Below are 81451 nucleotides of genomic sequence, written 5' to 3'. Positions count from 1 at the left end.
GCGGTTTCAGGTGAGACAGGCAGGGACGCCTGTCGCAACCGGCCTCAATGCGGTATGGCGGAGGGAGGGGAGTTGGCAAAGCCAACCGTCTGATAGGGCAAAGGCGCGGGTTGCCAGGGGCCGCGCCTTCGGCCCCTGGCTCGGTCGAGGTGCAGGAGCCTCATGATGCACCTCTCATTTATCGACCGAAAACGTCACGAGTACTTCAAAAAACGCTAACTGACAAGCATTACAGGCGAATGATGTGGGTTTTTGCCATCCCATGACACCGGGCAATATCGTTCAAACTGTCGTCAATTTCATTGGATAACCGAATCGGCAAGCTGCGCATAGTCCACCTCCTGTGGCCGTTGATTCACAGGGGGAAAGTCTACTGGAAGGGCAAATATCGTTCAATTAGTGAACTGCGTAACGCCTCGCACAATCCGCATGCAACGCTAATGTGGTTTGCGCCCCATCGCGCTGAGGAAGCGCTGCTGCAGGCGCAATAGCTCCTCCAGCTCCAGCAGGCGGTAGTCGATGCCGAAACGCGGCGCCACCTCGCCTATGATGCGGCTCAGCGCCGGGTAATGGCGGTGGCTCCAGTGCGGGAACAGATGATGCGTCAAATGCAGGTTCGCCCCGCCGAGCCAGTATCCCAGCCAGCGCGGCCGGGTCAGCCAGTCGAAGGTGGTGGCGAACACGTGGTGATACCAGCCGTGCGGCATCGCGCCCTGCGCCGGCGCCTGGTAAAAATTGGCCTTGGCCCAGTGGGTGCCGATGATCAACATCACGAACAGCAAGGAAGAAAGCATCTGGCTCAGCAAATAGACCAGCAGGATTTGCCCGATGCCGATGGCCGGCGGCAGCAGCCAGCACGGGATCGCCAGCGCCAGCAGCAGGTGTGCCGCCTTGCCCGCCAGAAACCCGCACCAGCCGCGCACGCCCTGCTGCGCCATGCGCGCCGCCACGCGGGTGCGGCCCGCCCGGTCCAGCCAGTCGAACAGCCAGATGTAGTACGGGAACGTCAGCGCCGCCACCAGCGGCCAATAGTAACGCTGGGCGCGCATAAAGGGTCGCCAGCGCTGGAACGGCGTTTGCCGCAGCACGCCGTTGGCGTCGATGTCGGGGTCGTAATGTTCGATATTGTTATGAGCATGGTGAAACAGCACGTGGCGCACGCGCCAGCAGTCGGGATCCAGCCCCAGCGGGACGCTCACCAGGGCGTTCAGCCAGCGGTTGGCCCAGGGCCGACGGAAAAACGCGTTATGCGAGGCGTCGTGCACCACGTTCACCGTCAGGAACATGCCGATAAAGATAAAACCGAAGTAGCAAGCGAAAAACGCCCAGCCGTTTTGCTGCTGCAGGCTCAACCCGTAACACAGGCCGCACAGCGATAACAGCAACGCCACCTTCGCCAGCATGCCGCCGTCGGCGAAGCGGTGATCGCCGTTGGCCGTCAAATAATGCTGGGCGGCCTGCATCAGCGCACGATGTAGCCCACTATCGTCACGCCGGTAGGCTAACGGACGCAGCGGCTTCATGGCTGCCCCATCCAGCGTAAGAAGCGCTGTTGCTGTGCCAGCAGTTCGCGATAGCCGATGCAGCGGTACGCCATGCCGTGCCGATGCGCCACTTCCGCCACTGCGGCGGCCAGCGCCGGGTAGTGGCGGTGATTCCAGCCGGGAAACAGGTGATGGGTCAGGTGATAGTTCAGCCCGCCGGTCAGGTGCTCCAGCCAGCGCGGCTCGGGCTGCCAGTCGCAGGCGGTGGCGAAATTGTGCCGGTACCAACCGTGCGGCATGTTGTCCCCCGCCGGTGCCGGGTAAAACTCGGCCTGCGCCCAGTGGGTGCCCAGCAGCAGGAACACCACCAGCAGCGAGGCAAACATCTGGCTGAGCGCGTAAGCCAACAGCACCCAGCCCCAACCGATGCCGTGCAGGTGGCACAGGATCAGCGGCACCACCAGCACCAGCGCCACATGGAGCAACTTGCACAGCACGAACAGCGCCCAACCGCCGAGCCCCGCCAGCACGCGTTTTTCCCGCAGCGGCGTTTTATCGAGCCGATCGGACCAATCGAAAATCCACGCAATGTAGGGAAGCGAGAGCGCGGCGATCAGCGGCCAGTACAGATGCTGATAGCGCATATGCGGCCGCCAGCGCTGGAACGGCGTCTGGCGGAAAAAGCCGTTCTCTTCGGTATCCAGATCGTAGTGCTCGACGTTGGCGTAAACGTGGTGGTAATCCACGTGCCGCGTGCGCCAGTAATCCGGATCGACACCCAACGGCAGCGTCACCAACCGCCCCACCAGGCGATTGGCCCAGGGCACGCGCAAGAAGGCGTTATGCGAAGCATCGTGGTTGACATTGACGTTGAGCAGCATGCCCATGGCCACGAACAGGAAATAGCAGAGGAAAAACGCCCAGGGCTGATGCTGCATCAGGCTCAGGGCATAAAACCCGACGCACAGCGCCAGCAACAGCGCGGCCTTGGCCAGCCGCGCGGTATCGGCATAGCGATGATCGCCCGCCAGGCAGGCGTGCGCCGCGCGCTTGAGATCGCGGTGAAACGCCTGCTCGCCATCGGTGGGGAAACGCAGCGGCGGTAATGAGTCAGCCATGCGGTTCCTCCACGGCGGCCGGTGCGGCCACTCGCCCCCAGCCCAGCGCCACGCACAGGGCATGCAGCGCCACGGCGGCCATGGCGATATGCCAATAGCGCTGCGGCCAGCCAAGATAGCCGATAAACAGCAGCGGCATGCCCAGCGCGATCAGCAGCCAGACGGCGCTCGCCCACGGCCGCCCTTCCGTCATGCCGCCCAGCGCCACCGAGCCCAACGCCAGCAGCACCAGCAGCGCCATTTGCGGCCAGCTGATGTCGCCGTAACCGTAACCGTATTGGTAGACGTAACCGACCACCAGCGAGAACAGCAGCATGGCGCCACTGAAGACGCTGAACGCCGAACGGCGGTCGCGCGGCCGGCCCGGCGCCGGGCGCCATGTCAGGCGCAAATAGCGCAGGAACGGCAGATTGCTCGCCCAAAATGGATTGGCGGACGGCCGATCGCCGCTGACGCCGTAGCTGAACGGCGTGGTCGGTAACGCCGGACAGAACGTGCCGAACAGTTTGTCCCAGAAGATAAAGCTGCCGCCGAAGTTCTTATTGGAATACGCCATGTCCTTGACGTGGTGCACCCGGTGGTGCGCCGGCGTGACCAGGATTTTTTCCAGCACGCCGAGCTTCGGCGTCAGCGCATTGTGGTTAAACAGCTGAATGCTGTAGTGAAAAATCGACACCGTGACGAACACAGACAGCGGCACGCCCGCCAGCGCCAGCAGCAAAAAGAACGGGATCGACGTCAGCGACGAATACCAGGAGTTGCGCACCCCCAGCGACAGATTGAAGTGCTCGCCCTGATGGTGCACCACGTGTACCGCCCACAGCACACGAAAGCGGTGGTGCAGGCGGTGCAGCCAGTAGAAACCGAAGTCCCACGCCAGCAGGGCGAACAGCCACATCAGCAGCGGCGGCCAGGCGTCCAGCAGCCCCAGGCTGAAATGCGCGGCCACGTAGCCGTAGCAGGTGATCTCCAGCCCGCGGAACAGCCACAGCATGATATGGCCGGAGTTCAGATTGAACACCAGATCGTGCCAGTTGACCGGCTCACGACGCCCCCACTGCAGCGCCACCGCCTCGGCCACCACGATGAACAGCATGAACACTATCGGCAACGCCAGATCGCTCATCCCATTTCTCCTTTAACTACGCGCCTGCGCAGAGTCTTGATGCGCAGGGCCAGCCCGCCGGCGCACAGCGCCAGCAAGGCGCCACCTGCCAAATCGACAAACAAATGGCGACGCAGCTGCAGAATGGAGAACGCGATCGCCACACCCCACAGCATCCACAGCGCCGTCCGTATTTTGCGCTCGCCGTCGCTCAGCGCCCACACCGCCAGCACCGTCAGCGCCATGTGCAACGAAGGCAGGCAGTTCTGCGGCGAATCCACCTGCGTTAACGCCGCCAACAGCTGCGCGCTGATCCCAACGCCATCGTTCTGCGGATAGGCCATGGTGGTCGGCCACAGCAGGTAAACGGCCCCGGCGCCCAGCGCCGTCAGCTGCATCGCCAGCGTCAGCCATTTGATTCGCCGCAGCGGCGCCAGCAAATAGCCCGCCGGGACGATGAGGAAGAACGACAGGTAGAGCCAAATGGCCGCCGGGTTGAACGGGATCGCCCGGTCAAGCGCCGACGGCGGCAACAGGGTTCCCGCCCCCTGCAGGCGATCGGTCAGGCTATACACCACCCCGACCGTCCCCCAGCCGAGCAACATGTGCCCTAACCTGAACAGCGTATTTTTCATGCTTCCTCCGCCTGGCGCACGATGCGCCGCCGCTTGCGATCGAACTGCGGCAAAACCGCCTGCGCCGTCAACCGCCATTCGAGCCGATCGGTGGCGATGCCCTGGCGAGCGAACAGCGCGATCAGCTGCGCCTGGCAGTGCGCCAACGCCGCCGGGCTGCAATCGGCGATCAGCTCCAGCCGGTGCTCGCCGCGCTGGATCAGGCGGTAATCGCTGGTCAGCGGCAACGCATTGGCGATCGTCCGGCTGCAGGCATCGGCGAATACCACCTGCGGTTGCCGCTGCGCATCGGGCAACATCAGCTGATCGTCGCGCCGCCCTTCGATACGCGCGATCGCCCGCGTCGGCTGCCCGCACGGGCAGGGTTCCTTGCGCAGCACCAGCACATCGTCCAGCCGATAACGCACGATCGGCTGCGTGCTGCGGGTGAAGTCAGTGATCAACGGCGTGAAACGCTGCTCGTCGATCCACTGCGGTTCGATATGCAAAAACTCTTCGTTCAGATGCAGCGTGCCGTGCGCGCAAGTCGCGGCCAGGAACCCCTCGGTAGCCTGATACACTTCACCAACCGCCGGAAACACCTGCATCAGCAGGCGGCGATCCTGTTCTTCCAACACCTCGGCGACCGAAATCACTTTTTTGACCGGCAGCGTCACCTGCCCGGCCAGCACCGCCAGCGCCAGGGCGCGCAGCACCTGCGCCGGGGCCACGATGATGCTGGGCGCCTGCCGTTCCAGCGCGGGCAGATGCTCGCTGAACGGCGCCAGTAAATCGTAAAACGCCAGGCTCAGCCAACGGTTGTTTACGCTGTGATAGAGGTTATTGTCCGCCCGCAGAAACAGGGCGACACGCTCACCGGCCAGCAGCCCGTCCGGCAGCATCTTCGCCAGCATGCCGCCGGCCCACACCTGCTGTTCGTGCGGGCTGACGACAAACACGCCGCGCTGCCCGGAAGTGCCGGACGACAACCCGACGCTGTAGCGGCCGATCTTCGGCGTGAAATCGCGATCCGCCTCGCTGCGCTGCGCGCAGGCCAGCACCGCCTCCCGGCTCAGGCCAGCGGTATTCATCCGGTCGAACTGCGCCATCATCAGCGCCTTGTCCATCTGCGGCCATTCGGCGAACGGCCGGCGGCTGAACCGCTGAAAATAGGGGCTCTGGCTCAGCACCCGACGGGCAAAGCCCGCGAGCTGCCGGGCCTGATGCGCCTCCAGCGCCGCACGATCGCCAAAGCGCAGGCGCCGGGCGCGGAAATAGTGCCACAGGGTCATGAAGGGGATCACAGGTCCCCCTCGTGGCACAGCAAAATGTTGACCTGCCCGCCCGCCCACAGCTGGTTGAGCCGCTCCAGCGTGCGGGTGTACGCCGCCGCGTCGTCCATCACCAGATTGGCCAGGCGCGAAGGCCCGCGCAGCGTCTGGTAACTCTGCGGCGACCAGGCGGCGTCGCTGGCCAACAGCGTCCAGCCGGCGTCGGTGAGGATAAAGGCGCCGATATGGCCGGCCGCATGTCCCGGCAGCGGCACCAGCACGATCTGCCCTTCACTGCCCGGCAGCGCGTAACCGCGATCGAACGGCGCCAGCAGCGCGGGCAACGCCACCGAGGGAAAAGCTTCCATAAACTGCAGGCGGCTCTCGAAATCCGCCGGGATCAGACCGGGAATAAAGGCGCGCTTGAGCGCCGCGAAACCACGCAGCCCGCGGGTTTGCTGCCAGCCTTCGCCGGAGCAAATAAAATCGAGGTGGCTGAAATCCTGCAGCCCGGCGATGTGATCCGCGTGAAAGTGCGAGACGATCAGCGCCTGGATGTCGCCTTCGGCGTAACCGGCTTCGCGCAGCTGATGCGCCAACGACTCGGCGGGATCGAAGTAGACCGGCGTCATGCGGCGGTAAAGGCTGAACAGCCCCGACTGCGTGTGCTGCTGAAAATAAGGCGCGTAGCCGGTATCCCACAGCCAGCGGCGCTGCCCCACCTCCAGCAGATAGGCGCGCGCCGGGAATTTACACACCCGGAACCCGGCGCCGCGCAGCGCCATGCAGCCGATATGCGTGCAATAGCCCACTTCAAAAACGGTAACCTTAGCCATGCGGTATGCCTCCTTGCCGCCGCAGCCACTCGCCGGTCAGGCGGATCCCCTCCTCCATCGAGTAACGCGGCCGATAGCCCAGCTCTTCGATCGCGCGGGTCTGGCTCAGGGTCATGTCGAAATGCACCGCCGCCACGCTGTAGCGCGTCAGCAGCGGTTCCTTGCCGCTCAGGCTTGCCCACAGCTCCATGCCGCCGGCCAGCGCCTGCAGCAGCGGATACGGCACGGCCTGCAGCCGGTAACGCAGCCCCAGTTCCTGGCGCAGCAGCGCATCCAGCATCTCCGCCAGCCGCTGCGGTTGGTGGTTGGTAATGTTGTACACGGCGCCGGACGACAATCCGCGCTGCCGGCTGGCCAGTTCCATGGCGTGCACCACGTTGGGAGCAAAGGTCAGATCCAGCAACGCCTGCCCGCCGCCGGGCAGCCGCAGCACGCCGCGATCGCGTTCGAGCTGTTGCAACAGCCGCGGCACGATCACCCGATCGTGCGAGCCAAACAGGCCGCGCGGCCGCAGAATAATATAGGTGGTTTGAGGGTAGATCTTCGCCTGCGCCAACAGCCGCTGCTCGGCGGCGTGCTTGCTGGCGGCATAGTGGTTGGCGAAGCGCCGGGCGCGATAACCCTCATCAAGATCGTAATGCGGCTGAAAATCGAAGTAGATTGCCGGCGTGGAGATATGCACGAAGCGCCGCACGCCGCAGCGCCCGGCCGCCTCCGCCAGCTTGTCCGTCGCTGCGGCGTTGATGCGGTGAAATTCCACTTTGCTGCCCCAGGGCGAAGACTTGGCCGCACAGTGCCATACCCACTCGCAGTCGGTCACCAGCTCCCGGCACTGCTGCGGCGTAGCCTGCGCCAGATCGAGCGAGTAAAACTCGGCGCCCAGCTGACGCAACGCTTCGCCGGCCCGCTCATCGCGGCCGGTGGCGCGCACCTGATGCCCGGCCTCCAGCAACCACTCCGCCGCGTTGCGCCCCAGCCCGCTGGTCGCGCCGGTCACCAACACCCTCATGGCAGCAACACCATGCCGGCCAGCGCCAGCCCGGCGGCGGTGCCGATCAGCATCACCGGCTGGCCGGGATTGAAACGCCCGGTGGTCACGGCGGCATGCAGCGCGGTCGGGATAGAGGCCGCCACCTGGTTGCCGTGATGGCGGTAGATGTCCACCAGCGCCTCGCTGGAGACGTGCAGCCGTTTGCGCATATGTTCGAGCGACAAATGGCTGGCCTGGTGCGGCACCACGGTGGCGATCTGCGCCAGGGTCAGGCCGCTGGCACTCAACAGCCGGTCGAGGTAGCCCTCAATCAGCGCCGACGCCTGACGGAACAGCGGCTTGCCCTGCATAAGAAACAGGAAGTCTTGCTCGCACATGCCGGCGCGCGGGTTGCGGCGCGTGCCGCCGGCGCGGATCTCGCACAGTTCGCTGCCGGCAGGATAGGTTTCCACCAGGCTGGCGAGGATGCCGCCGGTGCCGTCACCGCGCTCCACGATAGCGCAGGCGGCGCCGTCGCCGAAAATCAGCGACGATTCTTCGTGCTGCCAGTCGATGCCGCGCGAAGCGAGATCCGCCGAGACGATGGCGATACGCCGATACGTCCCGGCGTTCAACAGCCCCGCTGCCACCTGCAGCGCAGAGATAAAGCTGACGCAGCTGCTGTTGATGTCGAAGCCCGGCGTACCCGGGGCCAATCCAGCGACCTTGAGAATATGCGCGGCGGAGCACGGCAATGCCTGCACCGCTATCGCCGAGGCGGAGATCAAAAGGTCAATGGAGGCTGCCGGGATGGCACTGCGGGCCAGCGCGTCTTGCAGCGCGGCGGCGGCGAGCTCGGCCTGGCTGGCGTCATCGGCGGCGTGATAGCGGTAAACGATGCCCGAGCGTTTTTCAACGTAGCCGACCGGTTTCCCCAGGCGGGCATCGAGCGTAGAGGAGGCCACGCGGTTGGGCGGCAACGCGGCCCCGGTGGCGATGATTTTCAGAGGCAACAGCTCGGGTGAGCGACATTGTGTGGTCATTATTGTTATTGATTAACCTGACTATCCATAAAGCGATTCTCCCGCGCGGCGCAAAGGCCATGCGGATCATCCCCGGTTTTTATGTCCCAAAAGGCCTTTCATCTAGGCGGTATCTCTTGTTATCAGCTGGCGCGGGCCGACGTCCGTCGGCGGAAGCATAAGCGTAACATGACTGAGATATTCAGTTTACGACAAGGCGGCGAGAATGGGCAGACGGCAGGGGAATTATCGGAATAGCGCCGCCGCTGGCGATCGGCGGCGGCGGCGGGGTCAGACTCAGCGGCGGTTGCGCACCAGCTGGTAGCGGCGGGTCAGATACTCTACCGGCGCACTCCAGATGTGCACCAGGCGGCAGAACGGGAACAGCACAAACAGCGTCATGCCCAGCACCATGTGCAGTTTGAAGATAATCGCCACGCCTTCCAGGTGCGCAGAGGCGCCAGCGTGGAAGGTCACCACCGCCTGCGCCCAGGCCACCAGCTTCATCATTTCGCTGCCGTCCATATGCTGGGCAGAGAACGGAATGGTCAGCAGGCCGAGGCACACCTGCACCACCAGCAACGTCAGGATCATGATGTCGGCGAAGCTGCTGGTGGCGCGCACCCGCGGGTTGGTCAACCGGCGCTTCAGCAACAGCGCGCCGCCGATCAGCGTCATCAGGCCGCAGGCGCCGCCGGCGATCATCGCCAGCTTCTGCTTCACGTCGATCGGCAGGAAGGCCTCATACATCCAGTGCGGCGTCAGCATGCCGAGGAAGTGGCCCGCGAAGATGCCGATAATGCCGATGTGAAACAGGTTGGACGCCAGCCGCATGCCCTTTTTATCCAGCATCTGGCTGGAGCCGGCGCGCCAGCTGTACTGCCCGTAGTCGTAACGCAACCAGCTGCCGATCAGGAATACCGCGCCGGCCAGATAAGGGTAGATATCGAAGAAGAACTGATTCAAAAATTGCATGATTAGCGTCCTTTGGTTCCGGTTAACGCATCCGTCAGGTCCAGATACTGTGGCGCCACCGCGCCGGCGAAGCGCCGCTGGTGCGCCGTCTGCTGGGCGGAGGCGCAGCCCTGTTCGCCGAGGAACTTGACCTGCTCCTCTTCCCACACCGCATCCAGCGCCTGCGGCGTGTCGTCACGCGCCTCTTGCGCCACCTGGGGCTCCAGCGCCTGTGCCTGCATCTCGCTGCCGGACAGCAATAGCAGCAGATCGAACAGCACCGCATACGGGCTTTCGCGCTGTTGCAGGCGCGCGCCCAGCAGCGCCAGGATCGGCGCGATGTCCTGCAGCCCTTCCCGCGCCTGCGCCGCGCTGCGGCTGGCCAGATACTCCAGGTACAGCGGCAGGAAATCCGGCAGCTCGCGGCTGTCGATCTCCAGCCCGGCGGCGCGGTACTGCGCCATCAGGTCAACCATCGCCTGGCCGCGATCGCGCGACTCGCCGTGCACGTGCTCAAACAGCAGCAGCGAGGTGGCGCGGCCGCGGTCAAACAGCTCGCAATAGTCGGCCTGCACGTCCAGCAGCGGGCGGGCGCACAGGCGGCGGATAAACAGAATCAGCTGCGCACTGTGGTGCAGATCCAGCTCGCTGGCCGGCTCCAGCGCTTCGATGAGCGCCTGCTGATGGTCAAACAGAACCTGCTCCGGGTAATCCAGCAGGCGGGCGATCACTTTCAGGCTGATCATGAGGCGTCCTCCGGCCGTGCGGTTTTAGCGGTCACGTCGATGGCGTCGATGCGGCGGCTGTTGAACAGGTTGAACTTGCCGTCGCTGCCGTGGCAGCCGTCGCCGAAGCTGAAACCGCAGCCTTTGCTTTCCGGGAAGGCTTCGCGCGCCAGCTCGCGGTGGCTCGACGGCACCACGAAGCGATCTTCATAGTTGGCGATCGCCAGGTAGCGGTACATCTCCTGCGCCTGCGCTTCGCTCAGGCCGACCTGCTCCAGCGCGCTGGTGTCCACCACGCCGTCGACGGTTTCCGCCCGCTTGTAGTGGCGCATCGCCAGCATGCGCTTCAGCGCCAGCAGCACCGGTTCGGTATCGCCGGCGGTCAGCAGGTTCGCCAGATACTGCACCGGAATGCGCAGGCTCTCGACGTCCGGCAGTACGCCGCTGTGCGCCAGCTCGCCGGCGTCGGCGGCGGACTGAATCGGCGACAACGGCGGCACGTACCACACCATCGGCAGCGTGCGGTATTCCGGGTGCAGCGGCAGCGCCAGCTTCCAGTCCATCGCCATTTTGTACACCGGCGACTGCTGGGCGGCTTCAATGACGCCCTGCGGCACGCCGTCCGCCAGCGCCTGAGCAATCACCTTGGGATCATGCGGATCGAGGAAGATATCGAGCTGGCTCTGGTACAGATCCTTGTCGTTCTCCACCGCCGCCGCCTGCTCGATGCGGTCGGCATCGTACAGCAGCACGCCGAGGTAGCGAATGCGGCCGACGCAGGTCTCCGAACACACCGTCGGCTGCCCGGCTTCGATGCGCGGGTAGCAGAAGATGCACTTCTCGGACTTGCCGCTCTTCCAATTGAAGTAGATTTTCTTGTACGGGCAGCCGGTCAGGCACATGCGCCAGCCGCGGCACTTGTCCTGGTCGATCAGCACAATGCCGTCTTCGCCGCGCTTGTAGATCGCCCCGCTCGGGCAGGTGGCGACGCAGGCCGGGTTGAGGCAGTGCTCGCACAGGCGCGGCAGGTACATCATGAAGGTGTTCTCGAACTGGCCGTACATCGCCTTCTGCAGGTTGTCGAAATTCTTGTCCTGCGAACGTTTTTCGAATTCCCCGCCGAGGATCTCCTCCCAGTTCGGGCCGCTTTCGATCTTGTTCATGCGCTGGCCGGTGATCAGCGAGCGCGGGCGGGCCACCGGCTGGTGCTTGCCCTGTTTGGCGGTGTGCAGATGCTGGTAATCGTAATCGAACGGCTCGTAGTAGTCGTCCAGCGCCGGCACGTCCGGGTTGGCGAAGATTTTCGCCAGCACGCCGACGCGGTTGCCCATGCGCGGTTCCAGCTTGCCGTTGATTTTACGGATCCAGCCGCCCTTCCATTTTTCCTGATCTTCCCAGGCGTGCGGATATCCGACGCCGGGCTTGCTTTCCACGTTATTGAACCAGGCGTATTCCATACCTTCACGGCTGGTCCAGACGTTTTTGCAGGTGACCGAACAGGTGTGGCAACCGATGCACTTGTCCAGATTCAGCACCATGCCGACTTGCGAACGAATTTTCATTTGCTGTTCTCCTGCTGACTGCCCTGCGCGTAGTCGTTGCCTTCGTCGTCCAACCAATCAATGCGGTTCATCTTGCGCACCACCACGAACTCGTCGCGGTTGGAGCCGACGGTGCCGTAGTAGTTGAAGCCGTAGGCCAGCTGCGCATAGCCGCCGATCATGTGGGTCGGCTTCGGACAGGCGCGGGTCACCGAGTTGTGGATGCCGCCACGCTGGCTGGTGATCTCCGAGCCCGGCAGGTTCACGATGCGCTCCTGCGCGTGGTACATCATGGTCATACCGGCCGGGATACGCTGGCTGACCACCGCGCGCGCCGTCAGCGCGCCGTTGGCGTTGAAGGCCTCGATCCAGTCGTTGTCCGCGATGCCCAGATCTTTGGCGTCGTCTTCGCTCAGCCAGACGATCGGGCCGCCGCGCGACAGCGTCAGCATCAGCAGGTTGTCGCTGTAGGTGGAGTGAATCCCCCACTTCTGGTGCGGCGTCAGGAAGTTCAGCGCCTTCTCCTTGTTGCCGTTCGGCTTGCTGTTGAGCAACGGCTGGGCGGCGCGAGTGTCGATCGGCGGCCGGTATACCAGCAGGCTTTCACCGAAGGCGCGCATCCACTCGTGGTCCTGATACAGCTGTTGACGGCCGCTGATAGTGCGCCATGGGATCAGCTCATGCACGTTGGTGTAACAGGCGTTGTAGGAAACGTGTTCGTCTTCCAGACCGGACCAGGTCGGGCTGGAGATGATTTTGCGCGGCTGCGCCTGAATATCGCGGAAGCGAATTTTCTCGTCTTCCTTGTTCAGCGCCAGATGCCGGTGATCGCGGCCGGTGACGTTGCTCAGGGCCTCCCAGGCTTTTACCGCCACCTGGCCGTTGGTTTCCGGCGCCAGCGACAGGATCACTTCCGCCGCGTCTATCGCGCTCTCGATCTTCGGTCGGCCCGCCGCCGGGCCGTCGGCCTTGACGTAGTTAAGCTGCTTGAGGAAGTCGACCTCGGTTTGGGTGTTCCAGCTGATGCCCTTGCCGCCGTTGCCCAGCTTGTCCAGCAGCGGCCCCAGCGAGGTAAAGCGCTCGTAGGTGGCCGGGTAATCGCGTTCCACCGCGATGATGTGCGGCGCGGTTTTGCCGGGGATCAGATCGCATTCGCTTTTCTTCCAGTCCTGCACGCCGTAAGGCTGCGCCAGTTCGGCGGCGGAATCGTGCTGGATAGGCAGGGTCACCACGTCGGTTTCCTGGCCCAGATGGCCGACGCACACCTCGGAGAAGGCCTTGGCGATGCCCTTGTAAATCTCCCAATCGCTCTTCGAATCCCAGGCCGGATCGACCGCCGCCGACAGCGGATGGATGAACGGGTGCATGTCGGAGGTGTTCATGTCGTCTTTTTCGTACCAGGTGGCGGTCGGCAGCACCACGTCGGAGTACAGGCAGGTGCTCGACATGCGGAAATCGAGCGTCACTACCAGATCCAGCTTGCCTTCGCCGCCCTGCTCGCGCCATTCCACTTCCTGCGGCTTCACGCCGCCCTGCTGGCCGAGATCTTTCCCCTGGATGCCGTTTTCGGTGCCCAACAGGTATTTGAGCATGTACTCATGGCCTTTGCCGGAGGAGCCCAGCAGGTTGGAGCGCCAGACGAACAGGTTACGCGGGAAGTTCTGCGGATTGTCCGGCTGCTCGGCGGCGAAGCCCAGCGTGCCGTTCTTCAGGCTGTCGACGGTGAACTCGACCGGCGATTGGCCCGCTGCGCGGGCCTGCTCCGCCAGGCGCAGCGGGTTGGTGCCCAACTGCGGCGCCGACGGCAGCCAGCCCATGCGCTCGGCGCGCACGTTGAAGTCGATCAGGCTGCCGCCGAAGCGCGACTTGTCCGCCAGCGGCGACAGCAGCTCGTCGGTGCCGACGGTTTCATAGCGCCATTGGCTGGAATGGTTGTAGAAGAACGAGGTGCTGTTCATGTGGCGCGGCGGGCGCTGCCAATCGAGGCCGAACGCCAGCGGCAGCCAGCCGGTTTGCGGCCGCAGTTTTTCCTGGCCGACGTAGTGCGCCCAGCCGCCGCCGCTCTGGCCGACGCAACCGCAGAAGATCAGCATATTGATCAGGCCGCGGTAGGTCATGTCCATGTGGTACCAGTGGTTGACGCCGGCGCCGACGATGATCATCGAACGGCCGTGGGTCTTCTCGGCGTTTTCCGCGAACTCGCGGGCAATGCGAATAATGTTGTGGCGCGACACGCCGGTGATCTGTTCGGCCCAGGCCGGGCTGTAGGCCTTGACCTCGTCATAGTCGGCGGCGCAGTTGGCGTCGCCCAGCCCGCGCTCGAGGCCGTAATTAGCCAGCGTCAGGTCGTACACGCTGGTCACCAGCGCTTCGCTGCCGTCCGCCAGCTGCAGGCGTTTCACCGGCAGTTTGTGCAGCAGGATCTCGTCCAGCGCCACGCTGTTGAAATGCTCACTGTCGGCGCCGCCGAAGTACGGGAAGCCCACCTCGGCAACGTCGTCATGCATGCCCAACAGGCTGAGCTGCAGCTCGACTTCCTGTTGCGACTTGCCCTCGCGCTGTTCCAGGTTCCACTTGCCCTTCTCGCCCCAGCGGAAGCCGATGGAGCCCTGCGGCGCCACCAGATCGCCGCTGAGGCTGTCGATAGCGACGGTTTTCCACTCGGGGTTGTTTTCCTGGCCCAGCCCGTCCACCAGATCGGCGGCGCGCAGCAGGCGGCCGGCGGCGTAATGGCCGCCTTCACGCGCTTCCAGCAGCACCAGCATCGGCATATCGGTATAGCGACGCACGTAGTCGCGGAAGTAGCCGACTTCGCGATCGAGATGGAACTCTTTCAGCATCACGTGGCCCATCGCCAGCGCCATCGCACTGTCGGTGCCCTGCTTCGGATTCAGCCAGTGGTCGCACAGCTTGGCGACTTCGGCATAGTCCGGCGTCACCGCCACGGTTTTGGTGCCCTTGTAACGCACTTCGGTAAAGAAGTGGGCGTCCGGGGTACGCGTCTGCGGCACGTTGGAGCCCCAGGCGATAATGTAGGAGGAGTTGTACCAGTCGGCGGATTCCGGCACGTCGGTCTGCTCGCCCCAGGTCATCGGCGAGGCCGGCGGCAGATCGCAGTACCAATCGTAGAAGCTCAGGCAGGCGCCGCCGATCAGCGACAGGTAGCGGGCGCCGGCGGCGTAGGACACCATCGACATCGCCGGGATCGGCGAGAAGCCGATGATACGGTCCGGGCCGAAGGTTTTGGCGGTATAGACGTTGGCGGCGGCGATCAGTTCATTGACCTCCTGCCAGCTGGAGCGGACGAAGCCGCCGCGGCCGCGCGCCACCTTGTAGCTTTTGGCTTTTTCCACATCGCCGACGATAGAGCCCCAGGCCGCGACCGGATCGCTGTGCTGTGCCTTCGCTTCGCGCCACAGCTTGAGCAGACGCTTGCGCATCAGCGGGTATTTCAGCCGGTTGGCGCTGTACAGGTACCAGGAGTAGCTGGCGCCGCGCGGGCAGCCGCGCGGTTCATGGTTGGGCAGATCGGGCCGGGTGCGCGGGTAGTCGGTTTGCTGGGTTTCCCAGGTCACCAGGCCATTCTTCACGTAGATCTTCCAACTGCAGGAACCGGTGCAGTTCACGCCGTGAGTGGAACGCACCACTTTGTCGTGCTGCCAACGGCTGCGGTAGCCGTCTTCCCAGTCGCGGTTGGTGTTCAAGGTCTGGCCGTGCTCGCCAGAAAAAGGCTCCGCCAACTGCTTGAAATAGCGGAAACGGTCTAGAAATTTGCTCATCCGGAATGCTCCTGAAGGCTCTTGTCGTTATAAGAAGACATGCTCAATCTGCCGCCAGCCTACTGACGGCCAACCGGCGGCAAATTGATTGCGATCAAGAGAAAGCGGGAGGCGACGCGCGCGCCGGGTGAGAAATACCACCAAAGTATAGGTGTGAAAAATTACCTTAATTGATTGAATGATAACGAATAAACAAGGGAATCAGGATGAGGGCGGGCGGGTGGGAGGCAAGACGGGGTATTTGGGGGTAGGACGCGGGAGAAACCTCCCGCGTGACGATAATTCGACGCTTTCAGCGTTGGAGCCACAGCGTCGCAGTGCCCACGGCGGGCAACGCCAGCGCGATCTCCGCCCCCCCTTCCTGCTGCCGCCAGCCCGCCGGAAGGCGCAATCGGGTGCTTCCTTTTCGATAGTAAGGATTGGCTACCAGCAGCAAGGCGCGATCGCCCAGAATAAACATCCGCGCCGGCATTTGCGGATCGCTTCCCGCCAGCGGCGTCGATTTTCCCGTCAGCAGATAAGGGGTGAAAGCGGCGATTTGCTGCGACACGGCAGCCACACCACGCCAGGCGGCGTCAAACTCCCGTTGGTCGAAGCGGCCGGTTTTACGCTTGTAAAACAGATCGGTATAGGAATAAAACAGCAGCCCCTTGGCGCCGCCGATCAGCGCCTGCCAGGCCTGATTGCGGATTTCCGCCTCTGACGGCGGATGCGGCTTACGGCGGGCGTCATAAGCGGCGTGATCCATGATTTGCATCACCACCCAGGCCCCGCGCGCCTGACGGGCGGCCTGCACCGTGAGTTCGGTATAACGCGTGGTGCGCGTCAGATCGCTATCGTTCCCCACCGGGTAAGGATCGGTTGCCAAAATGTCGCTGCTGTTAAAGTAGGCGTCCAACTCCCCGGTTTTGTTCAACACCTGGAAGGTGGGATGATCGCCGTCAAGCCGCTTTATTTGCAGGTTTTTTTCCTCGATCTTATCGAGATATTCCGGCCCCAGTTCATCGTTGATGTACCAGGCGAGCAGGTTAGGCTGAGCGCGCAAGCGCTGCACGTACCAGGCCGTCATCGCCGTGTAGTCGCCACCGCGGACGGTCGGCGCGAAACGGCTGCCGCGGTACTGATCTTTGACGGAGTAAATGACCAGCAGCCCGCGCTGGCGTGCGTTGCGGAAAAAGGCGTAAGGATCTTTCTTTTCCCCGTAATCATAATTCAACACCGTGTTGAATCCCGCCGATGCGATGCGCGCCAAATGCTCATCGGTCGCCACGTTGGCGTATATGCCCAACGGGAAAAGCCGTTGGCCGTCGCGCAGGGTAAAACCTTCGCTGTCGATCGCCACTTTGGCCGCAGGCTGCCCAACGCGAAAAGACAGCTCGCTGCCCTGTGCCGGTTGGGATTGCTGACCGGTGACCTGCTGACGCAGGCGGTATTGCCCCTGGGCCAGGCCGGCCGGCAGTGGGTATTCGATACGGCGCTGCCCTTCAACCTGATAACGGTCGCGGCTACGGTGAACAACCTGCCCCTCGGCATTGAGCAATTCGCTGTCGACCTGCAAACGCTGCCGCTGCGGAGTGACGACCAGCGTGTCGACCTTCCCCTGCGCCGACGCGCCGAGCTGATACAACACCGGCGTAGGCGCTCGAGCACACGCATAGGCGTCGTCAAACCAGGCGGTACCGGTGCTCCCCTTGCGCAGATAGACGCCAAAAGTGATTCGCGCCGCCTGCGGCGGCACGGTATAGCTGGCGCTCACCGGCTGCCAGCCGCTGTCGCCGGTCACCCCAGCCGGATAGCTGCCTTCCAGAAAACGCCCCTGCGCATCAAAGCTCTGCAGATAGACCCCGGCACCGCCGTCGCGGCTTTGCCCGCGTACGCCCTGGGTCTTGAGCCAGACGCCGAAATCGATCGTCTGCCCGGGCACAACCTGCAGCGCCTGGTTGAAGGTACGGTACTGCGCGGCATCTGCATTGTCATAACGCAGACTGCCACTGCCGCTGTGCGCATCCCCGTCGGCCTGCGCGCCCTGCGCTCGCCAGCCGCTGAGACCCTGCTCAAAGCCGGGGTTGGTCAACAGATTGGGTTGGCAGCTCTGCGCCAGAGCCGAAATGCCCCACAAGGCGCAACAGCCCAGAGCTACCCTCTGATACATCCCCCTCATGGTCATTTCCTTTTCACCACGGCATTGAACAGATAGGTGGCGAACAGGTAGCAGGATTTCTGGTAAGACAGTCCCAAATGCTGACGGTAAATCCGCCATTGCCAGTCCGCGGCGCGGATTTTGTTGCCCGACAGCGAATGGGTAGACAATCGGTAACAGGCCAGCGGTTCGGGAATGCAGTAGGCCAGGCCGTTACGCGCCTTCTGCAGCACCGCCAGCCACATTAAATAGTCCTCATGGCCCACTTTTTGCTGATACACCTTACCGATGCGCTTCTGGTTGTAGATGCCGGTGAGATTGCCGATCCAGTTGCTTTTCAACATGTCCTGATAGCCGATAAGCTCATCCGCGCCACGGGTATTTTTGATCAATTTCAGGTCGTCTTCGAAGGTGTAATAATGGGAACACACCACGTCATAGCGGCGGGTTTGCAAAATGCTCGCCTGGCGCGACAGCTTGTTGGGCAGCCATACGTCATCGCTGTCGCAGAAGGCGATATAATCGCCTTTCGCCGCCTCAATGCCGATGTTGCGCGTTTCCGCCACGCCCTGGTTGTGCTCATTGCGTATGTAGGTGAGGCGATCGTGGATAAACGGCCGCACCACCTCGGCAGTATCGTCGGTGGACGCATCATCGATCACATACAGGTGATAATCGGTAAATCCCTGGTTCAACACGCCTAGAATCGACTCTTTAATAGAGTTCGCCGCATTGTAGGCCGGCATGATTACGGATATCTTTTCCATTTTGTCCTCACTCGGTGAGCTGTTGCCACTGGGGATAAATACGTTCGGGAGAAAAACGACGAGACTTTTCTAACGCGGCGAGAGAAAAGCGCTCACGCAAACCCGGATCGAGCATCAGTTTGATCACCCCTTCGCTGAAGGCGGCGGCGTCGTCATCGGGCACCAGATAGCCGTTGACGCCATCGTCTATCAACTCGGCCGGGCCGGTCTTGCAGTCGTAGGCCACCAGTGGCAGGCCGAAACTCATGGCTTCGATCAACACCATCGGCAACCCCTCATAGCGAGAAGTCATCAGATACAGGCTGGCCTGGCGATAATAAGCCGCCACGTCGGCGGTGGCCGGCAGCAGGCTTACCTGCCGCTCCAACCCGGCGTCTTCAATCTGCCGCCGCAATGCGTCGCGCTCCGGACCGTCGCCAATAATCAGCAGCCGCCAATCCGGCACCTGCGCCGCCACTCCTCGCCACAACGCGATCAGACGATCGAAGCCTTTCTGATTGCTCAATCGCCCCACCGCCAGCGCCACCTTTTTCTGCAGCGCCGGCGTCGGCGCCTGCGCGCCGAACGGCGAAACGTTCTCGATCACCCGACACTTCCCGGCCCCCACCCAGCGAGCGATGGCGTCGCTATCTTGCCGCGTCAGGAAAATCACGCGGTCTCCCAGCCGGTAAACCAGCAACTTCAACCACTTAAATACGCGCGGATACTGATGAAAGCTGACGTGCTCACTCAATAGCAGCCGGCTGCGGCCACAGAACAAACGCAGAAAAGGCGTCATCACCACCGACAGTTTCCCCATGGAAACGGTAATGATCACGTCCGCGCGTTCACGCCGCAGCGCCAACGCCAACCGCCATGGCCAGAACAGCGAATCGCCGCCGCCGCAGCGCAACCGGACGTCACTCGCCAGCGGAAAGAAGCTTCGCTCGCCAAACAGCGAAAATACCGCCACCTCGTAACCCGGCAGACGCGCCAGCGCATTGGCCAAACCGCTGGCGACCCGTTCAGTGCCGCCCTTGCCCGCTATATTTTCAATAACGATGATTACCTTGCGTGGTTGCATATCATCTCCTGAATCCCTGGCGCACATTGCGCAGCAGCCGGCCGCCAACCGAGAACAACCCCAGTCGCGCCAGACAATCGCCATACCATTTGATCACCTTGAACTTGCCGCTCAGGCTGTGCCGCACGATGCGCGACGAGTAATAATTGAACGCCTGGGCGTTTTCCGAATACAGCGAGGCCAGCAGATGCTTGCAGGCGAATCCGCTGATATGGCGATCGCTGGGGCTGAGGAAGGTATTGATAAAGCGGTCGCTGGCCTCCAGATTAAGCTTCGCCGTCATGCGTCCGTAGCGCCCCACGTCGAGAAACACTCCGCCGCCGGCGTCATGCGCCACTTGCGCGCCCAAATTGGTGGCGTTGACCAGAAAGCCCCAATCCTGATGCTTGTTGAGAAACTCGGGAAATAAAAAGCGTCGATCGCTTTTTTTACGCATGCTGATGGTGGATGAACGAATATCGCCCATTTCCAGAAAAAGAAAATCCTCGCCGGAAGAACCGGATTTGTAGTGGAAGTTGAAGTCGCGTACCGAATCGCCGCTCACCTCCGCATAGTTGCCGAAGATAATATCAATATGGCGATCTTCATGCTTCTTCATGCGGCGAATAATATAGTTGGTCGTGAAGTAATCATCCGAATCGAGAAAAAACACGATCTCCGATTGCGCTAACTTGGTACCTAAGTTGCGCGATACCGCCGCATTGCTCTTCTGTTTTTTCTCATGCAGCATCACGTTGCTATTAGTCGCCGCTATCTGGCGAATATATTTGATATCATCCTCGTCAGAGCAATCATCAACCAAAATCACCTGATAGTCGAACCCTTGGCAAGCGTTGAAAATCCGCTTCAGAGTTTTCGGCAGGTAGCGCGCACTATTATAAATAGGGATCACGATCGAGAAATCCATTTCTTAACCCTCCAAATTAGAATTTATCATTTCTTTTCCACGGCAAAGCAACAATAATGACACGTTAAATACCGGGACCAAAAAATAGGTTTCCGTAAAGGTTGTCAGCAGGAAAACAACCACCACCCAGCGCATGAATCGACTCAGCCTGCGCATATTGCCCAACAAGTGAAAATAACAAAAGAGCATGACGACAGAAGCGATGCCACCGGCCGAATAAAACATGGCGATGAAGAAGAAATCGACTGGCTTATAAGGCTCTATATTCATGCCGAACAGCGGATTGGGTAGCCCCACCGCCTGAAACATCTGCCAGGAGAACCAGATTCGCCCGGTCAACGCCTGGTTCAAGAGGGCGTCCAACGCCGGATTACTCCCCCAGCGTATAACGCTGGCGAATTGAAAGCCGACAATGACCAACGTCAGCGCGATGCAGACTTTTCTGTTGGGCGCGACACGCAGTAGCGGCGCCAGCCAAAACAGCAGCAACATCAACAACGCCAGCATAAAACAGGTGCGAGAATAGGAATACATCAGCACCGGGAGAATGAGCGCCGATACCGCCAACGAAGCGATATTTTTCATTCCACGCGTTAATTTCGCATGGTCGATCAGGCACAGCAGCGTGGCGAACAGGGCAAAAGAATAATACGCCAGGGTATTCGGATTATCGAACCCCAGCGTTAATCGGTTGCCGTAACGTTCATCAAGGTAAACAAACCCCTCGGTGTAAAAGGTATAGGGAATAACCACCAGCAGCCCTGCCACCACAAAGGTGATGGCAAACATTTCCGCGCCACGCCCCATTTCGATGCGACGAAATAAAATTATCACCGCCGTGCTGAATACCGCACCAAACAGATAATCACCATGCCCGGTGGCAATATTAAGAAGAAACAGCAGAACCAAAAAACCCGCAACCGCCTTTTCCGCCAGCGTAGCGATAAAAAATGCATAGCCGACATAGAGCAACATCAGGCCATTAAGCCCCAGCACGGCTTTATTAATCAGCTCGCTGTTGAACGATCCCGAAGTCAGGAAAGTTTTCACGAAAAACATCAGCAAGAAGGTCAATACGATTGATTGATTGACTAAATCTCGCGACTGATGATAACCCGCATTGGCATGCATTTGAAAATTGGAGGCGACTCTTTGCATAAGCGTTTACTCAGTAAAATAACTGCCCCATTCCTGCTCAATGTTTTTCGGCTTCAGCTTGCTTAACCCCGCGCCAGGCGTGAACGTCAGCTCACCGAAATACACCTTCTCGCCGACCTGGTAGAAATCCACACGGACATAAGAGAACTGCTGCGCGGTCTGGCGAGCCAAACGTATCATTTCATCCAGCCGCGTAGGGCGCGGCATCGGTTCGTCGGCATTCGGCAAGCTGATACGGATTTCAGTGCGGTTCCAGTCGATATCAAAAATATCGCGCCGATGGGTGCCGAAACGCTGGTAATCCACCTGGATGAACATGCGAATTTCATGATTGTCGTTGAAACAATGAAACTTGATATCGTTCGGCACCTGTTCGCCATCCAGCAACATGCGCTCCACCATGATGCAGGGTTCGATATCCAGATAATGCTTTTCGCGACTCTGCTCGTAAAAGTTGCTGCGCATCCACGCGTTGCTGAGATCGTACAACTCCGCGTAGCTAACCTGCCGCTTGTCGAATACCAACCGGTTATAACCGCTGCCGTGGTTGGCCTTCAGCACAAAGGCATTGGGCAATTGCCTGAACATCTCGTAACTGAGTTCAGTGCCATGCGCATACAGCTCTACCAGATACTCCTCGCCCCACAGACCGGCGATAAATTCACGGACCTTGAACTTGTCCGACAAGGTGGTGTAGATGCTGCGCGGGTATATTTTGCGGCGCATGATCTTTTCGCTGAAGCCGGTCGGTTTTGACAGGTGCGGCAGCTTCTTGAAATAGAGCGCGTATTTAACCTGATGGTGCCAGGCATCGGGCAGGCGCTTGGAAATGTTTTTAACCAGGATGTTTAACATGCTCTCTCCTTAATTTGCTGACAAGACGCGGCAAGCAGTAAAAACAGGTCAGCTGCAGTCGGGTAATTTTTCCGCCACGGAATAAACTGTTCAGCACGAAGAACGAAATGAATTCCGCCAGCAGCGTAGACACCGCCGCACCGATCAGGCCGTAGCGCGGGATCAGCAGCAGATTCATCACCACGTTCGCCACAGCCACCAACGGCATCTTGATAGCGATAAAGCGATAGCCGGCGAACAGCACGATGCTGCGGTACGAAACCGTCCCCATGACCGAGAACAGCGAGGTCAACGTACAAATAGCCAGGATGCTGGCGGCCGGTTGGAAAGCAGCACCGTACAGCAGCGCAATGGCCGGGTGGGCGAACCACCACAGGCCCAGCAACACCGGCAACGACAGACCCAGAACCACCAGATAAAGCACCCGGATACGGTACTCCTGCTCCAACGGATCGCGACAGCTGGCAATGCCCGGCATCAACGAAGTGATCAGCGCCATCGGCACGAAAACCCAGCCTTGGCTGAGGGTGGTGGCGGCACTGAACCAGCCTACCGCCTGCTCGCCGACCAGATTGCCCAGCATGATTTGATCGATGCGGGTATAGATCACTATCGACAGGCTGGAGATGGCCAACGGCAGGCCCACCTTGAGCAAATAACGGCCGTAGCGCCCGGCCTGGCGCGGCGTAACCCGCGGCGAGGCCGCAGCTTCCCCCCGGAATAACCAGAGGCGCGCCAGGTAAGGTACGGCGCTGCTGAGGATGTAGGGTACCGCGAACCACACCAGTGGCAGCGCGGCGCTCACCAGTGCCAGCCGCAGCCCGATCGACAGCAGCAGCGCCAGGTTGTTGATCAGCGTATTGCGTTTCGACTGCAGGCGGGCATCGTAATAAATCTTGTACACGTCCTGAATCGAGAAATAGGCGCTGACAAGCAGCAACAGCGTCATCAGTTGGCTGGCGGGCGATTGGCTGAAATAGCTCCATGTCAGTATCGGCAGCGCCACCGCCAGGAACAGCCAACGGCGCAGGCGTATTGACGCCAGCATCAGGCGAATGCCGCTCGGCTGTCGGCGGGCGACGCGGTTGAAAATGATGCTGTCGGCGCCCAACTGCACCAGTGGCACCACGATGGCAATCGTCGCCAACAGATAGTTGAGCGCGCCAAACTGCGCGGGCCCCAGATAGCGCGCAACGTAAATGGAGACGAAGATGCCGGACAGGCTGAGCGAAACGCGTTCGAGCATCAGCCACAGGGCATTGGTGATAATGGCCTTCACCCGCTTATTCCCCCGCCTGCGGGCGATCTTCCCGATGGCTTGGATAGGCGAAGTTGTAGTAGCTCATGTCGGTTGCCGCCTTCTTCACCATGCCGTTGAGGATCACGCCCTTTATCGTCACCCCATTCTGTTCGAAACGGCGCATGCTGGTTTCGATCTGCTTGACGGTATTGACCTCAAAACGCACCACCAGCAGCGAGGTGCCCGCATGATTGCCGACGATCGCCGCGTCCGTCACCGCCAGAATCGGCGGCGTATCGATCAGCACCAGATCGTAGTTTTGCCCGGCCCAGCGCAGGAAATCGGCGAAACGGCGGTGCATCAGCAGTTCGGACGGGTTCGGCGGCACCTGGCCGCGCGGCACGAAGTCCAGATTGGCGATGGCGGTTTTCCGCACCGCCTGTTCCGTCATCACGTTGCCCACCAGCAGATCGGACAGGCCCTGATGCCCATCATTCGCGAACCAGCGGTGCAGGAAGCCTTTGCGCATATCGGCGTCGATCAACAGCACCCGCTGCCCGGCCTGTGCCACCACCACCGCCAGGTTGGTGCTGGTAAAGCTCTTGCCGCTTTCCGGGCTGGCACCGGAGACCATCAGAATGTTGTTTTTGGCCTCCATCATGGCGAAATGCAGGCTGGTGCGCAGGCTGCGGATCGCTTCCACCGACAGATCCGTCGGTTCGGCCACCGCCAGGATCGGCAAACGCCGGCCGCCGGATTTGGGCAGCAAGTGACGCTGCTCGCGGTTGCGCTTCACCTGCCACGGCGACAGCGGCACGGTGGCGTAGACGTTGATGCCCCGCTTCTCCAGAGTATCGATATCATTGATGCCGCGATGGAAAGCCGCGCGCAACAGCACCACCGAGGCGGCGCCCGCCGCGCCCAGCAGCAGCGCCAACAGCACGATCAACCCCTTTTGCGGCTTAATCGGCCGGATAGCGGTTTCCGCTTCGTCGATGATGCGCACATTGCCCACCGTGCCGGCCTTGCTGATGCTCAGCTCCTGCTGCTTATTCATCAGCTGCATGTAAACCTGCTGATCCACCTGCACGTCGCGGGTCAGGCGCAGGATCTCCTGCTGCATTTTCGGCAGCGTCTGCACCTGTTTACCCAGCCGCGCCTTTTCCACCTCCAGCGTGGCGCGCTTTTCCAGCAGCGCCCGGTAAGCCGGGTGCGCGCGGGTGTAGAGTTTGGAGATTTCCGCTTCCTTGAAGGTCAGCTCGTTGAGCTGGGCTTCGAGCTGCACTTGGGTATCCAGCACCGATTTGGCTTCAAGCGACAGATCCACCGAGTCGTTTTGCTGGCGGAACTGATTGAGTTGGGTTTCGGCGTTATTCAACGAGGTTTGCGTTTGCGGCAACTGCTCTTGCAGAAACGCCAGCATGCGCTGCGCCTCTTCTGTTTTGCGATCCACGTTCTGTTGCAGGTAGTTGTCGGTGATGCTCTTCAGCACCGCCTCGGCGCGCTGCGGATCTTCGCTCGGCAGCGTAAAGGTTATGATGCCACTGTCCTTGCCACCCGGTGTCACATCCAGGTATTTACGCAGATCGTCCACCGCTTCCTGACGCGCGACTTTGACCACGGTAAAGCTGGCGCCCGGCGCCGCGTCCAGTGCCGAGACGGCCATGTTCCATCCGCCCTGTGCTACCGGCTGACCGACCACGCCGCTGAACAGTTTGTCGCCGTCATGGCTCAATTCGTAATGCTGCCCCTCGCGCACCGTCAGCGTCAGCGCTTCGCCTTCCATTTCCGGCGGCGTCGTCAGCGTGGTGATGTCCAGCACCGGCGGCTTTTCGGCGCTCAGCCGGGCAAAGCCTTTGCCGAAGACAGGAAAATAGTCCGGGCTGACGCGCACCGTCAAGCCGAGGGCGTCCACCGTTTTGCCGAGCACGTAGCGTGACTTGGCCAGCGTCACCTCATCCTGCGTCGCCGAATTTTGCCCCATCGAGCTGTCCAGCGTTTCACGCAGCAGCGACTCGCCAGACAGCTGCTTCTCCACCTGCACCACCGCCGTGGCTTGATACACCGGGGTAGCCAACAGGGCGTAGGCGACGCCCAGCACGCCGGCCAAACCGGTCACGACGGCGATCCGCCAACGGTTATCCCACAGCGGCCCGATCAGCCGCTCCCACTCCAGCTTTTCATCTTGTTCGGCCACCATCACGGACAGCGCATTGTTTTTCATCTTCTGTTCCTTATTCACCCTGCGGAGTTACCAATTGCGCACGCGCAAGGTCGCCTCGCTGAGATCGTTAAAACTGCTGATGGTCGGCACCAGCTGGCTGATCAAACGGTTCCAGCGCGCGACCGGCGCCGCAGTGACGTACACGACGTCGTACGGCTGCAGTTGAAATTCAGCGCCCATCGCCAGCGCGCTGGCGTCGGAGAGATCGAACTGATACAGCGTCGCCAGCCGCTGCGGCGTTTTACCGCCGCTCGGCCGGATCACGAACACCCCGGTCGCATCCGCCACCGTCTGGCTGATCCCTTCGGAAGATCCGAGGGCTTCGGTCAGGGTCATGCCGCTGCGATCCATCTTCAACGTCGCTTGCTTGCCCACCTCGCCCATCACGAACACTTTCAATTCGTCATTGCGTGGGATGTAGAGGATGTCGCCCGGCTGCAGCAGCGCGTTCTGGCTGATGTCGCCGCGCTGCATCAGCGCCTGCAGCGAGATAGCCCGCTCTTTGCCCTGATGGGTCAGCACCACGTTGCGCCAGTCGGCATTGTCCGTCAGGCCGCCGGCGGCGTTGATCGCGTCCAGAATGGTCAACGGCACGTTGGTGATCGCCTGCTGGCCGGAGGTTTTCACTTCGCCGGTCACGTAAGCCTTCTGCGAACGGAAAGCGGCGATGCTGACGTCCACCTGCGGGCTTTCCACGTACTGCGCCAGACGGCCGGCGATCAGGCTGCGCACTTCGGTGACGGTCTTGCCCACCACCGCCACTCGCCCGATATAGGGATAGAAGATCGTGCCATCCGCATGCACCCAGTTACCGGTGTCGCTGGCGCTGCGGTACTGGCCGGCCGGCGTGGTCAACTCGGGGTGATCCCAGACGGTGACGTTCAACACGTCGCCGACACCGATGCGGTATTGATAGCTCTGCAGCCGCTGATCCAGCGCCGGATTCGGTCGGGCGACCGGTTCTACGCGCCGCATTTTCTGCAGCAGCATCGGCGACATACGGTAGACCTGTACCTGGTCATTCAAATCGAAGTCGTCGTCCTGCTGCACGACGATGGCTTTTCCGCTGGTCGGTAAATGTGAGCCGGGGACCACCGTACACCCGCTCAACAGCGCGGAGGTGAAGGCCAACGGCATCAAAAGAGGCAAATGAAAATTCATGGAAGTACCGTGATAGACGGGCTGCCGCCGCAGCCCGTGAGGGGATTAACGGCCGACGGTCGGATTATCGCTGAACACCGTCGCCTGACGCGGTTCGCGCAACATGACGAAATAACCGCAAAAACAGAACAGAAAGGCCACCAGCATCTGGCTTTCCCGCAGCTGCAACACTTCACTGCAAATGCCGATGCAGGCCAGCGTTACCGCCAGCATGGTGCTCATCGCCAGTGCCTGACGCGCATTGAGCCCGCGACGCATCAGAATATGGTGCAAATGATCGCGGCCCGCTTTGAAGGGGCTTTGGCGGCGCAACAGGCGGCGCACCATCACGGTCACCATGTCCATCAGCGGAATGGCGATCAGCCACAGCGCGGTGACCGGGCGCATTACCGCCTGCTGCCCCTGCGTCGCCAGCAACACCAGCCACAGCACGCTGAAGCCGATCACCATGCTGCCGGCATCCCCCATAAAGATCTTGTTACGCGCACCGAACAGGCTCAGGTTGAACAGCAGATAAGCCGCCAGCGCGACGATCATGCCCAGACACCACAGCGCCAGGTCTTCCCGGCCGCCCAATCCGAACACGATGGCCAACGCGACGAAGGTAACGCAGGACAAGGCGCCCAGTTGCCCGTCGATGCCATCCACCATGTTGTAGGCGTTGATCGCTCCCCATACTGCCAGCGGCGTGAGTAGCAACGCGCCATAACCGAGCATCACTTCCTGATGCCCCCAAACATAGCCCAATGAGGAAAGCTGCATCCCTGCCGCCAGCATCATCGCCAGCGCGATCCCTCCCTGCACCATGACGCGCGGCGCCACGGGCAGATCAAAGCGGTCATCCAGCACGCCCAACACCACCAGCGCCGTGATGCACAGCAGATACACGGTGCTGTCGGGCAGCCAGGCGGGTTGCCACAGCGTCATCAGCATCAGCGTCAGGTACACGGCAATGCCGCCGACCAGCGGAATATGTCCCAGATGTTGCTTGCGCGCATTGGGCTTATCCACTAATCCCACCGTCAAGGCGGCCCGGCGGGCAATAAGGACCCACGCGACCGCCAGCAAAAATATCACGCTCAGTTGATATAACATCGTTCCTCCAGCGAATAAGCACGCTACCGCCCTTGAGTTACAGCTCCCAATGCGCTATTAACAAAAACAAAATTGATCCTGCCAGGATATAAGTCAGCATGAATTAATCCTGAAAAATACAGACTTATCCGCTTGTCGGCGGAAATAATTAAATAACGTCAGCGTGCGGTTAAGTTATCTATCAGAAAACTCATGTTTAATGGTTCTTTCGATTGCCGAATCAAGGTCAACCGGCGCTACGAAATTATTTTGCACATTACTTTTAAATTGCGTTCTGGCGCAGAATTTCTGCACCCTGACGCGACTGATTGGGAATTTCTTGCGACTTATTTTACTCACGACATCCAATGCGGTTGCACCGCATATGCCTACGGCATAAGGAATGCGAATCGTCTTATTTTCTCTCCCCAATGAAGAGGAAATAACGTCGACCAGTTGATTCATCGTAAAGTCCGGTTTATCAACGTAGTTGCTGACCTGATAACTTGACTGTTGATCCAACGCATGTTCCAGCCGCGCGGCAATATTTTCAACGTAAGCCATCGACTTCATATTATTTCCGCTGCCAATCATCACGAAACGTCCGCTGGCGATCTGGCGGAACAGGTTATACACGTTGCCACGGTTGCCTTCGCCGAACACCACCGTCGGGCGGATGATGGTCAATTTATTTTCAGCGTCGGCCTTGCGCCAGGCTTCATAGACGTATTCCGCCTCAAGCTTGGACTTGCCGTAATGGTTGAAAGGCTCGAAACGTCCTTCTTCACCGGTTTCCTGCTTGACGAATCCATAAACGGCAACCGAGGAAGTGAAAATGACTTGGTGGATATTCAACGCGGAGGCGGTCATGCAGACATGGCGTGCGCCTTCGACATTGACCTGATAATAGAGCGAAATGGGATCGACGTTGTCCTGATGCTCCGCCGCCAGATTAATGATGGCGTCGCAGCCCGCCAGCGGTTCTTGCAAGGTCTGGGGTTGCGTCACGTCGCCATACTGATACAGCGCCGGAAAATGTGCGCTGGGTTGCTTATCCACGATGACCAACGTCAGATCATCGCGCGCACTGAGACGTTTCGCCAGGCGTGTTCCGATAAAACCGGAACCCCCGATAATAGCTACTTTACGCTTATCCATAATTTGTCACTCAGCAGGTTCTCATTATTCCTGTCACCGCGATGGAAACAGGACGCTAATATGCGTTAGGTAATGAGTTCCAGACTGGACAAATCGAACCTGGCTTTCAAATAACAAATAATGAAATAAAAGATTTCATCAAATGTAAAATTATCGCTAAAGATAAAACCTCATTCAGCACTAATTTTTAACATCGTAAGCAACTTGATATTGCAAGGTTTTATTCGGCAATATGAGATTAATCCGACCTTTGCCCGGCGTCGAAGAGGTCTCATATTTTACCGGCAATTTAAGCTGCCCTTGCTTAGGGTCGACACATTCGATGGTAGCCTGCTCCATGCTCTCGCCCTGGTACAGGCAGAACAGGGTTTGCGGGCTGTTGGTATGCGGATTATTCAGCGTCAGCGTCAACACCACGCGCGTGTTGTTCTGAATGTCATTGATCACTGGCGGACGAGTTTGGTTGCCGAGCACATATGAAAAATGTGAAATAACCAGCAATGAAGCGAATACCGTCAGGTATTTCACTACGCGACTGGCGGGCATGCTGAAAAAGCGACGCACCGTCGTCGGTTTTTTTTCACGAGTGGGTTCATGGGATGACGCTACCGTAGCAACAGGCGCAGCAACCAGCGTCGATTTACGCGGCTTATCTATTTTTTCATCGTTTGTTTCAGACGACTCATTTTCACTTTCAGAAAGTTCCGCTTGAATATCAACGCTAATATCTTCACCGCCATTTAATATATCATCATCAGCGTAGTCTTCATCCTCGGATATAAAGTGAAAAGCCGCTTGATTTTCCACCTTGTAACCCAAGCGAGGAATGGTTCTGATAAGCGTATGTTCCGTGTCGCTAATTTTTTGGCGAATAGATTTAATTGTTTGATTTATCGTTGAATCTGAGCAGTAAGTTCCTTTCCAGATATTTTCTATAATTTCCGTTCGGGTAACCAGTTCTGGTGATCTGGCGACAAGCAGCGAAAGAATTTGATACTCCTTCCAACGCAGACGAAATTTCTCCCCGGCAGGAGTCAGAACATCGAGATTCCTAATCTTTATTCTTTTATCAAGATTCACTTTTAATTTCCTTAGCGTGCCTGTCCTGCACACTTTGTATAGAAATATCAAAAAATGTTCAAGAAATTAAATGTAAACTCAACAGGTTGCATTCATCGGATATTGGCCTTTATAAAAATTTTCTGATTTCATTTTTTACATTAGGCCTTATTAAGGATGTTCCGTTTATCCAAATGACTCTTTTTCCCTGTTGGCAACATGGATTTCTTTCATGGCTACCGTAAAGCTCAAATGACCACCTCATTGATTTAAAAAGAAAAAATTAGCGGCATCGTTCGATTGTTAATCGAATGAAATTGTGAAATTTCATTCTTATCCGTGAATTCATTGTGTTTTTCCACCTAATCTGATTGTCAGATAGACTACAAAAAGCCGGAAAAAACAGAATGAGAGTTATCTGATTTAATCCCGTGACACATTCCACTCGGTGTGTGCAGCATCTAAGACAAAAGCCTATTACTGATTTTATAACAATCGCACTAATTATGCCTTCCCCTTCCGAAAATTTCATTTAATCTTCGGAAAGACATTAGCGCCTTAATGTAAGAATACTCTCAATAAAACGGAAAAAGCGTGCAAATAATATAATCCGTTTTGGCGAAAATATTCCCACATTGAGAGATAGTGCTATAAAAAAAGAAAAAAACGGCAAGCGGAGATAAGAATTTTACCTAAAGACAGAAAATTTCACTGAGGAAGCAAGGAGAGATGACTCGGAATGAGCGAAATATCCCTCCCCTGTCGGGAGGGATTGAGAAAGCAGTGTGATACTCAGGCCCTTTTCTTGCGGCCATACACCGCCCAGGTGATGACCACACACAGGATATAAAACACCAGGAATACTTTCATTGCCCCCGCCGGCGAACCGGTCAGCGCCAGAGAGGTACCGAATGCCTGGGGAATAAAGAAGCCGCCGGCGGCGCCGATCGCAGAGATAAAGCCCAATGCGGCGGCGGAGTCCGTCACCGCTTCACGCTGCGCGCTCTCATCACTGCCGCCGGCCGCTTTCACGCGATCGACCGTGATTTTACGGAAAATGACGGCGATCATTTGGAAAGTCGACCCGCTGCCCAGCCCCGCCGTGAGGAACAGCACCATAAAGATGCCGTAGAAGGCGATGAAAGAACCGCCCTCACCCGCCGTCGGTAAGGTCAGGAACAACAACGCGGCGAACACGGCCATCACCACAAAGTTGATCAACGTCACCCGCACGCCGCCGAAACGGTCAGACAGCGCGCCGCCGACCGGCCGTGCCAGCGCACCGAGGAATGGCCCGAAGAATGCGTAATGCAGGATCACGATGTCCGGGAATTGCGTCTTCGACAGCATGGCGAAACCGGCGGAGAAACCGATGAAAGAACCGAAGGTCGCGAGATACAGCAAACTCAGCATCCACAAATGCCCACGCTTGAGCACCGGCAGCTGCTGGCGCAGCGATGCCTTGGCCGCCGCAAGATCGTTCATGCCGAACCAGGCCGCAAGGGTGGCAACCAGCAGGAACGGCACCCAGATCCAGGCGGCGTTTTCCAGCCACAGCTGCCCCCCCTCTGCCTGATTTTGCGCCGTGCCGCCAAACAGGCCGAACAGGCTGAAAGAAATCGCCAGCGGCGCGACCAGCTGCATAACGCTGACGCCCAGATTTCCCAACCCGCCGTTGAGCCCCAACGCACCGCCCTGCCGCGCTTTCGGGAAGAAGAAGCTGATGTTGGCCATGCTGGAGGCAAAGTTGGCGCCGGCGAAACCGCACAGCAGGGAAATGATGACGAACACGCTGTACGGCGTGCTGCTGTCCTGCACCGCGAACCCCAGCCACAGGCACGGCACCAGCAGGAAACAGGTGCTGATGGCGGTCCAGCGGCGGCCGCCAAACAGCGGGATCACGAATGAATACGGCACGCGCAAAATAGCGCCCGACACCGACGGCAGCGCCGTCAGGAGGAACAGCTGGTCGGTGGTGAAGTTGAAGCCCACCTTGTTCAGGTTGACCGCGACGGCGCTGAACAGCATCCAGACGCAGAAGGCCAGCAGCAGGCAGGGAATGGAAATCCACAGGTTGCGGGTGGCGATGCGATGGCCACGCTGCTGCCAAAAGGCGCTGTCTTCAGGACGCCAGTCCTGAATCAGCGCACCGGTTTTCTTTGATGAAGGCGTTGCAAGTTGCGACATAAAAACCTCAGACACGGGGGATCATTCCGCACACCCTAGGGGGCGGCCCCGGCGGCAAAGTTGATGTATATCAACCCGAATGCAAGTAGTTGGCGGCGCAAATAGCGTCCTCATCCCCTTAGGGGTACGTCACAATTAAAAATTAAAACAATTAAAATCAACGCATTAAAAATAAAATCCGCATCGCTTTTATCGTCCTGCCCCCCCACCGGAAACTAATGGGTACTTCATTCGAGGTATGGGGTTATGCTCAGGGATAATCAAAAATACGGCTGAATCGTGATTTGTTTATCCCGTCGCCGCCTTCGCCCCTGAGCTTCAGCGGCACCAAACGCCAGGAATCCGCGCTTATGAAACGCCTGTTGGCCCCGCTTTCGATCGTGAATCAGGTCGCCCTGTTGATGTTGCTGTCGGGCATTCTGGGCGTGGCCGGCATGGGGATTTCCGCCTGGATGTCGCAAAGCATTCAGGGCAACGCGCACGCCATCAACAAGGCCGGCTCGCTGCGTATGCAAAGCTACCGTTTGCTGGCACAGGTGCCGCTGGATGAACGGCATGAAGCGTTGGTCCGCGAACTGGAGCGCGACGAAAACAGCCCCGATCTGCAGCGTTCGGTGGAACAGGAAGGGTTGACGCAACCTTTCGACGCCCTGCGCGACTATTGGCAACAGACTCTGCAACCGCGCCTGCGCAGCGCGCAACGCCCGGCCGACGCCGCGCCACAGGTGGCGCACTTCGTGCAGCTGCTGGATAAGCTGGTCTCGGATATCGACAGGCAAACCGAGCGCCGCCTGCTGATGGTGACGCTGGTGCAGGCCGGCTTCATCGCGCTGACTCTGCTGCTGCTGATCGGCACCACCTGCTACCTGCGCCGCCGGTTGCTGCATCCGTGGCGACAGCTGGTGGAGATGGCGTTGGCGGTGGGCCGCGGCGACTTTAGCCGGCGCTTCGCGCAGCGCGGCCACCAGGATGAAATGGCGTCGCTCGGCGGCGCGTTGAACACCATGTCCGACGAACTGTCGGCCACCTACAGCGGGCTGGAGCAGCGCGTGGCCGAGAAAACCGCCGACCTGCAGCAGAAAAATCAGGTGCTGAGCTTCCTCTATCGCGCCAGCCGCCTGCTGCACGCCAGCGAGCCGCTGTGCAGCCGCCTGACGCCGCTGCTCAACCAACTGCAAACCCTGACGCCGCTGCGCGCCATTCAGGTGCGGTTGTATGAAAACGACAGCCGGGAACCGCTGCTGCAGCTGAGCGGCAACCAGCCGTTGCGGCCGGAGCATTGCCATAATCCGGTGTGCAGCGCCTGTCTGAACGACAGCGACCGCCAGCATCCCGACAATCCGTCGCTGAGCTGGAGCCTGAGCGACAAGCTTGGCGACTACGGCGTGATCGTGGCGCAGCATGCGCCGCAACAGCCGCTGAACGATGAGCACCGCCAGCTGATCAACACCCTGGTGGAGCAGCTAACCAGCGTGCTGGCCATCGAACGTCAGGTCGACCATCAGCAGCAGCTGATGCTGATGGAAGAACGGGCGGCGATCGCCCGCGAGCTGCACGACTCCATCGCCCAATCGCTTTCCTGCCTGAAAATGCAAATCGCCTGCTTGCAGATGCAGGGCGAAACGCTCTCCTCCGCCAGCCAGGCGCTGGTCCAGCAGATGCGCGAAGAGCTGAACGGCGCTTATCGCCAACTGCGCGAGCTGCTGACCACCTTCCGCCTGCAGCTGACCGAACCGGGCCTGCTGGCGGCACTGCAATCGACGGTAGCGGAGTTCAATCCCAAACTGGGCCTGAACATCAGCCTCGATTACCAGTTGGGGCCGCGCACGGTGCCCGCCTACCAGGCCATTCACCTGCTGCAGATCGCCCGCGAGGCGCTCAGCAATATCCTTAAGCACGCCGCCGCCAGCGAGGTGAGCATTCAGGTCATCAATAAACGGGGCGAAGTGACCCTGAGCGTATGCGACAACGGACGCGGCCTGCCGGCCGAGACGTCTCGCCCCGATCATTACGGCTTGATCATCATGCGCGATCGCGCCAAGAGCCTGCACGGCCGCTGCGACATTTTACCGCGCAGCGGCGGCGGCACCGAGGTGCGGGTCAGCTTCACGCCGGATAACCACGCCATCGACTAACGGAGACACCATGACGACAGAAACCGCCGCCACAATCTTACTGATCGACGACCACCCGATGCTGCGCAACGGCGTAAAACAGCTGATTGGCATGGACGCTCGCCTGCAGGTCATCGCCGAAGCCAGCAACGGTGAACAAGGGGTCACGCTCGCGGAGCAGCACGATCCGGATCTGATCCTGCTCGACCTGAACATGCCCGGCATCAACGGGCTGGAAACGCTGGATCGCCTGCGCCAAACCGACCTGTCGGGGCGCGTCGTGGTATTCAGCGTGTCCAACCATGAAGACGACGTCGTCAGCGCGCTCAAACGCGGCGCCGACGGCTATCTGTTGAAAGACATGGAACCGGAGGATCTGCTGAAGGCGCTGCATCAGGCGGCGGCCGGGCAGATGGTGCTCAGCGAGACGCTGACGCCGATCCTCGCCGCCAGCCTGCGGGAAAACCGCCCCAGCGCCGATCGCGATATTCAGCAATTGACGCCGCGCGAACGGGACATCCTGAAGCTGATCGCCCAAGGGCTGCCGAACAAGCTGATCGCCCGCCGCCTGACCATCACCGAAAGCACCGTCAAGGTACACGTCAAACACCTGCTGAAAAAGATGAAGCTAAAATCCCGCGTCGAGGCGGCCGTGTGGGTGCTGCAGGGTAAAAACGGTTAATCGCCGCCGTACAGCGGCCCGGTTTGCGCCGGAATGGGCGGCGGCGTCAGGGTTTTGATCGGCGGCAGGCCCGCGTCTTCCCCAGAGGTCGCCGTCAGCGGCGGCGCTACTTTCAGCTCTATCCAGTTGGAGGTCACGCGCTGCTGCTTATCGTCCTCCAGCGTGACCGATAGCCGGTAGCTGTTGGCGGCGCCCGGCGCGTCGTCCCACGGCGGCACGATCGCCGTCCAGCCCTGCGGATCGTTGGCGTTATGCGGCGGCGTCAGGCTCAGCGCCTGCGTATCTCCCTGCCAACTGACGTGAGCGATGCCGTTCAACGCCTTGATTTCCAGCACCAGCGGCACGGTTTCCCCCGCCTGCAGGCTCCACGGCGGCGTGGCCAGGAACACCTGCAGCGTCTTGCGCTGACGGAACTCCAGCACCGGCACGTTCTTGCGCTCGATAGGATCGTAGCGGCTGCCGCGCAGCGACTTGGCTTGCGCCACATACTCCGGCGAAATCTGCTTCACCAGCGGCACCCCGAGCCGATAGCTCAGCGCCAGTTCGACCTGATCCTGGCTTTGCCCGCCCGCGCCAATCTTATGCAGCGCCTTCATCGTCACCAGCGGCACCGGCGTGTAATTGAGCCCCAGCTGCATCGCGCGCGGATCGTTTTGTTTTTTGCCGCTGCCGAACAGATCGACATTATCGCCCAGATACTGCTCATAGCTGAGCGAACCGCCAATCTGGCGATAAAACGGCAGGTAGCCTTGCGTCGTGATGTCGTAACCGCGCGCCGGACGGCTGAAAAATACCCCATCGCCGGGCTGTTGCGACAGCGCCGACAACGGGTAGTAATAGTTGGTGGAGAAACGCAGGTAATCACCCCAGGCTTCCGCACCGACGCTGCCTCGATTGCGCTGCCGAGCGAAATCGCTGTCGAGCGCCGTGTTGTACCCCAGCAGCCAGTCACCGGCGATCCAGCGTTGCCCCAGCGCAAAATTGCCGAGCGCCCCGGCGCTTTGCTGCAGCCAGCCGATCTGGCTATAGGTCAGCAATCCGTCGACGTCGTACAACGGACTGAATAACTGCCCGTTACTGCCGGTAAAGTCACCCTCCCCGGTCATTTTCAGCGATAGCCGCGCGGTGCCCAGCGGCGACAACAGTTCCTGCGCCTGCTGCTGCAGCGTGTCGGTCGCCTGGCCCAACAAATAATCCTCGGCGCGGCTGCGCATCTGCTGACGTGAAACGTTGTTCAACTCTTTTTCGCCGAGCTGTTTGGCCATCTCGGCCCACTGCTTCTCACGCGCGGCATCATCGGGCGCACCGCCCAGCTCCGGCAAGTTCTCGGCCGGATCTGCGGCTTGCTGCTGAGAAACGATAACGGCGTCCGGCGCCGGCGGGGATTCGGCGCGCACGGGCGCTGCACCGGCCAGCCACACCAGCGGCCCGGCCAGCCACACCGTCTGACGATGGCGCCAAAATCGTTTTTGGGTCTTGATAAATTCTGCCTGAATCACGTCTTTCATGACACCGTTGGCTTTTCTCCCTCCTGGATCTCGCCAACCCACTGCTTTGCTATCGCCTTCCCGCGACAGTTCTGAAAAAACCTTACGTCCCGCACTGGCGGGGACGCCTCTTTCTTAAAGCCTAACGGCTTGACGAGCAGAAACAATAGGATAAACCCCAATCAGCCTGAGTGACGCCGTCACTTACGTCATTTACCGATCCCATCCAGCCGCCGGGTGAATTCACATCTTTTTAGCGCCGATTTTGCCGATAAAAAGCACAGCAACCTGCTGCTGCGCGCCACCGCGCATGGCAGTGTATCACTCTGCAACACGTAAAGTGGCGATGCGTACGACTGCGCATTCCTCACAACCCACCGCATTTCACCCCGATGAAATACGCATTTTGCCGTTATTTTAAACATCTGTTTCACAACTGACGGAGCCTTGATGTTTCTTTCCTCACTCTGGCACGCGCTGTTTTTCATCGCGCTGCTGTCGGCAGGAATGGTCGCCTTCTCACTCATCATCCGGTTGGAGCGAACGGTGGCCGTGCGCGCCAACCTACCGAAATTGCACCGCCACAGCCTGCTGCTGACGGCCCTGGGTTTGGCGTTGGCGGCGCTACCCTTTGACCTGCCGACAGCACATCGGCTGTGGTTACCGCCGGCCGCGGCGCTGCTGATCGCCCTGGCCTGGCTAGACTGGCGCCACCGGTGGCTGCCGGACCGGCTAACCCAGCCGCTGCTGTGGGGCGGGCTGCTGTGCAATCTTGACGCTCGCTGGGTACCGCTGGATGACGCGGTTATCGGCGCCGCGGCCGGTTACGGGGCGCTGTGGCTGCTCAACGCGCTTTATCGTCAGGTGCGGCGGCGTGACGGCATCGGCCAGGGCGATTTCAAACTGCTGGCGGCGCTGGGTGCCTGGCTCGGTTGGACGCTGTTGCCGCTGTTGGTCTGTCTGGCGGCTGCGTTCGGGTTAGGCATGGCATTGGCGCGCGGCCTGCGCCAGCGCCGCGGCTGGCGAACGCCGCAACCTTTCGGCATCGCCTTGGCGGCGGCCGGCTGGCTGCTGCTGTTGATAGACGCCGACCAAAGCGCGCTGACGTTGTTCGGTTAGTTCTTCAGCGTCTCGATCAGCCGATTGAGCAACCCGGCCACTTCTGCCGTGCTGGCCGTTGCCGGATTAGCCAGTGGCTGGATCACCGCGAGTCTGGTCGTGGATAACACCTCGTCGCTGCGAATTTCCAACGCATCGGAGGGGGGCGCGCTCAACGAAGCGCCGTCTGGCCGCCAGTAGCTGCCGCGCGTAGTCTGCACCTGATAACTGCCAAAACCGAAATCTTTCTCGACGCGGTAATATATTTCGCAGCTCAACGGCCCGGTGCGCCGCAACATAAAGGCGCTTTTCGCGCTATAGCTGCCTTTATTGACGACAAAGGCGGTCGCCTGCGAAGACAGATCGAACGTGATATATAAATCGCACGCCAGCACCTTGGTGCTTACGCCCTGTTGAAGCGTAATGCGCGTTGTGGGTTGCCGATCCGGCGCGGTCAGGGTGCCTAAAAAAGTCCACGATGGCTGCTTCGAGATGTTGCGCGGCAAATGATTGCTGGTGGAAGAAGGGGCAATTCCTCGCTCACCCAGGCTGTACATCGCTTCGACACCGCTTAAAAACGACGTAACGTCGACGGTGCTTTTGCCGGCCACCGGGACGCCGCCGTTGTAGACGTTACTGAAGGTTACCTCGGTATTGTTGTTACAGGTGGCGATCGCCACCGGGAAAGGCGTCTTAGAACCGCTGTAAAGATTCAACTGACCGATATCCCAACGAGATTCGTTGATAAATCGGCACAGCGCACCTCCGCTCTCCACGTTCTGCGCGTCCTGGATATTGATATTGCCTATCGTGCCCTGGGCAAAGTTGGTGGACAACACGCTGACATTGGCGGCGCGCTGCGTGTTGCGGTTCTCGCAGCCCAACGAATTGATCGTGCCGTTAAAATCTTTGAAATAGTAGATATCGCCGATGCAGTCATCCGCGGCCAACGAGCCGACTGTAGAGTAGAACCCTGAAATTCTGAACGCAGTGCCTTTGGCGCGAGCGGCGTAGAGCCCGTCGATAAAATTGGTGGTGCCGGACTTGTTCATCCACAGCACCCCATCGCCCGGGCGATTGGCGTTAGCTTCCATCTGCACGTTCACCAGCCAGTTAATGAACATGTCGCCCGAGACAAACAGCGAATAACCACCGACCTTGGTGTAGATGTCACGGATATCAAACTTCGTCATATTGAGGTCGCTGAACCACACGCCGTGGGTATCGTCTGCGCCGGTATCATCCCGCAACGTCAAGCCGTGCAGCGTCAGATTGGCGAAGCCTTTCACCACGATCACCGCTTTCTTGGTTTCGCCTTGTTCATTGGTATAGCTGCTGTCCGCGGTCTTGACGATTTTGGTCGCCCGCCCCAATCCGACCACCCGCAAACCGATGCCGCCGTAGATGTCCGTTGTCGTCTGAATCAGTACGTGCCCGGCGACCGTATACACCCGTTTGCCCAGGGACAACGTACCGCCGGCTTGCAGCGCCGCCGCCGCCGCTTTGTTGATCGCCGGCCCCCAGTTGCTTCCGTCGCTGTCCTGATAAAACTGTTCCGGCGTAACAACCTCACCGGTGGCGAGCAAGGTTGCGGTGCGCTCTCCTGAAGCGTTTCCGTTATTGTCCATAATATCTCCTGACGTGATGTGTCCGCATCATTGCGGACGACCGCGCTGAAAGGCACAAACAACGCCGCCTTTCAGCGCCAATCTATCACCGTCACATGAGCACGTTATGAAATTTCATTTTATTTCACCTTGATACAACATCTCGCGACTCGTGGTTGCAACAGCAAGCGATTTCACACGCTGTCGGCCTTTGGCGCAACAGAACGCTCGGCCAGGCGCGGGGCGCTGCCGCTACTTACTCACCCGGTCCAGATACAGCATGCTGTTAGCGATATCCAGCCGGGCGCCTTCGACGTTGTCTCGCAATGCCACCAGCGTTTGACCCTGCAGCGCCACCACATAGGGCGAGCTGGCCTGTACTTCCCGTTGCAAGGTGATGTAACGTGCGCTGCGCGCGGCGCTATTGCCCTCTGCGGCCGCGGCACGCGTTTCCGCGCTGATGGCGGGAATCCCCCACTGGGTGCGCCAGGCCAGGGTTTTCGGCCCACCGGGCACGTTGTAGGCAAAGGCGCTGGCGTTGGTGTTCGGATCCAGGTAGTCGGCGCCCCAGTAGGTGAAGATCGCCTGAAAATCGCGGCCGCGCATCTTGCCCCACAGATCGCTTTCCACCACCGGATGGATATCCAACCGCAGCCCGGCCTGCGCAAAGCTGGCCTGCAACGCCTGCGCGATATCGGTGTACGGCGGCTGGTTGATGACGATAAGATCGATGCGCGTACCTTCAGCGATGCCAGCCTCGCGCAGGATCTGTTTGGCTTTGTCCACGTCGAACTTAAACGGCCGATCGTCGAGCGCACCGTCCAATCCCTCCGGCAAGAAGGCCTGATGCACGCGATATTGCCCTTTCAGCAGTTGCTCGGCGATGCTCTGATAATCCACCAGCCAGCGCGCCGCCTGCCACAGCGCCGGATTGCCCAGCGCCGGGTTGTCTTTGCTGCCGGTGTTGAAACCGAGGTAATAGATCCGGGGCGCATCGGCCTGCTCGATGCGCACGCCCGGCGCATTGCGCAGCGAGTCGAACTGATCGGCGCCTAGATCGTAGGCCACGTCGGCATCCCCTTTCAGCAGCAATAAACGGCGGGTGCCGGCGTCGCTGACGTTCTTGAACAATACCGTTTTCAGCCGGGCCGGCGATGGCGCATAGTCGTTGCGGCCAAGCAGCAGCGCCTCGTGCGGCACATAGTTGTTTACCCGATACGGACCGCCGCCGGCGGAATGGCTGCGCAGCCAGGCATTGCCGTAATCCCCCTGCTGCGCGCGCTCGTTCAGCAGCTTCTCATCCACGATAGAGGCCACGTTCGCCGTCAGCAGCCGCAGCGCCAGCTCGCTGCCGATGTTGGCGGGCCAACGGAGTTGCACCTGGTTATCCCCCACCTTCTTCAGCTGCTGCTCAACGTTATCCGGCGTCCAGCCAAACTCACCGAGAATAAACGACGGCGCCTTGTTCAGCTTCACCGCGCGAACCAGCGAGAAAATGACGTCTTCGGGCCGCAGCGGATTACCGGAAGCGAAGCGTTGCTGCGGTTTCAGGGTAAAGGTCAGGCTGCGGCCATCGGCGCCCGCTTGCCAACTGCCTGCGGCGTCCGGCGCCAGCTTTTGCGGCGCGGCGCGATCCGGCGCCACCAGGCGCTGATAGAGGTTGACCAGGTTGGCCGAGCTGACGGTTTCAAAGCTCTCCGCCGGATCGAGGCTGATAATGCCCTCCAGCGAACTGACCACCACCAAGGTATCCTGCGGGGTGGCGGCCTGCGCACCGAAAGCGGCCGCCAGCGCGCCATACAATAAAGTTGGGATTAACCGTTTCATCGATACACTCTCCACAATCACGCGGTTGCGCTGTTTGTCGAGTGTAGGGGGTAAGAATTAACGGAAGAACGACGATAAATTGCTTTATTTATTACCAAGATGGATATGCCCGCCGCGTTGGCGGGCATAGGTTCAAACGATGATGCGGCCGTGCGCCATCGCCACCGAACGATCGCACATGTGGTCAATCACGTCCGCATCGTGGCTGACCAGCACCATAGTCAGATCGCCCGCCTGTTTCAGCTCGTTGAGCAGGTTGAGGATCTCCGCCTGCACCGACATGTCCAACGCCGAAGTCGGTTCATCCAGCAACAGCAGCTTCGGCCGCAGCAACAATACGCGCACAATCGCCACGCGCTGCCGCTGGCCGCCCGACAGCTGATGCGGGTAGCGATCCAACAGGCGCGGATCCAACCCCACCTGGCGAAAACCTGCGCTGATTTTACGTTCGATGTCGCTTTCCTTCAGCAGTTTGAGCGGCTCCGACAGCGTACGCAACAGCCGGTGTTTCGGGTGTAGCGAAGCATAGGGATCTTGAAACACCATCTGCACCTCGCGCCGTAGTTCGCCGGTAAACGCCTGCCCAGGCTGCAGCCGCCGCCCCAACAATTCAAAACCGCCCTGCCAGCTGCCATTCAGCCCGGCCAGCACCCACAGCAACGAGGACTTGCCGCAGCCGGAAGGCCCCACCAGCCCGAAACACTCGCCCGGTTCGATGCGCAGGTTAACCTCATGCACCACGGTGCGCAGTTCGTAACCCTGGCGGTGACTGACGCTCAGGTTTTCCAGTGCAATCACGCTCATTTCAACGTCTCCAGCAGTGCGCGATCCAGCACCGGCAGCGGTTTGCCGCGCGTCTCGCGGCTCGGCCGACACGCCCACAGCGTGCGGGTATAAGGATGCGTGGCCTGCGCCAGCTCTGCCGCCGGCAGCTGATCCAACAGCTCGCCTTTGTACATCACCAGTACCCGCTCGCAGTGGTGCGCCACCTGCTGCAAATCGTGGCTGATCAGGATCAGGCCCATATTGCGTTGCGCCACCAGATTGTCTATCAGCTGCAGCACCTGATCGCGCATCTGGTGATCCAGCGCCGAAGTCGGTTCGTCGGCAATCAGCAGCTGCGGATCGTTGATCAATGCAATGGCCAGCATCACCCGTTGCCCCATGCCGCCGGAGAGCTGATGCGGATAGCGGCGGCACAGCGCCGCCGGATCGGGCAAGCCCACCGCCGCCAGCATCTCCAGCACTTTTTCACGCCGCTCGGCGCGACTCAGCTTCGCATGCAGCACCAGCGGTTCCTCCACCTGACGACCGATTGGCTGATTGGGATTCAGCGCATGCTTGGGATCTTGCATCACCATCGCCACCCGGTCGCCGCGCAGCCGGCTCCACTGGCGCTCGCTCAGGTGCATTAAGTCTTCATCGCCCAGCGTCAGGCGCTGCGCCTGCAGCTGCAACGACGGCGGCAATAGCCCCATCAGCGCACGCGCGGTCAACGATTTGCCGGAACCGGACTCACCGACCAGCGCCAGCCGCTCCCGCCCCATGCTGAACGAAATATGCTTCACCAGCGCCACCGGCTGTGGCCCCGGCACGCCGATCGCCAGCCGTTCGACGGTCAATAAGGTGTTATCAGTGCCCATGACGAGGATCCATTTTGTCGCGCAGGCCATCGCCCAGCAGGTTAAACGCCAGGCTGGCGAACAGGATCGCCCCGCCCGGCGCGGCGGCGACCCACCATTGGTCGAAAATCACTTTACTGCCTTCGGCCACCATCGAGCCCCATTCGGCGGTCGGCGGCGCGACGCCCATGCCGAGGAACCCCAGACCGGCGGCGGACAGGATGATGCCGCCCAGACTCAGCGCCGCGCGCACCACCGCGCTCGGCAGGCATAAAGGCAAAATGTGGCCGACCATCAGCCGCAGCCCGTTGATGCCCTGCATGCGTGCCGCCGCCAGGTAGTCGCTGCGGCGCAGCGCCAGGGTTTCGGCCCGCGCCTGGCGGGCAAAGGCCGGCCAGCTGGTCAATGCCAGCGCCAGCGCGCCGTTCATCAGCCCTGGCCCCATGACCGCCACGAACGCCAGCGCGATCACCAGGCTCGGCAGCGACAGGAAAATGTCGGTCAGCCGCATCAAAATGCGCTCTACCCAGCCGCCGAGGTAACCGGCGCCAATGCCGACCAGCAGACCGATGGGAATGGTCAACACCAAAATCAGCGACACCAGAATCAGCGTCGGCCGCGCGCCGTAAATCACCCGGGAGAGCAAATCGCGGCCAAAGCCGTCGGTGCCCAGCCAATGTGCGGCGGAGGGCGGCAATAACCGCAGCTCGATATGCTGCAGATTGGGATCGAAAGGCGTCAGCCACGGGGCCAGCAGCGCAGTGACGATCAGAATCGCCACCAGCGCCGCGCCCAGCGTCAGCGTGGTCAGGCGCCGACAGCGGCGGTAACCGACGGCCGGCTCGCTTTGCGGTTCGTGTTCAGAGAGATATTGGCTCATCGGGTTCGCGGATCCACTAAATAGGTCAAGGCGTCGGCCAGCGCATTCAACAGCACGAAACAGGTGCCGATCAGCAACGTGGCGCCGAGGATCGCCGGCGTGTCGGCGGCAAACAGCGCCGAGGTCAGGTAACGCCCGACGCCGGGCCAGGCGAACACCGTTTCGGTCAATACCGCCCCCTCCAGCAGGCTGGCGTAGGAGAGAGACAGCACGGTGATCAGCGTGCCCAGCACGTTGGGAAACACATGGCGCAGCAGAATGCGCAGGCGGCCGGCGCCCTTGGAACGCGCCAGCGTCACGTATTCCTTGTTGCACTCTTCCAGCATCGCCGCCCGCAGCAGCCGGGTGATGCCCGCCATCGACAGCAACGCCAACGCCACCACCGGCAGCCACAGGTGGCTGATGGCGTTGTAGAACATCTCGCGATCGCCGGACAGCCAGCTGTCGATCAACACGAAGCCGCTGCGCGGCTCCATGCTGTACAAGTAGATGTCGTCAAGCCGCCCCGGCCCCGCCGACCAGTGCAGCGTGGCATAGAACAGCAGCAGCCCGAGCAGGCTCAGCCAGAAAATCGGCACCGAATAACCGATCAGCGACAGCAGACGCGCCGCGTTATCCAGCCAGCTGCCCGGTTTGAGCACCGCCAGAAACGCCAGCGTAATGCCGCCGAGGGCGCCGAGGATAATGGCGCAGGTGGCCAGCTCCACCGTCGCCGGGAAGGTACGCAGCAGGTCGCTCAACACCGGCTGGGCGGTGATGCGCGAAATGCCCAAATCGCCGTGCGCCAGGTGCACCAGGTAACGCCAAAACTGCACCGGCAACGGTTGATCCAACCCCAACTCGTGCCGCACCTGCGCATAGGTGGCTTCACTGGCGTGATCGCCCGCCACCTGCAGCGCCGGATCGATCGGCGCCAGGTGCGACAGCATGAAGGTGAACAGCAGCAGGCCAAGCAACGTCAACGCCAGCGACAGCGCGCCGCCGAGCAGCCGCCCGCCCCAGCGCCAATACCGCCGGGCCGTCCCGGCGCTGGCGGACAGTTCAGCGGCCATTACTTGCTGACCTTGCTGTAGAACACCATGTCAGGGTTGATACCCTGCACATAGCCCTTGAGGTTGTCACGCACCGCAATCAGGCTGCGCGCCTGCAGGCCGATGACGAACGGCGAGCTTTGCTGCACCTGTTTTTGCAGTTGCTGGTAATCGGCCACCCGTTTGGCGGTGTCGTTTTCCGCGGTGGCGGTCAGCGTCAGCTTGCTCAGCGCCGGGATCTGCCAGTTGGCGCGCCAGGCCAGCGTCTTGCTGCCGTCTTCCGGGTTGTAGGCGAAGGCTGCGGCATTAGTGTTAGGGTCGAAATAATCCGGCCCCCAGGAAGTCAGCGTTGCATCGTAGTTAAGCGTTTTCACCTTGGTAGAGACCTGCGAGCTGATGCCCGGCACCAGTTCCACCTTCACGCCGCCCTGAGCAAAACTGGCCTGCAGCGCCTGGGCGATATCCAGGTACGGCGGCTGGTTGTTGACGTCCAGACGGAAACTGACGTTGCTGAGCCCCGCTTTGGCCAGTATTTCTTTGGCTTTCTGTGGATTGAAGCTGTACGGCTGATCCTTGAGCGCGCCCAGATAACCGTCCGGCAGGAATGCCTGATGGCTCTGGAACTGCCCTTTCAGCAGATCGTCGGCGATGCCTTTGTAATCGAACAGCCAGCGCGCCGCCTCCCAGAACGCCGGATTGCCGAGCGCCGGCGACGCCTTGGCGTTGAACTGCAGGAAATAAAGTGAGGCGTAAGGAATGGCCAGGGGTTTGACGCCCGGCTTGCCCTTCAGGGCCGCCATCTGGTCTGCACCCAGGTTGCGCGCGATATCGGCATCGCCCTGCTCGATCAGCAAGCGGCGCGCGGCCGGATCGGGCACGTTTTTGATCAGGATGGTTTTCAGCGTCGGCGCCCCTTCCGGCGAGCCGGGGTTGGCGTCCAGCACCACCACTTCGTGCGGCACATAGGTGCGGATTTTATAAGGGCCGCTGCCGGCGGAGTGGCTGTTCAACCATTGGTGCCCCAGATCGTCGCCCTGCTGGTGCGCCAGCGCCTCTTTGGCGTCGACGATCGACGATACCGGCGCCGACAGCAGGCTGAGCACGAAGGCCGGGCTGACGTTTTCACTCCAGCTGATTTTCACCTGGTGGTCATCCACCTTGCTCAGGTGTTGCTCCACATTCTTCGCGTTCCAGCCCAGCTGCGTCAGGATAAACGACGGTTCCAGATTGAGTTTTACCACCCGTGAAAGCGAGAAGATCACGTCTTCCGGCCGCAGTGGATTGCCACTGGCGAATTTGGCATCCGGGCGCAGGCTGAAAGTCAGGCTGCGATTGTCAGCGCCGGCCTGCCAGCTGCTGGCCAGGGTCGGCTTGAGATCGATAGGGTTGTGCGGATCGGACTGGATCAGACGTTGATACAGGCTGTTGAACGACTGCACCGTGGTTAACTCAAATCCCTGGGCCGGATCAAAGCTGACCACGTCATCGATAGACTGCGCGATCACCAGCGTGTTGGCCGGCGTCGCCGCCTGCGCGTTAACGCCGGCCGCCACGGCCAAAAACAGTAAAGAAGGAACGAGCGTTTTCATCTGAAACTCTCCAAGCGGATGGAATTTATAATAATTTCGCGAGTGTATGCGAGCACGATCGGCAGCTGAAGGTACTTAAATCACTATAGATATTCTTTTTATGTATATAGATGGGATTTTGATTATTAGGGGGGACGATGCAGAATGCGCGGCAGGCGTTGCCTGCCGCTTATCGATTAAATCTGGTAGTCAATCACCGCATCCAGCTGCGACGAGAAGACCTTGTCCTTGATTTCGGTCAGCGACAGCGTCGGGTTGCACAGCTGGATAAAACGCCAGGCATAGTTGCGCTGCAGCTGACTGCGTTTCAGGCCCAGCCATACCGTATTGGGTTCAAACAAGTGCTCGGCGTTGAGGCTCACCAACCCACGATCGCGCTCTTTTTCATACGACATGTCCGCCAGCACGCCCACGCCCAATCCCAGTTCGACGTAGGTTTTAATTACGTCGGAATCCTGCGCGCTAAGCGCGATGTCCGGCGTCAGGCCCGCCGCTTTGAACGCCGCATCCAGCTTCGCGCGTCCGGTAATGCCCTGACGGTAAGTGATCAGCGGCAAGGTGCTGAGCATCTCCAGCGTCACCTGCGGCTGGCGCGTCAACTCGTGCCCTTCCGGCACCAAAATGGTGTGATGCCAGCGATAGTAAGGGAACGCCGCCAGCGATTCGTCGCTCATCAGCCGTTCGCTGGCGATACCGATATCGGCTTCGCCGGCGGCCAGCATCGAGACGATCTCCTCCGGGCTGCCCTGATTGAGCACCACCCGCACCCGAGGATAAAGCGCACGAAACTCTTTGATGACCCCCGGCAGGCTGTAGCGCGCCTGGGTGTGCGTCGTCGCGATATGCAGCTGCCCCGAATCGTTGCTGCTGAAGACGTCCGCCAAGCGACGGATGTTGTTGGCGTCGTTGAGAATGCGTTCCGCCACCACCAGCAGCTCTTTGCCGGGTTCGGTCATGCCCAGCAGCCGCTTACCGCGGCGAATGAATATTTCAATGCCCAGCTCTTCTTCCAGCTCGCGAATATGCCGACTGACGCCGGACTGCGAAGTAAATAAGGTATTGGCGACCTCGGTCAGGTTGTAGTTGCAGCGCGCCGATTCGCGAATAATTTTTAATTGTTGAAAGTTCATCCCCGTCTCCCTGTTTCTTGCGGTAGCGTTTGCCCTATTGATACGGAGTCCCACGGGGCTGAACAAATAAGAAATAACCTTTAGTTATGCAATTTAATACTAAGTGAATTATTTATCGTGACTCTCGGGGTGGGAAGACGGAGGAAAATGATGAATGGCTTTAAAAATAACGAGATAAATAACCACACAAAAAAGAAGCCTTAAATAATCATGCAGAATAAAGTTATTAAATAGAGGTATTAGATATATGAAAAAGGGCTCAGCATGCTGAGCCCTTCACTGTTTGCCGCCCTGCCAACGCCTCAGGCCGTGGCCTCCGCCCCGAAAGCGCCGGGGCGGTTCTGCTGCAACCATTGCTGTACATAGCGCACCAGATCGCCGATGCAATCATCCTGCATGCCGTGGTGCTTCAGCTCGTTATCCAGCGCAAACAGGTATTGCGCGTTGGTGCCCAGCGGGCCGCTGGCGCTGGCGATCAATGGCGCGATCACCTGGTGACTGGTGTCTGCTTCAAACAGCGGATGCTGCGCGTTCATCACGAACACCAGCGCCGTAACGGTCTCTCCGCCATCCAACTGCAGTTCACACCAGGTCGGCACATAGCAATCGGTGATCATCTCGCGCTTCCAGAGCAGTTCCAGCTCTTCGCGCAGCTTGCCTTCCGGCAGACGAAACGCCAATCCGGTGGTCTGGCCGCCCTCTTTCAGCGCCAGCATGCGCCCCGGCTGATGCAGCGTGCCGCGCCCGGCGGTCAAACGCATGCAGAACGCCCGATGCCAACCCTGCAGCATGGCAGGCCGCACTTCTTCCGATTCGAAAACCGGATTCCACATCAGCGAACCGTAACCGAATACCCATACCGGGCTGTGATTCGGCCTACGCGATAACGTGCACTCCAACGAGGCTGCGCGCTGCTCAGGCGTCAGCAACAGCGATTCCTCAATAGCGCCAAAGGCGGTTTTGCAATCCGCTTTTTGCAGAAAATCTCGCGTTAACACTGTTACAACCTCCCGGGAATACGATTTCTCGTCCTCCCTCGCCACTACTGAACCTTTGCAATTTTATTTTTTGGTGCGGAATTTTATTAATTCAATAACCGCGCCGATTAATAATGACCATATTCTTTTCCCACCGCGCAATCAAGTTGCAAAGCGGCGTTAACGTGGAAAAGTATTTGTACTGAGCAGCAATAATATTAATTGCCGAGGTCAGCATAACGTCTGCGCGATTTTAGCAGGCCATAAAGGCGTTACTTTTTGTGCCAACGCTCATCGTCGCCCTTGCGATAGCTTTGCTTGACCGCCGCCCAAGCCACCTTGTGCGCCGTCTCCTCCCGGCTGTCGTCACCGCGTCGGTCTTCAGGATCCCGGTATTGTTGCCAGGCGCTGTTGAACGCCTCTTTATAGATCGCCTGTGCATGGGCCGGCAGCACATGCTTCACATTGTCCGGCAAGTCGTTCGTGTCTTGATAGGGCATCACGTCCTCCCGTGCGTATTCCGTGAACCTTAAGCCTAGCTCACACGCCGTTGCGCCTCAATGAGCAAACAATTCTCATTATCAAACGGCATGATATACTCACCGCCAAACGAACTATAAGGAGATCCCCGTGACTACCGAAGCCCCTCGCTCACGCGCCCCCTACCTGATCGCCGTCAGCGCCGTACAGGACATTACGCCGCACCTGCGCCGCATCACCTTTACCGCGCCCGATCTGCGCTACTACCCGGCCAACGCCGCCGCCGCACACATCAAGGTCTTTTTGCCGCTCGCCGGCCAAACCCAGCCGGATCTGCCGACGCTGACCGAAAACGGTCCGCGCTGGGCCGCGGACGCCGTGCGCCCGATCGTACGCACCTATTCCATTCGCGCGGTGCGCCCGGAACAGGCGGAAGTGGACATCGAATTCGCGATTCACGACCACCAGGGACCGGCGGTCGACTTTGCGCGCCAGGCGAAAGCCGGCGATAAAATCGGCATCAGCAACCCGGGCGGCCCTAAACCGATGCTGCCGGCGGCCGATTTCTACTGCCTGGCAGGCGATCCTTCCTCGCTGCCTGCGCTGGCCGCGCTGCTGGAAAACCTGCCGCCGCACAGCGCCGGACGCGCTTTCGTCCGCGTCGACAGCGCCGCTGACGTGATTGACCTGAAAAAACCCGCCGATGTTGAAATCAATTGGATCGTCGGCGGCACAGAGAAAACCGAGGAACTGATCGCTCAGTTCCGCGCGCAGTCCCTGCCGCAGGGCGAAGCGCACTTCTGGCTCGCCGGTGAAGATCGCCTGGTGGTGGGGTTGCGTCGATACCTGCGCCGTGAACGCCAATGCGATCGCAATCGCCTTTATGCCGTACCTTACTGGCGTGAAGGGCTAAATGAAGAGGGTTACCACAATAAACGGCATGAAATCATGGATAACATTGATGACTGACGGTCTCATTTCCCTTGATTAACCAAGTGGTAAATGAGTAAACACGACTTTTCTCAAATCTAACGTTAAAAATTGGCGTTACTGCGTAAAAGTAAGTAAATAAAACCGCACCCCGTGCGGTTTTTTTGTTACTCTGATCACATAAAGCAAGCAATTGCTTTCTCAGATAAAAACAACATCACACCGGCGCCGTGGGTGTATCCTAATATAAAATACCTACTGGAAACGCAGAGTTGCCGCATCACGGCGACCGGCGCTGACGGGCTACGCTGTTTGATAAGGAGTGCCACCCTCATGAAGTCGCAACACGATCCTGGCCGATCCACCAAGTCTCGCCATACCGAATACTCGCTGATCCTCCCCATCGCCGCGCTGGTGGTGTTGAATCTGTGGAGCAGCACCACTCACTTTCCGCTGATCGTCGGCATCAACATTCTCGCGCTGGTGGGGATCCTCAGCAGCGCCTTCAGCGTGGTGCGCCACGCCGACGTGCTCGCCCACCGGTTGGGCGAACCCTACGGCTCGCTGATCCTTAGCCTGTCGGTGGTGATCCTCGAGGTCAGCCTGATCTCGGCGCTGATGGCCACCGGCGACGCCGCACCGGCGCTGATGCGCGACACGCTGTACTCCATCATCATGATCGTTTCCGCCGGCCTGGTCGGGTTCGCGCTGCTGCTCGGCGGGCGCAAGTTTGCCACCCAGTACGTCAACCTGGGCGGCATCAAACAGTATCTGATGGCGATTTTCCCGCTGGCGGTGATCGTGCTGGTGTTCCCGAGCGCGCTGCCGGGCGGCAACTTCAGCACCGGGCAAGCGCTGTTGGTCGCGCTGATCTCCGCTGCCATGTATGGCGTGTTCCTGGTGATCCAGACCAAAACTCACCAGAGTCTGTTCGTGTACGAGCATGAAGACGACGATGGCGATCCGCATCACGGCAAGCCTTCATCGCACAGTAGCACCTGGCATGCCGCCTGGCTCGTCGTACACCTGATCGCGGTTATCGCCGTCACCAAGTTCAACGCCAATCCGCTGGAAGGCCTGCTGACCAAGATGAACGCGCCGGCGCAATTCACCGGTTTCCTGGTGGCGCTGCTGATCCTGTCGCCAGAAGGCCTGGGCGCGCTGCGCGCCGTGTTGAACAACCAGGTACAACGCGCCATGAACCTGTTCTTCGGCTCGGTGCTGGCGACCATCTCCCTGACCGTGCCGGCGGTCACCATCATCGCCACCCTGACCGGGCAAACGCTGATCTTCGGCCTGCAAACGCCGCATATCGTGGTGATGCTGACGGTGCTGCTTCTGTGCCAGCTGTCGTTCTCGACCGGCCGCACCAACGTGCTGAACGGCACCGCCCACCTGGCGCTGTTCGCCGCCTACATGATGACTATCTTCGCCTGATCAAAAAGGGGCGCACACCGTGCGCCCTTGTCTTCGTTTATACCGAGAAGAATATCGCCGCGGCGATCCCCCCGAACAAAATCCACTTGATGATGTAATAGCCGGTGCGGTTCCAGGCCTTCAGGCGTTTCCCCACCCGGCGTATCGCGTAGATGTATTTGAACATCTTGTTGACGCCGCCGGTGCGATCGCCCTCTTCGTTCGGCGCGGTGGCGGCGCTCATCAGATTACGCCCCAGCCAGTGGTTAACCGCCTGCGCCCAGCGATAACGCATCGGCCGTTCGATGTCGCAGAACAGGATCAGACGGTTCTGCCCACTCTGGTTTTCCGCGTAGTGCAGATAGGTTTCATCGAACATCACGCCTTCCCCATCGCGCCAGCTGTAGCGCTCGCCGTCCACTTCAATAAAGCAGCGGTCATCGTTGGGGGTCATCAGCCCCAGGTGATAACGCAGCGAACCGGCGTAAGGATCGCGGTGGCGCGGCAAACGGCTGCCGTCCGGCAGTTCGGCGAACATCGCCGCCTTGACCGAAGGCAAGCTGCGCAGCAGTTCAGTGGTCTGCGGGCACAGGGTCATGGCCGAAGGATGACTGTCCTCATACCATTTCAGATAAAAGCGCTTCCAACCGGTCTTAAAGAACGAGTTGAAACCGGCGTCGTTGAATTGATCGGACGCCTTGATCTGCTGGATCTCCATCAGCTTCTGTCCTTCGTCGCGGATGGTCTCCCAGTTATCTCTCAACACCGCCAGCTCAGGAAACTGCTCCGGCTTCAGGTACGGCGTGGTCGGCACACGGGAAAACAGATACATGAAAACGTTCAACGGTGCGGTAAAGGTGGAATGGTCAGACAGCTGCCGCCACACGTTGTAGCGCACCCGTCCGCGGTAATGCACATAGACGACGCATAAAATAAGCAAAATCAGAATGATGTATTTCATGTTTGAATCGCATCAAGGAACCTACACGCTATGCGCCGCGCGGCGCACACCCCAGATAATGTCCTTTTGGTGCCGCAGGCAAATTGCGCGCCAATCTGGAACCCATTAATCATTAACGCTAACTCAACGAAAATCTATACAAAAAACCACAATAATTTACACAAAGGTTAAACGAGAGGGGAAATTGCGGAGATAAAAAAGGCCGCCGAAGCGGCCTTTCTATTAGCGGATAGGTTAACTGTAAGCGTTGAGCGTGCGCTGGCACAAAGCGGAACGCACGCAGTCCTGTTTTTCAAAGCGGATAACGCCGATCATCTCGTCCTCTTCGAAGCGCTCCAGCGCGTCGCTGAGACCGGATTTCACGCCGCGCGGCAAGTCGCACTGGGTCACGTCGCCGTTAACGATAACCGTCACGTTTTCGCCCAGGCGGGTCAGGAACATTTTCATTTGGCTGGCGGTCACGTTCTGGGCTTCATCCAGGATAACGACCGCATTTTCGAAGGTGCGCCCACGCATATAAGCGAACGGCGCAATCTCTACCTTGCCGATTTCCGGGCGCAGGCAGTACTGCATAAAGGAAGAGCCTAAACGACGTACCAGAATGTCATACACCGGGCGGAAATAAGGGGCGAACTTCTCGGAGATATCCCCCGGCAAGAAACCGAGGTCTTCATCCGCCTGCAAAACAGGACGGGTAACGATAATCCGATCCACCTCTTTATGGATCAGCGCCTCCGCCGCCTTGGCGGCGCTGATGAATGTTTTGCCACAGCCGGCTTCGCCGGTGGCGAAGATCAGCTGCTTATTCTCTATGGCTGATAAGTAATGACCCTGAGCTTCGGTTCTAGCCTCGATGGGTGAGCTATCGCGCTTGTCTCGCGCCATGCCGATAGACTCGACTCCCCCCATTTGCACCAGCGAGGTCACAGACTCTTCTTCCAGCTGGCGATGACTACGAGCGTCACGACGAATAACGCGTTTCGCTTCACGACGTGCTTTGATCACTGCTTTCTGTCTACCCATAGTGGCACCTTACAGTTTGTTTCACCTACCGCAACGGCCAGGCCGCGCGATTATGTTTCACACACGTATTAGGTTTTGGCCTCCTCCGAGCCAATAAGAGCCAAGGGACAACGTGAATCGACGGCAACGCTTAAGCACCGTTTTTTCACGGGACAACGCGGACTGCATCAATAAACGTGGAGTAAAAAGTGATGAGATTCGGTAGCGATAAGGGTGCGGAGTTGCCGGTAAAAGAGAGTTGGAGAGAGAACCCTCGTTACAACGAGAAATCAGGGGAGATGTGTTATTTTTTCTTTCCAGCCCAGCCAAGGACTTTACCATTAGCGATCCCCGCAGTGATATTTACAGCTTCAAGCTGTGCACCGTGTGAAAACTACCGCCAGATGATTACAGTATAATGACATTCAATCCTGTCGCGTTACTAAAATGTAAAAAAATTTTATATCTTTTATTTTCAGTTAGCGCAAAAACACTATATCACGCTCGGCACGTCATTCCATAAAAAAATTATTCATATAAATATCAATAAATTAAAATTAAAAACCGCGAATGACACTTTGGTTTCCCGATTAAAATTTGCACAACTCAAAGTCGGCGGGCCGCTCAGATTTTTTAATCCGCAGGCGAAGGATTGAATTGAACGCCGTCGCTTAATGCCCCGCGCAATAGGCAAGCCAAAGTAAAACGAGGCGGAAGATCCCGCCTCGTCATTGCGCACTCAGGCCTTGAGCAGGCCGCTGGCCAGATAGTCGCCGCCCTCTTTCACGCCCGGCAATACGAAGAAATATCCGCCACCGATCGGCTTGATGTATTCTTCCAGTGCTTCGCCATTGAGCCTTTTTTGCACCGTCAGGAATCCTTTTTCCAGATCGGCCTGATAGCAGACGAACAGCAGCCCCATTTCCAGCTGCCCGGCATTGGAAACGCCAAGGGAATAACTGTAGCCACGCCGCAGCATCAGGTTGCTTTGGCTTTCCGGCGTGCGGGGGTTAGCCAACCGGATGTGCGCGTCCATCGGTATCACCTTGCCGTCGGGATCGTTCGCGTAGTTCGGCTCGTCATGTTCATGCTTCATGCCTAACGGCGCGCCGCTGTGCTTTTCGCGACCGAAAATAGTTTCCTGCTCCTGCAGCGGCGTGCGATCCCAAAACTCCACGCGGAAGCGAATAATACGCGCCGCCTGGTAGCTGCCGCCGGCCGTCCACGCCGGTTCACCCACGTTGTCACCGACCCACACCACCTTATCCATCAGCGGTTTGTCGTCGGTTTTCGGGTTGGCTGTGCCGTCTTTGAAGCCCAGCAGGTTGATCGGCGTCTCTTTGCCTTTGCTGCGCGCCGCGTGCGCGGAGATAAACCCTTCCCGCTTCCAGCGCACGCTGAGCAGATCCGGCGAATGCTTGATGATGTCGCGCAGCGCGTGGAGAGCGGTTTCATTGGTGTTGGCGCAGATCTGCAGCAGCAGATCGCCGTGGCACAGCGCGGCATCCAGCGCATCGTTGGGAAAGCGCGTCATCTTCTGCAACCGCAGCGGTTTGTGCGCCTGCAGGCCAAAGCGTTCGTCGAACAGCGATGCGCCGACCGAGACGGTAATGGTCAGGTTGTCCGGGTAAATCTCCGGCCCCATGATGCCGGAATCGAGCGGCGGCAGCTTGGCGTCCACCTCCGGCGCCTTGCCACCGTGGGTCAGGAAGGCGATGCGATCGGTCAACAGCCGGAACAGACGCTCCAGATCCGCTTTGCTGGTCGCCAGCACGTCGAACGCCACCAGCATCATCGCCGCCTGTTGCGGCGTCAGCACCCCGGCCTGATGGCGGCCATAAAACGGCTGTTTCTGCCAACGCTCATCCTGCGGCGTCGCCAACGGCTCCGCCGCGTTGCCCGCCGCCTGCGCCAGGCGGCTGCCGCCCAGCGCCAGCGCGCCCACCCCCAGCCCCTGCAGCAAACGGCGCCGCGAAGGCGATGCCGCCCCTTGCGATTGCAGATGAGGCCCGTTATTCGGGCCTGCCTTGTTGCTCATAACCGTATGCCTCAGTCCAGGCCCAACACGCCGCGCAGTTGGGAAAGGTCTTCCGCCAGCGTGGTGATCGGCCCTTTCAACGCGTTGCGATCGGCATCGCTCAGCTTCTCGTAGGACTCATACCCCTCTTTGGTTTGGTACTTCGCCAAAATGGTGTCGACGGTTTTGAAGTTGGCGTCAATCTTGTCCAGCAGCGGCTTGTTGGCTTTGACCAGCAGCGGGCGCAGCAGGTTGACGATCTTCTGCGCGCCGTCGACGTTGGCCTGGAAATCCCACAGGTCGGTGCGACTGTAACGGTCTTCTTCACCGCTGATCTTGCTGGCCGCCACTTCTTCGATTAACCCGGCGGCGCCGCCCACCACTTTGCTCGGCGGGAAAGTCAGTTCACTCACGCGTTTTTGCAGCTCAACAGTGTCGTGATACAGACGGTCGGCATATTTGCCCATGTCTTTGGTCGAGTTGTCGGCAAACAGCGCCTTCTCGAGGCGGTGGAAGCCGGTGAAGTTCGGATCCGCCGATTTCTTCTCGTAGTCGTCTTCACGGGCGTCGATGCTGCCGTCCAGATCGGAGAACAGCTCGGCGATCGGCTCGATACGCTCATAGTGCTGGCGGGTCGGCGCGTACAGCTTGCGCGCTTGCTCCACGTTGCCGGCCTTCACCGCGTCGGTGAACAGCTTGGTCTGTTTCACCAGCCCATCGACTTCTTTGGTGACGTAGACTTTGTACTCGGCGATCGGGCCAACCAGATCCAGCGCGCTCGGTTTGCCGTCGGTAGCGCCGTTGGCCGCCGCGGTGACGGTCAGTTTACCTTTCGGATTGCTCAGCAGCCCGCAGGTCATGTCATATTCGCCCGCTTCCAGCGTGGCGGTCATTTTCTGGGTGAAGCCCGGCGCGATGTTCTCGCGCTCTTCCACCACCATCACCCCTTTCAGGATTTCCCATTCGACGTTTTTCTGGCTGGTGTTGTGCACCACAAACTGCGTCTTGCCGGCCGGCACCGTCAGCTGCATCGGTTCACACTGCTTGTCGTTGACCGTGACCTTGACCTGCGGCACGTCCGCCGCCAACGCGTCGATGCTCAGCGCAAACGCCGGGATAGCCAGTAATGCTGCGTGCAACGCCTTGCGGCGAAATAACGGAGTAGACATACGAGATTCCCTATTACACATTAATGATTGATTTTACGTTGCGCCGGCGCCGCTGCCGGCTCCGCGCGCTGCGGCAGGAAAAAGAAAATCAGCGCCGGGATCAGATACAGGAAATAGACGGCCACTTCGCTGACCGTCGGGGCTTCCTGATAACCGAGAATACCTTCCAGCAGGGTACCGAACAGCGAATGGGTCGAGAGGGTGCTGCTGAAATCGAAAGCGATAGCCTGGAAGTGGTTCCACAGACCGGCTTCGTGGAAGGCGCGGATCGCCCCGGCGGCCAGGCCGGCGGCGACGAACAGAATGAACAGGCTGGTCCATTTGAAGAATTTGGCCAGGTGCAGCTTCACCCCGCCCCAGTAAATCATCATGCCCAGCACGATGGCGGCCACCAGGCCGAGCACCGCGCCGATCGGCGCCGCGGCGCCCACGTCTTGCTGGAACGCCGCCAACAGGAAGAACACCGACTCCAGCCCTTCGCGCGCTACGGCGAAAAACACCATCGCCACCAGCGCCCAACCCTGCCCTTTACCGGCGTTGAGCGCCTGATCGATCGCGCCTTCCAAATGCACCTTGACCGATTTGGACACCTTACGCATCCAGAACACCATATAGGTCAGGATCAGTACCGCCACCACCGCGACGATACCTTCGAACAGCTCCTGCTGTTTCTGCGGGAACTCGCCGGTGGTCTCGTTGATGAAGATGCCGAGCACCAGACACAGCGCCGCGGCGACAATCACGCCGATCCACACCGCACCGAGCCATTGGCTGCGCTGCGTGCGTTTCAGATAGCTGGCGATCAGGCTGACGATCAGCGCAGCCTCCAGCCCCTCGCGGAACATGATAAGAAAGGGAACGAACATAAATAATCACCCCTGAAAAGACCGCGGCGGCAGAGAAAATTGACTCGAAATGAGCGGCGGCAACTCTGTAAAGAAACGTAAAATACAACGAGAGTGATTATCATTCTGCCAAGAAGAAATACAAGAGGCGCAAGCGTGATTTTTTCTAATCAAATGTCGCCAGGTGTTACAGCCGGATGACGGCGGTAAGCCGGCAAAAAGAAGGGGCGCTCTGCGCGCCCCTTGCTGACTGACATCGAACGGCGTTATACCGTTTTATACTCAGCTTCCGCCTGATCGAAACGCTCGGTCATGGTGGCGGAAGGCTGGCGGCCCATCAGGCTCACTACCACGATGGCGAGGCAGCCCAGGATGAAGCCTGGGATGATTTCATACAGGCCCAGCCATTCGTACTGTTTCCAGACGATCACCGTCACCGCACCGACCAGCATGCCGGCCAGCGCGCCGTTGCGGGTCATGCGCGACCACAGCACCGAGATCAGCACGACCGGGCCGAAGGCGGCGCCGAAACCGGCCCAGGCATAGCTCACCAAGCCCAGCACGCGGTTCTCCGGGTTGGCCGCCAGCGCGATGGCGATCAACGCCACCACCAGCACCATCACGCGGCCGACCCACACCAGCTCACGCTGGCTGGCGCCTTTGCGCAGGAACGCCTTGTACAGGTCTTCGGTGATCGCGCTGGAACACACCAGCAGCTGGCAGCTCAGGGTACTCATGACCGCCGCCAGAATTGCCGACAGCAGCACGCCCGCCACCCATGGGTTGAACAGCAGCATCGCCAGCTCGATGAACACGCGTTCGCCGTTCTGCGACACGTTACCGGCTTGATCCGGGTTATTGGCGAAGTAAGCGATGCCGAAGAAACCGACGGCGATGGTGCCGGCCAGGCACAGGATCATCCAGGTCATGCTGATGCGGCGCGCGCTGCGGATGGTGCGGTGAGAATCCGCCGCCATGAAACGCGCCAGGATGTGCGGCTGGCCGAAGTAGCCCAGGCCCCAACCCAGCAGCGACAGGATGGCGATGAAGTTCAACCCCTTAAGCATGTCGAGGTTGGCCGGGTTCTGTGCCTGGATCACCAGCATCGAAGTATCGATGCCGCCAACGGCGAAGATGACGATCACCGGCGTCAGGATCAGCGCGAAAATCATCAGGCTGGCCTGCACGGTGTCGGTCCAGCTTACCGCCAGGAAACCGCCGATAAAGGTATAGAGGATGGTCGCCGCGGCACCGGCCCACAGGGCGGTTTCGTAGCTCATGCCGAAGGTGCTTTCGAACAGGCGCGCGCCGGCTACGATGCCCGAGGCGCAGTAAATGGTGAAGAACACCAGGATGACGATGGCCGAGATCACCCGCAGCAGCTTGCTGTTGTCTTCAAAGCGGCTGGTGAAATAGTCCGGCAGCGTCAGGGCGTTGTTGTTGGCTTCGGTATGTACGCGCAGCCTTCCTGCCACCAGTTTCCAGTTCAGGTAGGCGCCGATGGTCAGGCCGATGGCGATCCAGCTTTCGGAGATGCCGGAGAGGAAGATCGCGCCCGGCAGGCCCATCAGCAACCAGCCGCTCATGTCGGAAGCGCCGGCGGACAGCGCGGTCACCACGCTGCCCAAACTGCGGCCGCCGAGAATATAGTCATCAAAGTTGTTGGTTGCCCGGTAGGCAAGCAGGCCGATCAGCACCATCCCGAAAATGTACACCAGGAAGGTCACCAGCATAGGTGTGCTCATTGTCATTTAATTCTCCACTTTCATTATTATTCGCGTTTCGCTCCGGCCAAGCCGGCGCCGGTAAACCCACGCGCAATGCATTTCACTGGCCGCCGCGCCGGAACGTGGCGCAGCCTGCGAGCAAGTGCAGGTAAAATAGTTTCTGCCCGTAATTGTTGACCGTCGGTTATCCTAGATGAGCCTTTCATCAACCAACAAGATATTTAACAACAAAGTTACACAAAGTTTACCCTGCGTCACATTTACCGGGCCCAAAGGTTGCACTCACGACAACCAAAGTGAGTTGCACCCGGCTATTACCCTTATATACCGCAAGGTAAAACGTCTGCGGCAGCATAAACCCCGCCGCATTTGCTCAATAAGGCAACATTCGTGCCAACTGCCGATGTTAAAAAATCGATGAAACTCACACTTCGCTCATCAGCCTGATTTAACAAGGTTGCACAAAGTTGCAACATGCAGGATATTGTCTGCATTCTTGACACCACACATCTCACGAACCTATCCCAACAGGCTTTCCGGCCTGCTGTTTGTCTAGCCTGATGGGATAGGTTCTAAACACAGGAGTTGGATTGGCATGGGCACTACCACAATGGGCGTGAAACTCGACGAGGCAACACGCGACCGGATCAAGAGCGCCGCACAGCGTATCGATCGCACGCCGCACTGGCTCATCAAGCAGGCCATCTTTAATTACCTCGAGCGTCTCGAGAGCGGTTCCGATATTCCTGAAATTCCAGCGCTGGCCGCTGCGGGCCAGCCTGAAGCGGACGACATTATGCCGCAAGCGCAGGAAGAGTCACACCAGCCATTCCTCGATTTCGCCGAACAAATTCTGCCGCAGTCGGTCACCCGCGCCGCCATCACCGCCGCCTATCGTCGCCCGGAGACCGAAGCGGTGCCGATGTTGCTCGAACAGGCGCGATTACCCGCCGATCTTGCTCAGGCCACTCACAAAATGGCCTATGGCATCGCCGAGAAGTTGCGTAACCAAAAAAGTGCAAACGGCCGCGCCGGCATGGTGCAAGGCCTGCTGCAAGAGTTCTCCCTCTCCTCGCAGGAAGGCGTGGCGCTGATGTGCCTGGCGGAAGCGCTGCTGCGCATTCCGGACAAACCGACCCGCGATGCCCTGATCCGCGACAAGATCAGCAACGGCAACTGGCACTCGCACCTCGGGCGCAGCCCGTCGCTGTTCGTCAACGCCGCGACCTGGGGCCTGCTGTTCACCGGCAAACTGGTGTCCACGCACAACGAAGCAAACCTGTCTCGCTCGCTGAACCGCATTATCGGCAAGAGCGGCGAACCGCTGATCCGCAAAGGCGTGGATATGGCGATGCGTCTGATGGGTGAACAGTTCGTGACCGGTGAAACCATCGCCGAAGCGCTGGCCAACGCGCGCAAGCTCGAAGAAAAAGGCTTCCGCTACTCCTACGATATGCTGGGCGAAGCCGCCCTGACCGAAGCCGACGCGCAGGCCTACCTGGTTTCCTACCAGCAGGCGATCCACGCCATCGGCAAAGCCTCCAACGGCCGCGGCATCTATGAAGGCCCCGGCATCTCCATCAAGCTGTCCGCCCTGCACCCGCGCTACAGCCGCGCGCAGTACGAACGCGTCATGGAAGAACTCTACCCGCGCCTGCTGTCGCTGACCCTGCAGGCTCGCCAGTACGATATCGGCATCAACATCGACGCCGAAGAGGCCGACCGTCTGGAGATCTCGCTCGATCTGCTGGAGAAGCTGTGCTTCGAGCCGCAGCTGGCCGGCTGGAACGGCATCGGCTTCGTGATCCAGGCCTACCAGAAACGCTGCCCGTTCGCCATCGATGCGGTGATCGACATGGCGCAACGCAGCCGCCGTCGCCTGATGATCCGTCTGGTGAAGGGCGCCTACTGGGACAGCGAAATCAAACGCGCCCAGATGGACGGCCTGGAAGGCTACCCGGTCTACACCCGCAAGGTCTATACCGACGTTTCCTATCTGGCCTGCGCCCGCAAGCTGCTGTCGGTGCCGAACCTGATCTATCCGCAGTTCGCGACCCACAACGCCCATACCCTGAGCGCCATCTATCATCTGGCCGGCAACAACTACTACCCTGGCCAGTATGAGTTCCAGTGCCTGCACGGCATGGGTGAGCCGCTGTATGAACAGGTGGTGGGTAAAGTGGCCGACGGCAAACTGAACCGCCCTTGCCGCATCTATGCGCCGGTCGGCACCCATGAAACGCTGCTGGCTTACCTGGTGCGCCGCCTGCTGGAAAACGGCGCCAACACCTCGTTCGTCAACCGCATCGCCGACGCCACCCTGCCGCTCGACGAGCTGGTGGCCGATCCGGTCAGCGCCGTGGAAGCGCTGGCGGCCAGCGAAGGCCAGATTGGCCTGCCGCACCCGCGCATTCCGCTGCCGCGCGAGCTGTACGGCGAGAAGCGCACCAACTCCAGCGGTCTGGATCTGTCCAACGAACAGCGTCTGGCCTCGCTCTCCAGCGCCCTGCTCACCAGCGCCAGCCATCCGTGGCGCGCGGAACCTATCATTGACGCCGAATTGGATCAGGGCGTGGAGCAACCGGTGATCAACCCGGCCGAGCCGGGCGATGTGGTCGGCTACGTGCGTGAAGCCACCGAAGGCGAAGTCAGCCGTGCGCTCGACGCCGCCGCGGCCGCCGGCCCAATTTGGTTCGCGACACCGCCGACGGAGCGCGCCGCGATCCTCGAACGCGCCGCCGAGCTGATGGAAAGCCAGCTGCAAAGCCTGCTGGGCATTCTGGTGCGCGAAGCGGGTAAAACCTTCAACAACGCCATCGCCGAAGTGCGTGAAGCGGTCGATTTCCTGCACTACTACGCCGGCCAGGTACGCGACGATTTCGCCAACGACAGCCACCGTCCGCTGGGCCCGGTGGTCTGCATCAGCCCCTGGAACTTCCCGCTGGCGATCTTCACCGGCCAAATCGCCGCGGCGCTGGCGGCGGGCAACAGCGTGCTGGCCAAACCGGCCGAGCAAACGCCGCTGGTAGCCGCGCAGGCAGTGCGAATCCTGCTGGAAGCCGGCATTCCGCAAGGCGTCCTGCAGCTGCTGCCGGGCCAGGGTGAAACCGTCGGCTCAACGCTGGTCAACGACGCCCGCGTACGCGGCGTGATGTTTACCGGCTCCACCGACGTCGCCGGCATTCTGCAGCGCAGCATCGCCGGTCGTCTGGATCCGCAGGGCCGCCCGACGCCGCTGATCGCCGAAACCGGCGGCCTGAACGCCATGATCGTCGACTCTTCCGCCCTGACCGAACAGGTCGTGACCGACGTGGTGGCCTCCGCCTTCGACAGCGCCGGCCAGCGCTGCTCCGCGCTGCGTATCCTGTGCATTCAGGAAGACGTGGCCGAACACACGCTGCAAATGCTGCGCGGCGCGATGGCCGAATGCCGTATGGGCAATCCGGAGCGCCTGTCTACCGACGTGGGCCCGGTGATCGACGCCGAAGCCAAAACCGGCATCGAACGCCACATCCAGGCGATGCGCGCCAAAGGCCGCAAGGTGTACCAGGCCGCCAAAGGCAGCACGCAGGATGAGAAAGAGTGGGCGCGCGGCACCTTCATCAAGCCGACGCTGATTGAGCTCGACAGCTTCGACGAGCTGCAAAAAGAGATCTTTGGCCCGGTGCTGCACGTGGTGCGCTTCCAGCGCAACAATCTGGACGCGCTGGTCGATCAGATCAACGCCGCCGGTTATGGCCTGACGCTGGGCATTCACACCCGTATCGATGAAACCATCGCCCGGGTGACCGAACGCGCCAAGGTCGGCAACCTGTACGTCAACCGTAACATGGTTGGCGCGGTGGTCGGCGTACAGCCGTTCGGCGGCGAAGGCCTGTCGGGCACCGGCCCGAAAGCCGGCGGCCCGCTGTACCTGTACCGTCTGCTGGCCAACCGTCCGGACGATGCGCTGCAGCGTACGCTGCACCGTCAGGACGAAGAGCGCCCGATGGAAGCTACCGCACGGCCGCAACTGCTGGGCGCACTGCAATCGCTGGAGAAATGGGCGGTCACCAGCCAACAAGGCGAACTGGCGGCTTTAGCGCAGCGCTATGCGGAACTGGGCCAGGGCGGCACCGTACGTCCGCTGCCGGGCCCGACCGGCGAGCGCAATACCTATGCCCTGCTGCCACGTGAACGCGTGCTGTGCCTGGCGGATAACGAAGCCGACGCGCTGATCCAACTGGCCGCCGTGCTGGCGGTTGGCAGCTGCGTGCTGTGGCCGGAAGCGGAACTGCAGCGCAATCTGTTCCGCCGCTTGCCGAACGATGTGCAGGCGCGCATCGCCTTCAGCAAAGACTGGCAGCAGGACAAGGTCGAGTTCGACGCCGCCATCTACCACGGCGATGCCGATCAGTTGCGCACCCTGTGCGAACAGATCGCGCAGCGCGGCGGCGCCATCGTTTCGGTACAGGGCTTCGCCCATGGTGAAACCAACATCCTGTTGGAACGCCTGCTTATCGAACGTTCGCTGAGCGTCAACACCGCCGCCGCCGGCGGCAACGCCAGCCTGATGACCATCGGTTAACGCATCATCAAGGCGGCCATGGATTGCCGCCTGAGTTGCTCACCGCGACGCAAACCCTGCACTTGTGCAGGGTTTTTTATTGCCCGCAGCCCGGTCAGCCGTTAGCGTCTTGTTATCCTGGCATGAGGATGTGGCGCCTAATGGACGATAACAACAGGGTGAGCTCAGAACGGATTGGTCTGCTTGCAAACCGCGGCAGCACGCAACTCGTCGCTTTGACGCTCGGGTTCGGTAACATCCGGGATACGGTAGCCGCAGCGGGTTTCTCGCCGCCGCCGCGCGAAACGCATTATTGAAAACGGAGTGAATGCGGACGGGGGAAGCTCCCCCGCCGCCTTATTGATTCAGGAATTTGTCGAGGAATTGCTGGGTACGCTGGTGCTGCGGGTTGGCGAACAGCGCTTTGGCCGGGCCCTGTTCAACGATGCGGCCGTGGTCCATAAAGATAACCCGGTCGGCCACGTCGCGGGCAAAGCTCATCTCATGGGTGACGATCACCATGGTGCGTTTCTCTTCCGCCAGTGAACGCATGGTATTGAGCACTTCCCCCACCAGCTCGGGATCGAGCGCCGACGTCGGCTCATCGAACAGAATCACCTCCGGCTGCATCGCCAGCGCGCGCGCAATAGCCACTCGCTGCTGTTGGCCGCCAGATAACCGCCGCGGATACGCCTGCTCCTTGCCGCTCAACCCCACCTTGGCCAGCAACGCGCGGGCGCGCTGTTCCGCGCTGGCTTTCGCCTCGCCCTTGACGATAACCGGCCCTTCGATGATGTTTTCCAACACCGAACGGTGCGGGAACAGGTTGAAGTTCTGGAACACGAAACCGACCTGCTGACGCAGCGCCCGCACCTGATTTTTCTGTTTGCTCAGCGGCTTGCTGCCGTCGATCAGGATATCACCGACGCGAATGGTGCCGGAATCCGGCTCCTCCAGCAGGTTAATGCAGCGCAATAAGGTGGTTTTCCCCGAGCCGCTCGGCCCGATAATCGCCACCACTTCGCCGGCGTCCACCGCCAGATCGATCCCATGCAGCACCGTCTGACCCTTGAACTGCTTGGTCAATTGCTTAACTTCGATGGCACTCATGCGTTACTCCTGATCCTGGCGATTAACGTGGGCTTCCAGACGGTTTTGCAGTGCGGAAAGCAGGGTCGCCATCACCCAGTAAATCAGCGATGCCGCCAGGTACATGGTAAACACTTCCAGCGTGCGCGAGGTGATCAACTGCGCCTGGCGGAACAGTTCCGGCACCTGAATGGTGGCGGCCAGCGAGGTGTCTTTCACCAGGCCGATAAAACTGTTGCCCAGCGGCGGCAAGGCGGTGCGCGCCGCCTGCGGCAGGATCACCCGGCGCAGGGTTTGCCAGCGGGTCATCCCGATGCTGGCGGCGGCTTCCCACTGCCCTTTGTCGATCGACGAAATCGCCGCGCGCAGCGTTTCCGAGGTGTAGGCGGCGGTATTGAGCGACAGGCCAATCAGCGCCGCCGGGAAAGGATCGAACTCGATGCCGAACTGCGGCAGACCGTAATAGATCATAAACAGCTGGGCGATCAACGGCGTGCCGCGGAACAGCGACACGTAAATGCGCGACAGCCACGCCAGCGGCCAAAGCGGCGAAAGGCGCATCAGCGCCAGCAGAAAACCGAGCAGCAACCCCAGCGCCATGCCGCCCAGGCTGAGCTGAAGCGTCAGTATTGCGCCCTTCAATAAAAATGGCGCTGAATCCAGCGCCAGTTGAATACTTTCGTGCATTATTTAGTTACGTCCGCGCCAAACCATTTCTCGGAGATCTTCGCCATCGTGCCGTCTTTTTGCATCTCGGCGATCGCCTGGTCAATCGCGGCCAGCAGCTCTGGGTTGTTCTTGCGCAGCGCCACGCCGGACTCCTGACGAGAGAATGCCGGGCCGGCTACCGCCAGCGTATCGCCGGTTTTCTTCACCAGATCCAGCGCCGCCAGGCGATCCACCAGAATGGCGTTGATACGGCCAACGCGCAGATCCTGATACTTGGTCGGGTCGTCGTCGTAGGTACGCACGTCCACGCCCTGCACATTCTCACGCAGCCATTGCTCATAGTTGGTGCCCAGGCCAACGCCGACCTTCTTGCCCTTCAGATCTTCCGGCTTGGTGATGGTGCCTTCGTTGCCTTTTTTCACCAGCGCCTGAATCCCGGAAACGGTGTAAGGGGTGGAGAAATCATATTTCTTCTTGCGCTCATCGGAGAGCGTCACCTGATTGATGACCACGTCGATACGCTTCGAATCCAGCGAAGCCAGCATGCCGTCCCACTTGGTCGGGTTCAGCTTGGCTTTCACGCCCAGGTGTTCCGCCAGTGCGTTGGCGAAATCCACTTCGAAACCGGTCAGCTTGCCGTCTTCCCCCTGGAAGCTGAACGGCGGATAGGTGCCTTCCAGCCCGACGATCAGCGTGCCGCGTTGTTTCACCTGCTGCAGCAGATTGTCGGCGGCGTAGGTTTGAGTCGTCACACCGGCGGCCAACGCAATACCCACCACGCCCAACAGCCATTGACGACGAACTTTCGCAAACATCATAAACACCCCTGTGTGTTATTTATCTTTTTTGATATCAGCACTTTAACAGTGCGACCGCCCGCATAAAGGAATATAACCTTATAAATATAGTTCAAAATGGAATAACAAGCGGTATTTACACCTGCGGATGATAGGCGAACAGCGCCGGCGCACCGCCGGTGTGAACGAACAGAATAGGCCCTTCATCGCGGAAGCGCCGCTGGGCGATGCCGTCGATCAAACCGGCCATCGCTTTGCCAGTGTATACCGGATCCAGCAACACACCTTCTTGCTGCGCCAGCAGTTGCACCGCCGCCATGCCCTCTTCGTTCGGCATGCCGTACTGCGGCGCGAAATAATCATCCCATAGCGCGATCGGCGCCAGTTCGTCGATATTCAGCGAACAGGCCAGGGCTTTTTGGATCTGCTCCACCTTCGGCAGCTGATCGATCACGGTGCGCGAGACCGTCACGCCGATCAGTTCAGTCTCCGGCAACAGCTGCTGCAGCCCCACCGCCAGCCCCGCGTGGGTGCCGGCGCTGCCGGACGCCACCACCACCGAACTGAACGCCACGTTGCTGCGTTGGCTCTGCTCGGCGATTTCCAATGCGCACTGCACATATCCCAGCGCGCCCAGGGCATTGGAGCCACCCACCGGCACCACGTAAGGCCGGAAGCCCTGAGCCTCGAGGCGCGTCGCCAGTTCCGCCAGCTGCTGCTGCGGATCGTGCAGCGCTTCACACATCACCACCTCGGCGTTGAACAGGCCGATCAACAGGCGATTGCCGTTGGTGAGATAGTTTTCCGCGCGGGTGTCGATAGGGTTTTCCAGTAGCGCGACGCAGTGCAGGCCCAGTTTCGCCGCCACCGCCGCCGTCTGGCGCACGTGGTTGGATTGAATGGCGCCGGCGGTGACCAGCGTATCGGCACCCTGACGCAGCGCGTCGGCGGCCAAAAACTCAAGCTTTCTCAGCTTGTTGCCGCCCATTGCCATAGGGGTGACGTCGTCACGTTTAAGGTAGATTTCGCGGCCGAGGTAATCGGAGAGACGGGACAGCTTTTCGAGCGGTGTGGCGGTGCCAACCAGATCCAGACGCGGAAATTGCGCCAGTTGTTGTTGCAGGTTCACTACTTCCCCCCAGGGAATCGAATATCAACATCTGATAACCGATAGATTTATCAGATGTGAACTGAATAATCATCCTTTATCACGGGGGAAACAGCAGGCCCCGGCCCAGCGGCCGGGGAAAAGTCTCAGTAGCTGCGCTGCCAGGCGAGATACTGATCGTATTTGCGCAGCGCAATGCGGTAGTTGTTGTGCGCCGCGGTAGGCAGATCGTCGATGATACGCTGATGGCTGGCGCTGCTGGCGAATTTATCCGCCGGGTAGTTGCGCGCCACCAGCATTTCGTCCAGCCGGCGTAGCCGCACCACATACTCGCGGATGGTGCTGTGGCTCATCTCGGTCTGCTCGAACAGATACTGTTTGAACGCCATGATGTCGAAATAGCTGGGGTGGCTGTTGCAGGAGATCTCGCTGCAGAAGCGGCACAGCGCGGTCAGCTCGTGTTGCACGTTTTGCCAGACCGCATCGTCGATCGGCTGATCCATGCGCGCGATGGCTTCTTTATTGATAATCTTGCCGCGAAACACCAGCGCCATGCGGTCCAACAGTTTGCCGCACTGGGAGCAATGGGTCTGGCTGTGCTTGTAGTCTTTCAGGTAACGGCTAAGCGGCCGTTTCTTCAACAGTATTCCTGGCATAAGGGGCAGTCCCGTTGTCGCATGAGTCATCGAGTTGAGGGGCGGTGGGCCGCCGTCAGGTATCGTTCGCCAGCCGCGCGCGCAGCCGTTTGATCGCCTGACTGTGCAGTTGGCTGACGCGGGATTCCCCGACGTCCAGCACGGCGCCGATCTCTTTGAGATTCAACTCTTCCTGGTAATACAGCGTCAGCACCATTTTTTCGCGCTCCGGCAACGCCTCGATGGCGTCGATCACCCGCTGGCGCAGGCTGCCTTCCAACAGGTGATGCAGCGGGTTGGCCTCTTCATGCCCTTCCAGCATCGGTTCCGCGTTCTCGCCATGCTCCTCACGCCATTCGTCGTAGGAGAAAAGCTGGCTGTTATTGGTGTCCAACAGAATTTGACGGTACTCATCCAGCGAGATATTCAGCGTCTGCGCCACTTCCGTCTCGCTCGCCGGGCGGCCGTAACGCTGTTCCAGTTGCCGCATCACCTGCGCGACCTCTCGCGCGTGGCGCCGCACGCTGCGCGGCACCCAGTCGCGGCTGCGCAGCTCGTCGAGCATCGCGCCGCGAATGCGTTGCACCGCATAGGTGGTAAAGGCGGTTCCCTGTAGGGCGTCATAACGCTCAACGGCGTTCAATAGCCCGATTCCCCCGGCCTGCAGCAGGTCGTCAAGCTCCACGCTGGCGGGCAACCTGACCTGCAGGCGCAACGCCTCGTGGCGCACTAACGGGACGTAGCGCAGCCAGAGAGAATTTTTGTCCATTACGCCTTCGGCGGTATACAGATCGCTCACTATGTCTTAAACCTGCGGATAAGAGAGTCAGCGCTATTATGCGTAGGGGGCGGAATGCCAATCGGCTGAACAGTCGCACAAAACGGGCTTTATTTGCGCCATGTAATAACCGCGCGGTGCGCGAGCATAAAAAAACCCCGCCGAAGCGGGGTTTCTTTGCGACAGTTAATCGGGAGAAACGATTAACGCAGCAGGGACAGAACGTTCTGAGTAGACTGGTTAGCCTGTGCCAGAACAGAGGTGCCAGCCTGTTGCAGGATGTTGGCACGGCTCATGTTGGACACTTCGGTCGCGTAGTCAGCATCCTGAATACGGGACTGAGAAGCGGACAGGTTGTTAACGGTGCTGTTCAGGTTGTTGATAACAGAATCGAAACGGTTCTGTACCGCACCCAGGGAAGAACGCAGGGAGTCAACCTGAGACAGCGCTTTGTCCAGGGTTGCCAGCGGATCGGCAGTTTTTGGCTCGGAGCTCAGTTCTGCGCCACGAGTAACTTTACCGTCTTTGGCCACTTCAGCTTTGAAGTATTTACCAGCGTCTTCGATGATGTAAGACTTACCGTTGTCGTAAGATTTCAGGTTGTCGGTGTCAGCTTTGTCACCAGACACAGCTACTTTTTCCTGAATGCTTGAAACGGATGCGGCAGTACTCAAAGTACCTTTCAGAGTTGCACCAGCTGCAGTAGTGTCGATGGAGGTAACTTTACCATCGGCGCCGATAGTAGCTTTATAGAAGTCGCCTTTGGTATCTGCTGCGTAGATGTCGCCGGATGCGTCATCTTTAACGTATTTTGCCGGATCATCAGCACCCGCTTTCTTACCGTTGGTGTCGATAGCAATGCTTTTACCGGTAGACACTTCGGTAACGGCACCACCGATTTTAGCTTTATCCACGCCGCCGGCAACGCTGAAGGTTTCCAGGCCCAGGGTTTTGGCGTTGATGTCTTTCAGTTCGATATCGATGGTTTCGTTATCGTTAGCACCAACCTGGATGGTCAGTTTCTGATCGCTGCTCAGCACTTTCACGCCGTTGAAATCGGTTTGCTCGGAGATGCGGTTGATTTCAGACAGGCGCTGAGAGATCTCGTCCTGGATGGACTGCAGGTCGCTGGAAGAGTTGGAACCGTTCTGCGCCTGTACGGTCAGACGACGGATGTTCTGCAGGTTGTCGTTAACTTCATTCAGTGCGCCTTCAGTGGTCTGCGCCAGAGAGATACCGTCGTTGGCGTTGCGAGAAGCCTGAGTCAGGCCTTTGATGTTCGCGGTGAAACGGTTGGAAATAGCCTGACCCGCAGCATCGTCTTTCGCGCTGTTGATACGCAGACCGGAAGACAGACGCTCAATCGCAGTACCCAGAGAAGACTGAGATTTGTTCAGGTTGTTCTGCGCCATCAGCGACAGGCTGTTAGTGTTAATTACTTGTGCCATTGTTTGCTTTCCTTACGAGTCAGTTGCGTTCTTCGCAACACAGTTAAAAGGTTCGGGCTTATTTGCCCACGGCGTCAACCACCGTCCCCTCAGGTATCGGCCCTCCCCTAACAACCTTTAGCAATTTTTTAAAATTTTTTGCGCCGTCGGCAATGGCGGAAATAACGCGGTTTTTCCCTCCTCTATTGCGCCATCGGTTTTTTATTTTTTTCGGTAAACTTTTTCACCGCTGGGCCGATAACGCGTAAAGCGAATAAAGTCATTACCAAGGAGAAACACGAATGGCATCGATCAGTTCATTAGGCATCGGCTCAGGACTCGACCTTAACGGCTTGCTGGACAAGCTGACCAAAGCGGAACAGCAGCGTCTGACGCCGTACACCACCCAGCAGACCAGTTACAACGCCCAGCTAACCGCTTACGGCACGCTGAAAGGCGCGCTGGAGAAGTTTGACAATCTGAGCAAAGAGCTGGCCAAGCCAGAGTTCTTCAATAACACCACTGCCACCAAGCACGATCAGTTTACCGTGACCACCACTAACAAGTCGGTACCGGGTAACTATTCGATCGAGGTCTTGAAACTGGCACAGCCGCAAACGCTGACCACTCAGACGCCGATTGCCGACCAGCAGGCCAAGCTGGGCACATCGGGCAGCAGCGATCGTTCCATCTCTATTACGGCAGGTAACCCGCCGAAAGAGACCAAGATCCCGCTCGGTGACGATCAGACCTCGCTGGTCGAGATGCGCGACGCCATCAACAAATCGAAATCCGGCGTCACTGCCAGCATCATGCGCGTCGGCGACAATGACTATCAACTGGCATTGAGCTCCACCACGCCCGGCGAAAAAAACACCATTGCGGTGCAGGTCAATAACGACGACAAGCTCGGCGCCATCCTCAACTACGATCCTAAAAAACCGCCGAAAGATGGCAGCACCGCGATGAAGCAAACCGTGCCCGGTCAGGATGCGGAAATCGTCGTCAACGGCACGAAAATCAAGCGCAGCACCAACTCGATCGCCGATGCCTTGCAGGGCGTAACGCTCGACCTGAAAACCACCACCAAGGCCGGCGAACCGCAAAACCTGGTGATCGGCATCGACAAGAGCGGCAGCGCCGACAAGATTAAAGAGTGGGTGGACAACTACAACACACTGCTGGACACCTTTAATTCGCTGACCAAGTACACCCCGGTCAAACCCGGTGAAGCACAGAACGCCAAAAACGGCGCGCTGCTGGGCGACAACACCCTGCGCGGTATTCAGTCCTCGATCAAAAGCGCTCTCAGCTCGGCGCAGGACAACCCGGAGTTGAAAGGCCTGGGCAACCTCGGCATCACCACCAACGTCAAAACCGGCAAGCTGGAAATCGACAGCACCAAGCTGAACAAAGCCATCGACGAAAAACCGGAGCAGGTCGCCAACTTCTTCGCCGGCAACGGTAAAGACACCGGCATGGCCACCCAGATCCACAACGATATCCAAAATTACATCAAGGCCGGCGGCATCATCGAGAACTCGACCAAGAGCATCAACACCAATCTCGATCGCCTGAACATCCAGATCACCACGGTTACGGCCAGCATTCAGAACACCATCGACCGCTATAAGCAGCAGTTCGTTCAGTTAGATACCATGATGTCTAAATTGAGCGGCACGGGTGACTATTTAAAACAGCAATTCTCGGCAAAGTGATCCCTTAACCAAGTAACAGGTAAAGAAACAACATGTATAACAGAAGCGGCACTCAGGCCTATGCACAGGTCAGTCTGGAAAGCGGCGCCATGAGCGCCAGCCCGCACCAGTTAATCGTGATGTTGTTCGACGGGGCGCTCAGCGCCCTGCTTCGCGCACGCATCCTGATGAACCAGGGCGATATCGCCGGCAAAGGTATGGCGCTGTCCAAAGCCATCAATATCATCGACAACGGCCTGAAAAGCGGCCTCGACCCTCAGCAGGGCGGCGAGATCGCCGAAAACCTGGCGGCGTTGTACGACTATATGAAGCGGCGGCTGATGCAGGCCAACCTGCACAACGACGAAGCGGCGATCGCCGAAGTGGTCAAACTGCTGGAAAACATCGCCGACGCCTGGCGCCAAATCGGCCCCAACTACCAACCTTCGCAGGACGCCATGTAATGGAACGTCAACAGCAGCTGTTAGCCGCTTATCAACAAATTTATAGCCTGAGCAGCCAGATGATCGCGCTGGCGCAAACCGGGCGCTGGGAAGAGCTCGTCGAGCTCGAATTCGCTTACGTGACGGCGGTGGAAAAAACCGCCACCTTTACCGGGCAAGCCGGCCCTTCCATGGCGTTGCAGGAGATGTTACGCAATAAGCTGCAACAGATCCTCGACAACGAAACCGAGCTCAAACGTCTGTTACAGCAGCGCATGGATGAGCTGAAGATGCTGATCGAACAGTCCACGCGCCAGAACGTGGTCAACAATACCTACGGCCAGTTTCATGACCGTGCGCTGTTGCTGGGGGAACCACAGGTCCGATAAGATCGACAATACTGACGAAAATGGATTAAATAGCACTATGCGCTATTACTCTCGGGTTACGTTAGGATATTAATCTATGGCATTTGAATTATTCAGTTTATGGGTAATTGGTAAAATGCGCGCTTCGAGCCTGGCTCTCACTTTAATGGATAAACATTATCCCGACACGGACGTTTTCTGTTCAGCAGGAAATTGATTTTTGATAGATACAACACGCCGCTGTGTTTCACGGCCCATGGAAAAATGTTGCTCCAACGCGGATCAAAGCGTAAAGATATTCTCAGATAATGGCTGCGAAATGAATATCGATGGAACGTACAATTAATCTCTGTCCAGGAATTGGCGCCTCAGCGCACATCATTCAGCATACTGAATTATTATTCCCTTCAGTCTATTTTGAGCAACCACACCTGTATCTGATACAACAAGGCCATAAGCGCGTACGCTGGCAACAACACGAGGTGGTGGCTCATGCCGGCGAACTGTTGATTATCGACGGGGGGCAAACGGTGGATATTATTAACGGCCCCTCCGAAGAGGGGGTGTTTAGTTGCCAGTTGCTGACCTGCGACCCATTGCTGCTCACTCTTCAGCCTCTGGCCGAGGAAGCGCCGGCGCCGATGCCGTTTGATGCCGTCCTGGCGCTGCGCAGCCTGCCCTGCGCGTTGAAACACAGTTTTGAGACCACCAGCCTGGCGCTCGCGCTCCGGCAGCGTTTTCCCACCATCATCGTGCGGCACAAAATGCTGGAAATTCTGCTGTGGCTGGCCCAATTCGGCATTCGCTTCATCCACAACGAAGCCAAGGACCTGACGCAGCGCGTGCGTCGCTGCCTGGCAACCGATCCGCACAGCATTTGGACCGCGGCCAAGGTGGCGGAAAGCCTGTCGATGAGTGAAGTGATGCTGCGCCGCAAACTGTCGATGGAAAATACCGCGTTGCGCAACCTAATGATCGACGTGCGCATGAGTAGCGCGCTGGCCCTGCTGCAGTCGACCGACTGGCCGATCTCCGCCATCGCGCAACATGTCGGCTATGAAAGCGCATCACGTTTCGCCGAACGTTTTCGCAAACGCTTCGGTTTCGCCCCTACCGCCATTCGCGGTCATCAAAGGATTATGGAACCTGGCCTTTGAACAGCATTACGGTTCCAGCTAATCAATGGCGGCAAACACTGCAATTTAGCCCAGATAAACGATGGCATCGCAATGATGCGGGCGTGCCGAGCAACTTATCTTGACGTATCCGCCAGCGACCGCTGGCACCTTTTCCTGGTTTTTCCTCTTCCTGCCGCTGGCTATTTATCCCGCACAACCCACTGCTCGGTTCTCCACCAAAGCATTAAGTATTTTCCTATTTTGACCGACCCCTAAAATTTGCTTGCTATACTGCTTTTCTATCTGACTGTCTAAAGCGAGAACGTAAAAATGCGGCAAAGGAACAACGTTAAAGCCAAGCTTAAGCAAGCGGGTGAAAAGCTGGTGCTTGCCAGCTGTCTCTTGTTGCTGCTTTATTACGCATTGCAATGGTCGTTGCTCCTCGGTGATTTTTGATTAACTTTATTTATTTATTCTATTGCTAAATTAATTGCACCGGTGGCCTGTTTCCTGCTGTTATTGCAAATCCCGAGGGCCAATCGTCACTATACCAAACGCAAAATCCGCACGACTTAGTTAGCCCGTTAATTATAAGAATGGGATATACTTGCAGTCTAATTCTATAACCCCATGAATCTACTACCCTTGCAGCTAGACCGCCCCGCCTTCTTATTGTATGATAGCGCGCGGAAATACGCTGGCTTTTATAACTACTTTAATTTGAAGTCAGACGATGCCATATAGGATAAGTAACTTAGGGAATATAATGTGAATATATTAAGTTTTGTTTGGCTAGCTCTTGCTTTCGCCACTTTTTTCCTACACCACAGAACCATTTTCGCCCTGTTGATTCTCGCATCCATCTTTCAATCAAGCGCTATTATTAACACAGGGAGTAATAGCCTACCCATATTTTACTTTATCGAGCTGGTTTTAATAACCCGGTTTGTTTTTACTTCAAAAAACAGCACATCCGTCTTGAACTTAAAACACCGGGTATTTCTACAATCGCTGGTAATAATTATTCTTTTTTGGTTCTTCACCTATGCGTTAACCCACCTATTTGAAGGGATAAGGGTTTATTCACCGGCTTATAGCTTTGAAAATAACTACGCCAAAAAAGGTATCTCGCTTGTGTGGGGCAATAACAACATCAAGCAACTGATTCTAATCACGCTGAACCTCATAACGCTGTATGTCATTTACGTCAAGCGGCGTGAAATTACGCCTGAATACGCACTGAAAACCATCATTTTCACAACGTTGGTTTTCTCCGCTTACTGTCTGATTTGGCTCCTTGCCAGGCCGCTGGCAAATGCGATTCAGATTTTGATGTATAACAGCATGCACAACGCCAATGCCATTTTTGAATCCAGACTGAGCGGTACCTTCGGTGAACCGTCATTCGCCGGTATCTTTATCGGCGCAACGATCGTGCCTCTTATGGTTGCCAAGGGTTTGCGACTGAAGCTAGTGGCCCTATTGATGATGCTGCTCTTGGTTAAAAACGGCTCTACATCGGGCTATTTTACCCTGCTTACGTCGCTATGCGGCACATTCATTTTCAGTCCGCGTTTTAGCCTGATACAGAAAGCTCTATTTTCTCTGGCTTTGGCCATCGTATCAAAGCTCACATTTATCTTTTTCCTGGAGAAAATAACCGATTACGCGGATAAAAAAGCGCAAACGATCTCTCACCTCGTGCGTTCCGCCTCCAACTACAATGCCCTTGAAATTATGTATAATACCTTTGGCTTGGGCGTCGGTATCGGTAGCGCAAGAATATCTTCTCTGCCTCTGTCCCTACTTGCTAACTTCGGAATATTGGGGACGATACTGTTAGTCGGTTTTATCGTATCCAAGCTTATTCGTTCGCAATATAACGTCGCGGGCAACGAAGCCCATTCCATGCTTAAATTTATGCTTTTCTCCGCATTTTTAGGCTCCTGCGCCGCCAACCCTGATTACTCTTACGGGTTCATTTGGGTTCTTATTTTCAGTTGCCTGTTGACAGGGAAAACACAGCCGTCACTGCCACGGTCAACGCAACAGCGCGCGCTCTGACATCGGTAAGCGTCCCTTGGACCGCTTGCCACCACATTCACGCTCAGGCCGACGCGAACCGCGTCAGCCTGCCCGGCAGCTCCGCCACCAATTTGTCCACCGCCAGCCGCACCTTGAGCGGCTGATAAGGCATATACGGCCATACCACATTCACCGGAAAACTGAGGCTGGACTCACCACGCATGAGTTCCACCAACGCCCCCGCCACCAGCCGATCGCGTACCAGCCACTCCGGCAGCCAGGCAATACCGGCGCCGGCGGAAACGGCATCGACGATTCCCTGCATGTCATCCATCATCATCTTGGCCGGTGGCCTGAACGGCCGCAGCTCGCCGTTTTCACCGCGAAGTTGCCAGGGCAACACGGCGCCGGCGTGCAGATACCCCACCGCCTGATGTCGGCTTAAGGCGTCCACCGTGCTCGGTTCGCCGCAGCGCTGCAGATAATCGGGCGAAGCGCACAGCAGCATGCCGTGTTCACCCAGACGCCGGGCAACCAAACTGCCGCTGTCCGCCAGCTCGCCGATGCGTACCGCCAGATCGAACCCCTCGTCGACCAGATCGATCCTGCGGTCGCTGAACGAGATTTCCAGCGCCAGCAACGGATGCTCATTCGCCAGCGCCGTCAGCAAGGGGGCGATGCACAGGTGGCCGAACAACACCGGCACTGAGACCCTGAGCCGGCCGCTGACCTGCATCTTGCCGCTGTCCAGCTGATTTTCCGCCGCCTGAATGTTCGCCAACGCCTGTCGACAGTGCTCGTAGTACAGCGCCCCTTCATCCGTCAGGCTCAGACTGCGCGTAGTGCGCATAAACAACATCACGCCGAGCCGCGCCTCGAGCCGCGACACGATTTTGCTGACCGCGGAGCGCGTCAGATGCAGTTTTTCTGCGGCGGCGGCAAAACTGCCGCCTTCCGCCACGGCGACAAAAGCCGGCAGCGCGCTGAGATCGCTTTTCATTTTACCGTTTCCAAATTGGAATCAATTAAGTGAAAACCTATCACCACTGGTGAACATCGAGCAATGATAACCTGCAGTCATTCCGGAATTCCCGGTGAAAACCACAGATGACCGTCAGAGGACAACCACATGAAAAAAATACTGGTGCTCAAATCCAGCATTATGGGAAACGACTCGCAGACCAATAACCTGATTGATCGCTATCTGGCGGAACGTCGGGCCAACGGGCATGAAGACCAGATCGTCGAGCACGATCTGACGGCGTTAGACCTGCCGGTATTGGACGGCGAGCTGTTCAGTGCGCTGCGCGGCGCGGAAAACACCAGCCCACGCGCCCAAGCGGCGGTGGCGCTTTCCGATCAGTTGATTGCCGAACTGAAAGGGAGCGATCTGCTGCTGATCGGGGCGCCGATGTACAACCTCAACGTACCGACCCAGTTGAAAAACTGGTTCGATCTGGTGGCCCGCGCTCGGGTAACGTTCAACTATACCGCCACCTACCCGGTCGGGTTGGTCGAAGGCGTCAATGCGCTGGTATTCAGTTCACGCGGCGGCGTACACGCCGGCCAGCCGACCGACGCCGTGACGCCCTATCTGCGGTCGGTGCTGGGGCTGATGGGGATCGGCGACGTGCAATTTATCTATGCCGAAGGGCTGGATATGAAACCGCACGGCCTCGCGCAGGGGCTGGCGAACGCCCACCAGCGGATTGCGGAATTGGCGGACTGAGGCAAACGCACGACGGCATTGATTTGTTATAACATAACAAATATGATAACCGCGTTGACGTCACCCAGAACGGGCGTCGACGCACCTACATCACATAAAGTTTTATCGCACTTTGAGCCAGCTATTTCGATAGCTGGTTTTTTTTGTTCATCGGCTGGGGGCTCGGCGTCAGTATTGCCGGGCGACGCGTTTCATTTCTCGCTCACCGGGTGACTGCGTTTTCACGGACAGCGGCGCGACAAACGCTTTCCATTCCTTGCCGGCGTCCTGATGAACCGCGTTTTTTGGGGCCGATGAATCGTCATCGTTTTGCCCGGCGCATCCTGACAGCGCCATGATACCCAGAGCAAGACACAGCGATTTGCACATCATCCTATCCTGATAAATAACCGTCGCTATAGGGTAACAGCGCCGGCCCAAATGTCACTGCAAAATGGTCGGCATGCTCATCACACCGGCATATTCATGATGTCCTGGTAGGCTGCCACCAGCTTGTTGCGCACCTGCACGCCCAGCTGCAGCGAGACCGACGATTTCTGCAGGTCGACCATCACATCGTTCAGGCTGATGCCCGGCACGCCCAGTTCAAAATCCTGCGCCTGTTTGCGTGCCGTTTGCTGGGTCTCGCTGATCTTGCCGAGCGCCGCGGTCAGTTCGCTGGCGAAGCTGACGCCCTGCGGCGCCGCATTTTGCCCCATCTTGCCGGCCTGAACCGCCATGGTCTGCATCTGCTGCAGTACCCCTTCAATGCCCTGAATCGCCATCTGATCCTCAATCATCTCGTCTCGCCGGGTGACGTTTCACCCTGCACTTCTCCAATGATGCACACCCTAGCACAGCGTTTTCAGACCTAAAGCGGCTAATTAACTGCAAAAAACCCGGCTTATCGGGCAATCGGAATCGTCTGATAAGGCGAATAATGGCCTGCCCAGAAATGGGAGCGCCGCTATTTAGAAGATATGTGTATCAGGGAGTCTGTTTTGTCACACAACGCTAACCATACCGTTCATCAGCCTGGCAGGGAGCTGCTCAGCGGCCCGTACGGGATCGTGAGCGCCATTGAAGGACGAGACCTAAAATGAGTGCTTCGATAACCGCCGGCGAAAGCCGCGACAACGGCCTGCAGGCCATCTGGAATCGTCTGCGCGCCAACCCGAAAATTCCGTTGCTGGTCGCCGCCTCTGCCGCGATCGCGATCGTCGTCGCGCTGCTGTTGTGGGTGAAAAGTCCCGACTACCGCGTGCTGTACAGCAATCTGAACGACCGCGACGGTGGCGCCATCGTCACTCAACTGACGCAGATGAACATCCCTTACCGCTTTGCCGAAAATGGCGCGGCGCTGCTGATCCCGGCGGAAAAAGTGCATGAAACCCGTCTGCGTCTGGCGCAGCAAGGGCTGCCGAAGGGCGGCGCCGTCGGCTTCGAACTGCTGGATCAGGAAAAATTCGGCATCAGCCAGTTCAGCGAGCAGATCAACTACCAGCGCGCCCTTGAAGGCGAGCTGTCGCGCACTATCGAATCGCTGGGGCCGGTGCAAAACGCCCGCGTTCACCTGGCGCTGCCTAAACCTTCGCTGTTCGTGCGCGAACAGAAATCCCCTTCCGCGTCGGTAACGCTGACCCTGCAACCCGGCCGTGCGCTGGACGATGGCCAGATCAACGCCATCGTTTATATGGTGTCGAGCAGCGTCGCCGGCCTGCCGCCGGGCAACGTGACCGTGGTCGATCAGGCTGGCCGTCTGCTGACGCAGTCCGACGGCACCGGGCGCGATCTCAACGCCTCGCAGCTGAAATACGCCAACGAAGTGGAAAACGGCTTCCAGCGCCGCATCGAAGCGATCCTCGCCCCGGTGGTCGGCAGCGCCAACGTGCGCGCGCAGGTCACGGCGCAGATCGACTTCGCCACTCGCGAACAAACCGATGAACAGTACCAACCGAACCAACAGCCGGACAAAGCCGCTATCCGCTCTCAACAAACCAGCCTGAGCGAGCAGATCGGCGGGCCACAGGTGGGCGGCGTGCCGGGCGCATTGTCCAACCAACCAAGCGCGCCTGCCACGGCGCCGATTGAGACCGCCAAGCCGGCCACCGCGGCAGGCAACAATGCCAACGCCAACGCGCAAGACGCCGCAACCACCCGCAGCGCAGCGGCCAACGGCGTACCGCAAAATACCCGTCGCGACGCGACCACCAACTACGAGCTCGACCGCACCATTCGCCATACCCAGCAAAAAGCCGGCACCGTGCAGCGTCTGTCGGTCGCCGTGGTCGTCAACTATCTGGGCACCGATAAAGACGGCAAACCGCAGCCGATGAGCAAAGAGCAGTTGGCGCAGATCGAAGCGCTGGTGCGTGAAGCGATGGGCTACTCCAGCAGCCGTGGCGATACCCTGAACGTGGTCAACACGCCGTTTACCGACAGTCAGGTGACCGGTGGCGAACTGCCGTTCTGGCAAAGCCAGTCGTTTATCGATCGCCTGCTCGACGCGGGCCGCTATCTGCTGGTGCTGCTGGTGGCCTGGCTGCTGTGGCGCAAACTGGTGCGGCCGCAGCTGCAACAGCGCCAGGCGGCGCAACAGGCCGCCGTCGCCGCCGCCAACGCCCCTGCCGCCAAACCGGTCGACAGCAGCAAACCGAGCAACGAAGAGCTGGCGCAGCGTCGTAAATCGCAGCAGCGCGTCAGCGCAGAAGTCCAGAGCCAGCGGATCCGCGATCTGGCTGACAAAGACCCACGCGTGGTCGCTCTGGTAATCCGCCAATGGATGAGTAACGAGATATGAGCCTGACCGGAACCGACAAAAGCGCCATCCTGCTGATGACGCTGGGTGAAGATCGCGCGGCGGAGGTGTTCAAGCACCTCTCCTCGCGCGAAGTACAGCTGCTGAGCGGCACCATGGCCGGCATGAGCCAGGTTTCGCACAAACAGCTCGGCGAAGTACTGACCGAGTTTGAAGACGACGCCGAGCAATACGCGGCGCTGAGCGTCAACGCCAGCGACTATCTGCGCTCGGTGCTGGTCAAGGCGCTGGGCGAAGAGCGCGCCGCCAGCCTGCTGGAAGACATTCTCGAATCGCGCGAGACCACCACCGGCATGGAAACGCTCAACTTTATGGAGCCGCAGAGCGCCGCCGATCTGATCCGCGACGAACACCCGCAGATCATCGCCACCATTCTGGTACACCTCAAACGCGGCCAGGCGGCGGATATTCTGGCCCTGTTCGACGAACGCCTGCGCAACGATGTGATGCTGCGTATCGCCACCTTCGGCGGCGTGCAGCCGGCGGCGTTGGCGGAGCTGACCGAAGTGCTGAACAACCTGCTCGACGGCCAAAACCTCAAGCGCAGCAAAATGGGCGGGGTGCGCACCGCCGCCGAGATCATCAACCTGATGAAAACCCAGCAGGAAGAGGCGGTCATCGACGCGATGCGCGAATACGACGGCGAGCTGGCGCAGAAGATCATCGACGAGATGTTCCTGTTCGAAAACCTGGTGGAAGTCGACGATCGCAGTATCCAACGCCTGCTGCAGGAAGTGGAAGGCGAGTCGCTGCTGATCGCGTTGAAAGGCGCCGAACAGCCGCTGCGCGAGAAGTTCCTCAAGAACATGTCGCAACGCGCCGCCGACATCCTGCGCGACGATCTGGCCAACCGTGGGCCGGTGCGCATGTCGCAGGTGGAGAACGAGCAGAAAGCCATCCTGCTGGTGGTGAGACGCCTGGCGGAAAGCGGCGAAATGATCATCGGCGGCGGCGAGGACACCTATGTCTGATCGCATTAACACCCTGCCCTGGCAGCCCTGGTCGCTCAACGACCTGGGCGAACAGAAACCGGCTATCGAACTGCCGCAGTTGCCGGATATCGAACTTGACGATCCGTCGCCGGACGCACAGGCCGAATTGCAGCAGCAGTTGGCGACGCTGCGCCTGCAGGCCGAGCAACAGGGCCAGCAGTTGGGCTATGCCGACGGCCAGCAAAAAGGCTATGAGGCCGGTTTTCAGTCCGGACTGGAGGAAGGCCGCC

General features: G+C 59.2%; 68 protein-coding genes (1 of these 68 only partly in view). 16 read left to right on the top strand and 52 right to left on the bottom strand.

The annotated features are described in order from the left end of the window. Positions 1 to 437: 437 nt before the first annotated feature. From ACUTSC_RS14170 to ACUTSC_RS14050, 25 genes are all read right to left on the bottom strand, one after another. Positions 438 to 1523, bottom strand: coding sequence for a fatty acid desaturase (locus ACUTSC_RS14170; RefSeq protein ID WP_197772871.1), 1086 nt, complete (start codon positions 1521 to 1523; stop codon positions 438 to 440). Beyond that, positions 1520 to 2602 (bottom strand): fatty acid desaturase, encoded by a 1083-nt coding sequence (locus tag ACUTSC_RS14165; protein ID WP_197772870.1) that lies wholly within the window; start codon positions 2600 to 2602, stop codon positions 1520 to 1522. Before ACUTSC_RS14165 ends, ACUTSC_RS14170 begins: the two co-directional genes overlap by 4 nt. Continuing rightward, positions 2595 to 3728, bottom strand: a complete 1134-nt coding sequence (locus ACUTSC_RS14160) for a sterol desaturase family protein (RefSeq protein WP_197767891.1) — start codon at positions 3726 to 3728, stop codon at positions 2595 to 2597. Before ACUTSC_RS14160 ends, ACUTSC_RS14165 begins: the two co-directional genes overlap by 8 nt. Next, complete coding sequence (locus ACUTSC_RS14155; protein WP_197767892.1) at positions 3725 to 4342, bottom strand: phosphatase PAP2 family protein; 618 nt, start codon at positions 4340 to 4342, stop codon at positions 3725 to 3727. Before ACUTSC_RS14155 ends, ACUTSC_RS14160 begins: the two co-directional genes overlap by 4 nt. After that, on the bottom strand, positions 4339 to 5625 hold the full coding sequence (locus ACUTSC_RS14150) for a F390 synthetase-related protein (protein ID WP_197767893.1): 1287 nt from the start codon (positions 5623 to 5625) through the stop codon (positions 4339 to 4341). Before ACUTSC_RS14150 ends, ACUTSC_RS14155 begins: the two co-directional genes overlap by 4 nt. After that, the gene (locus tag ACUTSC_RS14145; protein ID WP_197767894.1) at positions 5622 to 6428 is read right to left on the bottom strand and encodes an MBL fold metallo-hydrolase; all 807 of its coding nucleotides are present in this window, start codon (positions 6426 to 6428) and stop codon (positions 5622 to 5624) included. The genes ACUTSC_RS14150 and ACUTSC_RS14145 overlap by 4 nt, the downstream gene beginning before the upstream one ends. Next, positions 6421 to 7437: an SDR family NAD(P)-dependent oxidoreductase gene (locus ACUTSC_RS14140; protein ID WP_197767895.1), complete on the bottom strand. Its 1017-nt coding sequence runs from the start codon at positions 7435 to 7437 to the stop codon at positions 6421 to 6423. The genes ACUTSC_RS14145 and ACUTSC_RS14140 overlap by 8 nt, the downstream gene beginning before the upstream one ends. Next, positions 7434 to 8441: a 3-oxoacyl-[acyl-carrier-protein] synthase III C-terminal domain-containing protein gene (locus ACUTSC_RS14135; protein WP_445653403.1), complete on the bottom strand. Its 1008-nt coding sequence runs from the start codon at positions 8439 to 8441 to the stop codon at positions 7434 to 7436. Before ACUTSC_RS14135 ends, ACUTSC_RS14140 begins: the two co-directional genes overlap by 4 nt. Before the next feature lie 276 nt (positions 8442 to 8717). After that, on the bottom strand, positions 8718 to 9395 hold the full coding sequence (gene narI / locus ACUTSC_RS14130) for a respiratory nitrate reductase subunit gamma (protein ID WP_025303199.1): 678 nt from the start codon (positions 9393 to 9395) through the stop codon (positions 8718 to 8720). Between the two features lie 2 nt (positions 9396 to 9397). Beyond that, complete coding sequence (gene narJ / locus ACUTSC_RS14125) at positions 9398 to 10120, bottom strand: nitrate reductase molybdenum cofactor assembly chaperone (protein WP_197767897.1); 723 nt, start codon at positions 10118 to 10120, stop codon at positions 9398 to 9400. Then, on the bottom strand, positions 10117 to 11661 hold the full coding sequence (narH, locus tag ACUTSC_RS14120) for a nitrate reductase subunit beta (RefSeq protein WP_033634924.1): 1545 nt from the start codon (positions 11659 to 11661) through the stop codon (positions 10117 to 10119). Before narH ends, narJ begins: the two co-directional genes overlap by 4 nt. Beyond that, positions 11658 to 15419, bottom strand: a complete 3762-nt coding sequence (locus ACUTSC_RS14115) for a nitrate reductase subunit alpha (RefSeq protein ID WP_445653402.1) — start codon at positions 15417 to 15419, stop codon at positions 11658 to 11660. The genes narH and ACUTSC_RS14115 overlap by 4 nt, the downstream gene beginning before the upstream one ends. 292 nt (positions 15420 to 15711) lie before the next feature. Then, positions 15712 to 17571: a carbohydrate-binding protein CenC gene (locus tag ACUTSC_RS14110; protein WP_197768049.1), complete on the bottom strand. Its 1860-nt coding sequence runs from the start codon at positions 17569 to 17571 to the stop codon at positions 15712 to 15714. Between the two features lie 11 nt (positions 17572 to 17582). Continuing rightward, on the bottom strand, positions 17583 to 18326 hold the full coding sequence (locus tag ACUTSC_RS14105; RefSeq protein WP_197767899.1) for a glycosyltransferase: 744 nt from the start codon (positions 18324 to 18326) through the stop codon (positions 17583 to 17585). A 7-nt stretch (positions 18327 to 18333) separates the two neighbouring features. Then, positions 18334 to 19389, bottom strand: a complete 1056-nt coding sequence (locus ACUTSC_RS14100; protein ID WP_443002582.1) for a glycosyltransferase family 4 protein — start codon at positions 19387 to 19389, stop codon at positions 18334 to 18336. 1 nt (position 19390) lies between these two features. After that, positions 19391 to 20296: a glycosyltransferase family 2 protein gene (locus ACUTSC_RS14095; RefSeq protein ID WP_063990217.1), complete on the bottom strand. Its 906-nt coding sequence runs from the start codon at positions 20294 to 20296 to the stop codon at positions 19391 to 19393. A 3-nt stretch (positions 20297 to 20299) separates the two neighbouring features. Next, positions 20300 to 21454, bottom strand: a complete 1155-nt coding sequence (locus ACUTSC_RS14090; RefSeq protein WP_197767901.1) for a hypothetical protein — start codon at positions 21452 to 21454, stop codon at positions 20300 to 20302. Positions 21455 to 21460: 6 nt separating this feature from the next. Continuing rightward, positions 21461 to 22309 carry an ATP-grasp fold amidoligase family protein gene (locus ACUTSC_RS14085; RefSeq protein WP_063990219.1) on the bottom strand — a complete coding sequence of 283 codons (849 nt, stop codon included), beginning with the start codon at positions 22307 to 22309 and terminating at the stop codon, positions 21461 to 21463. Then, positions 22290 to 23588 (bottom strand): oligosaccharide flippase family protein, encoded by a 1299-nt coding sequence (locus ACUTSC_RS14080; RefSeq protein WP_197767902.1) that lies wholly within the window; start codon positions 23586 to 23588, stop codon positions 22290 to 22292. Before ACUTSC_RS14080 ends, ACUTSC_RS14085 begins: the two co-directional genes overlap by 20 nt. A 4-nt stretch (positions 23589 to 23592) precedes the next feature. Next, complete coding sequence (locus ACUTSC_RS14075; RefSeq protein ID WP_197767903.1) at positions 23593 to 25773, bottom strand: polysaccharide biosynthesis tyrosine autokinase; 2181 nt, start codon at positions 25771 to 25773, stop codon at positions 23593 to 23595. Positions 25774 to 25800: 27 nt separating this feature from the next. Further along, positions 25801 to 26934: a polysaccharide export protein gene (locus ACUTSC_RS14070; RefSeq protein WP_025303211.1), complete on the bottom strand. Its 1134-nt coding sequence runs from the start codon at positions 26932 to 26934 to the stop codon at positions 25801 to 25803. Positions 26935 to 26979: 45 nt separating this feature from the next. Next, positions 26980 to 28029 (bottom strand): UDP-N-acetylglucosamine--undecaprenyl-phosphate N-acetylglucosaminephosphotransferase, encoded by a 1050-nt coding sequence (gene wecA, locus ACUTSC_RS14065; RefSeq protein WP_197767905.1) that lies wholly within the window; start codon positions 28027 to 28029, stop codon positions 26980 to 26982. 174 nt (positions 28030 to 28203) lie between these two features. Next, on the bottom strand, positions 28204 to 29166 hold the full coding sequence (locus tag ACUTSC_RS14060; protein ID WP_063990224.1) for an NAD-dependent epimerase/dehydratase family protein: 963 nt from the start codon (positions 29164 to 29166) through the stop codon (positions 28204 to 28206). Positions 29167 to 29346: 180 nt separating this feature from the next. Next, positions 29347 to 30246, bottom strand: a complete 900-nt coding sequence (locus tag ACUTSC_RS14055; protein WP_197767906.1) for a winged helix-turn-helix domain-containing protein — start codon at positions 30244 to 30246, stop codon at positions 29347 to 29349. Between the two features lie 771 nt (positions 30247 to 31017). Then, positions 31018 to 32412 (bottom strand): NarK family nitrate/nitrite MFS transporter, encoded by a 1395-nt coding sequence (locus tag ACUTSC_RS14050; protein WP_197767907.1) that lies wholly within the window; start codon positions 32410 to 32412, stop codon positions 31018 to 31020. A gap of 350 nt (positions 32413 to 32762) precedes the next feature. On the opposite strand from ACUTSC_RS14050, the gene narX reads away from it, so the two are divergent. Together narX and narL are read left to right on the top strand one after the other, a co-directional pair. Continuing rightward, positions 32763 to 34547 (top strand): nitrate/nitrite two-component system sensor histidine kinase NarX, encoded by a 1785-nt coding sequence (gene narX, locus ACUTSC_RS14045; protein ID WP_197767908.1) that lies wholly within the window; start codon positions 32763 to 32765, stop codon positions 34545 to 34547. A 10-nt stretch (positions 34548 to 34557) separates the two neighbouring features. After that, a complete protein-coding gene (gene narL, locus ACUTSC_RS14040; RefSeq protein WP_016927346.1) occupies positions 34558 to 35208 on the top strand; it encodes a two-component system response regulator NarL in 651 nt (216 codons plus the stop codon). Here narL and ACUTSC_RS14035 read toward each other — a convergent pair. Then, complete coding sequence (locus tag ACUTSC_RS14035; protein WP_197767909.1) at positions 35205 to 36716, bottom strand: YchO/YchP family invasin; 1512 nt, start codon at positions 36714 to 36716, stop codon at positions 35205 to 35207. The genes narL and ACUTSC_RS14035 overlap by 4 nt on opposite strands. A gap of 429 nt (positions 36717 to 37145) precedes the next feature. Here ACUTSC_RS14035 and ACUTSC_RS14030 point away from each other — a divergent pair, with 429 nt between their 5' ends. Continuing rightward, positions 37146 to 37814 (top strand): prepilin peptidase, encoded by a 669-nt coding sequence (locus ACUTSC_RS14030; protein WP_445653401.1) that lies wholly within the window; start codon positions 37146 to 37148, stop codon positions 37812 to 37814. On the opposite strand, the gene ACUTSC_RS14025 is transcribed toward ACUTSC_RS14030, so the two are convergent. The 10 genes from ACUTSC_RS14025 to chaB form a co-directional block, all read right to left on the bottom strand. Beyond that, a complete protein-coding gene (locus ACUTSC_RS14025) occupies positions 37811 to 39421 on the bottom strand; it encodes a hypothetical protein (RefSeq protein WP_197767911.1) in 1611 nt (536 codons plus the stop codon). The genes ACUTSC_RS14030 and ACUTSC_RS14025 overlap by 4 nt on opposite strands. 231 nt (positions 39422 to 39652) lie before the next feature. Next, complete coding sequence (locus ACUTSC_RS14020) at positions 39653 to 41227, bottom strand: ABC transporter substrate-binding protein (RefSeq protein WP_197772866.1); 1575 nt, start codon at positions 41225 to 41227, stop codon at positions 39653 to 39655. 132 nt (positions 41228 to 41359) lie between these two features. After that, positions 41360 to 42031: an ABC transporter ATP-binding protein gene (locus ACUTSC_RS14015; protein WP_060424081.1), complete on the bottom strand. Its 672-nt coding sequence runs from the start codon at positions 42029 to 42031 to the stop codon at positions 41360 to 41362. Continuing rightward, on the bottom strand, positions 42028 to 42870 hold the full coding sequence (locus ACUTSC_RS14010) for an ATP-binding cassette domain-containing protein (protein WP_197767913.1): 843 nt from the start codon (positions 42868 to 42870) through the stop codon (positions 42028 to 42030). The genes ACUTSC_RS14015 and ACUTSC_RS14010 overlap by 4 nt, the downstream gene beginning before the upstream one ends. Next, complete coding sequence (locus ACUTSC_RS14005) at positions 42860 to 43729, bottom strand: ABC transporter permease (RefSeq protein WP_445653400.1); 870 nt, start codon at positions 43727 to 43729, stop codon at positions 42860 to 42862. Before ACUTSC_RS14005 ends, ACUTSC_RS14010 begins: the two co-directional genes overlap by 11 nt. Then, on the bottom strand, positions 43726 to 44781 hold the full coding sequence (locus tag ACUTSC_RS14000) for an ABC transporter permease subunit (protein ID WP_197767915.1): 1056 nt from the start codon (positions 44779 to 44781) through the stop codon (positions 43726 to 43728). The genes ACUTSC_RS14005 and ACUTSC_RS14000 overlap by 4 nt, the downstream gene beginning before the upstream one ends. Continuing rightward, a complete protein-coding gene (locus ACUTSC_RS13995; protein WP_445653399.1) occupies positions 44781 to 46349 on the bottom strand; it encodes an ABC transporter substrate-binding protein in 1569 nt (522 codons plus the stop codon). The genes ACUTSC_RS14000 and ACUTSC_RS13995 overlap by 1 nt, the downstream gene beginning before the upstream one ends. Before the next feature lie 176 nt (positions 46350 to 46525). Further along, a complete protein-coding gene (cbl, locus tag ACUTSC_RS13990; RefSeq protein ID WP_033634950.1) occupies positions 46526 to 47479 on the bottom strand; it encodes an HTH-type transcriptional regulator Cbl in 954 nt (317 codons plus the stop codon). A 302-nt stretch (positions 47480 to 47781) separates the two neighbouring features. Further along, the gene (locus tag ACUTSC_RS13985; RefSeq protein ID WP_063990234.1) at positions 47782 to 48477 is read right to left on the bottom strand and encodes a gamma-glutamylcyclotransferase; all 696 of its coding nucleotides are present in this window, start codon (positions 48475 to 48477) and stop codon (positions 47782 to 47784) included. A gap of 251 nt (positions 48478 to 48728) precedes the next feature. Next, positions 48729 to 48956 carry a putative cation transport regulator ChaB gene (gene chaB / locus ACUTSC_RS13980; protein WP_049202016.1) on the bottom strand — a complete coding sequence of 76 codons (228 nt, stop codon included), beginning with the start codon at positions 48954 to 48956 and terminating at the stop codon, positions 48729 to 48731. 130 nt (positions 48957 to 49086) lie between these two features. On the opposite strand from chaB, the gene ACUTSC_RS13975 reads away from it, so the two are divergent. Together ACUTSC_RS13975 and chaA are read left to right on the top strand one after the other, a co-directional pair. Further along, positions 49087 to 49905 carry a siderophore-interacting protein gene (locus tag ACUTSC_RS13975; protein ID WP_197767917.1) on the top strand — a complete coding sequence of 273 codons (819 nt, stop codon included), beginning with the start codon at positions 49087 to 49089 and terminating at the stop codon, positions 49903 to 49905. A 294-nt stretch (positions 49906 to 50199) separates the two neighbouring features. Then, positions 50200 to 51303 carry a sodium-potassium/proton antiporter ChaA gene (gene chaA / locus ACUTSC_RS13970; RefSeq protein ID WP_197767918.1) on the top strand — a complete coding sequence of 368 codons (1104 nt, stop codon included), beginning with the start codon at positions 50200 to 50202 and terminating at the stop codon, positions 51301 to 51303. A 37-nt stretch (positions 51304 to 51340) separates the two neighbouring features. On the opposite strand, the gene lpxO is transcribed toward chaA, so the two are convergent. The 6 genes from lpxO to putP all read right to left on the bottom strand — a co-directional run bounded on the left by lpxO (position 51341) and on the right by putP (position 59027). After that, the gene (gene lpxO, locus ACUTSC_RS13965; RefSeq protein ID WP_049202011.1) at positions 51341 to 52243 is read right to left on the bottom strand and encodes a lipid A hydroxylase LpxO; all 903 of its coding nucleotides are present in this window, start codon (positions 52241 to 52243) and stop codon (positions 51341 to 51343) included. A 234-nt stretch (positions 52244 to 52477) separates the two neighbouring features. Continuing rightward, on the bottom strand, positions 52478 to 53266 hold the full coding sequence (phoH, locus tag ACUTSC_RS13960) for a phosphate starvation-inducible protein PhoH (RefSeq protein ID WP_015378226.1): 789 nt from the start codon (positions 53264 to 53266) through the stop codon (positions 52478 to 52480). A gap of 718 nt (positions 53267 to 53984) precedes the next feature. Next, entirely contained in the window at positions 53985 to 55283 is a 1299-nt protein-coding gene (efeB, locus tag ACUTSC_RS13955; RefSeq protein WP_445653398.1) for an iron uptake transporter deferrochelatase/peroxidase subunit, read from the bottom strand. Positions 55284 to 55294: 11 nt separating this feature from the next. Next, positions 55295 to 56431 carry an iron uptake system protein EfeO gene (efeO, locus tag ACUTSC_RS13950; protein ID WP_063990241.1) on the bottom strand — a complete coding sequence of 379 codons (1137 nt, stop codon included), beginning with the start codon at positions 56429 to 56431 and terminating at the stop codon, positions 55295 to 55297. A gap of 20 nt (positions 56432 to 56451) precedes the next feature. After that, a complete protein-coding gene (gene efeU / locus ACUTSC_RS13945) occupies positions 56452 to 57297 on the bottom strand; it encodes an iron uptake transporter permease EfeU (protein WP_445653397.1) in 846 nt (281 codons plus the stop codon). Positions 57298 to 57542: 245 nt separating this feature from the next. Beyond that, entirely contained in the window at positions 57543 to 59027 is a 1485-nt protein-coding gene (gene putP / locus ACUTSC_RS13940) for a sodium/proline symporter PutP (protein WP_197767922.1), read from the bottom strand. Positions 59028 to 59598: 571 nt separating this feature from the next. On the opposite strand from putP, the gene putA reads away from it, so the two are divergent. After that, positions 59599 to 63570, top strand: a complete 3972-nt coding sequence (gene putA, locus ACUTSC_RS13935) for a trifunctional transcriptional regulator/proline dehydrogenase/L-glutamate gamma-semialdehyde dehydrogenase (protein ID WP_197767923.1) — start codon at positions 59599 to 59601, stop codon at positions 63568 to 63570. Between the two features lie 140 nt (positions 63571 to 63710). After that, positions 63711 to 63866 carry a hypothetical protein gene (locus ACUTSC_RS13930; protein WP_197800847.1) on the top strand — a complete coding sequence of 52 codons (156 nt, stop codon included), beginning with the start codon at positions 63711 to 63713 and terminating at the stop codon, positions 63864 to 63866. Between the two features lie 40 nt (positions 63867 to 63906). Here the strand turns inward: ACUTSC_RS13930 and tcyN are convergent, their stop codons facing one another. The 7 genes from tcyN to ACUTSC_RS13895 form a co-directional block, all read right to left on the bottom strand. Further along, the gene (tcyN, locus tag ACUTSC_RS13925; RefSeq protein ID WP_038876913.1) at positions 63907 to 64659 is read right to left on the bottom strand and encodes an L-cystine ABC transporter ATP-binding protein TcyN; all 753 of its coding nucleotides are present in this window, start codon (positions 64657 to 64659) and stop codon (positions 63907 to 63909) included. A 3-nt stretch (positions 64660 to 64662) separates the two neighbouring features. Then, positions 64663 to 65325, bottom strand: coding sequence for a cystine ABC transporter permease (gene tcyL / locus ACUTSC_RS13920; RefSeq protein WP_041035592.1), 663 nt, complete (start codon positions 65323 to 65325; stop codon positions 64663 to 64665). Beyond that, the gene (tcyJ, locus tag ACUTSC_RS13915; RefSeq protein WP_063990245.1) at positions 65325 to 66125 is read right to left on the bottom strand and encodes a cystine ABC transporter substrate-binding protein; all 801 of its coding nucleotides are present in this window, start codon (positions 66123 to 66125) and stop codon (positions 65325 to 65327) included. The genes tcyL and tcyJ overlap by 1 nt, the downstream gene beginning before the upstream one ends. 115 nt (positions 66126 to 66240) lie before the next feature. Then, a complete protein-coding gene (locus ACUTSC_RS13910; protein ID WP_164098686.1) occupies positions 66241 to 67233 on the bottom strand; it encodes a D-cysteine desulfhydrase in 993 nt (330 codons plus the stop codon). 125 nt (positions 67234 to 67358) lie between these two features. Next, positions 67359 to 67868, bottom strand: a complete 510-nt coding sequence (gene fliZ / locus ACUTSC_RS13905; RefSeq protein WP_025303240.1) for a flagella biosynthesis regulatory protein FliZ — start codon at positions 67866 to 67868, stop codon at positions 67359 to 67361. Between the two features lie 55 nt (positions 67869 to 67923). Next, positions 67924 to 68646, bottom strand: coding sequence for an RNA polymerase sigma factor FliA (locus ACUTSC_RS13900; RefSeq protein WP_004934752.1), 723 nt, complete (start codon positions 68644 to 68646; stop codon positions 67924 to 67926). A 182-nt stretch (positions 68647 to 68828) separates the two neighbouring features. Further along, the gene (locus ACUTSC_RS13895; RefSeq protein ID WP_197767924.1) at positions 68829 to 70073 is read right to left on the bottom strand and encodes a FliC/FljB family flagellin; all 1245 of its coding nucleotides are present in this window, start codon (positions 70071 to 70073) and stop codon (positions 68829 to 68831) included. A gap of 281 nt (positions 70074 to 70354) precedes the next feature. Between ACUTSC_RS13895 and fliD the strand changes: the two genes are divergently transcribed. From fliD to ACUTSC_RS13870, 5 genes are all read left to right on the top strand, one after another. After that, on the top strand, positions 70355 to 71770 hold the full coding sequence (gene fliD, locus ACUTSC_RS13890; protein ID WP_445653396.1) for a flagellar filament capping protein FliD: 1416 nt from the start codon (positions 70355 to 70357) through the stop codon (positions 71768 to 71770). A gap of 32 nt (positions 71771 to 71802) precedes the next feature. Next, positions 71803 to 72213, top strand: a complete 411-nt coding sequence (gene fliS, locus ACUTSC_RS13885) for a flagellar export chaperone FliS (RefSeq protein ID WP_025303243.1) — start codon at positions 71803 to 71805, stop codon at positions 72211 to 72213. Then, positions 72213 to 72581 carry a flagella biosynthesis regulatory protein FliT gene (gene fliT / locus ACUTSC_RS13880; RefSeq protein ID WP_239822061.1) on the top strand — a complete coding sequence of 123 codons (369 nt, stop codon included), beginning with the start codon at positions 72213 to 72215 and terminating at the stop codon, positions 72579 to 72581. Before fliS ends, fliT begins: the two co-directional genes overlap by 1 nt. Positions 72582 to 72889: 308 nt before the next feature. Further along, positions 72890 to 73717 (top strand): helix-turn-helix transcriptional regulator, encoded by an 828-nt coding sequence (locus ACUTSC_RS13875; protein WP_445653395.1) that lies wholly within the window; start codon positions 72890 to 72892, stop codon positions 73715 to 73717. Between the two features lie 729 nt (positions 73718 to 74446). Continuing rightward, positions 74447 to 75742 carry a hypothetical protein gene (locus ACUTSC_RS13870; RefSeq protein ID WP_445653394.1) on the top strand — a complete coding sequence of 432 codons (1296 nt, stop codon included), beginning with the start codon at positions 74447 to 74449 and terminating at the stop codon, positions 75740 to 75742. A gap of 43 nt (positions 75743 to 75785) precedes the next feature. Here the strand turns inward: ACUTSC_RS13870 and ACUTSC_RS13865 are convergent, their stop codons facing one another. Then, positions 75786 to 76703 carry a LysR substrate-binding domain-containing protein gene (locus tag ACUTSC_RS13865; RefSeq protein ID WP_197767929.1) on the bottom strand — a complete coding sequence of 306 codons (918 nt, stop codon included), beginning with the start codon at positions 76701 to 76703 and terminating at the stop codon, positions 75786 to 75788. A gap of 129 nt (positions 76704 to 76832) precedes the next feature. Between ACUTSC_RS13865 and ACUTSC_RS13860 the strand changes: the two genes are divergently transcribed. After that, positions 76833 to 77432, top strand: coding sequence for an FMN-dependent NADH-azoreductase (locus tag ACUTSC_RS13860; RefSeq protein WP_445653393.1), 600 nt, complete (start codon positions 76833 to 76835; stop codon positions 77430 to 77432). 168 nt (positions 77433 to 77600) lie between these two features. Here ACUTSC_RS13860 and ACUTSC_RS13855 read toward each other — a convergent pair whose 3' ends face one another. Together ACUTSC_RS13855 and fliE are read right to left on the bottom strand one after the other, a co-directional pair. Next, positions 77601 to 77801, bottom strand: a complete 201-nt coding sequence (locus ACUTSC_RS13855; RefSeq protein WP_445653392.1) for a hypothetical protein — start codon at positions 77799 to 77801, stop codon at positions 77601 to 77603. Positions 77802 to 77881: 80 nt separating this feature from the next. Then, entirely contained in the window at positions 77882 to 78196 is a 315-nt protein-coding gene (fliE, locus tag ACUTSC_RS13850) for a flagellar hook-basal body complex protein FliE (protein ID WP_025159836.1), read from the bottom strand. 314 nt (positions 78197 to 78510) lie between these two features. Here fliE and fliF point away from each other — a divergent pair, with 314 nt between their 5' ends. The 3 genes in view from fliF to fliH are tightly spaced (each overlapping or abutting the next) and all read left to right on the top strand, a layout consistent with a single transcriptional unit that may run on beyond the window. Then, positions 78511 to 80211, top strand: a complete 1701-nt coding sequence (fliF, locus tag ACUTSC_RS13845; RefSeq protein WP_197767931.1) for a flagellar basal-body MS-ring/collar protein FliF — start codon at positions 78511 to 78513, stop codon at positions 80209 to 80211. Further along, entirely contained in the window at positions 80208 to 81200 is a 993-nt protein-coding gene (fliG, locus tag ACUTSC_RS13840; protein WP_060420814.1) for a flagellar motor switch protein FliG, read from the top strand. Before fliF ends, fliG begins: the two co-directional genes overlap by 4 nt. After that, positions 81193 to 81451: the start of a flagellar assembly protein FliH gene (gene fliH / locus ACUTSC_RS13835; protein WP_197767932.1), read on the top strand. 446 nt of this gene lie beyond the right edge of the window; 259 of the gene's 705 nt are visible here — the first part of the coding sequence; it begins with the start codon at positions 81193 to 81195; its stop codon lies beyond the right edge, outside the window. The genes fliG and fliH overlap by 8 nt, the downstream gene beginning before the upstream one ends.

It is taken from the genome of Serratia sp. TSA_105.2 (assembly GCF_052692115.1).
This window is presented reverse-complemented; position numbering and strand designations above follow the sequence as displayed.

Bases quoted from the DNA above. Each gene is read 5' to 3' on its own strand.
- ACUTSC_RS13855 (WP_445653392.1), bottom strand. From the start codon at position 77,801: ATGTGCAAATCGCTGTGTCTTGCTCTGGGTATCATGGCGCTGTCAGGA.
- fliE (WP_025159836.1), bottom strand. From the start codon at position 78,196: ATGGCGATTCAGGGCATTGAAGGGGTACTGCAGCAGATGCAGACCATG.
- chaB (WP_049202016.1), bottom strand. From the start codon at position 48,956: ATGCCCTATCAAGACACGAACGACTTGCCGGACAATGTGAAGCATGTG.
- ACUTSC_RS14035 (WP_197767909.1), bottom strand. From the start codon at position 36,716: ATGAAAGACGTGATTCAGGCAGAATTTATCAAGACCCAAAAACGATTT.
- ACUTSC_RS13865 (WP_197767929.1), bottom strand. From the start codon at position 76,703: ATGAAAAGCGATCTCAGCGCGCTGCCGGCTTTTGTCGCCGTGGCGGAA.
- ACUTSC_RS14075 (WP_197767903.1), bottom strand. From the start codon at position 25,773: ATGAAAAACAATGCGCTGTCCGTGATGGTGGCCGAACAAGATGAAAAG.
- ACUTSC_RS14020 (WP_197772866.1), bottom strand. From the start codon at position 41,227: ATGAAACGGTTAATCCCAACTTTATTGTATGGCGCGCTGGCGGCCGCT.
- cbl (WP_033634950.1), bottom strand. From the start codon at position 47,479: ATGAACTTTCAACAATTAAAAATTATTCGCGAATCGGCGCGCTGCAAC.
- ACUTSC_RS13895 (WP_197767924.1), bottom strand. From the start codon at position 70,073: ATGGCACAAGTAATTAACACTAACAGCCTGTCGCTGATGGCGCAGAAC.
- ACUTSC_RS14170 (WP_197772871.1), bottom strand. From the start codon at position 1,523: ATGAAGCCGCTGCGTCCGTTAGCCTACCGGCGTGACGATAGTGGGCTA.
- ACUTSC_RS14140 (WP_197767895.1), bottom strand. From the start codon at position 7,437: ATGAGGGTGTTGGTGACCGGCGCGACCAGCGGGCTGGGGCGCAACGCG.
- ACUTSC_RS14010 (WP_197767913.1), bottom strand. From the start codon at position 42,870: ATGGGCACTGATAACACCTTATTGACCGTCGAACGGCTGGCGATCGGC.
- fliS (WP_025303243.1), top strand. From the start codon at position 71,803: ATGTATAACAGAAGCGGCACTCAGGCCTATGCACAGGTCAGTCTGGAA.
- narL (WP_016927346.1), top strand. From the start codon at position 34,558: ATGACGACAGAAACCGCCGCCACAATCTTACTGATCGACGACCACCCG.
- fliZ (WP_025303240.1), bottom strand. From the start codon at position 67,868: ATGCCAGGAATACTGTTGAAGAAACGGCCGCTTAGCCGTTACCTGAAA.
- ACUTSC_RS14025 (WP_197767911.1), bottom strand. From the start codon at position 39,421: ATGGACAATAACGGAAACGCTTCAGGAGAGCGCACCGCAACCTTGCTC.
- efeU (WP_445653397.1), bottom strand. From the start codon at position 57,297: ATGTTCGTTCCCTTTCTTATCATGTTCCGCGAGGGGCTGGAGGCTGCG.
- fliF (WP_197767931.1), top strand. From the start codon at position 78,511: ATGAGTGCTTCGATAACCGCCGGCGAAAGCCGCGACAACGGCCTGCAG.
- ACUTSC_RS14060 (WP_063990224.1), bottom strand. From the start codon at position 29,166: ATGGATAAGCGTAAAGTAGCTATTATCGGGGGTTCCGGTTTTATCGGA.
- ACUTSC_RS14110 (WP_197768049.1), bottom strand. From the start codon at position 17,571: ATGTATCAGAGGGTAGCTCTGGGCTGTTGCGCCTTGTGGGGCATTTCG.
- ACUTSC_RS14015 (WP_060424081.1), bottom strand. From the start codon at position 42,031: ATGAGCGTGATTGCACTGGAAAACCTGAGCGTCAGTCACCGCCAGGGT.
- fliT (WP_239822061.1), top strand. From the start codon at position 72,213: ATGGAACGTCAACAGCAGCTGTTAGCCGCTTATCAACAAATTTATAGC.
- tcyL (WP_041035592.1), bottom strand. From the start codon at position 65,325: ATGCACGAAAGTATTCAACTGGCGCTGGATTCAGCGCCATTTTTATTG.
- putA (WP_197767923.1), top strand. From the start codon at position 59,599: ATGGGCACTACCACAATGGGCGTGAAACTCGACGAGGCAACACGCGAC.
- ACUTSC_RS14105 (WP_197767899.1), bottom strand. From the start codon at position 18,326: ATGGAAAAGATATCCGTAATCATGCCGGCCTACAATGCGGCGAACTCT.
- ACUTSC_RS14160 (WP_197767891.1), bottom strand. From the start codon at position 3,728: ATGAGCGATCTGGCGTTGCCGATAGTGTTCATGCTGTTCATCGTGGTG.
- tcyJ (WP_063990245.1), bottom strand. From the start codon at position 66,125: ATGATGTTTGCGAAAGTTCGTCGTCAATGGCTGTTGGGCGTGGTGGGT.
- ACUTSC_RS13930 (WP_197800847.1), top strand. From the start codon at position 63,711: ATGGACGATAACAACAGGGTGAGCTCAGAACGGATTGGTCTGCTTGCA.
- ACUTSC_RS13995 (WP_445653399.1), bottom strand. From the start codon at position 46,349: ATGAAAACGCTCGTTCCTTCTTTACTGTTTTTGGCCGTGGCGGCCGGC.
- ACUTSC_RS14030 (WP_445653401.1), top strand. From the start codon at position 37,146: ATGTTTCTTTCCTCACTCTGGCACGCGCTGTTTTTCATCGCGCTGCTG.
- fliG (WP_060420814.1), top strand. From the start codon at position 80,208: ATGAGCCTGACCGGAACCGACAAAAGCGCCATCCTGCTGATGACGCTG.
- ACUTSC_RS14050 (WP_197767907.1), bottom strand. From the start codon at position 32,412: ATGTCGCAACTTGCAACGCCTTCATCAAAGAAAACCGGTGCGCTGATT.
- lpxO (WP_049202011.1), bottom strand. From the start codon at position 52,243: ATGAAATACATCATTCTGATTTTGCTTATTTTATGCGTCGTCTATGTG.
- ACUTSC_RS14165 (WP_197772870.1), bottom strand. From the start codon at position 2,602: ATGGCTGACTCATTACCGCCGCTGCGTTTCCCCACCGATGGCGAGCAG.
- ACUTSC_RS13875 (WP_445653395.1), top strand. From the start codon at position 72,890: ATGGAACGTACAATTAATCTCTGTCCAGGAATTGGCGCCTCAGCGCAC.
- narI (WP_025303199.1), bottom strand. From the start codon at position 9,395: ATGCAATTTTTGAATCAGTTCTTCTTCGATATCTACCCTTATCTGGCC.
- ACUTSC_RS14085 (WP_063990219.1), bottom strand. From the start codon at position 22,309: ATGTTAAACATCCTGGTTAAAAACATTTCCAAGCGCCTGCCCGATGCC.
- ACUTSC_RS14005 (WP_445653400.1), bottom strand. From the start codon at position 43,729: ATGAGCCAATATCTCTCTGAACACGAACCGCAAAGCGAGCCGGCCGTC.
- putP (WP_197767922.1), bottom strand. From the start codon at position 59,027: ATGACAATGAGCACACCTATGCTGGTGACCTTCCTGGTGTACATTTTC.
- ACUTSC_RS13860 (WP_445653393.1), top strand. From the start codon at position 76,833: ATGAAAAAAATACTGGTGCTCAAATCCAGCATTATGGGAAACGACTCG.
- tcyN (WP_038876913.1), bottom strand. From the start codon at position 64,659: ATGAGTGCCATCGAAGTTAAGCAATTGACCAAGCAGTTCAAGGGTCAG.
- ACUTSC_RS14135 (WP_445653403.1), bottom strand. From the start codon at position 8,441: ATGACCACACAATGTCGCTCACCCGAGCTGTTGCCTCTGAAAATCATC.
- ACUTSC_RS14095 (WP_063990217.1), bottom strand. From the start codon at position 20,296: ATGGATTTCTCGATCGTGATCCCTATTTATAATAGTGCGCGCTACCTG.
- ACUTSC_RS14000 (WP_197767915.1), bottom strand. From the start codon at position 44,781: ATGGCCGCTGAACTGTCCGCCAGCGCCGGGACGGCCCGGCGGTATTGG.
- narH (WP_033634924.1), bottom strand. From the start codon at position 11,661: ATGAAAATTCGTTCGCAAGTCGGCATGGTGCTGAATCTGGACAAGTGC.
- ACUTSC_RS14070 (WP_025303211.1), bottom strand. From the start codon at position 26,934: ATGAATTTTCATTTGCCTCTTTTGATGCCGTTGGCCTTCACCTCCGCG.
- fliD (WP_445653396.1), top strand. From the start codon at position 70,355: ATGGCATCGATCAGTTCATTAGGCATCGGCTCAGGACTCGACCTTAAC.
- narX (WP_197767908.1), top strand. From the start codon at position 32,763: ATGAAACGCCTGTTGGCCCCGCTTTCGATCGTGAATCAGGTCGCCCTG.
- ACUTSC_RS14090 (WP_197767901.1), bottom strand. From the start codon at position 21,454: ATGCAAAGAGTCGCCTCCAATTTTCAAATGCATGCCAATGCGGGTTAT.
- chaA (WP_197767918.1), top strand. From the start codon at position 50,200: ATGAAGTCGCAACACGATCCTGGCCGATCCACCAAGTCTCGCCATACC.
- ACUTSC_RS14100 (WP_443002582.1), bottom strand. From the start codon at position 19,389: ATGCAACCACGCAAGGTAATCATCGTTATTGAAAATATAGCGGGCAAG.
- ACUTSC_RS14115 (WP_445653402.1), bottom strand. From the start codon at position 15,419: ATGAGCAAATTTCTAGACCGTTTCCGCTATTTCAAGCAGTTGGCGGAG.
- narJ (WP_197767897.1), bottom strand. From the start codon at position 10,120: ATGATCAGCCTGAAAGTGATCGCCCGCCTGCTGGATTACCCGGAGCAG.
- ACUTSC_RS14145 (WP_197767894.1), bottom strand. From the start codon at position 6,428: ATGGCTAAGGTTACCGTTTTTGAAGTGGGCTATTGCACGCATATCGGC.
- phoH (WP_015378226.1), bottom strand. From the start codon at position 53,266: ATGGGTAGACAGAAAGCAGTGATCAAAGCACGTCGTGAAGCGAAACGC.
- ACUTSC_RS14155 (WP_197767892.1), bottom strand. From the start codon at position 4,342: ATGAAAAATACGCTGTTCAGGTTAGGGCACATGTTGCTCGGCTGGGGG.
- efeB (WP_445653398.1), bottom strand. From the start codon at position 55,283: ATGAGCAACAAGGCAGGCCCGAATAACGGGCCTCATCTGCAATCGCAA.
- efeO (WP_063990241.1), bottom strand. From the start codon at position 56,431: ATGTCTACTCCGTTATTTCGCCGCAAGGCGTTGCACGCAGCATTACTG.
- wecA (WP_197767905.1), bottom strand. From the start codon at position 28,029: ATGTTATATCAACTGAGCGTGATATTTTTGCTGGCGGTCGCGTGGGTC.